Annotated in this window: 114 protein-coding genes, 2 riboswitches and 1 other annotated feature (2 of these 117 running past the window's edge); of the genes, 18 read left to right on the top strand and 96 right to left on the bottom strand. The window is 34.6% G+C overall.

Going from position 1 to position 115,343, the window contains the following annotated elements; genetic code table 11:
- The 14 genes from tpiA to pcrA all read right to left on the bottom strand — a co-directional run.
- Nucleotides 1–385: the 5' portion of a triose-phosphate isomerase gene (tpiA, locus tag AB6B24_RS03335; protein WP_029343862.1), read on the bottom strand. Its footprint begins 374 nt before the window's first position; 385 of the gene's 759 nt are visible here — the first part of the coding sequence; it begins with the start codon at nt 383–385; its stop codon lies off the left edge, out of view.
- Nucleotides 386–515: 130 nt separating this feature from the next.
- Nucleotides 516–1,367 carry a MurR/RpiR family transcriptional regulator gene (locus AB6B24_RS03330; protein WP_003132077.1) on the bottom strand — a complete coding sequence of 284 codons (852 nt, stop codon included), beginning with the start codon at nt 1,365–1,367 and terminating at the stop codon, nt 516–518.
- A 61-nt stretch (nt 1,368–1,428) separates the two neighbouring features.
- Nucleotides 1,429–3,381, bottom strand: a complete 1,953-nt coding sequence (locus AB6B24_RS03325; RefSeq protein WP_311919001.1) for a glucose PTS transporter subunit IIA — start codon at nt 3,379–3,381, stop codon at nt 1,429–1,431.
- 34 nt (nt 3,382–3,415) lie between these two features.
- Entirely contained in the window at nt 3,416–4,309 is an 894-nt protein-coding gene (murQ, locus tag AB6B24_RS03320; protein ID WP_311802607.1) for an N-acetylmuramic acid 6-phosphate etherase, read from the bottom strand.
- Complete coding sequence (locus AB6B24_RS03315; protein ID WP_311919002.1) at nt 4,302–5,363, bottom strand: DUF871 domain-containing protein; 1,062 nt, start codon at nt 5,361–5,363, stop codon at nt 4,302–4,304. Before AB6B24_RS03315 ends, murQ begins: the two co-directional genes overlap by 8 nt.
- A gap of 158 nt (nt 5,364–5,521) precedes the next feature.
- Nucleotides 5,522–6,493 carry an L-lactate dehydrogenase gene (locus tag AB6B24_RS03310; protein ID WP_311919003.1) on the bottom strand — a complete coding sequence of 324 codons (972 nt, stop codon included), beginning with the start codon at nt 6,491–6,493 and terminating at the stop codon, nt 5,522–5,524.
- Nucleotides 6,494–6,590: 97 nt separating this feature from the next.
- Complete coding sequence (locus AB6B24_RS03305; RefSeq protein ID WP_311919004.1) at nt 6,591–7,493, bottom strand: bifunctional riboflavin kinase/FAD synthetase; 903 nt, start codon at nt 7,491–7,493, stop codon at nt 6,591–6,593.
- A gap of 30 nt (nt 7,494–7,523) precedes the next feature.
- Nucleotides 7,524–8,513, bottom strand: coding sequence for a tRNA pseudouridine(55) synthase TruB (truB, locus tag AB6B24_RS03300; protein WP_311919005.1), 990 nt, complete (start codon nt 8,511–8,513; stop codon nt 7,524–7,526).
- Nucleotides 8,514–8,652: 139 nt separating this feature from the next.
- Nucleotides 8,653–9,345 (bottom strand): hypothetical protein, encoded by a 693-nt coding sequence (locus AB6B24_RS03295; RefSeq protein WP_311919006.1) that lies wholly within the window; start codon nt 9,343–9,345, stop codon nt 8,653–8,655.
- 171 nt (nt 9,346–9,516) lie between these two features.
- Complete coding sequence (locus AB6B24_RS03290) at nt 9,517–11,025, bottom strand: flavocytochrome c (protein ID WP_311919007.1); 1,509 nt, start codon at nt 11,023–11,025, stop codon at nt 9,517–9,519.
- Nucleotides 11,026–11,189: 164 nt separating this feature from the next.
- The gene (locus AB6B24_RS03285) at nt 11,190–11,648 is read right to left on the bottom strand and encodes a VOC family protein (protein ID WP_153241433.1); all 459 of its coding nucleotides are present in this window, start codon (nt 11,646–11,648) and stop codon (nt 11,190–11,192) included.
- Nucleotides 11,649–11,725: 77 nt separating this feature from the next.
- Nucleotides 11,726–12,298 (bottom strand): DNA-3-methyladenine glycosylase I, encoded by a 573-nt coding sequence (locus AB6B24_RS03280; protein ID WP_033899458.1) that lies wholly within the window; start codon nt 12,296–12,298, stop codon nt 11,726–11,728.
- A gap of 46 nt (nt 12,299–12,344) precedes the next feature.
- Nucleotides 12,345–12,812 carry an 8-oxo-dGTP diphosphatase gene (locus AB6B24_RS03275; RefSeq protein WP_003132061.1) on the bottom strand — a complete coding sequence of 156 codons (468 nt, stop codon included), beginning with the start codon at nt 12,810–12,812 and terminating at the stop codon, nt 12,345–12,347.
- Between the two features lie 19 nt (nt 12,813–12,831).
- Nucleotides 12,832–15,108 (bottom strand): DNA helicase PcrA, encoded by a 2,277-nt coding sequence (gene pcrA, locus AB6B24_RS03270; RefSeq protein WP_311919008.1) that lies wholly within the window; start codon nt 15,106–15,108, stop codon nt 12,832–12,834.
- Between the two features lie 156 nt (nt 15,109–15,264).
- Between pcrA and AB6B24_RS03265 the strand changes: the two genes are divergently transcribed.
- Complete coding sequence (locus AB6B24_RS03265) at nt 15,265–16,041, top strand: rhomboid-like protein (RefSeq protein ID WP_153241431.1); 777 nt, start codon at nt 15,265–15,267, stop codon at nt 16,039–16,041.
- Here AB6B24_RS03265 and AB6B24_RS03260 read toward each other — a convergent pair.
- The 11 genes from AB6B24_RS03260 to AB6B24_RS03210 all read right to left on the bottom strand — a co-directional run bounded on the left by AB6B24_RS03260 (nt 15,986) and on the right by AB6B24_RS03210 (nt 30,845).
- A complete protein-coding gene (locus tag AB6B24_RS03260) occupies nt 15,986–16,615 on the bottom strand; it encodes a DUF998 domain-containing protein (protein ID WP_311802600.1) in 630 nt (209 codons plus the stop codon). The two genes, AB6B24_RS03265 and AB6B24_RS03260, sit on opposite strands and share 56 nt — an antisense overlap.
- Entirely contained in the window at nt 16,602–19,367 is a 2,766-nt protein-coding gene (locus AB6B24_RS03255) for a phosphatidylglycerol lysyltransferase domain-containing protein (RefSeq protein WP_311802599.1), read from the bottom strand. Before AB6B24_RS03255 ends, AB6B24_RS03260 begins: the two co-directional genes overlap by 14 nt.
- 104 nt (nt 19,368–19,471) lie before the next feature.
- On the bottom strand, nt 19,472–20,191 hold the full coding sequence (locus AB6B24_RS03250; protein WP_311802598.1) for an XcbB/CpsF family capsular polysaccharide biosynthesis protein: 720 nt from the start codon (nt 20,189–20,191) through the stop codon (nt 19,472–19,474).
- A 41-nt stretch (nt 20,192–20,232) separates the two neighbouring features.
- Nucleotides 20,233–20,733 carry a hypothetical protein gene (locus tag AB6B24_RS03245; RefSeq protein WP_311802597.1) on the bottom strand — a complete coding sequence of 167 codons (501 nt, stop codon included), beginning with the start codon at nt 20,731–20,733 and terminating at the stop codon, nt 20,233–20,235.
- Nucleotides 20,734–20,959: 226 nt separating this feature from the next.
- The gene (locus AB6B24_RS03240) at nt 20,960–21,706 is read right to left on the bottom strand and encodes a class A sortase (protein WP_195935387.1); all 747 of its coding nucleotides are present in this window, start codon (nt 21,704–21,706) and stop codon (nt 20,960–20,962) included.
- Nucleotides 21,707–21,823: 117 nt separating this feature from the next.
- A complete protein-coding gene (locus AB6B24_RS03235) occupies nt 21,824–22,909 on the bottom strand; it encodes an FAD:protein FMN transferase (RefSeq protein WP_311802596.1) in 1,086 nt (361 codons plus the stop codon).
- Nucleotides 22,910–22,992: 83 nt separating this feature from the next.
- Entirely contained in the window at nt 22,993–25,482 is a 2,490-nt protein-coding gene (gene gyrA / locus AB6B24_RS03230; RefSeq protein WP_047206248.1) for a DNA gyrase subunit A, read from the bottom strand.
- A 246-nt stretch (nt 25,483–25,728) separates the two neighbouring features.
- A complete protein-coding gene (locus AB6B24_RS03225; protein ID WP_058219984.1) occupies nt 25,729–27,195 on the bottom strand; it encodes an APC family permease in 1,467 nt (488 codons plus the stop codon).
- A gap of 172 nt (nt 27,196–27,367) precedes the next feature.
- Nucleotides 27,368–28,003 carry an SDR family oxidoreductase gene (locus AB6B24_RS03220; RefSeq protein WP_311802595.1) on the bottom strand — a complete coding sequence of 212 codons (636 nt, stop codon included), beginning with the start codon at nt 28,001–28,003 and terminating at the stop codon, nt 27,368–27,370.
- Between the two features lie 66 nt (nt 28,004–28,069).
- The gene (lepA, locus tag AB6B24_RS03215; RefSeq protein WP_195935390.1) at nt 28,070–29,893 is read right to left on the bottom strand and encodes a translation elongation factor 4; all 1,824 of its coding nucleotides are present in this window, start codon (nt 29,891–29,893) and stop codon (nt 28,070–28,072) included.
- Nucleotides 29,894–30,179: 286 nt separating this feature from the next.
- Nucleotides 30,180–30,845, bottom strand: coding sequence for an acetolactate decarboxylase (locus tag AB6B24_RS03210; RefSeq protein WP_029343844.1), 666 nt, complete (start codon nt 30,843–30,845; stop codon nt 30,180–30,182).
- Nucleotides 30,846–30,955: 110 nt separating this feature from the next.
- On the opposite strand from AB6B24_RS03210, the gene murT reads away from it, so the two are divergent.
- Nucleotides 30,956–32,305, top strand: coding sequence for a lipid II isoglutaminyl synthase subunit MurT (murT, locus tag AB6B24_RS03205; RefSeq protein ID WP_311802592.1), 1,350 nt, complete (start codon nt 30,956–30,958; stop codon nt 32,303–32,305).
- Nucleotides 32,306–33,091, top strand: coding sequence for a lipid II isoglutaminyl synthase subunit GatD (gatD, locus tag AB6B24_RS03200; protein WP_311802590.1), 786 nt, complete (start codon nt 32,306–32,308; stop codon nt 33,089–33,091).
- A 75-nt stretch (nt 33,092–33,166) separates the two neighbouring features.
- Here gatD and AB6B24_RS03195 read toward each other — a convergent pair whose 3' ends face one another.
- The 5 genes from AB6B24_RS03195 to AB6B24_RS03175 all read right to left on the bottom strand — a co-directional run bounded on the left by AB6B24_RS03195 (nt 33,167) and on the right by AB6B24_RS03175 (nt 39,525).
- Nucleotides 33,167–35,848: an FtsX-like permease family protein gene (locus AB6B24_RS03195; RefSeq protein ID WP_311804075.1), complete on the bottom strand. Its 2,682-nt coding sequence runs from the start codon at nt 35,846–35,848 to the stop codon at nt 33,167–33,169.
- A 3-nt stretch (nt 35,849–35,851) separates the two neighbouring features.
- Entirely contained in the window at nt 35,852–36,553 is a 702-nt protein-coding gene (locus tag AB6B24_RS03190; RefSeq protein ID WP_010905758.1) for an ABC transporter ATP-binding protein, read from the bottom strand.
- A 129-nt stretch (nt 36,554–36,682) separates the two neighbouring features.
- On the bottom strand, nt 36,683–37,507 hold the full coding sequence (gene nadE, locus AB6B24_RS03185; protein ID WP_023189334.1) for an ammonia-dependent NAD(+) synthetase: 825 nt from the start codon (nt 37,505–37,507) through the stop codon (nt 36,683–36,685).
- Between the two features lie 60 nt (nt 37,508–37,567).
- On the bottom strand, nt 37,568–38,056 hold the full coding sequence (locus AB6B24_RS03180) for a GNAT family N-acetyltransferase (protein ID WP_029343839.1): 489 nt from the start codon (nt 38,054–38,056) through the stop codon (nt 37,568–37,570).
- Nucleotides 38,053–39,525: a nicotinate phosphoribosyltransferase gene (locus tag AB6B24_RS03175; protein WP_369164156.1), complete on the bottom strand. Its 1,473-nt coding sequence runs from the start codon at nt 39,523–39,525 to the stop codon at nt 38,053–38,055. The genes AB6B24_RS03180 and AB6B24_RS03175 overlap by 4 nt, the downstream gene beginning before the upstream one ends.
- A 539-nt stretch (nt 39,526–40,064) precedes the next feature.
- Here AB6B24_RS03175 and AB6B24_RS03170 point away from each other — a divergent pair.
- On the top strand, nt 40,065–40,652 hold the full coding sequence (locus tag AB6B24_RS03170; protein WP_004255345.1) for a nicotinate-nucleotide adenylyltransferase: 588 nt from the start codon (nt 40,065–40,067) through the stop codon (nt 40,650–40,652).
- A gap of 22 nt (nt 40,653–40,674) precedes the next feature.
- Here the strand turns inward: AB6B24_RS03170 and AB6B24_RS03165 are convergent, their stop codons facing one another.
- The 8 genes from AB6B24_RS03165 to AB6B24_RS03130 form a co-directional block, all read right to left on the bottom strand.
- Nucleotides 40,675–41,886, bottom strand: a complete 1,212-nt coding sequence (locus AB6B24_RS03165) for a voltage-gated chloride channel family protein (protein WP_251900382.1) — start codon at nt 41,884–41,886, stop codon at nt 40,675–40,677.
- Between the two features lie 91 nt (nt 41,887–41,977).
- A riboswitch (Fluoride riboswitch) is annotated at nt 41,978–42,052 on the bottom strand.
- Nucleotides 42,053–42,096: 44 nt separating this feature from the next.
- Entirely contained in the window at nt 42,097–42,339 is a 243-nt protein-coding gene (locus tag AB6B24_RS03160; protein ID WP_004255340.1) for a DUF896 domain-containing protein, read from the bottom strand.
- Nucleotides 42,340–42,449: 110 nt separating this feature from the next.
- Nucleotides 42,450–44,471, bottom strand: a complete 2,022-nt coding sequence (gene glyS / locus AB6B24_RS03155; protein ID WP_311802586.1) for a glycine--tRNA ligase subunit beta — start codon at nt 44,469–44,471, stop codon at nt 42,450–42,452.
- Nucleotides 44,471–45,424, bottom strand: a complete 954-nt coding sequence (gene glyQ, locus AB6B24_RS03150) for a glycine--tRNA ligase subunit alpha (protein ID WP_003130667.1) — start codon at nt 45,422–45,424, stop codon at nt 44,471–44,473. Before glyQ ends, glyS begins: the two co-directional genes overlap by 1 nt.
- Nucleotides 45,425–45,708: 284 nt before the next feature.
- The gene (locus AB6B24_RS03145; protein ID WP_311802585.1) at nt 45,709–46,455 is read right to left on the bottom strand and encodes a bifunctional metallophosphatase/5'-nucleotidase; all 747 of its coding nucleotides are present in this window, start codon (nt 46,453–46,455) and stop codon (nt 45,709–45,711) included.
- Between the two features lie 114 nt (nt 46,456–46,569).
- Nucleotides 46,570–47,589 carry a DUF475 domain-containing protein gene (locus AB6B24_RS03140; protein WP_311802584.1) on the bottom strand — a complete coding sequence of 340 codons (1,020 nt, stop codon included), beginning with the start codon at nt 47,587–47,589 and terminating at the stop codon, nt 46,570–46,572.
- Between the two features lie 47 nt (nt 47,590–47,636).
- Nucleotides 47,637–48,134: a VanZ family protein gene (locus AB6B24_RS03135; RefSeq protein ID WP_311802583.1), complete on the bottom strand. Its 498-nt coding sequence runs from the start codon at nt 48,132–48,134 to the stop codon at nt 47,637–47,639.
- 133 nt (nt 48,135–48,267) lie between these two features.
- Complete coding sequence (locus AB6B24_RS03130) at nt 48,268–48,897, bottom strand: YigZ family protein (RefSeq protein WP_311802582.1); 630 nt, start codon at nt 48,895–48,897, stop codon at nt 48,268–48,270.
- Between the two features lie 56 nt (nt 48,898–48,953).
- Here AB6B24_RS03130 and AB6B24_RS03125 point away from each other — a divergent pair, with 56 nt between their 5' ends.
- Together AB6B24_RS03125 and AB6B24_RS03120 are read left to right on the top strand one after the other, a co-directional pair.
- On the top strand, nt 48,954–50,276 hold the full coding sequence (locus tag AB6B24_RS03125) for a DEAD/DEAH box helicase (RefSeq protein ID WP_311804074.1): 1,323 nt from the start codon (nt 48,954–48,956) through the stop codon (nt 50,274–50,276).
- 242 nt (nt 50,277–50,518) lie between these two features.
- On the top strand, nt 50,519–50,923 hold the full coding sequence (locus AB6B24_RS03120) for a ComF family protein (protein WP_311802580.1): 405 nt from the start codon (nt 50,519–50,521) through the stop codon (nt 50,921–50,923).
- Nucleotides 50,924–50,956: 33 nt separating this feature from the next.
- Here AB6B24_RS03120 and AB6B24_RS03115 read toward each other — a convergent pair whose 3' ends face one another.
- The 11 genes from AB6B24_RS03115 to AB6B24_RS03065 form a co-directional block, all read right to left on the bottom strand.
- Complete coding sequence (locus AB6B24_RS03115; protein ID WP_311802579.1) at nt 50,957–51,535, bottom strand: nucleotidyltransferase family protein; 579 nt, start codon at nt 51,533–51,535, stop codon at nt 50,957–50,959.
- Nucleotides 51,536–51,548: 13 nt separating this feature from the next.
- Nucleotides 51,549–52,004: a diacylglycerol kinase family protein gene (locus AB6B24_RS03110; RefSeq protein ID WP_058205631.1), complete on the bottom strand. Its 456-nt coding sequence runs from the start codon at nt 52,002–52,004 to the stop codon at nt 51,549–51,551.
- Nucleotides 51,988–52,476 carry an rRNA maturation RNase YbeY gene (ybeY, locus tag AB6B24_RS03105; RefSeq protein WP_003130652.1) on the bottom strand — a complete coding sequence of 163 codons (489 nt, stop codon included), beginning with the start codon at nt 52,474–52,476 and terminating at the stop codon, nt 51,988–51,990. Before ybeY ends, AB6B24_RS03110 begins: the two co-directional genes overlap by 17 nt.
- Nucleotides 52,477–52,621: 145 nt before the next feature.
- Nucleotides 52,622–53,107 carry an NUDIX hydrolase gene (locus AB6B24_RS03100; protein ID WP_311802577.1) on the bottom strand — a complete coding sequence of 162 codons (486 nt, stop codon included), beginning with the start codon at nt 53,105–53,107 and terminating at the stop codon, nt 52,622–52,624.
- A 57-nt stretch (nt 53,108–53,164) separates the two neighbouring features.
- Nucleotides 53,165–54,118 (bottom strand): PhoH family protein, encoded by a 954-nt coding sequence (locus AB6B24_RS03095; protein ID WP_023189344.1) that lies wholly within the window; start codon nt 54,116–54,118, stop codon nt 53,165–53,167.
- Nucleotides 54,119–54,234: 116 nt separating this feature from the next.
- Nucleotides 54,235–55,767: an Nramp family divalent metal transporter gene (locus tag AB6B24_RS03090; RefSeq protein ID WP_311802576.1), complete on the bottom strand. Its 1,533-nt coding sequence runs from the start codon at nt 55,765–55,767 to the stop codon at nt 54,235–54,237.
- A gap of 278 nt (nt 55,768–56,045) precedes the next feature.
- Entirely contained in the window at nt 56,046–56,330 is a 285-nt protein-coding gene (gene rpmA / locus AB6B24_RS03085) for a 50S ribosomal protein L27 (protein WP_003130646.1), read from the bottom strand.
- 1 nt (nt 56,331) lies between these two features.
- Nucleotides 56,332–56,667, bottom strand: coding sequence for a ribosomal-processing cysteine protease Prp (locus AB6B24_RS03080; protein WP_003130645.1), 336 nt, complete (start codon nt 56,665–56,667; stop codon nt 56,332–56,334).
- Nucleotides 56,668–56,669: 2 nt separating this feature from the next.
- Nucleotides 56,670–56,984 carry a 50S ribosomal protein L21 gene (rplU, locus tag AB6B24_RS03075; protein WP_003130644.1) on the bottom strand — a complete coding sequence of 105 codons (315 nt, stop codon included), beginning with the start codon at nt 56,982–56,984 and terminating at the stop codon, nt 56,670–56,672.
- 39 nt (nt 56,985–57,023) lie between these two features.
- Nucleotides 57,024–57,097 (bottom strand) — a sequence feature (ribosomal protein L21 leader region).
- A 56-nt stretch (nt 57,098–57,153) separates the two neighbouring features.
- Entirely contained in the window at nt 57,154–58,329 is a 1,176-nt protein-coding gene (locus tag AB6B24_RS03070; protein ID WP_017864425.1) for a DUF998 domain-containing protein, read from the bottom strand.
- Nucleotides 58,322–58,723, bottom strand: coding sequence for a DUF1934 domain-containing protein (locus tag AB6B24_RS03065; RefSeq protein WP_029343825.1), 402 nt, complete (start codon nt 58,721–58,723; stop codon nt 58,322–58,324). The genes AB6B24_RS03070 and AB6B24_RS03065 overlap by 8 nt, the downstream gene beginning before the upstream one ends.
- A 175-nt stretch (nt 58,724–58,898) precedes the next feature.
- Between AB6B24_RS03065 and AB6B24_RS03060 the strand changes: the two genes are divergently transcribed.
- The 3 genes from AB6B24_RS03060 to AB6B24_RS03050 all read left to right on the top strand — a co-directional run bounded on the left by AB6B24_RS03060 (nt 58,899) and on the right by AB6B24_RS03050 (nt 61,613).
- Nucleotides 58,899–60,260, top strand: coding sequence for an HD domain-containing protein (locus AB6B24_RS03060; protein ID WP_311802574.1), 1,362 nt, complete (start codon nt 58,899–58,901; stop codon nt 60,258–60,260).
- Between the two features lie 46 nt (nt 60,261–60,306).
- Complete coding sequence (yidA, locus tag AB6B24_RS03055) at nt 60,307–61,122, top strand: sugar-phosphatase (RefSeq protein ID WP_003130632.1); 816 nt, start codon at nt 60,307–60,309, stop codon at nt 61,120–61,122.
- A 125-nt stretch (nt 61,123–61,247) separates the two neighbouring features.
- The gene (locus tag AB6B24_RS03050; RefSeq protein WP_311802573.1) at nt 61,248–61,613 is read left to right on the top strand and encodes an iron-sulfur cluster biosynthesis family protein; all 366 of its coding nucleotides are present in this window, start codon (nt 61,248–61,250) and stop codon (nt 61,611–61,613) included.
- A 39-nt stretch (nt 61,614–61,652) separates the two neighbouring features.
- Here the strand turns inward: AB6B24_RS03050 and AB6B24_RS03045 are convergent, their stop codons facing one another.
- The 9 genes from AB6B24_RS03045 to pyrE form a co-directional block, all read right to left on the bottom strand.
- The gene (locus tag AB6B24_RS03045) at nt 61,653–62,426 is read right to left on the bottom strand and encodes a Nif3-like dinuclear metal center hexameric protein (RefSeq protein WP_259770959.1); all 774 of its coding nucleotides are present in this window, start codon (nt 62,424–62,426) and stop codon (nt 61,653–61,655) included.
- Complete coding sequence (locus tag AB6B24_RS03040) at nt 62,423–63,115, bottom strand: tRNA (adenine(22)-N(1))-methyltransferase TrmK (RefSeq protein ID WP_311802572.1); 693 nt, start codon at nt 63,113–63,115, stop codon at nt 62,423–62,425. The genes AB6B24_RS03045 and AB6B24_RS03040 overlap by 4 nt, the downstream gene beginning before the upstream one ends.
- Complete coding sequence (gene nth, locus AB6B24_RS03035; protein ID WP_012897695.1) at nt 63,108–63,764, bottom strand: endonuclease III; 657 nt, start codon at nt 63,762–63,764, stop codon at nt 63,108–63,110. The genes AB6B24_RS03040 and nth overlap by 8 nt, the downstream gene beginning before the upstream one ends.
- 21 nt (nt 63,765–63,785) lie before the next feature.
- Nucleotides 63,786–64,454, bottom strand: a complete 669-nt coding sequence (locus tag AB6B24_RS03030; RefSeq protein WP_153241403.1) for a DnaD domain-containing protein — start codon at nt 64,452–64,454, stop codon at nt 63,786–63,788.
- A 1,340-nt stretch (nt 64,455–65,794) separates the two neighbouring features.
- The gene (locus tag AB6B24_RS03025) at nt 65,795–66,082 is read right to left on the bottom strand and encodes a helix-turn-helix transcriptional regulator (protein ID WP_230317958.1); all 288 of its coding nucleotides are present in this window, start codon (nt 66,080–66,082) and stop codon (nt 65,795–65,797) included.
- A gap of 119 nt (nt 66,083–66,201) precedes the next feature.
- Entirely contained in the window at nt 66,202–66,546 is a 345-nt protein-coding gene (locus tag AB6B24_RS03020; RefSeq protein WP_369164219.1) for a hypothetical protein, read from the bottom strand.
- Between the two features lie 31 nt (nt 66,547–66,577).
- Nucleotides 66,578–67,099: a hypothetical protein gene (locus AB6B24_RS03015; RefSeq protein WP_369164145.1), complete on the bottom strand. Its 522-nt coding sequence runs from the start codon at nt 67,097–67,099 to the stop codon at nt 66,578–66,580.
- 1,452 nt (nt 67,100–68,551) lie between these two features.
- On the bottom strand, nt 68,552–69,823 hold the full coding sequence (locus AB6B24_RS03010) for a dihydroorotase (RefSeq protein ID WP_311802646.1): 1,272 nt from the start codon (nt 69,821–69,823) through the stop codon (nt 68,552–68,554).
- Between the two features lie 154 nt (nt 69,824–69,977).
- Complete coding sequence (pyrE, locus tag AB6B24_RS03005) at nt 69,978–70,607, bottom strand: orotate phosphoribosyltransferase (RefSeq protein WP_311802571.1); 630 nt, start codon at nt 70,605–70,607, stop codon at nt 69,978–69,980.
- On the opposite strand from pyrE, the gene AB6B24_RS03000 reads away from it, so the two are divergent.
- Nucleotides 70,588–70,716, top strand: coding sequence for a hypothetical protein (locus AB6B24_RS03000; protein ID WP_262981968.1), 129 nt, complete (start codon nt 70,588–70,590; stop codon nt 70,714–70,716). The two genes, pyrE and AB6B24_RS03000, sit on opposite strands and share 20 nt — an antisense overlap.
- 232 nt (nt 70,717–70,948) lie before the next feature.
- On the opposite strand, the gene AB6B24_RS02995 is transcribed toward AB6B24_RS03000, so the two are convergent.
- From AB6B24_RS02995 to AB6B24_RS02935, 13 genes are all read right to left on the bottom strand, one after another.
- Nucleotides 70,949–71,128, bottom strand: a complete 180-nt coding sequence (locus AB6B24_RS02995) for a hypothetical protein (protein WP_311802568.1) — start codon at nt 71,126–71,128, stop codon at nt 70,949–70,951.
- Nucleotides 71,129–71,153: 25 nt separating this feature from the next.
- Nucleotides 71,154–71,336 (bottom strand): hypothetical protein, encoded by a 183-nt coding sequence (locus AB6B24_RS02990; RefSeq protein ID WP_311802567.1) that lies wholly within the window; start codon nt 71,334–71,336, stop codon nt 71,154–71,156.
- Nucleotides 71,337–71,410: 74 nt separating this feature from the next.
- Complete coding sequence (locus AB6B24_RS02985) at nt 71,411–72,304, bottom strand: S8 family serine peptidase (RefSeq protein ID WP_052772641.1); 894 nt, start codon at nt 72,302–72,304, stop codon at nt 71,411–71,413.
- Nucleotides 72,305–72,392: 88 nt separating this feature from the next.
- Complete coding sequence (locus AB6B24_RS02980; RefSeq protein WP_311802566.1) at nt 72,393–72,662, bottom strand: hypothetical protein; 270 nt, start codon at nt 72,660–72,662, stop codon at nt 72,393–72,395.
- Between the two features lie 17 nt (nt 72,663–72,679).
- Nucleotides 72,680–73,423 (bottom strand): hypothetical protein, encoded by a 744-nt coding sequence (locus AB6B24_RS02975; RefSeq protein WP_195935409.1) that lies wholly within the window; start codon nt 73,421–73,423, stop codon nt 72,680–72,682.
- Between the two features lie 245 nt (nt 73,424–73,668).
- A complete protein-coding gene (locus AB6B24_RS02970; RefSeq protein WP_369164142.1) occupies nt 73,669–74,526 on the bottom strand; it encodes an XRE/MutR family transcriptional regulator in 858 nt (285 codons plus the stop codon).
- Nucleotides 74,527–74,699: 173 nt separating this feature from the next.
- Complete coding sequence (locus AB6B24_RS02965; protein WP_195935543.1) at nt 74,700–74,885, bottom strand: hypothetical protein; 186 nt, start codon at nt 74,883–74,885, stop codon at nt 74,700–74,702.
- A gap of 50 nt (nt 74,886–74,935) precedes the next feature.
- The gene (locus AB6B24_RS02960; RefSeq protein WP_311806643.1) at nt 74,936–75,085 is read right to left on the bottom strand and encodes a helix-turn-helix domain-containing protein; all 150 of its coding nucleotides are present in this window, start codon (nt 75,083–75,085) and stop codon (nt 74,936–74,938) included.
- Nucleotides 75,086–75,400: 315 nt separating this feature from the next.
- Nucleotides 75,401–75,703, bottom strand: a complete 303-nt coding sequence (locus AB6B24_RS02955; RefSeq protein WP_238991086.1) for a hypothetical protein — start codon at nt 75,701–75,703, stop codon at nt 75,401–75,403.
- A gap of 64 nt (nt 75,704–75,767) precedes the next feature.
- Complete coding sequence (locus AB6B24_RS02950; RefSeq protein ID WP_230317927.1) at nt 75,768–76,019, bottom strand: hypothetical protein; 252 nt, start codon at nt 76,017–76,019, stop codon at nt 75,768–75,770.
- Nucleotides 75,967–76,563 carry a hypothetical protein gene (locus AB6B24_RS02945; protein WP_230317928.1) on the bottom strand — a complete coding sequence of 199 codons (597 nt, stop codon included), beginning with the start codon at nt 76,561–76,563 and terminating at the stop codon, nt 75,967–75,969. The genes AB6B24_RS02950 and AB6B24_RS02945 overlap by 53 nt, the downstream gene beginning before the upstream one ends.
- Before the next feature lie 187 nt (nt 76,564–76,750).
- Nucleotides 76,751–78,658, bottom strand: coding sequence for an ABC-F family ATP-binding cassette domain-containing protein (locus AB6B24_RS02940; RefSeq protein WP_038601273.1), 1,908 nt, complete (start codon nt 78,656–78,658; stop codon nt 76,751–76,753).
- Nucleotides 78,659–78,834: 176 nt separating this feature from the next.
- Nucleotides 78,835–79,227: a Spx/MgsR family RNA polymerase-binding regulatory protein gene (locus AB6B24_RS02935; protein ID WP_023189358.1), complete on the bottom strand. Its 393-nt coding sequence runs from the start codon at nt 79,225–79,227 to the stop codon at nt 78,835–78,837.
- 224 nt (nt 79,228–79,451) lie between these two features.
- On the opposite strand from AB6B24_RS02935, the gene AB6B24_RS02930 reads away from it, so the two are divergent.
- Nucleotides 79,452–80,102, top strand: a complete 651-nt coding sequence (locus AB6B24_RS02930) for a redox-sensing transcriptional repressor Rex (RefSeq protein ID WP_021464703.1) — start codon at nt 79,452–79,454, stop codon at nt 80,100–80,102.
- Between the two features lie 82 nt (nt 80,103–80,184).
- On the opposite strand, the gene radC is transcribed toward AB6B24_RS02930, so the two are convergent.
- The 20 genes from radC to AB6B24_RS02830 form a co-directional block, all read right to left on the bottom strand.
- Nucleotides 80,185–80,865: a DNA repair protein RadC gene (gene radC, locus AB6B24_RS02925; protein ID WP_058203697.1), complete on the bottom strand. Its 681-nt coding sequence runs from the start codon at nt 80,863–80,865 to the stop codon at nt 80,185–80,187.
- 130 nt (nt 80,866–80,995) lie between these two features.
- Entirely contained in the window at nt 80,996–82,813 is a 1,818-nt protein-coding gene (gene glmS / locus AB6B24_RS02920) for a glutamine--fructose-6-phosphate transaminase (isomerizing) (protein ID WP_311802559.1), read from the bottom strand.
- A 180-nt stretch (nt 82,814–82,993) separates the two neighbouring features.
- Nucleotides 82,994–83,650, bottom strand: a complete 657-nt coding sequence (locus AB6B24_RS02915; RefSeq protein WP_021722533.1) for a phosphatase PAP2 family protein — start codon at nt 83,648–83,650, stop codon at nt 82,994–82,996.
- 6 nt (nt 83,651–83,656) lie between these two features.
- Nucleotides 83,657–84,982, bottom strand: a complete 1,326-nt coding sequence (locus AB6B24_RS02910; protein WP_311802557.1) for a HAMP domain-containing sensor histidine kinase — start codon at nt 84,980–84,982, stop codon at nt 83,657–83,659.
- Between the two features lie 3 nt (nt 84,983–84,985).
- Complete coding sequence (locus AB6B24_RS02905; RefSeq protein ID WP_311802556.1) at nt 84,986–85,501, bottom strand: DUF2127 domain-containing protein; 516 nt, start codon at nt 85,499–85,501, stop codon at nt 84,986–84,988.
- A 19-nt stretch (nt 85,502–85,520) separates the two neighbouring features.
- Complete coding sequence (locus AB6B24_RS02900; RefSeq protein ID WP_311805068.1) at nt 85,521–86,207, bottom strand: response regulator transcription factor; 687 nt, start codon at nt 86,205–86,207, stop codon at nt 85,521–85,523.
- A gap of 125 nt (nt 86,208–86,332) precedes the next feature.
- Entirely contained in the window at nt 86,333–87,289 is a 957-nt protein-coding gene (locus AB6B24_RS02895) for a glycosyltransferase family 2 protein (protein WP_153241393.1), read from the bottom strand.
- A gap of 2 nt (nt 87,290–87,291) precedes the next feature.
- Nucleotides 87,292–88,914, bottom strand: coding sequence for a glycosyltransferase family 39 protein (locus AB6B24_RS02890; protein WP_311802554.1), 1,623 nt, complete (start codon nt 88,912–88,914; stop codon nt 87,292–87,294).
- Nucleotides 88,915–89,053: 139 nt separating this feature from the next.
- On the bottom strand, nt 89,054–89,497 hold the full coding sequence (locus tag AB6B24_RS02885) for a divergent PAP2 family protein (protein ID WP_003130996.1): 444 nt from the start codon (nt 89,495–89,497) through the stop codon (nt 89,054–89,056).
- 147 nt (nt 89,498–89,644) lie between these two features.
- Nucleotides 89,645–90,550, bottom strand: coding sequence for an RluA family pseudouridine synthase (locus tag AB6B24_RS02880; RefSeq protein WP_003130995.1), 906 nt, complete (start codon nt 90,548–90,550; stop codon nt 89,645–89,647).
- A 60-nt stretch (nt 90,551–90,610) separates the two neighbouring features.
- The gene (gene lspA / locus AB6B24_RS02875) at nt 90,611–91,063 is read right to left on the bottom strand and encodes a signal peptidase II (protein WP_012897620.1); all 453 of its coding nucleotides are present in this window, start codon (nt 91,061–91,063) and stop codon (nt 90,611–90,613) included.
- 102 nt (nt 91,064–91,165) lie between these two features.
- Nucleotides 91,166–91,630 carry a 6,7-dimethyl-8-ribityllumazine synthase gene (ribE, locus tag AB6B24_RS02870; protein ID WP_311802553.1) on the bottom strand — a complete coding sequence of 155 codons (465 nt, stop codon included), beginning with the start codon at nt 91,628–91,630 and terminating at the stop codon, nt 91,166–91,168.
- 27 nt (nt 91,631–91,657) lie between these two features.
- Nucleotides 91,658–92,854 carry a GTP cyclohydrolase II gene (ribA, locus tag AB6B24_RS02865; RefSeq protein WP_311802552.1) on the bottom strand — a complete coding sequence of 399 codons (1,197 nt, stop codon included), beginning with the start codon at nt 92,852–92,854 and terminating at the stop codon, nt 91,658–91,660.
- An 8-nt stretch (nt 92,855–92,862) separates the two neighbouring features.
- Entirely contained in the window at nt 92,863–93,513 is a 651-nt protein-coding gene (locus AB6B24_RS02860; RefSeq protein WP_195935427.1) for a riboflavin synthase, read from the bottom strand.
- The gene (ribD, locus tag AB6B24_RS02855) at nt 93,513–94,601 is read right to left on the bottom strand and encodes a bifunctional diaminohydroxyphosphoribosylaminopyrimidine deaminase/5-amino-6-(5-phosphoribosylamino)uracil reductase RibD (protein WP_311802551.1); all 1,089 of its coding nucleotides are present in this window, start codon (nt 94,599–94,601) and stop codon (nt 93,513–93,515) included. The genes AB6B24_RS02860 and ribD overlap by 1 nt, the downstream gene beginning before the upstream one ends.
- Before the next feature lie 182 nt (nt 94,602–94,783).
- Nucleotides 94,784–94,900: riboswitch (FMN riboswitch) on the bottom strand.
- A 158-nt stretch (nt 94,901–95,058) separates the two neighbouring features.
- The gene (locus AB6B24_RS02850) at nt 95,059–95,556 is read right to left on the bottom strand and encodes a hypothetical protein (protein ID WP_311804071.1); all 498 of its coding nucleotides are present in this window, start codon (nt 95,554–95,556) and stop codon (nt 95,059–95,061) included.
- Between the two features lie 18 nt (nt 95,557–95,574).
- Nucleotides 95,575–96,252, bottom strand: coding sequence for a hypothetical protein (locus AB6B24_RS02845; protein WP_153241386.1), 678 nt, complete (start codon nt 96,250–96,252; stop codon nt 95,575–95,577).
- The gene (locus AB6B24_RS02840; RefSeq protein ID WP_259746149.1) at nt 96,249–96,821 is read right to left on the bottom strand and encodes a hypothetical protein; all 573 of its coding nucleotides are present in this window, start codon (nt 96,819–96,821) and stop codon (nt 96,249–96,251) included. The genes AB6B24_RS02845 and AB6B24_RS02840 overlap by 4 nt, the downstream gene beginning before the upstream one ends.
- A gap of 88 nt (nt 96,822–96,909) precedes the next feature.
- Nucleotides 96,910–97,572 (bottom strand): hypothetical protein, encoded by a 663-nt coding sequence (locus tag AB6B24_RS02835; protein ID WP_038601297.1) that lies wholly within the window; start codon nt 97,570–97,572, stop codon nt 96,910–96,912.
- Nucleotides 97,566–100,874 carry a MucBP domain-containing protein gene (locus tag AB6B24_RS02830; protein WP_311802548.1) on the bottom strand — a complete coding sequence of 1,103 codons (3,309 nt, stop codon included), beginning with the start codon at nt 100,872–100,874 and terminating at the stop codon, nt 97,566–97,568. The genes AB6B24_RS02835 and AB6B24_RS02830 overlap by 7 nt, the downstream gene beginning before the upstream one ends.
- 211 nt (nt 100,875–101,085) lie before the next feature.
- Between AB6B24_RS02830 and AB6B24_RS02825 the strand changes: the two genes are divergently transcribed.
- On the top strand, nt 101,086–101,991 hold the full coding sequence (locus AB6B24_RS02825; RefSeq protein WP_015426257.1) for a magnesium transporter CorA family protein: 906 nt from the start codon (nt 101,086–101,088) through the stop codon (nt 101,989–101,991).
- 25 nt (nt 101,992–102,016) lie between these two features.
- On the opposite strand, the gene parC is transcribed toward AB6B24_RS02825, so the two are convergent.
- The 5 genes from parC to parE all read right to left on the bottom strand — a co-directional run bounded on the left by parC (nt 102,017) and on the right by parE (nt 108,717).
- The gene (gene parC, locus AB6B24_RS02820; protein ID WP_242327279.1) at nt 102,017–104,491 is read right to left on the bottom strand and encodes a DNA topoisomerase IV subunit A; all 2,475 of its coding nucleotides are present in this window, start codon (nt 104,489–104,491) and stop codon (nt 102,017–102,019) included.
- A 275-nt stretch (nt 104,492–104,766) separates the two neighbouring features.
- The gene (locus AB6B24_RS02815; protein ID WP_003130977.1) at nt 104,767–105,216 is read right to left on the bottom strand and encodes a GNAT family N-acetyltransferase; all 450 of its coding nucleotides are present in this window, start codon (nt 105,214–105,216) and stop codon (nt 104,767–104,769) included.
- Nucleotides 105,213–106,046 (bottom strand): PolC-type DNA polymerase III, encoded by an 834-nt coding sequence (locus AB6B24_RS02810; protein ID WP_003130976.1) that lies wholly within the window; start codon nt 106,044–106,046, stop codon nt 105,213–105,215. Before AB6B24_RS02810 ends, AB6B24_RS02815 begins: the two co-directional genes overlap by 4 nt.
- Nucleotides 106,039–106,593 carry a cysteine hydrolase family protein gene (locus AB6B24_RS02805; RefSeq protein WP_311802545.1) on the bottom strand — a complete coding sequence of 185 codons (555 nt, stop codon included), beginning with the start codon at nt 106,591–106,593 and terminating at the stop codon, nt 106,039–106,041. Before AB6B24_RS02805 ends, AB6B24_RS02810 begins: the two co-directional genes overlap by 8 nt.
- Nucleotides 106,594–106,782: 189 nt before the next feature.
- Entirely contained in the window at nt 106,783–108,717 is a 1,935-nt protein-coding gene (parE, locus tag AB6B24_RS02800) for a DNA topoisomerase IV subunit B (RefSeq protein ID WP_047206310.1), read from the bottom strand.
- A gap of 274 nt (nt 108,718–108,991) precedes the next feature.
- On the opposite strand from parE, the gene plsY reads away from it, so the two are divergent.
- The 6 genes from plsY to AB6B24_RS02770 form a co-directional block, all read left to right on the top strand.
- Nucleotides 108,992–109,630, top strand: coding sequence for a glycerol-3-phosphate 1-O-acyltransferase PlsY (gene plsY / locus AB6B24_RS02795; protein ID WP_047206312.1), 639 nt, complete (start codon nt 108,992–108,994; stop codon nt 109,628–109,630).
- Between the two features lie 173 nt (nt 109,631–109,803).
- Nucleotides 109,804–110,022: a redoxin NrdH gene (locus AB6B24_RS02790; protein WP_012897612.1), complete on the top strand. Its 219-nt coding sequence runs from the start codon at nt 109,804–109,806 to the stop codon at nt 110,020–110,022.
- A 1-nt stretch (nt 110,023) separates the two neighbouring features.
- The gene (gene nrdI, locus AB6B24_RS02785; RefSeq protein ID WP_029343796.1) at nt 110,024–110,446 is read left to right on the top strand and encodes a class Ib ribonucleoside-diphosphate reductase assembly flavoprotein NrdI; all 423 of its coding nucleotides are present in this window, start codon (nt 110,024–110,026) and stop codon (nt 110,444–110,446) included.
- Between the two features lie 135 nt (nt 110,447–110,581).
- Nucleotides 110,582–112,750 (top strand): class 1b ribonucleoside-diphosphate reductase subunit alpha, encoded by a 2,169-nt coding sequence (gene nrdE, locus AB6B24_RS02780; protein WP_025016627.1) that lies wholly within the window; start codon nt 110,582–110,584, stop codon nt 112,748–112,750.
- A 348-nt stretch (nt 112,751–113,098) separates the two neighbouring features.
- Nucleotides 113,099–114,076, top strand: coding sequence for a class 1b ribonucleoside-diphosphate reductase subunit beta (gene nrdF, locus AB6B24_RS02775; RefSeq protein ID WP_012897610.1), 978 nt, complete (start codon nt 113,099–113,101; stop codon nt 114,074–114,076).
- A gap of 210 nt (nt 114,077–114,286) precedes the next feature.
- On the top strand, nt 114,287–115,343 hold the beginning of the coding sequence (locus tag AB6B24_RS02770; protein ID WP_311805060.1) for an immunoglobulin-like domain-containing protein. Its footprint extends 6,419 nt past the window's final position; the window shows 1,057 of its 7,476 coding nt (coding positions 1–1,057); its start codon is at nt 114,287–114,289; the stop codon falls past the right edge of the window.

The following is a 115,343-nucleotide window of genomic DNA, read 5'->3' as shown; positions in this document are numbered from 1 at the left end:
CACAACAAAGGATTGGAGTTGCTCCAGCAGCGAAGATTGCTTTTGCTTTTTTGTTGATGTCTTCGTCAGTTTCGTGGAAATATTCACGACGTTCGCTGTGACCGATGATGATGTATTCAACACCTAAATCAACGATAGCAGCTGGACTATTTTCACCAGTGAACGCTCCAGCATTTTCAAAGTAGCTATTTTCAGCAGCAAGTTTCAATTCTGAACCTTGACGAAGGTAAGCCATAGGAGCGAGGAAAAGTGCAGGTGCACCGATAACTGATTCAACTTTATCAGATGAAGGCAAGTTATTTTTTACAGCTTCAACAAAAGCTTGCGCTTCTGACAAAGTTTTGTTCATTTTCCAGTTACCGGCGATAATTGGTTTACGTGACATTCTAATTCTCCTTATAGGGCGTTTAGGCCTCTTAAATTTTGGACTTCAGTCCATCTTTTACATGGTCTATTTTATCACATTGTGAAAAAAATTGCAGAAATCAACTCATCATTAATAAATTTCAATCCTGTCACTTTTTTTCCAATAATTTTATAGCATCACGTGTTTTTTCCAACTTGTCATAACTTTCTGTAAAATGCTCTGATACATACATATAAAAAAGAATGTCAACAACATAAAGCTGAGCCATCAAACTCATTGTTGCAGCAGTCCGCATTTGATAATCTTCACCAGAAACAGAATGAAGAATACAATCAGCCATTTGTCCCAAGCTTGAATTTTCCCGAGAAGTAATTGCAATAATGGGGATTTTCATATTTTTCACCACGCTTGCAAGTTCCAGAACTTCTTTTGTTTCCCCCTTCATTGAAATTCCAATGAAGATTGTTTTTTTATTAGAAACAGAAAGAGAGGAAACAAATAAATGGGCATCTTGAATAAAGATAACTTGCTTGCCAATTCGACTAAACTTTTGAAAAATGTCCTGAGCAACCATTGAAGATGCCCCAATTCCAAAAACAAAGATATTCTCAGCAGCATCAATTGAAGACACAGCTTCCATGATTTCATCATCCAACAGAGCAGAATTTGTCGTCTCTACCATGTGATTTACCCGGACTTTGAGTTTATTCTTAATTGAAGTAGGTGATTCAGAATCATTTACTTCCTTGTAGTATTCTTCATCATCTACATGAGCAGCATACGAGGCACTCAATTTTTGTTTAAACTGGGAGAATCCATCATAACCTAACTTTCTGGAAAATCTTACTAAAGCCGCAGAGGAGCTACCAATTTCTCCAGCCACTTCTTGCGCACTTTTTTCTAGCATTTTCTCTCCGACTTCAAAAATATAGTCAGCTATTTTTTTCTCAACTGTCGTAAAGCTAGAATAATTTTGCCTAATGATAAGTAAAGTATCCATTTAACCTCTCCGTTCTTCCTTAATTATAACAAAGAGGTTGGTATAAACCAACCTCTAACTTTTATGCTTTTACTGTTATAATCTCTTGACCTTTACTTATTTTCCCACCATGACTGATAATAATTTCTCGATAAGTATCAGAATTTGTGATAACCACAGGTGTAATTATAGATAAACCTGCTGCTTTTATTTTTGAAAGATCTGCTCTTACCAGTAAATCTCCTTTTTTGACACGATCATTTTGCTTAACGAAACTTTCAAAAGCTTCACCATTTAAGCCAACAGTATCCATTCCAATATGAATAAGAATTTCAACACCGTCATCACTAGTCAAACCAATCGCGTGCTTAGTTGGAAAAACTGTAGTAACAACTCCAGCGACGGGCGAAACGACATCTCCATTATCTGCTTCAATGGCTACTCCTTTACCCAACATTCCGCTTGAGAAAACTTCATCCTCAATTGTAGAAAGTTCTTTCACATTCCCCTCAAGTGGTGATGCGATTGTTGAACTAGAAAATTCTGGAGTTGTCACAACACGTAAAGTAGGTTGAATAGTTTCCATTTGGACTGATTTCCCATAATTATCTGCTTTTTCTTTTGCATCTTTAGGAATACCAAAGAGATAAGTAGCAATAAATCCACCAATATAAGCACCCAATAGTCCAAGAAGATAAACCCACCATTTGCCATTAGCAATAAGTGGAAGGAGAGCAAGGCCTGAAGGGCCAATAGCAATGGCTCCAGCTTGACCTAATGAACCGATGATTGCACCACCGATCCCCCCACCGATACAGGCAGTGATGAATGGACGACCAAGTGGTAAGGTAATCCCATAAATTAAAGGTTCACCAATTCCTAAAATTCCTACTGGAAGAGCACCTTTAACAAGTTCGACAAATTCTTTATCTTTTCTCAAACGAAGCCAAAGCGCAATCGCAGCACCAACTTGACCAGCTCCAGCCATTGCAAGGATTGGTAATAATTGTGTTGAGCCTGTTTTAGCAATCATTTCTAAATGAATAGGGGTTAAGATTTGATGTAAACCAAACATAACCATTGGTAAGAAAAGTACACCCAAAACAAAGCCAGAGAAACCACCACCAACTTGAAGAATAAAGTTAATTGCCCCGACTAAACTTGAAGAAATAACTCCCGCTACCGGCATAATGGCAAAAATCTCCGCAAAACCAATGACCAATAAACCAATGGTTGGTGTCACAATAATATCAATTGAGTCAGGAATAAATTTACGTAGTTGTTTTTCTAAAATCGATAGTAACCAAACAGCGAAAATTACGCCAATAATTCCACCTTGTCCTGCCGAAAGTGCACTTCCATTAAAGATATTTTTCAATGGTGCTTCTGGGTTCATTCCTGTGAGCAAGGAAACCGCACCGATAACACCACCAAGCGAAGGTGTCGCTCCAAATTCTTGAGCTGAATTAATTCCGACATAGATGGCTAAGTAAGAAAATATTCCAGATTGAATAATTTTTAAGACGGTAATAAACTGGGTCCATGTTGCGGCATCTAAGGTACCAGCAGTGACTAAGTTTCCTAAAACAGAAGCCAGCCCACCAATCAAACCGGCACCAACAAAAGCAGGAATCAATGGAACGAATATTTTAGAAATCGTATTAAGAACCGCTTTAAATTTTGAAGGCTTATTATACTTTTCTTTAGCTTCCGATTTTGTTTTTGCCATTAAATCATCAATTGATTGACCTTCAGCACTTGGGAAAGTTTCTCCTAACCTTACCCCAACTGTCTCAACCATTGCTTGAGCAACTTTATTTACAGTTCCAGGTCCGATGACAACTTGTAGTGTTTCATCTTCAACGACACCCATCACTCCATCAATTGCCTTTAAACCAGCTAAGTTAACTTTTGAATCATCAATAATGGTCATCCGAACACGAGTCATGCAATGAATCAATTTTTTTACATTTTGTGTTCCACCAACATTTTCATAAATCTCTCGTGCAATACGAGCTATTTTTTCTTCTGCCATTTTTGCTCCTTCTCCTACCTTAAAAGGTAAATTCTTAATTCAGAGTATTTTTCACAAAACCATTTGCTCTAACAAGCTTGGTTTTTCCTTCTTCTGCTGCACAATCAGTTAATAACATGACAATTGCAAGTTTAACATCTTGATCGGCTTCAATGAATTTTTCTTCGGCTTCTTCATAAGTACAATCTGTCGCTTGCATAATAATGCGTTTACTACGCTCAACTAATTTTTCATTTGTTGGTTTAACATCCACCATCAAGTTATTATAAACTTTACCAATCCCAATCATTGAAATTGTTGAAATCATATTCAAAATTAATTTTTGAGCTGTTCCCGATTTTAATCTTGTTGAGCCTGTTAAAAATTCTGGTCCACAATCAACTTCAATTGGAAATTCGGCATGTTTTGAAATTTCAGCATTAAGATTACAAGAAAGGCTTGCCGTTTTAGCACCAATTTCTTTAGCGTAATCTAAAGCTCCAATTACATAAGGAGTCCGACCACTAGCAGCGATTCCTAAAACAAGATCAGTCTCATTCAAATTCAAATCAATCAAATCTTGTCTTCCAAGTTCAAGACTATCCTCAGCCCCTTCGACAGCAACCGTCATTGCTTTGTCACCACCGGCAATTAAGCCAATCACTTGGGTAGCTGGTACGCCAAAGGTTGGGACACATTCAGCGGCATCAAGTACACCTAAACGACCACTTGTTCCAGCCCCCATATAAATCAAACGCCCACCTTTGTTAAAGGCTTCAATCGCTGATGAAATAACTGGTTCAATACTTGGAATTGCTTCTTCAACTGCAAAAGCAACTTTTTTATCTTCATTATTCATTTTAACAAGTGCTTCTGCGACAGTCATTTGGTCAAGGTTAAAAGTTTCGTCATTTCGTCGTTCTGTTGTTAGTGTTGATAAATCAATCATTATTTTTCTCTTTTTCTATTTTAAATTTTTGTCCTGGACCAATAAAAGAAATAAGTTCTAAATCTTCTTTAATAATATTTCCCACAACATTTACTTTTTTATCTGCTGGCAAATTCCTTTTAGTAATTTGAATTTCGCCCATATAACGACCATATTCAAAATTATCAATAGTAATTGAGCCTTTTTTTCTCTCAATTGTATTTTCTGGACTTATTTCAGAAATTTCATTGAAGCGGGCCTGAGCGCTGCGGACCACATCTCTAGCATCATCTTGTCTATTTTCATGCTCACCGAGAACTTTAGCAAAATCACTTGTTGCTTGGGTTGCTTGCAATACAAGTTCCCTCTTTTGAAGATATTGGTTAATCTGCCAAGCTGTTCTTGCTTTTAAGCCTCCATCCCCAACATAAATATGATCTATATTTATAGACTCCATATCAAGTAAGGAGGAGAGTGGATGTTGATAGCGGTGCGCTTCAAGGGTTGGTAATCCTTCATATAAAGGATGGCGTAGAGAATCATCTCCCGGAATAAAGGCCATAACTTTAAATGAATTTCTTTTCAAAAATTCATTTTTTCTAAGAAAGCTCTCCCGAGAAAGGCCTGTTTCTGGTCTTGGGTAATAGTTGTGCCAGGCTTCAAGCTGATTAAAGTTTGCCTTGTTTTCTTTTAACTCGTCAATATCTTCTTGCCTAATTGTACTGGCATTTAGACTGACAGTCATTTTTTGACTAACTTGCGCAATTGTCTCATTGCTGATATGATAATCCATTCTGAGACCAGTTACTCCAAGTTCTTGAAGTTCTTCTACTCTATCAATAGAAAATCCAGCTTTTTCTAAAGCTTGACCTGAAATATCAACCATAAGTTTCAAATGATTCTTTTTAGCAGCTATTCCTAAGTCTATTAGCCTTTTTTTATATAGACTTGCTTCATCCTCGGGAATATGCATCGATGTGAAAATCCCTTTAAAACCATGATTAGTCATCTTGTCAATATATAAATAGTCCTTTTCATTCAAGTCCCTATTCATAAAAATTGAAAAACCGTACATTTTTTATCCTTCCGAAATATTATTTCCTGATAACGTATTCATTATAACTTAAAAGAATTATTATTTCAAGTATCAATTTAATCTTTTTTTATTTTGAAATATTATTTCATTGTTTTGTATAATAAAAAGAATAAATTTCTTTATTCTTTTTATTATACTTACAAAGTACATTTTTCTCTAATTGAATCAAAATTCTCTTTAAGAAGAACCGTTGAAGCTTTAAATTTTTCTTGCTCTTCTTGAGTTAATTCTAACTCTAAGACCGCTCGAACACCTGTTCTATCAATAATTGCAGGACTTCCTGTATATAAATCGGACTGGCCATACTCTCCTGTCAAATGGGCAGAAACTGGCAGAATCACGCTTTCATTTCTAAAAATTGCTCTTGTCAAACGAGCTAATGAAGCAGCGATTCCGTAAGATGTATTTCCCTTTTGCATAAAGATGTCCAAACCTACTTCACGAATTTCTTGGTCAATTTCATCAAAGGTTGGAAACTCTGGATTAGGATATTTTTTGAGCCACGTTGTTAATGGAATCGCACCGACTGTCACATTTGACCAAGCGGCAAAACTTGATTTCCCATGCTCAGCTAAAACATATCCATGAATACTTTTAGGATTAATTTGGAGTTTTTCAGCAACGATTTGGCGCATCCGACTAGTTTCTAAAAGCGTTCCTGTCCCTATCACACGATGTTTAGGCAAGCCAGATACTTCTGCAACAACTTGAGCAAGGACATCAACTGGATTTGATGCGACCAAGAAAATACCATCAAAACCTGCATCCATTGTTTTACGAGTTATATCACGAATCATTTCGACATTATTTTCTAATAACTGTAGGCGATCTGGATTTTTTCCGAAAGTTGCTGACGGAGCATTAGCAGACAAAACAACAATATCTGCATCAGTAACATCTGAATAATCAGCAGCATAAATATTTTTAGGAGCTGCATTTAAATAAGGAAGCGCATGAAGCAAGTCCAAACTGTTGGCTGAAGCTTTACTTTTGTTGGTATTTATTATTGCAATTTCGTCTGCTAAATCATCAACAACTAAATTATGAGCATAAGTACTCCCTACGGCTCCAGCTCCAACAATTACAACTTTTTTGTTATTAATTTTCATCTCTTTTCATCATAAAAAAACAGCGGATGTCATTTTGACTCACGTTGTTTTTCTACTCCCCTTCCAAATCTCTTTTCCTAATTTACTTACAGTTTATTTACGCTTTGAAATCACGAGCAATTTGCTCATCTTCTTTCATTTGTTTAATTAATTGATCTATCCCATCAAATTTAATCATATCGCGAATTTTATCTAGCCATAAAACAGTCAATTTCTCACCATAAATTTCTCCATTAAAATCAAAAATATGAACTTCAACTGTTTTTTCAGTCCCATTAAAAGTATCGTTATATCCAATTGAAGCAAAGCCACGATGACGTTCTCCAGCAAAAATGACATCACAGGTATAAACTCCAACAGCTGGCAAATGAACGTAATCTTTAATTACTAGATTTGCTGTTGGATAGCCCAATTGTCTTCCGCGGGCAAAGCCATGAACAACAAGGCCTCTTGTTTCATAAGAATAACCTAAAAGTTTATTTGCTTGTGCAATATCACCTTCTTCAACTGCTTTTCTAATCCGTGTCGATGAAATTTTTCCATGTTCATCCGCTTTTTCCGGCATGATGACCACACGGTAGTCTTCCGTTGACTTGAGATTTTTCATATCAGAGCCTGTCGTATAATCAAATCCTGTAATCACCACTTTGGGATTAAATCTTTTGACGACACTTTCTGCAAATTCAGTTGAAGTCTGGTGAGCAAAATTAGAAGTGAAATCTTTAAATACAAGGTAATCTACTCCATTTTCAGCAAAAAGCTCTGCTCGTTTTTCATCTGAAGTTAATTTCAAAAGCATTTCAGGCTCAAATTTGTTGAAGGTTAATGTTGGTTTTTCCGGAAAGGTAAAAACAGCTATTTTTAAATTCAATACCGCCGCAATTTTTTTAGCTTCTGTAAAAAGACTTTGATGTCCTCGGTGTAATCCATCAAAATAACCGAGGACAAGGATAAGTTCTTCATCAAATTTTAGTTCATCATTAAATTCTAATATTTCCATTTTTCTCACTTTGGCTCATATTGCTAAGAATTAAACCAATACTTTATTTGGTTTCCAAATTCCTGCTTTTTCTGGATGTTTCATGTAAACAGCAACTAATTTATCATCATAAAAGGCTGCAAATTTATCTCTTGTCAGTTCTGACAAGTCTGTCAGTAAAAATTCACTTTTATTAGATTTACTGACAGGGCTGTCAGTAGTTTCATCTGTAACCCAATCATCCTCAGCAAATTTTTTTCCAACTCGTGCCATTTCAAACTGATCAGCAGTCAAATTTACTCTTGGCAAATCACTGACAGCATATTCTGCTGGGTACATTAAGCTAGAAAGCTCTCCTGCCTCCATTGCTACTTCAATATCTGAGAGTTTGACGGCATCTTTAATCATCAGTCCATTACTTGCTGTTCTTTGCAATTTTGACATATGTCCTGCGTAACCAAGTTGCTCTGCTAAATCTACTGCTAATGTTCGGACATAGGTTCCTTTGCTGCACTCAACTTTGAAAGAAAAGCTTACCAAACCTGCCGCTTCATCAGTCATCACGGGACTTGTTCTGACAAATGATTTGATTGTAATCTCTCTTGCCGGACGGTCAACTGTCTGACCAGCTCTGGCATATTCATACAATTTTTTTCCGTTAATTTTTACAGCTGAATACATTGGAGGAATTTGCTTTATTTTTCCAATAAAATTTTTCATTACTGAGTCAATTTCAGACCCTGTCAGCTCCCGTTCTACTGGCGTTTTACTAACAATTTCCCCGTCAGCATCTTCGGTTTCCGTTGAAAAACCAATCGTAACTTCACCTTCGTAAATTTTACCTGCCGCTTCCATATATTCTAATAAACGCGTCGATTTCCCAACGGCCACTGGCAAAACCCCTGTCACAGAAGGGTCCAAAGTTCCACCATGTCCAATTTTTTTTGTTTTTAAAATACCACGAAGTTTGGCAACAACATCAAAAGATGTCCAGCCCGCTTCTTTATAGACATTTAAAATGCCATTTAAATTTTCATTCATCCTGAAAATTATAGCATTTTTTGACTAAAAAATCACTTACAGTCTTTATGATTGGTCCTTTCCATAAAAAAATTACTGACAGAATGTCAATAATTTCTCTGACTAAAAAAGACTGACCAAAGTCAATCTTTTATTATACTTAATTTCCCGTTGGAACTTTTGTGGCGTTTATTGATTTGATTTGTGAACTACCACTATTGAGCGAAGCATCCGAACCATATTTAGCTACAAGTTGCGCACCTGTCAGTGTTTCTTTAGTTTGCCATTGAACCATTGGCCATGGATCCTGTGCCATTCTTAAACCTGTCTGCGTTGGATCAGGAACTTGTAAATAATAGGTTCCATCAGCATTTTGTTGAATACGTGCTGTATTTTGGATAACATTTACAGGGTCAGAATATGTTGATACACCATTTGAACCTACATTTACAAGATAAGTTAAGTAAGATTCTCCAGTATAAACATCAAATTTACCTTGAGCATTATTAACCCATTGAGCATAAACCGCATCTTGCTGCTTTCCAGTTAGAGCTGACCAACTTTTTGGAGAGTCAGCACTTGAAGACGCTGAAGTTTTTGAACTACTTGAAGCGGAAGTTGATTCTTCAGTTGAATCACTCGTTGTACTAGCGCTTTGTAACTTACTACTTGTACTCTTACTCACTTTTGTTGTGCTAGTTTGTGCAAAAGAGGCTGACTTATCATAAGTTTTATGAGGATAAAAAACTTGATAAGCAATGATTCCGAGAGCAACTACTAAAATGACTGCCAAACTGGCAATTGCAATGACTTTTTTGCTGTTTTTTGAACTCGGTTTTGAATGTTTTGCCATAAAAAGCCTCCTTAATAAAGATTGAAAAATACTTTTTTTTATAATTAAATTATACTTAAATTTCTTAAATATTTCAAAGAATCTATCCGTATTTAATATTAATAATACAAAAAATTACTGACAAGATTCTGTCAGTAACTTTTATTCTCAATAACTACTTATTAATAAATATTAATTGCTTGTTTTAGCATAGGCCGCAGATTGAGTTCCAGCTTGTCGTCCAAAGATAACAATATCAGCAACAGCGTTACCACCAATACGGTTACCACCATGGAGGCCACCTGTAACTTCTCCGGCAGCATATAATCCTTGAATTGGACTACCATCTTTTTTCAAGACTTGAGTATTTGTATTAATTTTTACCCCAGCCATTGTATGGTGAATTCCTGGAGCCACTTTAATGGCATAATACTTACCTGATATTTCAGTAGTCATTCCTGTTGTACGACCAAAGTCTTCATCTTTTTTAGTTGATACAGCTTTGTTCCAACCATCAATTGTTGAAGTCAGTGTTTTTTCATTAATATCGAGCTTGTCAGCAAGTCCTTTGATACTGTCAGCTTCAACGACCATATCTTTAGACATATACTGTTCAACCGCTTTTACTTTATCTTTAGTTCCTTCTCCAAAAATAACATAAGAATATTTTCCTGGTTGTTTAAGTTCAGCAGCAGAAACTTTATCACGAGTATCCATTTCATTAAAGAAACGTTTTCCTTTTTGATTTACAAGAATCGCCCCTTCACCACGAATTGATTCTGAAACAAGATAACCTGTTTTTTGGAATACAGTTGGATGAATTTGAATTTTATCCATGTCAACTAATTGCCCGCCAAGTTCTGAAATCATAGTAATTCCGTCACCAGTTGAACCAGCGGCATTTGTTGTCACATAATCTTTAAGGTCAGGACGATATTTTGCAATCATTTTCTTATTTGCACCGAATCCACCTGTTGTAACAACGACTGCTTTAGAAGAAATATCTTTAGTTTCCCCCTCAATCTTAACTTTAACTCCAGATACTTTACCACCTTTTTCAGTAATTTTAGTAACATCACTATTTACAAATAAGGGAATATTTCGTTTGGTTATATTTTCTTCAAGACCTTTTACTAAATAACCACCAACTGCTGAACCATCATGTGGTCGGTGAGTTCTTGAAACTGACATCCCCCCTGTCGTAGTTAAATTGTCTAAAACAATCCCATTTGTATTTAACCAATCAACAGCACCAGCCGAGTGGTCAACAAAATAACGAAGGAGTGCCTTGTCATTCGTACCGCCACCACCTTTGAGCGTTTCTTCATAAAATTTATCATTTGAATCAGCGACACCTTGTGCTTTTTCGACTGATGTTTCTGATGCGTTCAAACCAGCTGAGGCTTTTGAAGTATTTCCACCAGCGATTGGCATTTTTTCTAAAATGACTGGATTCATTCCAGCATCCTTTGCTTCAATTGCTGCAGTCATTCCAGCTCCACCAGAACCAACAATAATCACATCGTATTTATCACTTAAAGTAGAAGGGTCAGCATAGATGTTTGATTTACTTGCACCAGCCGAGGTTTCAACTTTCTGAGACGAACTTGATTGTCCTTTTGTATTCTTTGTATTACTCCCACAAGAAGTCAAAGAGAGGCCCACAAGCGTTAGCAAGCCTAGTTTAGTCCAAATTTTCATAAATTACTCCTTTTGTGTTAAAATTCACATAGTTATTATAACAAATTTTTAGCAACTTTCCAAATATCTATAAAATTTTTAGCTGTCATTAAAAATATTTTCAGAATAAATCACAAAAAGTACTGACAGAATCGTCAGTACTTTCTATTTTTACTTATAAAGATTTATGAGTTCGATTGTAACTTAGAATAAGGCTGAGCATGCAGCATCCAACGCACCCCGTATTTATCAGTAAAATCACCCATTTTTCCACCCCAGAATTGATTTTCAAAAGGTAAATTTACAGTGACTGTCCCTGATTCAACAGCCTTGTCCCAAAAAGCATCTGCTTGTGAGACCGCTTGTTCGTCTTCCGAATCTAAATCAATTAAAATTGAAATGGAATCATAAACAAGAGGATCAACTTTCATAAAATTGTCCGCAGCCATAATGGTTGAACCTAGAATGTCAAATTGAGAGTGCATTGTTAAATCGGAAGCCTTCTCGATTGGAACTCCAAATTGTTCAGCTTGTTCTTCAGCCAGAGGCATTCGTGAAATATTTGTCGCTCCAAGAACTTCTTTATAATAATCTAATGCTTCCTTCGTATTATTAAAAGTAAGATAAGGGTGAATATTAGCCATAGTAAGCTCCTTTTCTGATAAAATTTTATAGTAATTACAACTTTAATACTATAACCAGTTTACCACAAGAAAGCGCTTCAATCCATTAATTCTGCTTGTCTATAACAATAATCTGCGTGGTCATTAATCACTCCTACAGCTTGCAAGAAAGCATAGATAACCGTTGAACCTGTAAATTTAAAACCACGTTTCTTCATATCTTTACTCATTTTGTCAGAAAGTTCATTTGTTGCTGGAATTTCTGACTCATCATTAACTTGATGCTGTAAAACTTTTCCGTCAGTAAATGACCAGATGTACTTATTAAAGGAGCCAAATTCTTTTTGAATTTCTAAAACTTTTTGAGCATTAACAATCGCAGCTTTAACCTTTAATTTATTTCTGATAATTCCCGCATTTTGTAAAAGTTCTTGTTCTTTATTCTCGTCATATACTGCTACTTTTTCAATTTCAAAATTATCAAAAGCTTCATAAAAATTTTCTTGTTTATTTAATATTGTTGCCCAAGAAAGCCCTGCTTGATTTAAATCAAGGACCAATTTTGCAAAAAGTTCCTGATCATTATGTAAAGGGACTCCCCAATAAGTATCATGATAATGAATCATTTTATCAGTTGACAAACACCAATTACATCTTCTTAATTCAGTCATTTCCTACCTCAATCCAATCACTTTACATAATATTTATTATGCAAAATCAATAAAATTTCTTTTCCCAATGCTCTCCATCAATCTCATAAACAAATTCTGAGTAAGTTGAGTGAAGCATCATGTCTGCCATTTCAAGAAAACTACTTGCAAGATTCAAATTTGCTAATTGATTAATATCTTGCCAGAAAACTTTACCTTCATCCGTTTCATTAATTAATTGACCAGAGAATTCTGTTGTTGAATAAAGAAAAACCATATATCTTCTGTTCTTCTCAGGTTCAAACCAATCCTTAACTCCACAAAGTTTTAAATTTGTGATATCAAGTCCAGTTTCTTCCTTAATCTCTCTTATTGTTGACGGAACAAGAGCCTCACCTTTTTCTAGATGTCCTCCGGGAAAAGCAATTCCAGTCCATGATTTTTTACGCTCTTGAACAAGAACTTTATGATTTTTTTCGTCAATAATGGCACACATATTTGTCAATTCGACTTGTTCTAACTCATGATAAGTCATTATTTTTTCACTACTTTTTCTATTTTTTCTCAATTGGAGCCATTGCTGCTAATAAACGTTTCATTCCGACTTCTGGGAAATTAATCTTGAGTTCCATATTTTTACCAGAACCAGAAATCCCTAATACCATACCTTCGCCCCATTTACGGTGAATCGCTGTATCGCCAATTTGCCAATCTTCTGTTTCAGAATTATTAATCGTCGCTTGAGCTGCAGTTGGATTAATGACTGCTTTTCTTTGATGAAGCGCATCTGACATCGAAATCCCACTGGCAAAACCACCAGATTTATAAGAAGCATTGAAGCTTGAATTTGCTTTACGAGCAATCCCAGCGTATTCTAGTAATTCATCATCAATTTCCGAAATAAAACGGCTGGGACGATTATAATTCGTTTTACCATAAAGCACACGTTGATTGGCATTCATTAAGTAGAGCGTTTCTTCTGCCCGTGTAATTCCAACATAAGCCAAACGACGCTCTTCTTCTAACTCATCAATATCTTCATTTACCCGTGATAAAGGAAAAATGTTTTCTTCCATTCCAATTAAGAAAACAATTGGAAATTCCAAACCTTTTGCCGCATGCAGGGTCATCATTGTTACTTGGTCAGATTCTTCCTCATAGGCATCTGTTTCAGATAGCAAACTAACTTCGTTAAGGAAACGGCTCAACTTATCTAAACCAGTTTCAACAATTGGCTCTCCCGTTTCTTCATCTAGAGGAATTTCTGATTTTTCATCAAACCCTTTAGTTACTGACAAGAATTCTTCAATATTTTCAATTCGTGCTTGATTTTCGATACTTGGCATCATTTGCAAAGCTTTGACATAACCAGTACGTTCTAACATTTCTTCAACTAATTCTGTGATTGTTGAACTTTCACTATGGGTTCTCAACAAATCAAAGGCCATTGCCAAATTATAAATCTCACCAGCCGCTTTTCCACGAATATCGGATAACATAATATCAAAACTTGAATCTGCTAAAGAAAGTCCACGACTGTCAGCAAAACGACGTAATTTTTCTAATGCCCCCGGACCGACTCCGCGTTTAGGTTCATTAACAATTCGTTCAAAACTCATATTATCCGCTGGATTTGCTACTACATTTAAGTAAGCAATAACATCACGAATTTCCTTACGTGAGTAGAATTTAGTTCCCGCAACCATTGTATAGGGAATATTAGATTTAACAAAAGAATCTTCAATTGTCCGAGACTGAGCATTAGTCCGATAAAGCACAGCATAGTCAGCGTAAGAACGTCCGGAACGAATGCCTGATGTGATAATTTCAGAAACCTTATTTGCTTCTTCTTGTTCATTTCCAGCGCGGAAATAAACAATCTTATCTCCAGCATCATTTTGCGTCCAGAGTTCTTTTGGTCGACGTTTTAAATTATTTTTTATAACATTGTTTGCTGCATCAAGAATTGTTTTTGTTGAGCGGTAATTTTCTTCAAGCAAAACAACTTTAGCTTTTGGATAATCTTTTTCAAAGTCTAAGATATTTTGCATATCTGCTCCGCGCCAACCATAGATTGATTGGTCAGCATCCCCAACGACACAGATATTTTGAAAACGACTGGCTAAAAGTTTAACCAACTGATATTGCGCATGGTTGGTATCTTGATACTCATCAACATGAATATATTGAAATTTCCCTTGATAGTAAGAAAGGACATCCGGGTTTTCATCAAAAAGGCGCAACGTCTGCATGATTAAATCATCAAAATCCATTGATTCTGCTTTTCGTAATTCTTTTTGGTAAATCTTATAAACACGCGCAACAACCATTTCGTATGGATGTCTAGCGCTTGTTTGAGCTTCATAAGCTGATTCATCTAATAAATCATTTTTAGCATTTGAAATCGCATTTAAAAGCCCTTTGGGCTCCCATTTTTTAGGATCTAAATTAGCTTCTTTCAAAATTCGTTTCATCAACGATTTTTGGTCCCCTGGATCTATAATTGTAAAATTACGATTATAACCAATATGGTCAGCATCACGCCTTAAAATTCGTACGCACATCGAGTGAAAGGTCGCAATTAATGTATCTTGTGCTCTTGGAGTAAGTGATAAAGCACGCTCCCGCATTTCTTTTGCCGCTTTATTTGTAAAGGTAATTGCTAAAATATTCCAAGGATTAACCATTTTTTCATCAACTAAGTAAGCAATTCGATGAGTTAAGACACGAGTCTTACCCGAACCAGCTCCTGCCATAATCAATAAAGGCCCTTCCGTAGTTTGGACCGCTTCTGCTTGTTTTTCGTTCATTCCTTGTAATAGTGGATTCATTTTATTCTCCTAGCTGCAAATCATTATTAATTATATCATAAGTAAATCACTTAATGCGAGCCTCATATAATCTTCTATTTTTATGGTCTAAGCCTAATAAATATGCTAACCCCTCCATAAGCTTTAATGGTATAATAAAAAGAAAAGGAATAAATTATGATTTTTTTATCAACTGTATTAATTTTATGTTGTACTTGGTATTTTTTTAAATTTTTAGCTCATTTTTCTCGTAAAATTCACGATGAGGTTCGGAAATTATCTGTCTATACTCATTTTCTTTCAAAATGGCTTCAGTCAGCTCCTGCAACATTTACCTATACCGCCATTTTTTGCGCTTTTACGCTAGTTCAAAGAACTGCACCGCAACACTTAATTAACATTCTAACGAACCATTCTTCAACAAGTATAGCCAGAGTTTCTGATAAACCAATCTCTACTTTTTTTGATAGTGCTTTTTGGGTTGCGGATAATGGAGCAGGTCTCCTCATATATGTAGCCATTTTTTGGACGATTATTGCTTGGGCAGAACGAAAATATGGTTCACCAAGAATGATTGTCATTACATTATCCGGTCATATTTTAGCCAGTCTCACTACTATTTTTCTTGAACTTTGGGCAATAAATAGCGGACGTGCTCCCAGTTCTTTAGCAATGGCAACTGATGTGGGTGTTTCATATATTTTAGTTGCTGGTTGTGCTGCTGCCATCCTTATAATGAGAAAACGAATGTTTTATATTGGACTTATAATTTTAGGACTATTTATCTTACTTCCATTATTCATTGAGCATAATATTTGGGATATGGGTCATCTATTTGCGGCTTTTTTTGGTTTTATCTCTGCTAGATTACTTCTTAAATTATCACCTGTGCGTACGGTCAGTTCTCCTTACGAACTTCTTTTGAAGTGCCGTTCAGAACTCTCCAACAAATAAAGACTAACCATATACCACCAAGCACCCCATTAATCTGCTGACCAAGAGGGCCTACTAACTGAGGAATTGCACCCGCAATGAAAGAAAGCAAAGTTGTAATTACAAAAGCAATGACCAAAAGGAAAACAAATTTATTTCGATAAACTAAAAACGACAAAATCACTCCTGTAAGAATAAATAATAAGGCTAAAACGCTCAATCCGTCATGTAAAAAGAGTTCAGGTGCTTTAAATGGATTGGGAATTCCCTCACTGTGAGCAATATCAGCATATGGAAACATTGTAGCTAAGCCTGTTGCTGCACCAAATCCCGCAATCGAAAGAAAAATTATGAGAAGACGTTTGTCTTCTCTTTCATTTTGTTTAAAAAGTCCCCACGCAAGTATCAAAGAAAAACAAGCGAAAAGAATATCTGTTAACGTGAATAATTGATGATAAGGTTGATCAAGTGCAGAAAGTCCACTCAATAGACTTGAGTTAACTACTGTTGGATTTAACCAAAATGCAAGAATCCAAGCATTGTACAATAAGGCAGCACAAATAGCAATAATGATTAAGTAATTACTTTTTTTCATTTTCTGAATCTACTCCTAAATCAGCTGCTTCAGTTGGCAAATAGAACTCTGCCATTGCAAAAGCAGGCAAACCATAACTGAGCGCTCTTTTTAACTCTGGCAAAGCATCTTCATTAGCTTCAGGGTCTGGAAAAACTTCTGATAAATCCATTAGAACCTCGTCTTCAAGTAGATTACTAAGAAGGTTCTTTAAGGATTCAATTGATTGATAAGCCCATAAAACTGTTACTTTTGAATTCTGAATAGAAAATACCTTATCATATCCTGCAGCCATTGCCAAATAATCCTGCTTATCTACTTCAACAAATCTGTTTGATAGCAAATCTCTTCTAATTCTTGATAAATATTCTGTCCGTTCAATAAATTTTGTATGGTCTATTTTTTCAATATCTGTCAGTTCTCTTAGTGTTTTAGAAAGCATTTTCCATGAGTTAACCCGTAGACTCAATTCACCTGTTTGCGTGCGCATCAGATTTCCTTTAACCAATACTCTATCACCAACGGTCACATCTTTTTTCCATATTGCAAAATTTTCTAAACGATTCTCTAATTCAGCATATTCATTAAGAGTGTCACGTTTTATAACCAATTGAATTTTTGCTTGATTATCTATCAAATCTGCAAATTGCATTGCGCCTCGGCCACGCAAACTAATTAACTTCCCATGAATGCTATATTCTTTTTCATCAAATTCGTCAACTGATTCAAATTTATTTCTAAGAGTTTCTACTGATTCTGTTTCGCTATCGGGAAAACTAAATGGTGGAATGCCATTTTCTCTAAGATCATTTAATTTTTTTAGATAACTGTCATCATGACCAGCTTCATTCAATAATTCCAATCGTTTATTTTCTTCAAGTCGATGAACCTTTTTGATGAAATCTGATTTTTTCCACCAGCCATTTTCTGTTCTAGGGTCATAATCTCGTGAAAAGAAACTTTTGATTTTAGAAAAGATATTCGTCGGAACAAATCCTTCAGCTTGCCCAATTGCAAAAAGAACTGAAGTAAGAGAACCGCCATTGTCATAACAAATATAACGCGTTCGCCATTCTGGCAAGTAAATATCATTTGAACGATAAAGTGATTCCAATTGATACCAACGTGAAAAGAATTTCATTACAGTTCGTGCCGCTTTATCTAAGGCATTGGCTTGCAATGTTTCTCCGTTAATGAAGAATTGCCGTGCTGCCGCAAAGTTTAAACTAATTTCGCTTATCTCTTTTTCTTTAGCTGCTTCTATCAAACTACTAATCATGAAAGTGACAGTTCCATTCATTGCCTCAGGAGAACGTCTCATTGTATCAAGTGACAGTTTATCTGACCCCACTGGAACGAAGGATAAAATTCCTTGAACTTTTCCAGCAGCATCGGATGCTGTTACAATCATTATTTGTTGGTCTGTTGGATCACCAAATCGACTTGAAGCCATTGAATAACCACGTTCATCACCATTTCGCCATTGTTCTGTTAACTTGGTTAAATCACTAAGTTCTGTAGCAGGAATTTCAGCCTGGCGACGAATCTTGACTTGATACTTTTCTCTTTTTGCACGACGCATAACTTGTGCCACATCATGCATTGCTGGATTTTCAATAGAAAAGTCACGAACGATAACAACCGCTTCATCCCCGAATACAGTTGCGTTCAGCCCTAATTGAGCGTACATTTTTGCTCCTGCTTCAGAGGAGCCGATAACGCCTGGTGTCCAGCCCTGAGCTCGTGCAAGGTTGAGAAATGCTTCTCCCGCACTTTTCCATGATTTTTCATCTCCGATTGGGTCTCCGCTGGCTAACAAAACGTCTCCAAAAAGATGATAAGTAATGGCAGCTTTTTTATTTTTAGAAAAGATAGCTTTTTTATCTCTGCGAGTTGCAAAGTAAGCTAGAGAGTCGTTATCTCCATAATCTAAAATTAACTGACGGATGGCTAATTCTTGCTTTGCATTTGCTGAAAGTTCCTTTTGAGTTGAACGCGTAAAACTGAGAAATGCACTAATAAAACCAAGAAGCATAATGACTGAAATTGTACTACTTACCCAAATATTATTCCCTGAACTATATGGGAAAATTTCCTGACCAAAAGGAAGTAGGTAACGGAAATCACTGACAGATTCTCTAAAAACGTAAGCAATTCTTTGAGCTAAGGATACAGAACCATGGAAAGTTAAAAATGAAACGATTACTCCACCAATGATAGAGCAGACAAATCCTACAGCCGCAATAATTATACCTTTCCACCAAGTACCATTCACAATTTTTGTTGGGAAGGCATTTCGAGATAAAATCATTAATATCGCTGTCGCGAGAGAAACAACTACTCCGAGAATAACAAATAAAAGTGAGAAGATAGAAAATTGTGACATATCAAGTGCTTCTTTGGTCACAAGTCCAAAGAAATAGGCCAATAAGAAAATAAGACCAAATGCAACAAAAGCTAATTGGAAATAGATAATTTCTATCCAAAGGGCCAATCTTCTCCGGTGTCGAATTGAGCTTGCTAAAATAAATAGAACAATTGCATTAAAAATACTAAAATCGGTAGGAAGGGCAAAAAGATAGAGGAAACCAGATAATAGTTTTTGAACAGGAGGCATCAACCAGCCGACAATCCCAACTATTAAAGCGTAAATTGAGGCAAATTGTAATAAATGCCCAAGAAGTTTTGCAGACTTATCCTGCCATGCTTTTACTCGTTTTAATCTTTGTTTTACCTTATCTTGCTTAACTTTAGCTGATTTTTTATTTTTCATAACTTCCTTCTATCAAATAACTTTTATCCAAAAATAATTAATATATGTCGTTATCATATCATTTTTTCAATATTTTTTCATCCATTTTTATATTCGGAGGATAATCAAAAACCTTGATTATTTACAAGGTTTTTTTCATCTATCGTATTCTCTATTGAATCGCATCCATAAAGAAATTCATTAATTTTCATCAAGAGCAGGGGGATATTACGATTTACAAAATCTCCATGCATTTTCCCACCATAGGGCTGATAATCAAATTGTTCATCTGTCAACTTCATACGATAAGTTTTAAGTGCTAACTTCCAAGTTTTTAACTGAATAATAAATGGATAAGTAATCAGAACTTGAGGGCTTGTTATTACTTGTATTTTTTCAGTTGATAAATTTGTTTTTTCCAATAATTGATTGAGCTTATCTACGAATGAAACAGGAATACAATCAAACATTAATTGAACATCAGCAGATTGCAACCAGGGACTACGATCTACGACAGGATCCATTGATACAAGTGCATAATTTCCAAGTAATCCATGGTAAAGTGCTCCCATACCCCCGCGGGAAGAACCGGCACATAGTATATTCTCCCTAAGTATTCCTTCTTCTTTGGCTGTTTTTTCAATGAGTTCTTGGATATTTTGTTCGTAATCTTTAAAATTTGGGGTATTAAGATAATAAGAGCCATTAATTAAATTACTATCTGCAATTCTTAATACCACTGTATTTTTAGCAATAGAGCCTGTAATTCCTTCAAAAGTGTTAGGAAAGAAGTTTTCCCGAGCATTCCCGTGATTGTAGCTCAATAGTCCTGGGAACCAAACCAAAAGTTTTTTAGTAAAAAAATCAGGCTGGTTTTGCGAAAGCTCTAAATCAAAAAAACTCCTTTATATTGCTTTAATCCAATTTCTAAATCTTTTCTCTTAACAGCGTAAGCTCGACCGGCATAATAACCGTCAATGGTTTTATCTTCTAAAAGAAGCTGACGTAATTTTTCATTTGCCACTGACCCTGTTTCCATACATGCTGCAATTAAATCATTTTCAATCGGGCAAAGGCTATCAAAATAATCATAACCGATTAAATCAGTAGCAATCAAAGCAACTTGAAAATGTTCCATTCCTGGACGAAGCAAATGACTTTTTTGCATTTTTTCTATCTGACCTTCAAAAATACAAGTGACGTGCCCTTGACTATCTAAAATTAATAGCCGCTCATTTTCAATTTTCCATGTTTGTTCAAAGTCACTATGCATTCCTTTTATCTTACCATCAGGTTCAAATGACCAGATTCCCCATTTTGTATAGCTTGGCAATTGACAAAAATAAAATATTTTCCCCAGTAAAAAATTATATAATTCTTTATTCATTTTGTTTTTCCCTTTTTGTTTAATTTATGATGACTATTGCATTTGCTTTTATGATTTTAACTATAATTTTATAAGATATATCTTTATTTTCAGTATGTCATTTAAGTTACTTACTTTTACTTTATTTTACAATAGAATTATACTCCTATTCTTATTTTTAATCAATTACTTTGAAATAAAAAAGTCCCGTGAGTTTCACGGAACTTTTTGATTTAGATTTCTTAAATCAGAAATTTTTAATTTGATTATATTTGGTTTCAAATGCATTTTTCATGGTATCAGTTGCTTTATCATAAGATGTCTTATCTACAAAAGTTCCATGTACAATGATTCGATGAGTTGCCTCAGCATCAGCACAGGTTACTAAAGTGATTTCTTTTTTACCTGGACTATCATTGATTACTTCAACATGTTCTGGCGTCACTACATCAATCTTATCAATTTTATACTGATAAATATTATCTTTATCAGTCACATAAATCGTCATTCCTGCTTTTGCTTTCTCTAACGGAGTGAATAAAATAGATAAGTCAGAAGTAAATCCAGTCATATTATGACCAGCCAAACTATAGTTACCTTCACCCATAACTTCGTCAGCTTTCATTGTTCCCGCTCCATATAAAAGTGAAGTATTTCCAACCCCTTTAAAAATAGGAAGATTGATATTTAATTCGGGAATTGCAATACCACCAATTACAGGTAGAGGTTGACTATTAAACTGGTTAGTAAGGACTGATTGAAAATCTACTGATTTTACCGCAGCAAAATCAAAACTTACATCAGCTTTCTTATTTTTTTCTATCTTTTCTTGTGAAACATTATGAAGTTGATATTTATTACTATTTGTTGCAATCAACATGTTACGAATTGGCTTATTAAAAATTAAGACTAATCCTACTATAAATAAAAGAGCAATAAATGTATTTAACAGCCAATTATATTTTCCTCTTTTAGTTTTTTTACGCTCTGCCATTTTGCCCACCTTGTCTTTTTGTGTACTCTTTTTATTTATTGTACCATGCTTTAAGTTCCGAGTCAAAAGTTTTAGTTATTTTACAAAAAAATCTTGCATATAGCAAGACTTAAACAATTATTTTAATTTTGTAATATTACCAATTTCAAATGTTTTTTTATCTGAAAGCTGGAATTTGTCTTTCAGTCCAGGTGTAATATAAACCTTATTATCTTTATCGACAAATACAGCCTCAACATTTTTCAACTTTTCAACGTATTCGTAACCTTTTTTGGTTCCCATAGCATATATCATTGTTGACAAACCATCACCATTGGTCTTATCTTTTCCTGAAATTAACAAGGTGATACTGGCAATATCATTCTCAAAAGGATAGCCTGTCTTAGGATTTAGAATATGACTGTATTTATGACCATCAACTTCTAAATATCGCTCGTAAATCCCTGAAGTATTGACGTGCTCATTAGAAGCTTTAATAATCCCCATTTGAGTCCCAGTTGGGTCATTTGGATTCTTAATTCCGATTGTCCACGGACTATCAGCACCTCTGGGTGAATGACCAATCACATAAATCGAACTAGAACCCAAATTGACAATCCCTGTGGTAACACCATCTTTTTTGAGTGAATCAACCATTTTCATAGCGACAAACCCTTTGACAATAGAACCCAAGTCTAAACGAGCCCCTTTTTTTGTCAGATAAATTGTTTCATTTTTATCATCAAACTTTATGTCATGATAATTAATTAAAGGCAACACTTGCTCAATTTCTGATTGAGCAGGCTTTCTAGCGTTATCCATTCCAATGTTCCAAAGACTTGTCAGTGAACCAATTGTAATATCATAACCTAAATCTTTAGCTGAATAGTTATAACCAGCTTTAACCAATTCATATACATTTGAATTCACCTTGACAGGTTTAATTCCTGCATTTTGATTAATCTCATCAATTTGTGAACCTGATTGATTAACGGTTGTTAAATTATTGTATTCAACAGGAAGTTTTAGCGCCTTTTCAACTGCAGCTTCTTTTCCTTTGTCATAAACAGTGACTTTAATGTAAGTTCCCATTGTCGTCACATCTTTATTAATTGGTGACGTTAATAAATTACGATTATCTTTTTGACTAGATTTTCCATTAGCGCAAGCACTTAAGCTAATTAAACTAAGTGCTGCTAGAACCCAAATTATTATTTTTTTCATTCTCTAATTTTTACTGACAGAGCTGTCAGCACCATCTTATTCAGTCAGAAAGTCTGTCAGTAACTGGCAGACTTTCTTTTCAATTATTCTTCGTTATTGTCAGTAGAAATTGTTTCATCAGTAAGTTCTGGCGCATCAACTTCTTCATCTTCAATGACTGGATCTACAAGTGCAAAGGTTACAATTTGTGCTTCATCATCAAGTCGCATTACTTTAACCCCTTGGGCAGCTCGACCAGTTTGAGAAATGTTAGCCACATTTGTACGGATAATAACCCCTGTATCTGTAATAACCATCAAATCTTCGTCACCATTGACAGCAGTTAAACCAGCTAATTTACCAGTTCTTTCTGTGACATTCATGACTTTCATCCCTTTACCACCACGGCCTTTTGTTGGATATTCCGAAGCCTGAGTTCGTTTACCAAGACCATTTTCTGAGATGACAAGAACTTCTTGACTATCATCAATTCGTGAAGTTCCGACAACATAGTCGCCTTCTCTGAGGTTAACCCCTTTAACACCGGCTGCTGCACGTCCCATATCACGAACAACTGCACCTTTAAAGCGAACTGAGTATCCCAAATGAGTTCCGATAATCACCTCATCTTCACCTGAAGTTCTAAGCACATTAATCAGTTCATCACCATCTCGGAGTTTCAAAGCCTTCAAGCCATTTGTTCGAATATTACTAAATTGATTGGTTGAAGTTCGTTTAACAATTCCGTTACGTGTTGTGAAGAAGAGATATTTCGCCGCTTGGTCACGGTCAACATTGATAATTGTTGCAATTTTTTCACCGTCATCAAGCTTGAGAAGGTTGACAATTGGCAATCCTTTCGCTGTCCGACCGTATTCAGGAATTTCATATCCTTTCATTCGGTAAACACGTCCAAGATTTGTAAAGAAGAGTAAATGATCATGTGTTGATGTAGATACCAAATGTTGAACAAAGTCATCATCAGACATTCCCATTCCTTGAACACCACGTCCACCACGATTTTGGGCACGGAATTCATCATTAGCTAGACGTTTGATATATCCTTTATTTGATAAAGTAATCAATACATCTTCTTCCTCAATCAAATCTTCATCTTCAAGAGTAAGAACTTCACCAACTAACAATTCTGTTCGACGTTTGTCAGCAAATTTACGTTTAACTTCTTCTAATTCTTCACGAATAATTTTCTTAACACGTTCAGGTTTTGCCAAAATATCGGCTAAGTCAGCAATCAAAGCGACTAAATCTTGATATTCTGCCTCAATTTTATCACGTTCCAATCCTGTCAAACGACGTAAACGCATATCAAGAATAGCTTGCGATTGTTTTTCAGAGAGGAGGAATTCATCCATCATTGTTTTTTGTGCAATGGCATCCGTTTGTGATTCACGGATAATTGTGATGATACGGTCAATATTATCAAGAGCGATACGTAAACCTTCCAAGATATGTGCGCGTGCTTCTGCACGTGCTTTATCAAAGGCTGTACGACGTTCAACAACTTCTATTTGATGTTCAATATAATCAACTAAGATTTCTTTCAAAGAAAGAATTTTAGGAATTCCTTTTTCGATAGCCAACATATTGAAACCAAATGAAGTTTGCAAACTTGTTAGTTTGAACAGATTATTTAAGATAACGTGTGCTGATAAGTCACGACGAACTTCGATAACCACGCGAATTCCTTCACGGTTCGATTCATCACGAACCGCAGTCAATCCTTCAATTCGTTTTTCATGGTTCAAACGAACAATATGTTCAACCAAACGTGCTTTGTTGACCATATATGGTAATTCAGTCACAACAATACGTTCTTTTCCACCAGCCATTTCTTCAATGTGGGTTTTTGCACGTAATGTAATCGAACCTTTACCAGTTTCATAAGCACGACGAATACCGGATTTCCCCATAACCAAAGCCCCTGTTGGGAAGTCAGGACCAGGAATCACAGACATCAAATCAGTAACTGAAGCTTCTGGATTTTCCATGAGCATATCTACTGCATCAATTGTTTCACCCAGATTATGTGGTGGAATGTTTGTTGCCATCCCAACTGCAATCCCTGTGGTTCCATTAACTAAAAGGTTTGGAAAACGAGCAGGTAAAACGAGCGGTTCACGTTCAGTACCATCGAAATTGTCCATGAAATCAACGGTATTTTTGTTGATATCGCGCAACATTTCCATGGCAATTTTACTTAAACGAGCTTCGGTATAACGCATCGCTGCGGCACCGTCACCGTCCATTGAACCAAAGTTACCGTGTCCGTCAGCAAGCATATGACGATAAGACCACCATTGAGCCATACGTACCATTGCTTCATAGATTGAACTGTCTCCGTGTGGGTGATATTTACCCATAACTTCACCGACAATACGTGCCGATTTTTTATGTGGTTTATCTGGAGTATTTCCAAGTTCATTCATTCCGTAGAGAATACGACGGTGAACGGGTTTTAAACCATCACGTACATCAGGAAGTGCCCGTGCAACGATAACTGACATTGCATAGTCACGAAATGACGTCTTCATCTCCTCAACTAAATTGACATTGATAACATTTTTGTCTTGCATGTTTGCCTTGTAAAATCTCATTAAAATGAAATTTTACTTTCCTTTCTTGCTTTCGGAAGAGTTTGCCCCAATTGACAAACAGATTAACTATATTATACCAAATTTCACACGAAAAGTCAGCTTTTCTCATAGATATAGACTAGTTTTTACAATTAATCCTTAGATATTTTTAAGAATACTTATCCTTTTGTTTTAATCTAAAATATACATCAAAAAAACCCTGAAAAATTCAGGGATAATCTGGCTTTATTCCACATTGAGCGAATTTAAATCAAGACCATTTGTTTTGCGTTGTTCACGACGGGCAATGAAAGGTAAAAGCATACCAAGTAAAATTAAGACAATTGGTGTCAAAATATTCGATGCAAGTTGGAACCACCAGGCAGATGGATTAGCAGCATAGTCCAATTTTGGAACCATTCCTAACACGCAGGCGATGAGTGTAAAGAGAAAACACCAAGCACCAGCAATCATGGCTAGACGTTTTTGTTTGATAAATTTATATTCAGATTGAAAATGTTTCACTGCCCGATTTAACATAATGAAGGCAAAGAAGACCCAAAGATAACGCATTGGCATCACAACTGAATTTAAATTAGTCAACCATTTGACTAATTCATTCATATCTCCGATTCCAAGTAACGGTAAAAGAATAATGATACTAACAAGGATTCCTGTTAATGTATAACCATTTTTAAGCGTTCCTTTGTTCGTTTTTTTACGCAACCATGCTGGAACGAATTCTGGGTCAGCATCAGCAAGTAAAATGCGTAATGGCGCATCAATAGAGAAAGCTAAGGCAGCAATTTGTCCTACACCGTTAGTTAATGCATAGACAATCATTAAAAAGTTTCCGACACCAAAGTGTTGACCTAAAATTTGGAATGCTGCATAAGCACCGTTAGCCATCAAGTCATTTGGTAAATTACCGCTTGAGAAAATCATTCCCATGGCAATCGAACCTAAGACGGCACAGATACCAACCATTCCAGCAAGTAAAAACATCCCTCTTGGAAATTCTTTTGCTGGGTTTTTCGTTTGATTAACATAAGGAGAAATTTTTTCAGCACCACCGACAGCGAAAACTAGCATTGAGATAGTTGTAAAATAACTGAAGTCAAATTTAGGGATATAAGTTTTAATATTTCCCATGTCAGGCGTTGCAATATGGAAATCTTTTGCGATAAAAGGTGCTCCAATCGCCATGACAATGAAAAGTAAACTCATAACAAACATTGCTGTTCCCGCAAGTCCACCAATCACTTTCAGAGTATTTAACCCTTTTGTTGACAACCATAAGAAAGCTAAAAAAATCGCTAATGAAATAAGAGCAACAGCGGTCATCGACATTTGACTGACCAGATTTCCATTTCCTTGACCCACCCAACCAAAAGCAATCAAGATTGCTTGGGGTTTTTGAGCCAAATAAGGAATGTGAACCACCCAATAAGTCCATGCGGCATAATAAGCCAAGCGTTTCGTACTGGTATTTTCGACCCATGAACTGACCCCACCTTTACTATCTTTAAAAGTTGAACCCAGTTGACCAACAATAAGTGCATAGGGAATAAAATACAAAGCCAAAATTAATAGCCATGAGGTAACAACAGTAATTCCTTGTTGGGCAAAGTTATTGACAACGTTCCCCATTCCCCAAACCATGTTAAAGGCAATGAATGCGACGGTAAACCATCTAATTTTTTTTGTGTCCATAAAACTCCTTAAATTTTTTTGAATAAATCGCGGACATTGACAATTTATTGTTTAGCGCTTTCTTTTAAGCGTCATTAAAATTATAAAATATTACAGTCTCTCCTGTCAATTTTTTACTGTAATCAAAAAAGATACTTAAATTTTTAAGTATCTTTTAAATGTTAAGAAAAGTTTAAAGACTTTCAAGAGCTTCTTTAATCGCCGTTTTTCCATTGTGCATTGAAATTACTTTTCCAATTGAATGATCGGTCATCACTAATTCTTTGATAGTATCTGCCACATCTCCTATTGTGTTACTTGCAGAAACCCCGTCATTAATCTCAATCAATCCTGTTGCCTCTTCCTCTGTTAATGCTCCAGGTTGAATGATTGTATAATCTAAATTTGTTTCTTTAATAAGATATAAATCAGCAAAATGTTTAGCAATATAATAATCTTTTAATGCATCAAAGCCGGCACCAATCCATTTTTCTGGTTGAAGAGAAAAAATCGTACTTAGTAAGATAAATCGTTTAACTTTTGCTTTCTCAGCTGCTTGCATAAGTTTGACAGCCCCATATAAGTCAACTTTCAATAAACTTTTTCCACCTGAGCCTGAAACATTAATAATTGTATCCATTCCATGTAATTGTTTGGCCATTTCCTCTGGTGTCCAATCAACATCAAAATGAACAGCTTTTACATTATTATATTGAGGAACTTGCTCAACTTTTCTTGCTCCAGCATGGATTTGATGGTCCGTTGTTGAGAGAGATTTAAGCAAACTTTTACCTACACGTCCGGTACTTCCAACGATAAATATTTTCATTTTCTACCTCTTTTCTACTTCTTTTATTGTAACAAAAAACCACCTTTAAGGTGATTTTAAGATGTTTTATTCTTCATCCATTGAGAGGACAGATAAGAAGGCTTCTTGAGGGACTTCTACTGAACCAATGGCTTTCATCCGTTTTTTACCGGCTTTTTGTTTTTCAAGGAGTTTTCGTTTGCGGGAAATATCTCCACCATAACATTTGGCCAATACGTTTTTACGAAGAGCTTTAATATCTGAACGAGCAACGATTTTATTTCCAATAGTTGCTTGAATTGGCACTTCAAATTGTTGACGTGGAATGAGTTTTTTAAGTTTTTCAACAATGACTTTTCCGCGTTCAAAGGCAAAGTCTTTGTGGACAATGAAACTTAGGGCGTCGACTTTTTCGGCATTTAAGAGAATGTCCATTTTCACAAGATTTGATGGACGATAATCAGAAATCTCATAATCAAAGCTAGCATAACCTTTAGTTGATGATTTAAGTTTATCAAAGAAATCAAAAACAATTTCACTCAATGGAATATTATATATGATATTGACCCGATTTGCGTCTAAATAATCCATTGTTAGGAAAATTCCACGTTTCCGTTGAGCTAATTCCATAACCGGGCCAACGAAATCATTTGGTACCATGATTTGAGCTTTAACAAATGGTTCTTCGATGTTTTCAATGCGCGTAGGATCTGGGAATTCTGATGGGTTGGCTACTTCAAGGGTTTCACCGTCCGTTGTATTGATATGATAAACAACGGATGGCGCGGTCATGATCAAATCAATACCAAATTCACGTTCTAAACGCTCTTGAATGACATCCATATGCAAGAGTCCGAGGAAACCACAACGGAATCCGAAACCAAGCGCTTGCGATGTTTCAGGTTCAAAACGAAGACTAGCATCGTTTAATTGAAGTTTTTCTAGGGCTTCGCGCAAGTCATTGAATTTGTTTGATTCAATTGGATAAATCCCCGCAAATACCATTGGGTTCATTTCTTTATAACCCTTTAGAGCCTCATTTGCTGGATTTGATGAAAGGGTCACAGTATCTCCGACACGTGTGTCCGCAACGGTTTTAATAGATGCTGCTACATAACCAACATCTCCAGCCATCAAGAAATCACGAGAAACAGCTTTTGGAGTGAAAATACCAACTTCTGTGACATCAAATTCTTTACCGTTACTCATCAATTGAATACGGTCGCCAACTTTAAGCGAGCCGTCAATGACTCGAATTTGAAGAATAACGCCTCGATATGCGTCATAAACTGAGTCAAAAATCAAAGCCTTGAGCGGAGCGTCAACTTCACCTTGAGGGGCAGGAACTTTCTCAACAATTTGTTCAAGAATTTCTTCAATCCCAATCCCAGCTTTGGCTGAAGCAAGAACGGCTTCAGAGGCATCTAAACCAATCACATCTTCAATTTCTTGACGGACCATTTCTGGGTCAGCAGCTGGTAGGTCAATCTTATTGATAACTGGTAAAATTTCAAGGTCATTATCCAAAGCAAGATAAACATTTGCAAGGGTTTGGGCTTCGATTCCTTGTGCGGCATCAACAACTAATATTGCTCCCTCACAGGCAGCGAGGCTTCGTGAAACTTCATAAGTAAAATCGACGTGACCTGGCGTGTCAATGAGGTGGAAAATATAAGTTTCACCATCTTTGGCTTTATAATTTAACTCGATAGCATTTAATTTAATGGTAATTCCGCGTTCACGTTCAAGGTCCATTGAGTCAAGAAGTTGAGCTTGCATTTCTCGTTTTGAAACAGTTTCAGTTTGCTCGAGAATACGGTCAGCAAGTGTTGATTTTCCGTGGTCAATATGGGCGATAATCGAAAAATTACGAATTTTTTCCTTACGCGCGTTCATTTCTTGTAGATTCATTTTGATTCCTTTATAAGAGTTCTTGTGGACCTAACCTGGTTTGAAATTTACTTTTCATCCACTGAACTTTCTTTTTGCTTTTTTATAACTAAAAATCAGTTAGAATAATTATAGCATATTTTGCAATAAAAAACCGCTCTTATTATGTAGAGAGCGGTCCTGTGAGAGCTATAATTACTTTTATTTTATAGCAAAATATTCTATAAATTACATTTTAATCAAATTACTGACTTCTCAATTGAATAGTAACAAAATTTGAGAAGCCTGTCTTCTATATCAGACAAAATTATTGAAATAAGTGCTGGTCAAAGTTTTCATCATCGTCAGGAAATTCTTGGTCAATTTTGGTTATTTTACCAATTTCAATCTCAAGATTTTCTGTAATGAAATTTTGGACATGTGCGGTAAAAGTTTTATCATCACTGACAAAATGTAAGTGAAAACCAATACCAAAAAGGTCAGTCAAATGTTTTGGCGCCCAAACTCCAACCATAATTCCAGAAATATTTTCTTTTGTAAAATAAGGTTGGTCAGCCATAATTTCATCATAAGGGCGAGTGTTATTGGCTGGTTTACTACTGACTGTCACTTCTTTGAATTGACCAGTCATAACAATAGTATAAGCGGTATTTGCTGTTGGAAAGCGCTTGGTTAGTGCTGACAGAAAATCTTCTGAATTACTGACAGAGCTGTCAGTAAATTTTGCGATTGGCTGATGTTCGACCATTGCCACATAAGGCATTGTCTCATCTTCTTCAACTAATCGGACATGATTTTCTGAGTCCCCGTGATAAGCGATTCCATTGATAATGGTCACTTCTCCATTTGCAGTATCAAGTGTGCCGATACCGACTGAGCCGTGTTCTAGTGCTTCTTTGAGGGTAATTGTCCCTTTGTAAAAGCCACTAGAGAGTGTCGTAAAAGTATTGTGTTGGAATATTCTGCTATTCATAATGATATTATTTTATCACTTTTTTTTGTTAGTAGTATCAAATATGTTTTATAAATTTTTTTTCAAATTTTATAGAGCAAAAAATCCCTGTATTTGGTATAATATTGCTTATGACAATAAAAACTTCATTTGCAAGGTTTGCTGGTAATTCATCGCGCTTTGTCTTGGAAAAATTTTTCAAGCGCGGTTCAACTTTACCAGGAAAAATTGCTTTAAAATTTGATCCTGAAATTCTTAAATCACTGACAAAAAATTATGAAATCATTGTTGTGACTGGGACAAATGGAAAAACATTGACCACAGCACTGACCGTGGGAATTCTAGAAAAGGCTTTTGGACCAGTTGTAACAAATCCAACTGGAGCCAATATGATTACGGGGATTGTATCAACTTTTCTCAAAGCTCCCAAAGCGAAAACTGGCGAAAAGAAATTTGCTGTTCTTGAGATTGATGAAGCGAGTTTGCCAAAAATCACTGAATATATCAAACCTTCGTTATTTGTGTTTACTAATATTTTTCGTGACCAAATGGACCGCTATGGCGAGATTTACACTACTTATGACTTTATTGTCAAGGGTGCGGCAAATAGTCCCAAAGGTACGGTTTTGTTAAATGGCGATAGTCCACTTTTCAACTCAAAAAAAATAGTTAATCCTGTAAAATACTATGGTTTCAACCATGAAAGCCATGAACCTACTCATGCTCATTACAATACTGAGGGGATTGTTTGTCCGGTTTGTCATCATATTTTGGCTTACAAGATGAATACCTATGCTAACTTAGGAAATTATATCTGTGAAAATTGTGGTTTTAGTCGTCCAGAATTAGATTATCAACTGACAGAATTATCAGAGATTACAAATACTTCTTCTAAATTTGTCATTGATGGGACAGATTATAAAATTAATGTTGGCGGACTTTATAATATTTATAATGCTCTTGCTGCTGTATCTGTCGCTGAATATTTCAATGTGCCAAAAGAAACAATTGCGGCTGGTTTTGAACTTTCCAAAGCAGTTTTTGGTCGTCAAGAAACGCTTGAAATTGACGGAAAAAAAGTAACCATTGTTTTGATTAAAAATCCAGTAGGTGCTAATCAAGCCCTTGAAATGATGAAATTAGCCAATTATCCTTTCACTTTAGTTAGCCTTTTAAATGCCAATTATGCTGACGGAATTGACACAAGTTGGATTTGGGATGCTAATTTTGAATTAATTAATGATATGGAAATTGACCAAATTATCACAGGTGGTGTTCGTTCATCTGAAATGGCCAGAAGAATGCGTGTGACAGGATTTAATGCCAAAAATATTTCTGAACGCAAGGAACTTTCAGAAGTCTTAGAAGCAATTAAAGAGAGTCCAAAAGAGCATGTTTACATTTTGGCAACTTACACTGCCATGTTACAAATGCGTGAATTATTGGCTGAGGGTCATTATCTTGGAAAGGAAATGCGTTAAATGGCTTATATCTCTTTAAAATCAAATCTTGAAAACCCAAAGTATTCCCTCAATGTGGCTCATCTTTATGGTGATTTAATGAATACTTATGGTGATAATGGAAATATTCTCATGCTCAAGTATGTCGGAGAAAAATTAGGGGCAAAGATGACCTTCAATATCGTTTCTTTAGGTGATACTTTTGCAAAAGAAGATTATGACCTTGTTTTCTGGGGTGGTGGTCAAGATTATGAGCAAGAAATTATTGCTGACCAATCATTGCTTGACTTGTCAGCACCTTTAAAAGATTACATTGAATCTGAAAAACCACTTCTTGCAATTTGCGGTGGTTATCAAATGCTCGGTCAGTACTATGTTAATTCCGAAGGGACAAAAATTCAAGGAACGGGAATTCTTGGACATTATACTGAAAATTTACGAACTGACCGTTTTATTGGTGATATTGAAACTCACAATGAAGAATTTGGTGAAACTTATTATGGTTTTGAAAACCATTCAGGAATTACCTATCTGTCTGATGACGAAAAGCCACTAGGAACCGTCGTTTACGGTGGTGGAAATAATCCAGATGACCAAACCGAAGGTTTAATTTACAAAAATACTTTTGGAACTTATTTCCATGGGCCAATTCTTTCAAGAAATGCACGTCTAGCTTATCGTTTGGTGACTACTGCTCTTTACCAAAAATATGGAGAAGAAATTCAACTCCCTGCTTTTGAAGAGATTTTAGCTGACGAAGATAAAGGCCAACAAATTGGGGACCTCAAACGTAAAGTTGAAAAATAATAAAAAAATTACTGATGAAATTTCTGTCAGTAATTTTTTTATTTCTTAAAAAGTTGTCAGTAAAATTTTTAATGATTAATCTACTGATTTCAAAGCCCCAAGCATATCCACGGCTTTTAATTTGAAATGAACAACAATAGCTAGCAAAAGAGTAGTCGCAAAAGTAATTGCTGCCGATAATAAAAGATTTGTCCAAAGTAATCCCGGTGCAAACATAATTTGGTCAGCTGACAATTGGTTCATAATAACCTGATGGAAATAATCCCCCAAACCAAAACCAACCAGAATTCCTAAAAAGCTTAATAAAATCGTTTCCCGATAAATATAAAGTGTGACTTCACGGTCATAGAATCCTAAAACTTTGATTGTGGCTAATTCGCGAATTCTCTCGGAAACATTGATATTTGTTAAATTATAGATGACAACAATCGCAAGTAAAATGGCACACGTAATCAAAACAATCATGACACTATTAATGCCATACATAAAGGATTCAATCACCTTTTTGAGGTCACTATTTTGTGACACTGCTTGAATTCCGTCTTCTTGCATAAATTGAGCTGACATTTTTTGAATATTATTTGTAGACGCATTTTTCAACTTAATCAATTGGGCATTTGCCACAAAATCTTTTTTAAAAACCTTTTGGTAAACCGATTGATTCATGAAAATATAATGGCCCATATACATTTCAGTAATTGCTGCTACTTTTATCTTATGAGGCTGATTTTCACTATCTTTTAGTGTCAGAGAATCACCAACTCTAAGGTTTAAAAGTTCAGCAAATTTTTCTGAAAGGACTGCTCCAGAGTTATTTAATTCAATTTTTTGACTATTTTTACGAGATTTTAAGCTAATGTATTTTGATAAATCATCAGAACGATTTGTCGCAATTAAATTAACCTCTTGTTTTTCTAATTTGTCACTGGCTTCTTTTGTCAAATTTTCAAAGGCAATCGGCAAATAATTCTCAATTTCTGATGAGGCTAATTCTTTATTTATCTCTTCTTTTTCTTTGTCATTTACTTTATTTTTTTCAATAGTAATCATGTCATAGTGCAAAATTTGACCAAATTGTTTATTTGATAAACCAGAAATGGAATCTCGAATTCCAAATCCCATGACAAGTAAAGCGGTACAGCCAGCGACACCAAAGATAGTCATTAACATTCTCTTTTTATAGCGAAATAGATTTCGAGCCGTCACTTTATAAGTAAAACTCATTCTTTTCCAAATAAAATTAATTCTCTCTAAAAGAATCCGTGAGCCTGCTTTTGGTACTTTTGCTAAAAAGAGACTGGCTGGTACTTCTTTTAGTTCCATTCGGACAACCCAATATGCTGGCAAAAGACTACAAGCTATAGCTATCGCAAAAGCAACTATTGTCCATAAAGGAGAGAATGTTAACCGTAAATTGCTAAAGGTAGATGAAGCTGTGTAAGCATTAAATACCGCTATCGGCAAAAAGGTATGTCCAATAATTGTTCCTACTAAAGCTCCTAAACCGCTAGAAACTAATCCATAGACCATAAATTTCTTACGAATGTCACGGTTTGAATATCCCAAAGCCTTCAGTAACCCAAGATTTCCTCGCTCTTCTTCCACAAAACGAGTCATTGTTGTCAAACTCACTAATAAAGCAATCGCAAAAAGGACAACTGGAAAAATATTTGAAAGACTGTCAATTCTTGTTGAGTCATCTAAAAATGTCTTGTAACCTGGATTTCCTTCTTTACGATTATTAATTTGATAAGTCGGTTTTTCAAGCTGGTTTAAGGCTATTTCCTGCTTTGCAAGCTCTGCTTTAGCTTTAGCAATCTTTTCTTTTCCAGCATTAATTTGATTTTGGGCTGCATTGATTTGCTCAATCACTTGAACGGATGCATTTTCCCCAATTTGATTCTTTTGAGCAATTAATTGATTCTCTTGCTGAGTGAGTTGATTTTCTTCCTCAACTATTTGACTTTTCGCTTCATTAATCTGTTTTTCTGGGGCTGTTTTCAGTGCTGCCAAGCGTTTTTCTGGTTGATTCTTAAAAGTATTTTCTAAGGTTTTTTGTTCGGTTTTTAAACGGCTATCATATTTGCTATCAAAAATGGAGATATTTTGTAAGTTTTTATAGGATAGGCGAGCAATCATATAAACATCAGAATCAAAGGCTTCCTTGGTAACAAGCGCATACCCATTAAGTTTACCCGTTCCGACTGTCGTTGAACCAAAATCACTTTTATCGACATATTCACTTGATTTCACAAATCCAACAATTTTAAAGGAATGATTTTTTATTAAATCAGAATCCTTAGACTTGGGAGAGGTAAAATCAATGGTTTGTCCTATTTTATATTGTCCGTCATATAAATAATCTAAAGCAATTTCTGAATCTTTTTGAGGCAACTTGCCTGACATTAACTCATAAGTTGACAATTCATCTGGTTTAGAAAATAAACGCAGGCTATTTTCTTTTCCTTTGATTACCAAATCTTGAAAATAGCCAAATTCTGCTTTTTTTACACCCTTGCTTTCGTTAATTAATTGCTGGTCAGAATGGTCCAAGCCCAAAGTTGAAGTTAGCGTCAAATCTGCTAAATGATGTTGAGCATAAAAATCTTCCGCTGTCCTTCTCATATCGGGTCCAGAAACTTTTAGTCCGACAAAAGCGAAAGTCCCTAACAACATCAAGGAAAAAATAGAAATAAAGCGACCCAATGAACCCGTAATTGACCTGCGAATTTCTTTATTTAAAGTTTTTTTTCGCATAGCTTACCACTCAATTCTATCGATATCTTCTGGTTGGCTATTATTATCAATTTGTTTAATTTTTCCATCATGCATTTGAATGACACGGTTGGCAATTGGAGCAATTGCAGCATTATGCGTGACAATAATAACTGTTTTTCCTTCTTTTCTGGCCATATCTTGAAGAATTTTCAAGATTTGTTTTCCTGTATGATAATCCAAGGCACCGGTTGGTTCATCACAAAGCAAGATTTTTGGATTTTTGGCTATGGCACGCGCAATCGCTACTCTTTGCTGCTCGCCACCAGAAAGTTGCGAAGGAAAATTATGAAGCCGATGTTCCAGACCGACACTTTTCAGCACTTCTTTAGCATCCAGAGCATTTTCGACAATTTCAGAAGCTAATTCGACATTTTCTAGTGCTGTCAAATTATTGACAAGATTATAAAATTGAAAAACGAAACCAACGGCATAACGTCGGTAGGTAATCAATTCTTTGTTTGAAAAATTAGAGATTTTTTCCTCATCAATAATAACCTCTCCCTCATCATTTGTATCCATTCCTCCTAAAATATTTAGGACTGTTGATTTACCTGCCCCAGAGGAACCTAAAATGACAGCCAATTCTCCTTTTTCAATTTCAAAATTTACTTGGTCATTAGCATAAATCTTCTCTTGTCCTGATTGATAGATTTTAGACTCATTAATCACTTCAATAAATGTCATCTTATCCCTCCTTTTTGTTGTAAACGTTTTAGTTAATTATATCATAATTACATTTTACTTCTTATTCAAGTCCTCATCATTTTTAATAAAAAAATTACTGACAGAAATCCTGTCAGTAACTTTTTGTTTTTATTTCCAAAAATCATCAAAAACGCTAATTGGTAAGTGACGTTTATGTTGTGTTTTATTCCACCATGCTTCGATTTTAGCCTTAGCATCCTCAGAAATCACTTTACCTTCTGTGTAGTCATCAATATCATTGTAAGTCACACCTAATGCAATCTCGTCAGCAAGTCCTGGTTTTCCTTCTTCAAGGTCTGCAGTCGGAACTTTTTCATAAATGGCTGGGTCAGCGCCAAGTTCAGCCAAGAGTGCTTTTCCTTGGCGTTTATTCAAGCGGAAAAGTGGGAGCAAGTCTGCTCCACCATCACCAAATTTTGTGAAAAATCCAGTAATATTTTCTGCTGCATGGTCTGTTCCAAGAACCGCTCCTTGATATTGACCAGCCACAGCATACTGCGTAATCATACGTTGACGTGCCTTAATATTTCCTTTGTTGAAATCTGATACTTCAATTCCAGCTTCATTGAGGGCTGCCACTTGTCCTTCAACAGCAGCTTTAATATTTACTGTCAAACTGACATCGGGTTGAATGAAAGCAAGCGCACGTTGGGCATCTTCTTCATCAGCTTGAACACCATATGGCAGGCGAATTGCTACAAATTTATAAGTCTCATCAGCAGTTTCTTGACGCATTTCTTCGATAGCAATTTGAGCCAGACGACCTGCTAAACTAGAATCTTGACCACCAGAAATCCCTAATACAAAGGACTTAATGAAAGGATATTTTTTTAGATAATCTTTCAAAAAATCAACTGACACCCTAATTTCTTCTTTAGGATCAATGACTGGTTTCACACCAAGTTCTTTAATAATTTCATCTTGTAATGTCATTTTATCTTCCTTTTACTGACAGTTTCTATATTTTACTGACAGCTCTGTCATTAACTATTTTTAATCTAAAATTTTACTCATATAGAATTCATCAATGTATTTTCCATCAACACACATTGCCTCACGGCGAACGCCTTCTATTGTGAATCCATGTTTTTGAAAAAGGGCAATCGCAGCATAGTTATTTATCATTACCGTTAATTCTAAACGTTTTACTGCTTTTTCTTTTGCCCATCTTTCTAATTCCTCAAAAAGTTGAGAACCAATTCCTTGGTGTTGAAATTCTTCAATAATTCCTACAACAACATAGGCCGTATTTCTAATTCGATTAGCGTTTCCTCTTTTGGCTGACAGAAATCCAACAAATTTTCCATCAACATCAGCACCAACTAAAAAATCAAAACGTGAAATTCGACCAATTGTTCGGCTAAAATCAAATCTTCGCTCCTCTGGTTCAAGCATCATGAACTTACTTTCTGTATCCAATTGCTTTTGGACATCCCAGAAAAGTCTTGCATCACAGAGGTCTATTCGTCTTATTCTCATCATTCATCATCCAATCTCGTCATTGATACTGTTGTACGCACCTGTGAAATTAGGCGCATTTTATGATTCCATAATTCTTGTGACAAATCTACTGGGTAAGGTTGAGGATTCAAATCACGTTTATATTCATCCCAAAGTTCCTCAAGGTTTTCACGAGCAAATTCTTTAATTTCTTGCAAGCTGGGTAATTCATATACCAATTCACCATCCACAAAAATATCTTTAAAAAGTGGATTGGCATTGAAGTCTCGCACATTTTTATTGATGTAGGTATAAAGCGGATGGAACATATAAATTTCTTCTGCTACATCTGGACGTTCATCAGAAAATGTAATATAATCCCCCTCTGATTTACCATCTGCTTTTTTGGTGATTCGCCAAACCTGTTTTTTACCTGGTGTAGAAACTTTTTCAGCATTACTTGAAAGTTTAATGGTATCCTGCATTTGACCACTTTCATCTTCCATAGATACTAATTTATAAACTGCACCAAGCGCTGGCTGATCATAAGCCGTAATTAATTTAGTTCCTACTCCCCAAACATCAATTTTTGCTTTTTGCATTTTTAAACTTAAAATTGTGTTTTCATCTAAATCATTTGAAGCGTAGATTTTTGCATCAGTAAATCCTGCTTCATCAAGCTGCTGACGAACTTTTTTCGAGATATAGGCCATATCTCCAGAGTCAATTCGTACACCTTGGAAATTAATTTTATCGCCAAATTCACGCGCCACTTTAATCGCTGAAGGAACTCCAACTCTTAAAGTATCATAAGTATCCACAAGGAAGACACAATCTTTATGTGTCTGTGCGTATGCTTTAAAAGCCTCATAATCATTCCCATAAGATTGAACCAAAGCATGAGCATGTGTTCCACTAGCCTTCAAACCAAAGATTTTAGCTGCACGAACGTTTGATGTCGCATCGGCACCACCAATGACTGCTGCTCGTGTTCCCCAGATGGCTGCATCCATTTCTTGAGCGCGTCTTGTCCCGAATTCCAACAAAGGGTCATCCCCAATTACAGATTTGATACGAGCAGCTTTGGTAGCGATCAAAGTTTGGAAATTTATAATATTAAGAATAGCTGTTTCGACCAACTGACATTCCGCAAGCGAACCTTCAACCTGCACTAAAGGTTCATTAGCAAAAGCAAGTTGTCCTTCTTGCATCGCTCTAACTGTTCCTGTAAAACGCAATTCTTTTAAATAATTTAGAAAATCTTCCGGATAATCTAATTCACGCAAATAGGCAATATCCGTTTCCGAGAATTTAAGATTTTTTAAATAATCAACCATTCTTTCTAAACCAGCAAAAACAGCATAACCATTTTTAAAGGGCATCTCACGGAAAAAAACCTCAAAGACCGCCTGACGCTGATGTCGTCCAAGCTCAAAGTAAGTTTGCATCATATTAATTTGATATAAGTCCGTATGTAATGTAAGACTGTCGTCTTGATATAGATGTGGCATAATTTTTTCTCCCATATTCACTTCCGCTAATCATACCGATTTTAACGCAATTCTAATCTTTATTTTATCAAATTTTGCCCTAAATTTGTACTGGGAACCCTTTATAATTATACAATAAATTATAATTTAAATTTCGCTATGTATTTTATATAAAACTAGTCAATTTTTTGCTCCACTTATGTTTTTTGTACTACAATAGAAGTAATGGAGAAAGGAGAGGATTATGATTAGTTATCTAAAGAAACTACTTAAACAAAATGATAGTGTAAAAATCCACTTAATAGACGGAAGTGTCGTCTCTGCCTTACATTTCAAGAAAGGTTACAGCAACGGAAATTGCCTTGTAATTGATGAGGATAACACCGAGCATTATATTAACAGTAGATACATTGTCCAAATCGAATCTTAAATTAAAGAGCTCCCTTGAGGAGTTTTTCTTTAGTCTTATAGATTGCGATGAGCTATGGTACAATATAAATTGACTGATTCAAAATATTGGTAGATTAAATAATTTCAAAAATTAAGGAGAAAGCCCCCTTATGGATAAAGGGAACAGAAAAAAAGTAGGTCTATTAGGAGGAAATTTTAATCCAATTCATCATGCTCATTTAATGATGGCTGACCAAGTTGCCCAACAAATGAATTTGGATAAGGTATTACTAATGCCTGAAAATATTCCACCTCATGTCGATGAAAAAGAAACCATTTCTGCAAAACATCGAGTTAAAATGCTTGAGTTAGCAATCAAAGAAAATCCTAGACTCGGTCTTGAGTTGATTGAAATTGAACGTGGTGGAAAATCTTACAGTTATGACACGCTCAAACTCCTGACTGAGGCTAATCCTGATACCGATTATTATTTCATTATTGGTAGCGACATGGTGGAATATCTTCCCAAATGGTACAAAATTGATGAACTCCTAAAACTTGTGACATTCATTGCCTTAAGAAGAACGGATACAATCTCCAAAAGTCCTTATCCTGTTACTTGGCTTGATGCTCCCTTGTTACCAATTTCTAGTACAATGCTAAGGGAAATGTTTGCCAAAAATATTGAACCCACTTACTTCTTACCTCAAAACGTTATTGATTACATTAAAACTGAAAAATTATATAAAAAAAGATGACCCAGAGAGGTCATCTTTTTATTTAAACTTCCAAATTTAGAACTTCTTGCGCATAGATGGATGAATTTCCATTCAAAACGTAGGCAATTGTCATAATTGGTAGGATATATTGAACCGAACCAAAGCCAAAGACCTCCGCAGCAATAAAAATTGGGCCAAAATAAGAGTTTGTTGCGGCTGAAAAAATTGAAACATAACCCGCAGCAGCCACAAATTCGACAGGTAAACCAAAGAGCATAGCCAAAGCTGCACCCAATGTTGAACCAATAGCAAAGAGTGGTGTGACTTCCCCACCTTGGAATCCAGCAGAAATTGATAAAACCGTAAAGATTAATTTTAATATCCAATCATATCCATTGATATGTCCTCCGTTAAAACTTAAAGAAATCAAATTAGTCCCAAGACCAGCATAACGGTCCAAATGAATAACAAGTAAACCAATTGAGATGACAATCCCCATCAAAATAATTCTATAATAAGGATTAACAATTCTTTTAGCGACGGTTGCTTTCATAAAAGCTAAAGCTTCCGCAAAAAATCTTCCTACAAGTCCAAAACAAACGGCAATGACAGCCAATTTTAAAAGAACCAAAGGGTCAATATGAATGTTAGTATTGATTGCGAAAGAAAATTTTTCTAATCCCAAACTGCTTGAAGTCCAACTTGCAACATATGAACCAACCAAAGCTGGGATTAAAGCTCTATACTCAATTTTACCCAACATTAAAATTTCAATAGCAAAGAAAGTTGCCGCGATTGGCGTTTGAAAGAGCCCTGCAAAACCAGCAGCCATACCAGTAATCAAAAGTATTTTTTTAGCTTCTTTTGCTGAGAGCTTTTTACCAATCGCATGTCCAATCACACCACCAATTTGAACTGCAACTCCTTCACGACCAACACTGGCACCAAACAAATGAGAAAGCCAAGTCGAGAAAACAATCAGCGGAACAAGACGTTTTGGAATATCTTCTCGCCCATGATTCCCCGCTTCAAAAATTAGGCCCATTCCTTTTTGGCTGTCTTTACCAAAATTCTTATAAATATAAACGATTAAGAGACCGGCTAAGGTTAAAAATGGAATTAAATATAGGGCATGACTATCTCTAAATTCAGTAATATAGATAAGACCTCGACCAAATATAGCATCAACAATACCAATTAAGCCCCCAATAATTACAGCTAAGAAGACATATAAAATTGCGCTTCTTGAAATTCCTACTTTAAAAAAATTCATTTTTGAAACTCCTTGTTTGTGAGTTTAACTCACTTTATAATATTTTACAAAACAAAAGGCGCTACAAACAAGACTACTTGGAGATAGCCTTTTGTTTGTAGGCGCCATTAGTTTTAAGATTTTATTCTTAAAGCGGTTTCGGGTGTGCACCATACCCATCATTTATTAATATTTATTTTAACATTTTATGAAATATTTGCAAGAAAAAGCTCAGTCGCGCATCCCATTCTTACGTTGAATTTCTTTAAGTTTATCCGGAGTAACATCTTCTCCTGTTTTTTCATCAATAACTTTGATGGTTTCAACTTGTGAGCGGAAATTTGCTTTAACACTATCGAGGTAAGCACGACGTAAAAGGGCTTGTTCTTCAAGCTCAGCTTCTGATAATCCTTCTGCTTTTTTCTTACGCGCTAATTCATTAATACGTTCTACTTGTTCATTTGTAATTGCCATTTCTTAGTTCCTTTCTTCATGAATATTTTTAAAATTACTGACAGAACTCAAATTTTACTGACAGCTTTTTAGAGTCATAAATAAACTTTCTGTCAGTAAATTTATCAATTTTATTTTGTATTAATCAAAGAAAAATCAGCCATAACGCTTGTTAATGCAACAACTTCTGACAACAACGCAATACGATTATCACGAACTGCTAAATCTTCAGCCATTACCATTACACTTTCAAAGAAAGTTTCAATTGCAGGTGCAAGTGAATGAACAATTGCTCTGAATTTTTCTTCACCAGGCATATAAGTCCATTGATTTTGAAGAGAAATAACAACGTTATAAAGTGCTTCTTCTGCATCTTCTTCAAAAAGTGTTGGATTTATTTCTTTAATATCTTTTGCTTTTTTAACCAAATTAATTGAACGTGAAACATTTTCAATTGCTGGTTTAAAAGGTTCGTGAAGTTTATGGCCATCAATGACAAAAGCTGATTCCATCATGTTTGTAATATCAAAGCTTGAACTATTAATTGCCGCTTCAACAATATCATGACGATCGAGTTTTTCAAGCAAGAGTTTTTGAATACGTGCTTTGACAAAATCCAAAATTTCAAGATGATTTTCACCTTCAAATTGGTCAATAAATAAAGATAAATCGAAATGCCAATTCATTTTTTCAATAATACGAATCAAGCCTTGTACTGCTCGACGTAGGGCATAAGGGTCATTTGAACCAGAAGGAATTAAACCAACATTAAAGAAAGAGAGGACTGAATCAATTTTGTCAGCTGCTGCAAGCACAGAACCGACTTTTGTTTCAGGCAATTCTCCCTCGGCTGAAGTTGGCATATAATGTTCACGAATTGCTGCAGAAACATTTGCATTTTCACCAGCTAAAAGCGCATATTTTTCACCCATTACCCCTTGTAATTCATCAAATTCTCCAACCATTCCTGTCAAAAGGTCAAATTTATAAATTTCAGCACTACGGGCAACGTCTCTTTTTTCTTCATCTGTCAAACCAGAAATATCAGCTAATTTAGCGGCTATTTCTTTTGTTCGTGCCATGTGTTCAGTAATTGAACCAATTTTAGCATGGAAAGTTACTTTAGCAAGTTTAGCGACCAAATCTTCAATTTTAAGTTTTTGGTCTTCTTTCCAGAAAAACTCTGCATCTTCAAGACGAGCAACCAAAACTTTTTCATTTCCGAGCACTACATTTTCAATATTTTCAGCGTTCCCATTACGGACAGAGATAAAGTTTGGTGCGAGTTGACCTTCTTGGTTATAAACTTCAAAATAACGTTGATTATCACGCATTGATGTCACTAAAACTTCTGCTGGAACAGAAAGATATTTGGGATCAAATGAACCAACAAAGGCAGTTGGATATTCAACAATATTATTTACTTCTTCTAATAAATCTTTATGCAAAGTAACTTGCCATTTATTTTCAGACGCAAGAGCCAAAATTTGAGCTGAAATTTCTGCTTTACGATGTTCAGCATCAACTAAAACAAAGTTTTCTGGCATTTTGCTAGCATAATCATTTGCATTTTTGAGTTCAACCTCAACATTTGCCAAGAAACGATGGCCCCGTGAAAAACGATTTGCTGTTATATCTAATAAATCAAAAGCAACAACTTTATCTTCTAGAAGTGAAACAATCCATTGAATTGGACGAACAAAGAGAAAATCATTATTTCCCCATTTCATATAAGTTGAGAATGTCATTTTTGCGATGACTTCATCGCCAACTTTAGACAGAATTTCTTCTGCTTTTACTCCGTCAATATGTTTTTTAGCATAATAATAATCACCCTTAAGGATTAAATCATCTGGAGTAGCTCCTTGTCCTCTTGAGAAACCTTGAATCGCTTTTGACCAATTCCCTTGCGCATCTTTAGCAATTTTAGCAGATGGACCTTTAACTTCTTCATCAATCGCTTCTGACGCTTCTGCCAAACCTTCAACAATGATTGCTAAGCGACGTGGAGTTGAAAATTTAATAATTTTATCAAATTCTAAACGATTTTCCGTAAGAAAAATTTCCATTCTTTCGGCTAATTGATTGATTGAAGGAGTCACCAAATGTGCTGGAATTTCTTCCAAACCAATTTCAAGTAAGTAATTTGTCATTATTTTTCTTCTCCTTCTACAATCTTAGTATATTTTCCTTTTTTACCAAGGTATTTTTCACGCAAAGCTTCATCTTTTAAGAGCGGGAAACCAAGTTTTGCACGTTCTTCAATAAAAGTTTTTGCTACCTTACGTGCCATTGTACGAACTCTATGCATATAGCCTGCACGCTCAGTTACAGAAACTGCTCCACGTGCATCAAGTAAATTGAAGGTATGTGAAGATTTCAAAATATAATCATAAGCTGGGTGAACCAAGCCTTTATCTAATAAATCAAGCGCTTCTTGTTCATATTCTCCAAAAAGTTTAAGTAAAAGCTCTTGGTTTGATTCTTCAAAGGCAAATTTAGAATGTTCGTATTCAGGTTCTTTGAAAATATCTCCGTAAGCTACGCCATTCCCCCATTCAAGGTCATAAACAGAATCAACCTCTTGAATAACTGTCGCAATACGTTCCAAACCATAAGTGATTTCTGAAGTTACGGAATCAACTTCAATTCCTCCGACTTGTTGGAAATAAGTAAATTGAGTACATTCTTGCCCATCAATCCAAACTTCCCATCCAATACCGGCACATCCCATTGAAGGATTTTCCCAGTTATCTTCAACAAAGCGGATATCATGCTCTAAAGCATCAATTCCAAGTTCAGCTAAACTTTGAAGATAAAGTTCTTGGATATTTTTTGGAGATGGTTTTAATACAACTTGGAATTGGTGGTGTTGGAACAACCGATTTGGGTTTTCACCATAACGACCGTCAGCAGGACGACGTGAAGGTTGCACATAGGCGGCTCCCCAAGGTTCAGGTCCGTTTGAACGCAAGAAAGTGTAAGGGCTCATTGTTCCTGCTCCTACTTCATTATCATAAGCTTGCATCAAGTTTGCCCCTTGTTTAGACCAAAAGCCTTGTAGGGTCAAGATAATATCTTGAAATGCTAGTTTTTTATTTGCCATTATTTTCCTCCGAAATTCAAAAAACCGCAATTCACACACTCATCAATCCTCGAAAAAATCCGAAAAGAGACAAAGGGTGCAAATGCACGGTTCCACCTTTATTTTTTACTTTATTTGTGTTCATTACAGTTTTAAGTTAAGCCATTATTGTTCTCGAACTTTCACTATCTTCGAGTCGCTACCTATAAATTCTAGCTCTATTTTCCCATTTTGTCAAGGCAAAATAAACTGATGACCTTACTTCTGTCTTATTTGGTATCAATTTTCTGGTTTATCTATCATATTCAAACATAATTATTTTCTTGAATAAAAAGTAAATTGCCTTCGTCATCAATATTGATTTCAGATTCTATAAGAGAATAGTTATCAGTTTCAGATTGAATAATGAGTGTATTTCCGCATTTTTCAACTTTTTTTCCTGATGTCCCTACGGGCTTATCGATAATAATATCAATTTCTAAAAATTGTTGAGCTAACATTTGGTTCATTTCTTCTCCAAGTTGACTTAATAAAATAATAACATCAACTCCAAGGTTCTTTAATCTTTTAACTATGAAATCTGCCTTATCAAAAGGGTTAAAAAAGATAGTCTCCGCACTCGGATGTGAGCGATAAACAATATCCATTGTTGTCAAACCAAATATTCCTATTTTCTTACCTGATGTTGTATTTTTAAGGAGATAAGGAATAAATTTTCCTTCTTTTACTAAAGGATTTAAAAGTTTATCATCTTCAAAATTAACATTAGCGGCTAAAATTGGAAAATTTATTTTATTTAGATTTTCCACTATTCCTTTTGAACCCTCATCAAATTGATGACTTCCCAATGTCGTTGCATCAAAAGGAACGGTATTCAGGAGGTCTTGCTCATCATTTTTGTGCTCAATGTTATTAAAAATGCTATTTCCATCTCCTAAAACTAAAGTTTCTATGACTCTTTTTTTATTTTCTTCTTTGATTTTATTAATTAAAGAAAAATCCTTATCAAGGGTGAGATGAGTATTATTTATATGTAAAATGCTAAGTTTCATTATCACAACCAAACCTATATATAGTATTTAATATCTATATTTTATCATAAAAAACACAATATATTGTGTTTTAAACTTTTTTCTAAAAATAAAAAGATGACTTCCGTCATCTTTTTAATGATTTCGATTATAAATCACACTCGAAATAAAGGAAAGAATAATAAATACAGCTCCTAGAAGTCCTGTAACAACCTCACCAATCTCCCATTTGATACTTGCTAAAATTAAAAATGCAAGCGTGAGAATGGCCCAATGTGCTCCGTGTTCAAGATATACAAGGTCATTCAATGTTCCTTTTTGAACAAGATAAAGCGTTAGACTTCTTACAAACATCGCTCCAATCACACCTAATCCTAAAAGAATAATAATCGGGTCTGCTGTAATTGCAAAGGCACCTATTACCCCATCAAAACTAAATGAAGCATCTATTACTTCCAAATATAAGAATAAAGCAAGTCCAGCCTTACCAGTCGCAACCACACTACTTGTTGTGTTTGCAGCTTTGCTATGACTCATCGTTTCTCCAAAACCATCAACAAGCATGAAAGTTAGGATTCCTAAAATTCCAGCAAATAAAACAGCTTGAGCATCTTTAGCAATAAATTCCGATGTGATTAAAAGCAAAATAATGGAAATAATTGCATTTGCTGCCGGAAAATTTCCAATTTTTTGAAGGATTTTCTCTGGTATTTTAAGCCAAGTATGCGCCCGTTCATCAAAGAAAAATCCTAAGGCTAGCATCAATAGAAACATTCCACCGAAAGCTGCGATTTGTGGATGAGCATGGTGCAAAATATAACCATAGGTTCCTACTGTATTGGGATTTCCTTTTTCTAAAGCTAATTTTAAAGCACTGATAGGGTCAATTTGAGCTGACACTCCAACAATCAAGAGCGGAAAAATCAAACGCATTCCAAGAACGGCAATCAAAACTCCTAAGGTTAAGAAAGCTTTTTGCCATGCAGAACTCATTCGTTCGAGAATACGTGCATTCACAATAGCGTTATCCATAGATAAGGAAATTTCTAGAACAGCAAGAATAAGCGTGATAAAAAGTCCATTCCACCCAGCATAAATAAATGCGATAATTAGGGCAATTAAACTAACAATAAATGAGCCTCTGAATATTTTCATAGGTCTCCTCTTCTAAAATAATCTTCTTATCTATTCTAACATACTTTTTAGACTCTCACTGTGCCTAGAACTATCCTTTGCCTGATAAAGATTATCGTAAGAATTAGCAAAATCGTAAAAGAAATTGTCAAAACAAGTTCCACTTTTGCTTTTGAAAAGACTTTTATGAGTAAATAATAGAAACTTATTCCAGGTAAGGCTCCAAGTGAATTAGTGATGAGGTCAGTAATATCCGTTGCTCCAATGGCAAGAAGATATTGTAGACTTTCAAATGAAAAACTTAATAAAATAGAAATTGCCAATTTATTTAAAAAGGAGATTTTTGGTGCATTCATAGTCAATAAAATACCAAAAGGAATAAAAGCTAGAATATTAAATAAAACCTCGCGACGACCACCGGACATGGCTAAAGGTGTCAGATTAAGACTTCTTGTATTCGTCATTTCAAGAAAAGCAAGTGGATGAAAAGAAAGTTTAAATAATACCAGCCAAATCAGTCCTAAGATATAAATGAAAAATAAAAGCTGTGCTAATTTTTTTGTCATTTTTCTCCTTTCTTAAGAAAATAGGTTTTCGATTGTTGTTCTTTTAGTATTTTAACTGATTTAACTTAAACAGAAACCTTTATCAGTTATGATATAAATAAAAAGGGAATTCTCCCTTTTTAAAATCAATATTTTATGACAGAACTTCAACTTCTACTTGTTGACTGTCCCCTTTTTTTATGCTTATTTTTCCATTAAAAGTTTCTGTCAGTAAATTCATGACTTCGTCAACCTTTTTTTCATCAATAAAACATTTTACTTTGATATCCGACAAAAACTCACTATCCGAAATTTTGATTTTTTGGTCAATTAAAAAGCGCTGTAAGCTGTCATAGAGGCTGTAATCAAGATTTAAAATAAGCTCACGTTGGTTGATAAATTCAACTAAACCAACAGCTTCGATGGCATGATTTACACTGCCCGCATAAGCACGAATTAAACCACCAGCACCCAATTTTATTCCACCAAAATACCGAGTAACAACGGCACAAACATTGATTATTTCTTTTTTCTTTAAAATTTCAAGCATCGGAACACCAGCAGTCCCTGACGGCTCTCCATCATCACTTGTTCGTTGAATTTCTAGACGGTCACCTAATGTATAGGCCGAGCAGTTATGATTGGCTTTCCAGTGTTCTTTTTTGATTTTCGCAATAAAATCACGCGCTTCTTCTTCAGATGAAATTCTTTTCAAATGGCAAATAAATCGTGATTTTTTGATTTCCTCTTCATTGATAAAATCAGTTTTTATAGTGATAGTCATGCTACTGATTTTAACAAATTTTGTTACATTTTAACAGCATTTTCGTATAGAATAGTATGAGCACTAATCAAGAAAAGTTATTTGGCCGTTTATTATTAAAAAATGATATTTTACAACTTATAAAAAATACTGACAAGATTTCTGTCAGTAAAATTTTTAGTAATTTTTTGTTAGAAACAACGGTAAAATCAATTTTGGGAATGACTTCAATTTCTTCCAATAAAATAAAATGCAACCGTTGTGGGACTGTTCATATAAAAAATTCTGTCAAACTTCCAATTGGTGTATTTTACTGTCCAAGTTGTATTCAATTAGGGCGAGTCCGCTCCGATGAATTCTTGTACTTTCTGCCACAAAAGAATTTCCCAAAGAAATCATATATAAACTGGTCTGGAAAACTGACAGAGAATCAAAAATCAGTTTCAAATGCCCTCTGTCAGGAAATTAATTCTCATCAGCAAATAATTGTCCAAGCTGTGACTGGGGCTGGAAAAACTGAAATGATTTATCAAGTCATTGAGCAAATTTTAGAAAAAGGTGGAGTTGTTGGTCTAGCTAGTCCAAGAATTGATGTTTGTCTTGAACTTCATCAGCGATTATCACGTGATTTTTCCTGTAAGATTCCACTCTTATATCATGATGGCGACAGCTATTTCCGAGCTCCATTAATAATAATGACCAGTCATCAGCTTTTACGCTTCAAGGAAGCTTTTGATTTGCTGATTATTGATGAGGTTGATGCCTTTCCCTTTAGAGATAATGAAATGCTTTATTTTGCGGCAGAAAAAGCAAGAAAAATAGAAGGGAATTTAATATTTTTGACCGCAACTTCTACTGACAAACTTGAAAAAGATATAAAAAAGCAAAAACTCTATCCTTTGTTTCTGCCGCGTCGTTTTCACAATTTTCCTTTAGTGGTGCCTAAATTTTTTTGGAAAAATAAATTTGATAAGAAATTAATTGAGCAAAGAAATAGTGGCTTTCCACTTCTAATTTTTGCTGCTGAAATTGAATCTGGACAAGAATTTGCAAAACAACTACAACTAAAATTTCCTAAAGAAAAAATTGCTTTCGTTGCTTCAACAACAAAAGATAGATTGGAAATTGTTAAAGCTTTTAGAAATAAAGAAATTACTATTTTAATAGCGACATCAATTCTTGAACGGGGAGTCACTTTTCCAAATGTTGATGTTTTTGTCATCAACAGTGAGCACCCAAACTTCACTAAATCTGCACTGATACAAATGGCTGGACGTGTAGGTCGTAGTTCTGAGCATCCAACAGGCTTAGTTAGTTTTTTTCATTACGGAAAATCCAAAGCAATGTGTCAGGCAGTTAGAGAAATCAAAAAAATGAATCAACTTGGAGGTTTTTCATGATAAAGTGTTTGCTTTGTTCAAGAAATATTGCTCAAAACTTTCTATTTAGTGAACTTTTCCTACTCAAAAATCCTCAAAATCTTTTATGTTCTAAATGTCAAAAAAATTTTGAAAAAATTCCTGAAGCTCACTGTCCTCGCTGCTGTAAGCCAAACTTCCATGAGATCTGTACTGATTGTCAAAATTGGGAAAAAAGAGGATACAAAATCAGACATCAGGCAATTTTTCACTACAATCAAGCAATGAAAAATTATTTTAGTCAGTACAAATTTATGGGAGATTATCGATTATACCAAATTTTTGAGCCCTATTTTAAAAATATTTCCCCAAAATCCCCTTTGGTTCCGATTCCTATTTCACCAAAAAGATTAGAGGAACGTGGTTTCAATCAAGTGACTGCTTTTCTTCAACAAGATAATTTTATTGAACTTCTTGAAAAAGAGAATTCGATCAAACAATCTAGCCTTAATCGAAAAGAACGATTGGAAAGTCCAAATCCTTTTCGATTAAAAAAAGGGCTAAAAGTCCCTACAAAAGTTATATTAATTGATGACATTTATACAACAGGTACCACCTTATATCACGCATCACAAATTCTAAAAGAAGCTGGTGTTCATGAAATAAGGAGCTTTTCTCTCTGTCGCTAATCATTAAATTAAATAAAAAAGCCTTTCAGCTTTTTAAAAATTCTTTATTTCATCTGACCATTCAATAATTTTTAAATTACTAAATCTTTCTTGCCACCTAGCAAGCTTATTTTCATAAAGTATTCGATTATTATCGACATGATAAATTGGCCGAATTGTTTTAGTAAAAATATCTTCTAAGCCATAGGGAGCAAAAATTTCAATATTGCGTGAATTACCACTTATGCCTACAGCATGAACCGTAGCAATCCAACGCTCAATCGCATTTTCTGTGTTTTTATACGGTGCTTTATTTCCATTATGCCAAAGATGCATGTATGCTTCATTATGAATATCAAATTGATAGGGAAATTTTTCAGATAAAACTTGTTCTAACTTTTTATCATTTTTAGCAGAGCTGTCAGCAGAAATCACTTTATCAAAGTACACAATATCAATATCGTGAATTCCTGTCATTAAATTATTTCCGTCAGAATAATTCCAAACTGTTTGAAAGACACTTCCTGCGGCTAGATAATAATTAGGCAAATTTAAGACAGAAACTTCATCCAAAATGGACATCAATTCGGAGTTCTTTTTCAATATTTTTAGAAAATTATTTTTTCTATCCATTTCCGCTTATCCTCTAAAAGAAAAGATGCCAAATTTTAGGTAAAAATACAATCAGACCAACAATCAATGCAAATCCCGAAACAACTAAAACTGCCCCAGCTGCCATATCTTTGGCTCGTTTAGCACGCATATAAAATTGGTAATCTGATGCTAAATCCACCACATTTTCGATAGCAGAATTAAAAAGTTCTGCCATAAAAACTAGAAAAATTGACAACAACAAAAAGAGCCATTCAAATTCTGAAATTTGAAAAACGAGACCAAAAACAATGGCTAAAAAGGCTGCCAAAGCATGTTTACGCATGTTACGTTCTTCTTTAAAAGCTGTCCAAATTCCAGACAGTGCAAAGTCTAAACTCGAAAGTAAATTAGGATTTTTCCAACGGGCCCTATCCTCTTGAACAGGTCTTTTACCATTATTAAAATCCTTTTTCTTAAAGAGTTTTACATCTTTATCTTGTGAGTCCATAGGCAGTTAAAATCTCCTCTTGCAAACCAAACATTTCTGACTCTTCTTCTGGTGTGTAGTGGTCATAACCATTGATATGCAAAAAACCATGAACAGCTAACCAACCATATTCACGTTCAATCGAGTGACCATAATCAGCAGCCTGTTCAGCAGCCTTGTCTATTGAAATAAACAATTCACCAATAAATGGATCCATTTCTTCCAACAATTCCTCTGGTAATTCCATATCTTCATCGAAGAAAAATTCTGATTCATCAGGTTTGTATTCTAATGAGATAACATCGGTTGGTCGGTCAGTTTCGCGATATTGCAAATTCAGCTCATGTGAACGAGCATTATCAACAAAAGTTACTGACATTTCTGTTGATTCTTTCAAGTTCAGTTTTTTAGCAGCAAAAGCTAAAACTTCTTTGGTTTGTTCAATAATCTCACTTGGCACTTGGCCTGTTTCATCAACTAATTCTACGTACATTTTTTTCCTTATTTAATTACTGACAATAATTCATAAAGTAGCCCTAAGTAGCTCAATATTTTAGCTATTTCTATTATTCTGTCAGTAAATTTTAATGACAGACAGAACCTGTCAGAGAATTTCTCATTCAATCTATCACTTACAATCAACAATTACTTTCTGTCTGCTTTTTTTGCAACATTTCCTTACAAAAGGACAAAATGGGACCTCTTGTGGCAATTAATATATCTTCTGGCAGATTATCAAAGGCAAACCATTGACAGTCAAGAACCTCTGATTCTTCTAAAAGAATCTCTCCAGAAAAATCATTACAAGTAAAAACAGTATCAACAATATGAACTTCATCCCCATTAGGATAGAAAAAGTGTTGTTCTGTTCCAGAAGCTACAGTGTACAAATTTATTTTTCCAGCTTTTAAGCCAACCTCTTCATAGAGTTCACGTTTCGCTGCTTCTTCAACCTTTTCATTGGGTTCAACTGACCCACCATGATAACACCATTTCTCATTATCTGTCCGTTTTTGAAGTAAAATTCCACGATTTTCATCATAAATAATTAAGCTTGCACATGCAATTACCATTGGGACATGCCCAATTTTTTTGCGCAAATCCATGACATAACCTTCGGCCATTATTGTTTCCTTCTTATCTAGAAATTTGATCAATCTGACATTAACAAAAGTCCCAAACTATTCATCACCATAGGCTTTGATAATTTCAGCAACAACTGGATGTCGAACGACATCTTTTGCCATGAAATAAACAAAATCAATTGATTTCACATGGCTTAATTTATCTTTGGCATCAATCAAACCTGATTTTACTTTATTAGGTAAGTCAATTTGTGAAATATCTCCATTAACAATCATTTTAGAATTAAAGCCGAGTCGAGTCAAAAACATTTTCATCTGCATCGTTGTTGTATTCTGTGCTTCATCCAAAATGACGAAGGCATCATCAAGCGTACGACCACGCATGTAAGCAAGCGGAGCTATTTCAATAATTCCTCGTTCCATCATTCGCTCAGTTGCCGTCTTTCCTAAAATTTGGAAAAGGGCATCATAAACTGGTCGTAAATAAGGATCAACCTTTTCTTGCAAATCGCCTGGTAAGAACCCAAGACTTTCACCAGCTTCTACAGCTGGTCTTGTCAAAATAATTCGTTTCACCTGACCATTACGTAATGCTTGAACAGCCATCACAACAGCTAAAAACGTTTTCCCTGTTCCAGCTGGTCCAATTCCAAAAACAATATCATGATGTTTGACAGAATCAACATAAGTTTTTTGAATCAGATTTTTTAGTCGAATTGACTTTCCAGCTGCATCTTTCGTCAGTTCAACTTCATAAAGTGCAGTGAAATTTTCAATATCATCATTTAAAACCATCTTTATTGCAATAATGACATCTGACGCATGAACTGGAACTCCTCGACCTACTAGTACCTGTAGAGCTTGGAGGGCTTTACGAGCTCGCTCTCTTGTCAATTCATCTTCAGAAACGATTTGAACCGTTTCGCCACGATAATTAATCTCAACCCCTAGTTGAGATTCAACTAACTTCAAATATTTATCTTGTACCCCAAAGAGTAGACTTGCATCTTCTGGATTTTCTAGTTTAAATTCAATTGAATTTTTAGTCAAATACACAATCTCCATTAATCATTTTCTTACATTATAGCACATTTCATATTTTAATTTAAATCACACCTTACTGAATATAAAGAAAAACTCTATTTTAAAATAGAGTTAAATCAATTTTAGTAAGCCATCATTTTTTTATTTCCTCGATAAAGTTCTACGATTGTCCAAATTAATAAAAAGAGAACTCCCAAAATAAGAAAACCAGAAATAAGATGAGATAGTCCAAGATTATGAGGTATAAAGTTGGCAATTTGATCTGGCAAACCAATCAAATTAAGATAGGTCAAAGCAATAACTGAAAACCAGCCCAAACATTTAATAATGAAATTATTTTTAAAATCACCCATCTCCTCTTTACTATTAGTCAACATCAACAAAGGAATGATTGAAAAAGGTAGAGCAAAGGCTAGAAAAACTTGAGAATTATTCATCAAATTATTAATTGCTTCATGCTGTGCTTTCAAAGTTTGTCCTCTTGTCATAGAGACACAAATCAATACTGGAACAACTGAAAGCAAACGTGTTACTAATCTTCTGGCCCACATTGGCATTCTCATATGAATGAAGCCTTCCATAATAACTTGACCCGTTAAAGTCCCTGTAATAGTAGAATTCTGTCCTGAAGCAAGAAGTGCTACGGCAAACAAAGTGGATAAAGCTCCTGTTTTTGCTACATCGGCAAGCAGTCCATTGCTTAAAACAGTTGGATTAGAGAGGGCATCATATAAACCAAAGAATGATGGATCATCAATCACGCCCGTTTTGAATACGGCAACTCCCATGATTAACAAGAGGGAATTCACAACAAAAGCCACTGTCAATTGAATATTAGAATCCCATGTTGAAAATCTCACCGCTCTAGCAACATCTGCTTTATCCTGATGATTGATTTTTCGGCTTTGTGAAATAGAAGAATGGAGATACAAATTATGAGGCATAACTGTAGCACCAATAATCCCTAAGGCTCCTGTTAAAGGAGACATCCCTGCCACTGTTGGTGAAGAGGCAAACGTCCGGCTATTGGGGATAAAGCCCTCAATAATTCCTTTCCAATCTGGATTTGATAAAGCGACTTGGTAAGCAAAAATGACCAAAATGACTAAAATCAAACAGATAACAAGGGCTTCAATTTTTCTAAAACCTACTCTCGTCAATAACAAAAGTAAAAAGACATCAAGAACTGTAATAAAAACCGCTAAAATTAATGGGATATTAAATAAAAGATAAAGAGCGATAGCAGCCCCAATTACTTCCGCAATATCCGTTGCCATTATGGCAAGTTCAGTTAATATCCATAAAACAATTCCTAGAGATTTACTTGTTCTTGCTCTTATAGCTTGAGCTAGATCCATTTGACTGACAATACCCAATTTTGCCGACATATACTGAAGGAGCATTGCAATTAAACTTGACATCAGAATGACTGAAATCAGTAAGTATTGAAAGTTTTGTCCGCCAGTTATTGAGGTTGACCAATTTCCTGGGTCCATATAACCAACTGCAACCAAGGCACCCGGTCCTGAATAAGTTAGCAACATTTTGAAAAAGCCAACATTTTTAGGTACTTCTACCGTCCCATTTATTTCCTCTAAGGATTTTCCATTCGTATGATAAATCAATCGATGACGTTGATGTTCTTTATCATTCATTATTTCTCCTAGCTCTAAGTTGAATAAAATTCAACAACCATTATGTTAAGTATATTTTTATAGTAATTAAAATAAATCAATTATTGATTTAAGAAATTATCAAACTTTTTAATCTATAACTTATAATAAAAATATTATAGCACCACCTTATCTTTTTTTCAAATATTTTAGCACATCTTTATAAATATATTTAAAAAGCTACAATAAAAAGCCCTCAAGAGGACTTTATTCATTAATATATAATAAAAAAAACCTGTCAAAGACAGGTTTCAAAATTCTTATTTAGCCACTACTGGATAAACTGATACGTGTTTTTTACCACGTTTCATTTCGAATTTAACAGTTCCTTCGATTTTAGCGAAGAGAGTATCGTCGCCACCACGGCCAACGTTAGTACCTGGATGGATATGTGTACCACGTTGACGGAAAAGGATTGAACCGCCGCTTACAAGTTCACCGTCAGATGCTTTAGCACCGAGACGTTTAGCTTGTGAGTCACGTCCATTGGAAGTAGAACCCCCACCTTTTTTGTGGGCGAAGAGTTGCAGATTAAGTTCAAGCATGTTATTGCCCTCCATTTTCAAATTTAAGTGTAATGTACTGACCATAGCTTTTCTCAACTGCTTTCATCGAATTTGCAAAAGCTTCGAGCAAAGTTTGAGCCAATACACCTTGTTTTTCAGGTATGCTCAAAGGAATTTCAACATACAAGTAACCATCTTCCATCTGAGTCACAGGTTTAATGTGAGCCATCTCGTAGATATTATTTGCCGTTGTAATTGATAGAACGCTGACCGCCGCACAAACTACATCGTGTCCATACTCGCCAGATTCAGCATGTCCTGAGATTTCATAAGAAACAATTTTGTCTCTTTTTGTCCTGATACAAGCTTCAATCATAATTAAGCGTTAACTGATTTGATAACAACTTTAGTGTATGGTTGACGGTGACCTTGTTTACGGTGTGAGTGTTTTTTAGGTTTGTATTGGAAAGTAACAACTTTCTTTTGCTTACCATGTTTTTCGACTTCACCAACAACAGTTGCGCCTTCAACGAGTGGTGCACCAACTTTAGTTGTTTCGCCTCCGACAAAGATAACTTCGTCGAAAGTAACGGTTTGACCAGCTTCAACATTGAGTTTTTCAACGTAGATTACTGAACCTTCTTCAACTTTAACTTGTTTACCACCAGTTTTGATGATTGCATAGTTTGACATTGTGATTCCTCCTTGTTAGATTTCATCGCTTTTAAGTCAAGCGACTGTTAGACTCGCCTTTGTTCGTGGGCGTATGCCACTTAATACGAAACTTCGTGCGGTTGCACTTTATGAGACTTCACAAAGACAACTATATCATTATACTACTTCTTTTTCTACTTTTCAAGTCTTATTTTTCACTTTTTTCTTCTATAGAATTAAGCGAGACTTTATAAATCTTTTTCGTATTCCAAAGCATATTAATCAAAGTATTTACCAGTAAGAGTAACCAAGCAAAAGACAAGCTAAAAGAAAGAATTTCAAAAGCCGTTAATGTCAAATAATGAATAGGATGCCATAAAACATAAGAGATTAAGATAAGACCTACAATAAAATAAGACATACGATATAAATTTGGATCAGCATTTGGTAAAAACCAACGAATTCCTAGTATCGAAATAGCCATAAATAAGACTATTAATTGAGCAACAATGTCATGAGCAATATGCATCCAGCCTGGATCATTGGGAATTAATCCAACTAAAGCAATTGAAATAGCACAAAGTGTCAATAAAACTTGCAAAATATTTTGTCGATAATGACTGCCCGCTTTTTGCCTTAATGAAACAAAAATATAATCAATTAATGCTGCAAATAAGGCTGCCGAAACAATTAACGTCAGATTAAATTGCCAGCTTGAACGTGAAGCCTGAGTTCCAAGCAAACTAAAATTCCTTTGCCACCAGTACTGATTTCCATTAGTGGCCATACTTGAGACGAAACCACCAATAGAAACCACTAAAAGCATTGTTACCATCATATTAATCGAAAAAGTATCTACAACAAAAATCATGACATAATTAATGATTCCAGAAAAAATAGTAAAGATTAAGGTGGAAGTAAAGAGTCCAAAACTTACACCATAAAAAATTTGACCTAAAAACCAAAAAAGGCCCATCGATGCTAAAATGACGATAAGTAAAACAGATAAAGTGACTGTGGCAAATGTCCGCCAGTAACTTCTTTTGGTCATCTGTTTATAAAATTCTTTTCTGCGAGAGAAATAAGCAGAAATAAAAGTCAGCATCCCTATTGCATTAGCAATTGTAATAACCGCCGTTGCCAAAGATTCATTTCCAGAAAGAGCGATGACATGAGGATGCTTTAGGACAAAGGCAAAAATAATAAAGATAAATGCAGAAATAATCGTTGGAATAATAAACCACTTGGGCGCCTTATCTGATTTTCTGGCATTGATTTTTCGAATGGTAAAACTATCAGCCGCTAAATCGACGATTTCAATTTCTTCGTTTTCTTTAAGGTCTAATCGTTCATATATTTCTTTAGGTAGATGAATTTTATCCATTTGTTTCTCCTTCCACATTTTGCTCTTTCCAGTCAATTCTCAAATGATAATCGGCTATTTTTTGGGCACCTTGCGAAAGTTGGTAATTAATTTTAATTGTCCTGCTCTCATGATCAATGCTTAAAGCATTTGTCAGAATTGATAGTTCTCCTAAACCTTCATATTCAGTTAAACCTGGAATTTCTGGATGAAAATGCATTTTGATAGGTCGCTTTGCAAAGCGGGTCATTATCACTTCTTTTTCATCAAATTTAAGTAAAACTTTTTCATTTGCAGCATTTTGATACTTGAGTAAGGTCTGATGTTCTCCTTTTTTCAACTCTCCCTGATATATTTCTTTGACCAACTCTTCTTGCTGGTCAATTTTAATTCTATTCCTAATTATAATTTCCATAATCATATTTTACTATAATTCCTTGAATATTAAAAACATAGTCTGTGCTAAAAAAGATTAAGGTGATGAGGGTCTGCATTTTAGGAGAAAATAGGGTATAATTAGGATAAAATAAGGGAAAATCTGATTTATTTTTAATAGAGAATAGACCTTAAATTTTAGAGGGGGTTTTATTTTGGAAAAAGTCTTTCGTGACCCAGTTCATGATTATATCACGGTGAATCATCCTGTAATATCAGAATTGATTGACACTGCTGAATTCCAACGTTTAAGACGAATTAAACAACTTGGAACATCAAGTTTTACCTTCCATGGAGCTGAACATACCCGTTTTTCTCATTGTTTGGGTGTTTACCACATTGCCAAAAGGATTACTGATTATTTTAGTCGGAATTTCCCTTTGGAATGGAATCCTGATGAGAATCTTTTAACTCAGTGTGCAGCCTTATTACACGATGTTGGACACGGTGCTTATTCACACACTTTTGAAGGTTTATTTAATACAGACCACGAGGCGGTCACTCGAGAAATAATTACTTCTCCTGATACAGAAATTAATGGAATTTTACGCAAGGTCTCTCCTGATTTTCCTGAAAAAGTGGCCTCTGTCATTTCTCATGAATATTCTAATCCTCAAGTTGTTCAATTGATTTCAAGTCAAATTGATGCTGACCGCATGGATTATCTCCTTAGAGATGCTTATTTTACTGGTGCTGTCTATGGACAATTTGATTTAACTTGGATTTTAAGAGTGATTGTTCCCACGGAAAATGGAATTGCTTTTAAGTACTCAGGAATGCATGCAGTTGAAGACTATATTGTCAGTCGATACCAAATGTATATGCAGGTTTATTTTCATGCTTCTTCACGCTCAATGGAAGTTTTACTGCAAAAGTTACTCGCACGGGCTAAGTTTTTATATGCCAGTCAGCCGGATTATTTTGCGATATCAAGTCCTTGTCTCGTTCCCTTTTTCGAGCAAAATCATAATTTACAAGATTATTTAAGACTTGATGATGGCGTTATGAATACTTATTTTCAAGTTTGGATGAGTCATGATGATGAAATTCTCGCTGATTTAGCTTCTGCTTATGTCAATCGTCATTTACTCAAATCGATTACTTTTGACCCCAAGACTGTAGAATTAGAAGATTTAGAAATTTTATCTTCTTTAGTTGAAGAAGCAGGCTTTAATCGTGATTATTACACTGGTATTCATAGTAATTATGATTTACCTTATGATTTCTATCGACCAAGTTCTGAAAAACCGCGGACTGAAATTAATATTTTACAAAAAAATGGTTCGCTTACAGAGCTGTCAGTACTTTCTCCACTTATTAAAAGTTTGACAGGTACAATTCATGGAAATAGCCGATTCTATTTTCCAAAAATTATGCTAGAAAATCCTGAATTTACCAAGTATATTGTTAATGACAGCTTGGTGATTAATCAAAATTTTACTGACAGAAATTCTACTGCCTCTGAAAATACTGACGACTCTGTCAGTAAACAATTATCACTTGATGACAACCTATAATTGCTAAATATTTAATAAATTGAAAGAAATAGAAAGAGAAATTCTTATGATTAAACTTGTTGCTATTGACCTTGACGGAACTTTACTTGACCCTAATCGTCAAATTACTGCCGAAGTAAAAACGGCTGTTAAAAAAGCTAAAGCGGCTGGCGTTAAAATTGTCATTACAACTGGCCGACCTTTACCTGGTGTTGTTGATATTCTAAAAGCACTTGAATTAACTGACCAAAGTGATTATGTTATTACTTATAATGGTGGGTTGGTTCAGCGAGCAACTGGGGAAGAATTTATTAAAGAAACTTTGAGTTCTGAAGATTGGCTTGACTTAGATGCTGCTGCTCGTAAAATTGGATTACCGATTCATGCAATTACTCGTGAGGGAATCTATACTCCGAATCACGATGTCGGAAGATATACTGTGCAAGAAGCCCAAATGGTTAAAATGCCACTTTATATTCGCCAACCCGAAGATATTGCTGCTTTAGAAATTGCTAAAGTAATGATGGTTGATGAGCCTGCGGCTCTTGATGATGGAATTGCTTATCTCCCCTTTGAATTCTTTGAACGATATAATGTAGTGAAATCAACACCGTTTTATTTAGAATTCATGAATAAAAAAGCAAGTAAAGGGTCAGCAGTTCAACATTTGGCTGAGAAACTTTCTTTTGACTTGGATGAAGTAATGGCTATTGGAGATGAAGAAAACGACCGTTCAATGCTTGAAGTTGCAGGTTGTCCTGTAGTAATGGAAAACGGAAAATCGGAATTGAAAAAAATTGCTAAATATGTAACTAAATCAAATGCTAAATCAGGCGTTGCTTATGCGATTAATGAATGGGTTTTAAAAGATTACCAAGATTAATTAAAAATTTATGAGCATTATTGTTCCCTACTGAACTTTTTAGCGTTATAATATAAGTATAAAAAGATAACAAATAGATGAATTTACAAGTCATCTCTTGATATATATATAGTGGAGGTAATAAGATGAAAATTACATTTGATGAAAAAACAGCTGATAAAATTAAAGCATTTGGTGATGCTGATTTAGTTTTTGATTTTGACCATACTTTAAGTGAAGTCAATACTGAAGTTGACGCTTGTGCTGGTGGAATTTCTCGCTATCGTATTGTTGCCGTAGAAAAAGGAAACGTTCCTGAAGTCTTTGATGCAAGTATTGATTCTGAATTTGGACCAATTTATTATAAAGGCTATGGTTCTTACTTCTTCCAAGATGAAATGTCTACCAAAATCAATCCTTCATATAATTTGATTGAATTGCGTAGTACAGCTGAATTGCTCAGCCCTAACCTTTTAATCGTTGACTTCCGTGGTAAACAAAAAGCTAGCTAATTAGTTCCAACCAAAAAAGACCCTCCAAGAGGGTCTTTTTTATATGTCATAAAATGGATTTGTCTTTTCTTGGCTTTCATAAATCTTGACACCCATATCAAAAGAACGAAGCTTGTCAGCAACTAATCCAATAAAAGCATGCTCAATATAGTGACCAGGGTCTATTCCTAATAAACCAGCTGAAAGCATATCATGACCAACATGATAATAAATATCTCCTGTTATGTAAATATCTGCCTTTTTTTCCAAAGCTTTAGGCCATAATTTTCCACCTGAACCACCACAAATTGCAATTCTTCCAATTTTTTGAGTCAAATTATGATCATAAGTGATAAGACGTAATCTATCTAACCCAAATGCTGCTTTCACTTTTTCTGTCAGCACTGATAATTCTGTCAGTTCAATATTTCCAACACGTCCCAATCCTTCTTCGTCATCTAGCACTTCAATATCAGTCATTCCAAGTAACTGACTGAAATAATCATTTAAACCACCAGTAACCACATCAATATTTGTATGGCTGGTATAAACAGCAATTCCAGCTCGCGCCAAATCCAAAACTAATTTTTCCTGATCATTCATTGAAGTCAATGCAGAAAGGGGGCGGAAAATCAAAGGATGTTTAGCAATAATCAGATTCACACCCAGCGCTTTTGCTTCTGTCACTGTTTGCTCACGAATATCCAAGGTTACCAAAACTTTTGTTAGTTCATCGTTTGGGTTCCCAACTTGTAAACCTACAGGATCACCTTCAACAGCCAATTCTTTGGGGCAAAATTTTTCGTATTCAAGCATAAAATCAGAAATTTTCATCGAAGTACTTCCTCAATTCTCGCAATTTGATTTAAAACCTCTTGACGTTTTTCGGCTTGTTCTTCAGGCAAACGAGCAATAATTTTATTCAAAGTATTTAATTCCTTTTGCCATTTTTGTTGAAAAACAGTTGATTTTTCTTTAGATAAAAAAGGGCCAAATGTTAAATCATTTACTGACAACTTTTCTGTCATTAATTTTGAGACTGGTTCGGCAACGATAATCTCGTAAAACTTACCTGCCTCCAATAAAATCTCTTCTTTTTTAATGACAAATTGATAATTCACTAACCACTGACGGAGACTTTCCTCATGATTATTAGGCTGCAAAATCAAACGTTTAACATGGTCTAACTTTTCTTTACCTGCCTCTAAAATTTCGGAAATTAATATTCCTCCCATACCAGCAATCACGATTGTATCAATCTTGTCAGTATTTTCAATAGCACCTAAGCCATTGGCCAATCGAACCACAATCCGATCACTTAAATCAGCTTCTTCTACATGATTTTTAGCAATTTCAAAAGGCCCTTTAACCACTTCTCCCGCTACCGCAAAATCAATCACCAATTTTTGCATCAAATAAGTTGGTAAATAAGCATGGTCTGAGCCGATATCAGCAAGTCTTGCTCCATTATCAACATAGTCAGCTACTGCTTTCAAACGTTTTGAAAGTTTAATTTCATTCATTTTTTAAATATTTCTTTCCAAATTTACAATAATCTAAAACAGGACAGTCTGCACATTTCGGCTTTTTGGCTGTACAATGATAACGCCCAAAGAAAATGAGATGGTGATGTGCTTGTACCCATTTTTCTTGCGGAATTAGCTTCATCAACTTTTCTTCAACTTCTAAAACTGTTGCTTTTTGGGGAACGATATCCAAACGTTTAGAAACTCGTTCAACATGTGTATCAACTGCAATCCCCGGAATTCCGTAAGCTTCTGCTAAAACAACATTTGCTGTTTTTCGACCCACCCCCGGTAAAGTTTGTAAAACCTTTTTATCCTTTGGCAAATCAGGCAAAAGGTCCCCAAAGTCGGTCACTAACATCTGTGATGTCCGTAAAATATTTTTAGCTTTAGTCTTGTAAAGACCAATTGTCCGAATCAGCTTCTCAATTTCTTCCACTTTTGCCTGTGACATTGTTTGTGCATCTGGAAAAGCGGCAAAAAGAGCCGGCGTCGCCTTATTAACTCCTTTGTCAGTTGCTTGGGCAGATAAAATCGTCGCAATCAATAGTTGAAAAGGAGTTTCCCACTCTAATTCTCCGTGAGCTTGCGGGAACATGTCTTCAATAATTTCTAAAGCTTCAAGATATCTTTTTTTACTTAACATCGTGCACGTCCATTATCTCTATTAACTATTCCATGGTCCATCCAAAGGAATATAAAAATCTTCTTGTGGTTTCTTTCTCTTAGCTTCTTCGCGTTCCATTTGTCGACTCTCAATCGCTTGAAGAGAATTCACCCCATCATTTTTCCAATTTCGTAAAATAGCTTTAATGTAATTTAAAGATACCTTACGATTGAGGACTGCTTCACGCAAAGCTTGTTTAATCAACGAAAAGTCATAACCATCTTCAAACAGCCAAGCTCTCAATTCTTCCATTTGTACAGGAGAAATCATGCCCATTTCTGCTTCAAACATGCTAACTAATTCTTTAAGTTGCCCCTCTTCCTGAACTTTTTCATCCTCTAGAGTTGAACTAACAACAGCACCACCCAAAATTTCATCTAAGTGCTTAAAGGCTGGGCTAATATCAAAGAAAGTTTCCATTTCTCCATCAATTTCAATTAAAGTCACCTTCATTGCTCCAAATTTGGACAGATTATCAATGGCCTGATTGACCTCCGATAATTTTTTACCTGTTTTTTCAGCAATTTCACTAGGTGCAATATCTTGATTTTCAAAAAAGTATAACCAAATCAAAAAATCAAAAGCAGAAGGGAAAAGCTTACTAAAATGTGCTAAAAACACATTTGGTAAGACAAGATGACCTTTGCTATATTCATCGTAATAATTCATAGAACTATTATAGCATATCGCGTCATTATGGTTCAATACGTTTCCCAAAATGTATTTTTGTGATATCTATTAAATTATATCCTCAATAATGCTCAATGCGTTTCAGCTAAAACTTAGTTAAAAACGTTACTAAATACATTTTGTCAGGCAGGGATTGTATATCGTGAATATACCTTTTTTTATATTGAAAAAACTTTACCTTACTTTGTTCTTTTTTACTTATTTTTATTTCTAGGTAGTTCTATACATTATCCTTATTCAATGCTTTAAAACACTCTATCTTCACCCGACGTTTTATTTTTCGTTATAACAAGGAAATATCCGGAAAACATCTATATATAAAAACTAAAATTATTATAATAGATAGTATCCCAAAAATAATTAATATAAATTACTTATTTATATTGCCAATCTTAACAATGATAGTTGTTATTACTACAGTGTGTTGTTTAGATAAACTTAATACAGAAATACCTATTTACATCTTTCAGGTTCTACATTTACATGTTCAATTAAATTTCTAATTCATATCTTAGCTCATTTATGTTCCACCAATATATTTTAAAAAAATGATCCTATTCCACTGTTAATTTTTTTGGAATAGGATCATTTTTCTATGGAGAAGTTAAATAATTAGATTACTCATTGAAGCAACATCTCAATTAATAGCTATTTTCTATTATTTCCCTTATTTATAGCGATTGTCGCCTAACATTTCTTAACCTGACATGTTAAAAAATTAGTTAAGAAGTTTCTCATAAATTTGATTATCATCAAGATAAATCTACTTAAGACTTTCTCTTTCTCTAAGACTTGCACTTATTTCTGTAGAAATATTATTATGAAATAAATATAATTTAATAGCTATGCTATTCTAGGTTGCTTATTTCCTTATGTTAATTGCTTCTCTTTTTGTAATAAGGAAGCTTTCAAGTAACTCAAATATTCCTAATCTTACATCTAATTCAGCAACAATTAATGAACTATTATCATCGTTTATGGTAATTTCCTATTTGCAGACTGTGAACCATTAAATCTTCCAAAAATTATTGTAGGAAGAGACATTAAAGTATTAAGTTTTATTTGAAATACTATTGTATTGTCACTTTCAAGTTAGTTTAACTACAATGACTAGGCAAACAACTAAAATATTCCTTATATATCCAACTTCTATGCTGAGAATCGATTAATTAATTTTTATAACATATGAGAGTAAAGCTATGTTAGTATCGAAAGATTTTACTGATTGTGTTTTTCTTTAGCTCTCATCTATTAATATATTTGATTACTTTTAAAGTTTATAGTATTTCTGTTCCAGTGTGTCTATCAACTTGTAAGAATTAGTATTTTAAATTTGATAGTATCCATTTCTGACATAAAATTACCATTTCATGTTTCTGGGCTGGTTCAAGACTTTCGAATAACAATGTAATATCTTTTCGTGATTTTTCGCCGAGTAGATACTCTGGAGACACTCCAAAGTAATTTGCTAATTCTAACAATCTCGCTCCAGATGGTACAGAACCATTTTTATAATTGCTCAATGCATTTCTAGGATATCCTAAATCTTTTTCTATCTCATTGTACGATTTGTTTGACGATACTTTTAGTGTATCTAATCGTCTCATAAAATAACTGTATTCGTTACTTATCATCAATTCCTCCTTTTTTTCCAAATTAAATTTAAACATTTTGTGTTATAATACTCATTACATTTTTATTTCTATATTATTTATAATACAACATGCTACTTATTTCCACCATCCCTATTCGTGTCCTTTAAGACACCGAATTTATGATTGATAAAATTTATATTTTTTGACATTAAAATTGGCTTTACCTGTTCTAAATAGTATTGCTTCAGTTGTGCATTCCCTAACTCCTCTAAAAGATTTAAAGATTGGTTAATTTCTAGGAGACCATCTTGCTCACTTTTAAAACAATAGCTAACACATCCTTTTGTTAGTTTTCGTAACGTTGATATATAAAAATCAATTCTTTCTCTTTCTGGTCTCTTTGTAGATTTTAATAATTCATTAGCAAACTTCTCATCTCCATTAAGGCAAAGTTTTAATATTATTTTGTAGACAATTTGATGTATTTTTCTACGATACTTTGTAACATCAGAAAAATAACTTGTTTTTTTTTTCGAAGATATTTATAAGATCCTTTATTTCCACAATACTTATGTATTCTGCAACATCATAATTAAGAGATAACTCAAAATAACCCCAATATTTAACTCGATATAAATATTCCAGAATTTCTTCAATTTCATATTGGTCGAGCTTATCAAACTTTGCTTTAGCAGTGAGTGCTAAAAGTCTATTTTCAGAATGATCAATTTCATCAAATAATTTTTTACATTTCATGTCATCTAAAGAGAATGCGGCTTTTTCTAATTCTACAAGAAAATGCTCTTGATAATCTGGTAGATAGTAATTAAAAAATAATTCATAATCTGATAAGGTTATGTTCATTACTTGAAGCATAGATACTACCCTTTCAAATCCCATCATTGTTTCTCCACGTTCAAATCTAGCCAAATTTGATTTTAATACCCCGTACTTTTCAAAATATGATAAAGATAGTTGTTTTTGTTCTCTTATTTGTCTAAAAATCACTCCATAACGTTTATCAATCATTTTTTACCATCTACAAGTTTTAGTCTATCAGCTTATATTATTCTAGACTAAAAAACACCTTCTATACTTAATTTTAAATACCCATGAGTTAATCTAAATATGTAATTAGAATACAATATTTAAAACTTATTTCCTATACACATTCGTGTCTTTTTAGGCACAGAACGCTATCCTTGAGAGTTAAGAACGGTTGGAATTTTGTAAAATATCAATATCATAGAGAGAGTATATACCAATAATACACTACATATTTTGCCATAATATTTATCGATAATCAATAAATATCTATTTACAAATAATATATTAACTAATAATTCGTGTCAGTTTTGAGTCCAATTTTAAATGACGTCTCATATGTAAACTAAATTTCATAATAATAAATTATATATACAAATCATCAATTTCTTTTTGTAATTTAAAGATTGAAGCCTTGTTTTACATTTTTTCTCCAAGTGTAATAGAGTGAAAGTAGTTTAAAGAACTTAAAGTTAGATGAGGAAAGCCCTCATCTTAAAAAAAGCGGGTTCTATCTTCATGCAAAACCCCAAGTAAGAATACAAGCCAACTATAGGCTACGACTCGAACTCATGCTGGTTATGCTCTGTCGTATTTTAAATATTAATTACCCGATTCACTTAGCTTCATTAATAAAAAAACTTCTAAGCGAGATATGGAGAATTTTTGTGCCCCTGCACTCTGACCTAGGCCTCCAGTACAACAACTGTATTTATATCAAAAAAACTTTATACGCATAATGTGATAATTCATATTCGCATAAAGGAAACTTTTATGCCAATCCCTGTTGTAAAAATTTCTTTTTCACATTTAAAGAGTGAATCATTAGGAATTAATATTCCTGAAAATAAGCAGAACTTGCTTCGAAATGTAGATGATCTCATCCTCTGGTATATAATAAATTAAAAGGTATGACTCCAATGAAATATAGGAGGAAACGCTGTATTGAACATCAAAACTATGATGTTTTTTTGATAAATATATTTTGCTTGGAGTTTGACATTTATAAATTTATGCTTCTATATTTGACTCATGCAACTTTGTTAACTATGAGAAATGGAATTATCTTAAATATAAGTGACATACTTCTTATTATTCAGTGTATCTATATAGTTGAAACTTTAAATTTTAATTTATTACACAATTCAATTAATCTAAAAGCACTTGCTTATTTTCTTCAATTACATTTTTGTAAGAATTTAGCAAGCAAATCCTTGATATACTATACTTATAAACAAAAGAACATTTGAAAGGAAATAAACAATGAAAACACAAACAGAAAAAATTACTCAAAAAGTAGAAAATGAAAAATCAATCAAAGATAATTTAGAAATTATCCACTCACTTAATGACTTACTCTACAACGGTTCTTTATACTGATGTAAAGTAACACAAAAAAAGGACCTATGAAAATTAATTTCTTAGGTCCTTTTTTTATTATTTCGCTTGATAGACTATTTTTCCATCACATATTGTATATTTGACTTGCCCTTGAACTTTCTGTTTAATAAATGGAGAATTGGTCGCTTTGGAGTCAAATGTTTCGCCGACCTGATACTGCTTTTCAGCATCAAAAATGACGAGGTCAGCTGGTCCATTTTCTGCGAGGTAACCTGCATCAAAATTATAAAGTTTAGCTGGATTAACGGTCATTTTTGTCAGTAATTCACTGAGTGTCAAATGGCCTTTTGCGACTAAGTTTGTCAAGCCAAGTTGCAATGAAGTTTCTAATCCAATCATTCCTGAAGGTGCCTTATCAAGGCTGACATTTTTCTCTTCATGAGTATGAGGGGCATGGTCTGTGGCGATGACATCAATCGTTCCATCTTTCAATCCCTCAATTATTTTACCGATATCAGTAGTCCTACGCAATGGTGGGTTGAGTTTAGCATTTGTACCCTGCTCAAAAATCATTTGTTCTGTAATCGAAAAATGTTGTGGAGTCACTTCTGCTGTGATTTTTGCTCCTAAATTTTTGGCAAATCGCACCACTTCAACAGATTCTCCAGCTGATAAATGTTGAATGTGCAAGCGAGCGCCTGTTTCGTAAGCAATCATAGTATCACGCGCCATCATGCTGTATTCTGAAACAGTCGGTGCCCCTGTGAAGCCACATTTATGAGCCACTTCGCCATCATTCACTCCTAAAGTTCCAATCAAATTTGGATCTTCTTCATGAATTGAAAGCAGGCTGTCAGTTAATTTCGCTTTTTGCAGAGCTTTACGTAAGACTCCAGCATTTGTCAGTGGAATACCATCATCAGAAAAGCCGATTGCTCCTGCTTTAATGAGTTCATCAAAATCTGCTAAATGCTCTCCATCAAAATCTTGCGTAATTGACCCAACTGCATCAATCTTAATATCTTCTTTGTCAGCAATTTCTAAAGTTTCTGTCAGTACTTTTGGCGTAGATAAAATAGGTTTTGTATTTGCCATCATAACTACTCTTGTAAAACCACCAGCCGCAGCCGATTTTGCACCGCTATGAATCGTTTCTTTATGTGTTTGTCCTGGTTCACGAAAATGAACATGAACATCAATTAAACCAGGGGCAACGACTAATCCCCTTGCATCAACAATTTCTGCATTTTCTACTGACAAATTTAAGCCGATTTTTACTATCTTGTCATTTTCAATCAGAATATCTAACACTTCATCTCGATTTGATTTGGGGTCAACAAGTCGTCCATTTTTAATTAATAAAGTCATTTTCTTCCTTTCATAAATTACTGACAGAACACTCAGCTTTGCTGACTTGTTCATTTATCCTCCGATTCAATGTCTCCCTTTGGTCGCATTGAACTGACAGCTATTCCTGAACCTAATTATTTACTGACAAGCTCTTTGAATTTCTGTCAGTAAATTAATTTTGCCAAGTTTCTTGATTTTCTTTGAACTTTTTAAGTAATTCTAATTCTCCTTTTGTCACATAACCCGTTTCTTTAGCAATTTCAATCAACTCAGAATAAGTTGTCAATGTGGATAATTTGACACCAGCCTCAGCAAATTTACTGTTCGCTTTTTCTAATTCATAAGTGAAAATTGCAACCACACCAAGAACATCAGCACCTTCACGTTCTGCGGCTGCAACAGCTTCTAAAACTGAACCACCAGTCGAAATCAAATCTTCAACCACAACCATTTTTTGGCCTTTTGCCACACGTCCCTCAACCTGATTTCCTGCTCCATGGTCTTTTGGTTTGCTACGAATATAAGCAAATGGTAATTTAAGATAGTCAGCAATAATTGCACCATGAGGAATTCCTGCTGTAGCAGTTCCTGCAATGACTTCAACTTCTGGAAATTCCGCTTTAATCAATTCTGCAAAAGCACCTTCGATTTGGCTTCTAACTTCTGGATAAGCTAAGGTCACCCGATTATCAGTATATATCGGTGACTTAATTCCTGAAGCCCAAGTAAAAGGTTGACTTGGTGAGAGACTGACCGCTTTAATTTCCAATAAATCTGCAGCAATGGCTTTTGATATTGACATAATTTCTCCTTCTAGTTTACTGACAGAACCATCAGCAAAGCTGACAGTTCATTTATCTACCGATTCAATAATTCCCTTTGGTCATATTGAACTGACAGAACTACCGTAGCGAGCATGGATAAAGTGCAACCCAATCCTGGTAGTTGTCAGCAATAAAAAACACTTGCCAAGAATCCTAGCAAGTGTAAAAAGTATCAAAACAAATTCACTTTTACTGACAGAAAATCCTGTCATTAAAATAGAATCAATTTTTCCTGATTTCAACCTTGCTAGCCTCTCTGGACTAGTTTAAAAGTTATATTGCTTATTAGTTTAACAAACTTGAGCCAGATTTGCAAGTCTTATTTTTTCGATTTATGGTAATTGGAATCAAAAAACATTGTAATAATATTGAATGCAACCATAGACAAGCCAACCCATTTCATTATATTATCAGCCGAATAGTTTGTATAAACATACCAAGCCAAAACCATAAAAAGAAATCTTAAGATAATATCTGCTAAAAATATAAATTTTTTCATTAAATTTCCTCCACTGAAATCTTGATTATTTTTTCAAACTTTTATCAAAGAAAGTTGAAACTAAAACACACAGTGCAATTACAAACCCTAAAATATAACCAATGCTCCATTTATCGGAATTGTTAATCAGAATAGCACCACCTAAAAATAAAATTGTACGAACGAGAGCTATAGCAACAAATCTTTTCTTGTTATTTATTTTCATCATAAACCTCCTTCATTGCCATCCCAAATCTAGAGAAAATAATTGCAATTAAATCAGTAGGGGCCCCATCACTAAAACTATTTTAGCTTTTCTAATGCAGAATAATAAGATTCCTCCTTATCGTTTATTGACTTCAAAATTTGAATTAATTGTTGATTCGTTAAAATTTTATGACTCGACACAGCTCGCTCGCGAAGCAAGGAAACATAACCTGAAACCAAAGCAGTAGCTTGAGATGTTCCTGAAGATTGAAATATTTTATTAGCTACTCCCTGAACCATGACATCACTCCCTGGAGCATTAATAACTGCCTTATTCTTACCACTTACAAGCGATAAAATTTGTGAATTTTTATCAATTGCTCCTACAGAAATAACATTAGATAAATTAGCAGGAAACATCATTTTATCACTATCATAATCGCCCGCTGCTGCAACAACACTTATCCCTGACTTTATAGAATCATTGATTGCTCTAGTAATATCTGAATTATTTTTGGTGCTCCCAATACTCAAATTAATCACCGTCGCTCCTTGATTTTTTGCTTTTTCAATTGCTTTAGCAATAAGTTGAGAACTTATCGCCCCGTCAGCTCCCATTACTTTAATAGAAATGATAGAAACACCTGGACTGATTCCTATCAATTTGTTAGGAACTCCTTTAATCAGAGAATACATCATACTCCCGTGTCCATTTTCATCAATCATATTTTGACCAATTAACGAGATTGAATCAATTGCTTTGTCATTTGACGAAATCCCACTATCTATCAAAGCAATTTTTTGACCCGTTCCCTTTGAAAGTTGATGCACCTTTTGATAATCTATAAACTCATATTGCCAAGATTGGAATATCTCAATATTTTTTTCTTTCTTATCATCAATTTCATTTTGATTTACAACTACCAAAAGAAAGAAAATGATAGTTGCAAAAATCGAAATTACAAACATAAACTTTGATTTTTTTGCCATTTTCTTCCCTCCTGCTACCCTTAAGTTTTTTTTAAACATAGTTAGTAACTTCATCATCAATTTTTAACACAATTACTTGATATGCCAGCTAAATCCAAAAGATAATATAGATTGCACAACAAAGTATTATCCCAGATAAAATGAACACACCTATTGTAAGACTTTTTGGAATATTATCTTCTGAAATGACTACCTTTTTTCTCACCCAAAGTATTATAGGCAAAGCAAGAAATAAAATAATCGTTACCGCGCTTTCTGGAATAATATGAAAAAGATAACGTAAACTAAAAATTACACTCACAAAGAATATTGTGAAAAGAAAAAGTAAATATATTTTCATTTCTTTTGACTTTTTCATAGCAAACTCCTTCCTAATCATTGTGAGTGAATACTATAGGCAAAAACCCAAGTTATATTTGCCACAATTCCACGATTGTTCAAACTATTATGATAAGAAATACTGTTAGCCAATCCCCAAGAGTAGGCAGCTGTTAAACCATTTGGAACCGCCCCTACGCCTCCTAGCACCACTCCAGCTACAACTGCCGTAGCTGTATTCCCAGCTGCTAATCCATTTAATTGTGCAGCCCACTTATTAGCATTTGCGGTACTTTTGTAGCGTGCGCGTCCCCACCAATAGGTTATATCTTTTGTTGACCCACCTTGAACATAAAAATCAGAATCTGAAGTATCTATTAATTGTCCATCATCTTGCACTTCCAGTTGACCTTCTTGAATTTGTTTGTTCAATTTATTGATTTGATTATCAATCGTTTGTACTACGCTCTCTTTAGTTAAATTCGCTGGCAAACCCTGGCTTGCTGACAAAGCATTAATATTATCAATGTCTACCTGAGAAAAATCTTTAACAAGCTGATTTGGTTCTGAAAGTTGAATAGACTGGTCGACACTGTCTACATCAATATTATCGGAAACTTTATTCAACACATTATCCAAACTTTTTTGACCATTTGTTACTACATAAGATTGTGGAATAAGTAAAGAAGTATCCATATTTGGAACAGACACATCATCTGCGCATGATTTAATCATAGGACCAATCAATGCCAATAAACCAATACTTGTAAGGATACATCCTTTTGCTTTAAAATTGTTCATTATTTTTCTCCTTTTTGAAATGCTATGCAAATCTCAAAAGATAAACATAGCTGCTATAAAAAACGTCTTTCTTTCAAGATTTTTAACCCTCCTTTTACCATTCTGAGTGAACAACACTCAAGATTCATGAATCATTTTCTAAAATGATTATATCAAATCAAAATGCCCCAAAAGGCCTTTTCCGAAATCTCGGAAAAATTTTTTATAAAAAATAAAAAGGGAACTCAAATCCCTTTTATATCCCACTAGTTTTTTACAGATTCATCAAATATTTTTTGATAATAAGCCTTCATCTCTGGCAAACCCAATTCATCAAAAAGACGGATAGAACTCTCCATTTTAGCTTTCCCCTCGGAAGTTTTGCCTGATTGATGAAGCAATAAGCCAAGAGTAAAGCGAGACATATTACGGCAAAATAAATCCTTTTTATAAGGTATTAAAGCAATATTAACATCTTCCAAGAGTTTTTGAGCAATGGAAAATTTATTCTCACTAATATACTTTACAGCTGCTCGGCAAACAATTTGGACAATTTTTTCCCGATATTTTTTAACTTTGAGATAGTGCAAATTTTCTTTCCAAAAGTCTTTCATCAAAGAGAGAGTCAAACGGGTATTCAAGTGTTCTACAACAAACGAAAGAATACTTAACTCAAAATATGACCAAACTTCGATATTAAACATTAAATCAGTAACTTCAACTTCTTCTCGCTCTGTCAATCCATAAAGCAAATTTTGAGTCGCTAGAAATATCATTCGATTTCCTTGTTCATTATCATATTTTCCAGCTTCACTATTAATCGCTTTTAATTTTACAGTATCTTGCATATAATTCGCATCTTCAATTTCATCACAAATCTCAACAAAATAATCAGAATGGTAATTGTTAAAAAAATATTCAAACTCAGAAACCTCAATATGCATTAATTCTAAAGCTGCATCTAATTTATCAAATCTAAGAATAGACTTTCCACTTTCAAAATCTGAAAGTGATGATTTTGACAAACCTACTTTTTCAAAGTCAGTTAATCTAAAGTTTCGTTGTGTTCGTAAATCATAGAAAATTTCTCCCATCAAAGAGAGTGTTTTATTGTTTTTTACCATTACACATTCCAGCATTTCAATTTATTTTGATTAAATTGTACTACTTTTTAACAAAAAAGCAATAATTGTTTCGCTTTATTTAAATATAGGATTTTTAGATTACGAAATAAAAAAACGCAAAGCTTTCAAGCTTCGCATTTTAGCATATTTACACTAAATTCTCTTCATAATACTTACAAATTTTCCAATTCTTCTATCGCTTCTAAAAGAGTCATCTCTATCTCATCTTTTTCATCATTAAAGAGGTCAATTTCAGCTTGTAATTCTCCTAATTTAACAAAATCAGCGGTATTTTCTTGCATTTCCAATAATAGAGCTGCAATTTTTGATTCCAAATTGGATAAAAACAAAATTGTCACAAAACGAAGTTGCCCTGCTCGAAAAGTAATAGATGTCTTAAAAGGAAAATTCACACTCGAAATTTTATCAGAAATCCTTGATGGAAATTTGCACTCCGGTTCAATTGATGAGCAATTTCTCCTAGTGAAATTTTTTGTGAATACCACAAATATATCTTTTCACGGTCAAATATTGTAAGATGAGTATAAGGATTATTCATAATTTCTGCAGTTTTCAATAGTCTAACAAAACTTATTATACTGGATTTCATAAATTATCTTTTTTTGTTGCAGTTAAATTATAAATTCAAGTTATAAAATCCCTTTCTTATTACTTAGAAAAGGGTATTCTGGATTCAATATTCTTGCCTAAGTGTGCCAACTAACTTCTTTTTGTTTACGCAAGATGTTTTGTAGCTAATTGCGTAATTTCTTGTGTCTCAAAATTCAGGACAGATAAAAAAGCCTGCACATCACAAAGTGCAGGCTTTCTGAGGGTGTTTCATTAAAATATAGATTTGCATTTTTTCTGTTCTTTATTGATTCTTATCGTCTTGAATCATTTGTCTCATCCAAACTGCGACTAGCACAATACCCAAAAGAACAAGTAGACCCCAAACGAGTACATTGATATTCAAGACCACTTTTTGTTGCCAGAGGATGAGGAGCGGAAGCCCAAAGATAACAAGACTAATGAAAGTCGTCAAAATGCGTTCTTGTTTTCTGATTGCTCCTGTTAGCAGGGCAAGTACTAAGACGCCGAAAAAGGTGTAGCTCAGGTTAGATGCGGTAATTTCAATCGTATGGCTTCCAGATAAAACTTTTGGAAGTGCAGCCAATCTGGGGACGAAAATCGCCCCAGCAATCCCGAATAGAGATGTAATAAGGTGTTTTTTTTCCATATCATTCTGTTTTCCATTCTGTATATGTGATATTTTGAGCGACTAACCCGTTTTTGAAAGAAGTATCCTTTTTCCAACGTTGATACAGGCCAATCCAACCATTATGATTTTTATCTAAATAGTTTGCAATTCTATCCCCAAAACCTGCCGTATTCAAAGCGAGTCCCGCAATAAAACCGTTGGCTACTTTAGCACTAACTCTAAAAATAGTCGCAAGCTTGCTGACTGCGGCTTGAGGCCCTACCCAATCCAAAAGCTAATGCACTCTTCCCAATCGCAATATTCGTGTATTTCCATGAGCCATAGGTTACTTTCACTGTTTGGATGTTTGAGTTTCCGACTCCTAAAGGGACTTCCGCAACTTTGGTGTCATACTTTTTGCTTACCGTATTATAAACGGTCTTGGTTAAAATCAATTTATTGCCTTCATTAACTAAGGTGTTGCTTTCATTAGTATTTGTGTTGGTTGTTTCAACTGCAACAACTACCCCATTATTCTTTTCCGAAACTGTCGTCACTTTTTCGTTGCTTGATTTTTGAACATGGGTGTCTGTGTCCCTTCGCCCAGCTGCTTTGTCAAAAGCTGATGTAGCTTGCTTTTTGTCAACATTCGCAAGAACTTGAATGTTTTGGTTATCCGACCGATTTAATTCTGAGTAATTTGAAATTGTCAAATTTATTGTCGGTTTACTAAAAACTTGTGGTGTTTTTTCAAATAATCTTCCCGTGCTCCAGCCAATACCGATCAACAGCAGCAAACTGCTCGAAATCAATACCTTTGATTTTAAATTTAACATAAGAATTCTCCTTTCTTGATTTGAGTGAGCGACACTCATTATTCATGAATCATTTTCTAAACTGATTATATCAAATCAAAATGTCCGAAAAGACTTTTTCCGAAATCTCGGAATTTTTTGATAAAAAAACGCAAAGCTTTCAAGCTTCGCGTTTTAGCATATTTACACTAAATTCTCTTCACAACACTTACAAATTTTCCAATTCTTCCATCGCTTCCAAAAGAGTCATTTCTATCTCATCTTTTTCATCATTAAAGAGGTCAATTTCAGCTTGTAATTCTCCTAATTTAACAAAATCAGCGGTATTTTCTTGCATTTCCAATAATAGAGCTGCAATTTTTGCTTCCAAATCGGCTAGTTTCTCTTCACAAGCCTTGATTTCGCGCTCTACTTTACGTCGATTCTTTTGAGCTTCTTTCTGAGCTGTAAAATCTTGTTGAGCTAAACTTTCTATCGGCTCCCCATTTTCTGAAGAATTACTCTCAGCTTGTACTTCTTCTTTTTTCTCGACATAATAATCATAATCTCCCAAAAATTCTGTACTTCCTTCGGGAGCAATTTCTAAAACTTTGGTAGCCACTCTATTGATGAAATAGCGGTCATGAGAAACAAACAAGATTGTTCCTGGAAAATCAATCAAAGCATTCTCCAAGACCTCACGTGAATCAATATCCAAGTGATTGGTTGGTTCATCTAAAACTAAAAAGTTATCGTGATCCATTGCTAATTTAGCAAGTAAAAGACGGGCTTTTTCACCACCAGAAAGCATCCCAACCGTTTTCTTTACATCATCTCCACTAAAAAGAAAAGCTCCGAGCATATTGCGAATTTCAACTTCATTAAGTAAGCGATGCTCATTCCATAATTCGTCTAAGACAGTATTTGAAGCTGTCAATCTTCCTTGTTCTTGGTCATAATATCCCAAAGTAACATTGGCACCCAATTTTGCTTGACCTGCTAAAAATGGAATCTGTCCAACAATTGACTTAATCAATGTTGTCTTACCTACTCCATTTGGTCCAACAATAGCAAGGGACTCACCTTTACGCTCGTCAATGTTAATCGGACCAGAGAGACGATTATCTTCATAACCTACCGTTGCTTCTGAAACGGTTAAAACAACATTTCCAGACGTTTTTTCAGGAGTAAAAGTAACATTGGCCGATTTATCATCACTTGTTGGTGCGTCTAAACGCTCCATTTTCTCCAACTTTTTACGACGCGATTGCGCCATTTTAGTCGTCGAAGCCCGAACTAAATTTCTGGCAACATAGTCCTCTAATTTAGCAATTTCTTTTTGTTGTTTTTCAAAATTTTTGAGTTCTAACAAGAGTTTTTGCTCTCTTTGTTCAACATAGCGAGAATAATTTCCAGAAAAACGAGTTAATTCTCCTCTAGATAATTCTAAGACTTCATTAACCACTTTATCCAAAAAGTAGCGGTCATGACTGACAATTAATAAACTACCTTCGTAATTTTTAAGGTAATTTTCAAGCCAAGCTAAAGTTTCAATATCCAAGTGGTTAGTTGGTTCATCCAAAATCAAAAGTTGTGGTCTCTCAAGTAACATCTTAGCAAGAGCCAAACGTGTTTTTTGTCCCCCCGATAAACTTGAAATTTCTCTTTCCCACATTGTTTCATCAAAGCGAAAACCATTTAAGACAGACTTAATTTCAGATTCATAAGTAAATCCATTTTTCATCCGAAATTCTTCTGATAAAGCATCGTAACGTTTCATCAAAGCTGTCAATTCATCCCCAGCAAGTTCTCCCATTTGCAATTCCATCTGGCGCAATTGTTTTTCCATTTGGCGAAGCGAATCAAAAACAGAGAGCATTTCGGCAAATATTGTCCTTGAGGAATTCAGCCCAGTATCTTGCGCTAAATAATTCATTGTCAAATCTTTGGTCTTGGATACAGTTCCGCGACTCGCTTCTTCAACTCCAGCAATAATTTTAAGCAAGGTTGACTTACCAGCTCCATTTCGGCCAACTAGGGCAATTCTTGAATGGTCTTGTAAACTAAAATTGATATTTTCAAATAAAACATCGCCACCAAAAGTGCGTGCAATTCCATTCCCTTGCAGTAAAATCATGATATTTATCCTCTTCGTTAAATCTCAAAGCATATTTTTAATACTTCGTTTTTCCTTTTCATATGATAGAAAAGCAGTCCTTCTATTATAGCATTTAAGGCAAGCTTTTTGTAGTTCTTCCAAATTCTTGAAATTAAAAAGCTTACCAAATCTGATAAGCTAAAATAAAATTAATATTAGACTAAAATTAATCTTTCACGCAATTCAATTCTCCTAACTTCTGGTGGAATAAACGCTCTGATTCCATCCTCGTTAAAACCAATCAATAGACAGTCCTCGTCAAAAATTAATGGTCGTTTTAGAAGACGTGGATTTTCCTGAATTAATTCAAAAGCTTTTTCTAGTCCTAATTCATCGAAATTATAATTTAAAGATGCGTATGTTTTCCCTCGGGTCGCAATTATATCCTCAAATCCGTTTTCAGTCAAGGATAAAATTTTGATTAAATCATCTTTTTCCATAAAATCTTTTGATAAATTAATTTCTTCAAATTCAATGTGATGTTTACGTAACCATTTTTTAGCTTTTCTACAAGATGAACATGAACCACTAAGATAAATTTTAATCATATTTTCTCCCTATCTATTTTTTCATATTTCTATTCTAACATGAAAGCGCCTTAATTAAAAGGATAAAATAAATATTTTTTTAGAATTGTAATCAATTTCTCATTTTAACTGAATAATCCATTCCTTTTGTTTGATAATTTCACAAATTTTTGATAAAATTATCACAAAGAAACTAAATATTAACTAGTTTTAACAAAATCGAATTATATTTTTGAGGTATAACAATGACTGATCATAAACCAAGCAAAAGCTTGCCTAAAGCAACTGCTAAACGACTGCCACAGTACTATCGACTGTTCAAAAGTCTTGTAGAAGAAAATGTGACACGCACAAATTCACAACTTATTTCAGAAAAAATCGGAGTAGATGCTGCCACAATTCGTCGTGATTTCTCTTTATTTGGTGAATTAGGTCGACGTGGATATGGCTATGAAACGAAAGTGCTCCGTGATTTCTTTGGAGAACTTCTTGGACAAGACCAAGAAACGCATATCGCTCTAATCGGTGTCGGAAATCTCGGTCGTGCATTACTTCATTATCAATTCCAAGATAGAAATAAAATGAGAATTACGCAAGCCTATGATATTTCTGGTAATCCCTTAGTTGGAACACAAACAGATGACGGAATTCCAATTTATAATATTTCTGATTTAGAAAAAAATGTTAAGAAATCTGATATCAAAACGGCAATTCTCTCTGTTCGAAAAGAAAACGCCCAAGAAGTTGTTGACACTCTAGTCAAAGCTGGTATCAAAGGTTTCCTAAACTTTGCCCCAATTCGTTTGAAAGTTCCTTCTGATGTGGTTGTTCAATCAATTGATTTAACTAAGGAGTTGCAAACACTGCTATTTTTCATGGGAGCTCAAGAAAACTAAATTAGTACAAAATAAAAGAACAGTTTTTATAGACTGTTCTTTTTCTTTATAGTCGAGAAGTGATTGTTTGTTATATAATCCTTCATTTTCTGATCTCTTCTTCCCGAAAACTAAAATAATTACCAGCCCCTACAATAATATGGTCAATAAAATTAATCCCCACATCCTCACAAGATTTTTTTATTTTGTCAGTAAATATTTTATCAGCCTGACTGGGTCGTAAATTTCCTGAGGGATGATTATGTGCAACTAACAGTCCTACTGAGAGATTTTTTATTGCATGATAAAGAATCTCTCTAGGGCTTGCAGTTGCCTGATTAACCGCCCCTATAAAAATTGTCTTTTTTTCAATAATTCTATTTTGACCATCTAAATAAGTCGCCACAAGATGCTCTTGCTCAAAATTTTGCATTTCAAAAGCAAGACTCAAGCCATATTCTTTGGAACTCAAAACTTGACCGTAACGTTTTCTATTAGTGGTCTGTATCCTTTTTCCAAATTCAATCATTGCTCGAATTTCAATGGATTTTGCCAGTCCAATGCCTGAAATTTCTCTGAGTTCATTAATCGAAGCTTTGCGCAAATTATCCAAAGTTTCAAAATGTTGAAGAATTTCCAAGGCCAAATTTAATGATGAGTATTTTTTTGTCCCTGTTCGCAATAATATCGCTAACAGCTCAACATCAGACAAGCACTCTTCTCCTAAAAATTCTAAGCGTTCCCTAGGTTGCATCGGATACGGATTTTCTCTTAGTTCATACATACTATTATATACGGAAAAATCTGGCCTTTGTCACTGACAAAAGATTAATTAACCAAAAAAGTTCTGATGAATCTCAGAACTTTTTATTTTTAGTTATCATTTTACTGACAGAAATTTCTGTCAGTAACTTTTATTCAACTGTTACTGCTTTAGCCAAGTTACGTGGTTTATCAACATCAAGTCCACGTTGCATTGAAGCATAATAAGCAATTAATTGTGTTGGAATAACCATTGAAATTGCTGACAAATAAGGATGAACTTGGTTGACAACAATTGTATCATCTTCACGAGCCACTCCTTCTTCAACAATTGTGATAGCTGAGGCTCCACGAGCCACTGTTTCCATTACATTTCCACGAGTATGAGCTGCTACTTCTTCATTATTAGAAATTAAAGCAAGTACTGGAGTTCCTTTTTCAATCAATGAAATCGTTCCATGTTTTAATTCTCCAGCAGCAAATCCTTCACATTGAATATAAGAAATTTCTTTTAATTTGAGAGAAGCTTCCATTGCTACATAATAATCTTGTTTTCGACCAATATAGAAGGCATTGCGAGTAGTTGGCAATAAGTCAGCTACAATTGCTGCAATTTCATCCTTTTCAGATAAAGTGGCTTCAATTGATTGAGCAACGAAAGACAATTCTTTAACTAAATCAAATTCTTTTGCTTTAACTTCCCCTTCAGCCTCACCAACTGCCTTTGCAAGAAAAGCCAAAGTTGCAATTTGTCCTGTATATGCTTTGGTTGAAGCAACTGCAATTTCTGGTCCAGCACCGATTAACATTGTATAAGTTGCTTCGCGTGACAAAGTAGAACCGGGAACATTTGTAACTGTTAAGCTTGGAAGTCCTAATTCATTTACTTTTACTAAAACCTGACGGCTGTCAGCCGTTTCACCAGACTGTGAAAGGAAAATAAAGAATGGTTTTTGACTCAACAAAGGCATATCATAGCCCCATTCTGAAGCAAGACCAAGTTCAACCGGTGTATTTGTCAAAGATTCAAGCATCATTTTTGCCCCAAAACCTGCATGATAAGACGTTCCTGCGGCAATAATATAAATACGATCAGCCTCTTGAATTCCTTTGATAATGTCTTGATCAACTTTCATTGTTCCATCTTCATTTGCATAAGTCGCAATGAGTTTACGCATAACTGCTGGTTGCTCATCAATTTCTTTGAGCATGTAGAAAGGATAAGTTCCTTTTCCAATGTCAGATAAATCAAGTTCAGCTGTGTATGACTCACGTGAAAGTACATTACCTTCGTAATCCATAACTGTAACATTATCTTTTGTTAACACAACAAGCTCTTTATCGTGAATTTCCATAAATTCAGACGTTTCACGAATCATCGCCATCGCATCTGAGCAGACCATGTTGTAACCTTCACCAAGGCCGATTAATAATGGTGATTTATTTTTGGCAACATAAATCACATCTGCATCTTCGCGATCCATAAGAGCAAAGGCATAAGAACCTTGAATTAAGCTTAGAGCTTTTTTGAATGCTTCAAGTGTTGATAATCCTTCTTCTTCAGCAAATTTAGCAATTAAATGAACCGCAATTTCAGTATCGGTTTGTCCTTTAAAAGTATCATTCATCAAAAATTCGTTTTTAAGTTCAACAAAATTTTCAATCACACCATTATGTACTAAAATAAAGCGACCTGATGTTGAAGTATGTGGATGAGCATTGTCTTCCGTTGGTTTACCATGAGTAGCCCAACGTGTGTGACCAATGCCGGTTGTTCCTGAAACATCAATCCCTAACTTTCCTCTTAAGTCTGCAATACGTCCGACAGATTTAACTAATTTTGCTGCTGTTTCTTGACCATTTACAAAAATACCTGCTGAATCATAACCACGATATTCAAGTTTTTCTAGTCCTTGCATCAAAATATCAGTTGCATTTTTACTACCTACAACACCAACAATCCCACACATAATAAAGCTCCATTTAACTCACCGTTAAAATTGGTATAGTTAATTATTTTTCTAATATTTATTTATAAATAGCATTATATTACACTTATTTGTCGTTGTCAAGTATAAAACTTCTAATAAAACTCAAAAAGACGATAATTGGTATAATTTATTTTCGGCATTAATAAAAACCAATTGATATCAATTGGTTTTTTTTGATTTTTCTTGATACTTAATATATGTGGGGTAAGTAAGTAATAGAATACTAATTCCTTCGAGAAATCCGCCTATTGTATCACTTGGATAATGTACCCCTACAAAAATTCTTGAAAACATTACTAATGCAATTAATATAATACATAAAATGCCTAATAAAATTTTAGAAGAACGATTTTTAAGTTTTCCTAGACAGATAAAGAAAATACTTCCAAAAATAATTGTTGCAAAAATGGAATGTCCGCTCGGAAAACTTTTCCCAGCTTCATTTGCAAAAGCCGCTAACCGATGAATATCAGGACGTTCTCGACCAATAATTACTTTAATAACAGTATTTAAAGCAAGGCTTAAAACAACTGTTGCCGCAAACCAGATTGTCGCTTCTTTCTGTTTAAAGAGAAGATATAAAACCAAAGCAAGTAGAACTGCGACAATTATTCCACCTTTATCTCCAAAAATATTTGTCATATGAGAGAAAAAGTAAGTGAGTCCTGAGGAGCTTTGTAAATGAAAAGCCCAAGTTTGAATTGGCCGATCAAAAGGAAATGGACCATGAGTAAAATCAATTTTAACAAAGAGCGCTAAAATTAAAAAGGCAAGGGTGGTAATAGCACCCGAAATATAATAGATTTTTTTATTCATAATTAATTAGTTTTCTATAGACTCCATTAGGAGATGAAAAATTGACCCTTTCGGAGAATTATTTGAAACAAAGACTTTGGCATCATTCAATTGTGCATATTCCTTCGCAATTGCCAAACCAAGTCCTGTTCCAGGAATTTCACTTGAACGAGATTTATCAATTCGATAAAATCGTTCAAAAATATTATCTTTTTCTTCTTCTGGAACGCCAAAGCCTTCGTCAGCAACCTGAAAATCAACTTGATGATTTTCCAAAGTAATATTTATTGTAATTTCTGAGTTGGAAGGTGAATATTTTCCAGCATTTTCAAGAAAGATAATAATAATTTTGTATAGCGCCATTTTATCTATGCTGACAAATAAATCTGTTTGGATATCAAAGTTTATTTTTTGTCTTAGCGCGGGTTGAATTTCACTGACCACTTTGTCAGTAAATTTACTTAAGTTAATTCTTTCTTTTTTCATTTCTAAATGATTTCCTCTAGAAATGGTCAGTAAATTCTCGATTAAAACTTTCATTCTCATTGATTCTTCATCAATATAGGAAAGTGACTCATCAACAATTTCTGGATGTTCATGCCAACGTCTTTTGAGTAAATTCACATGTCCACGAATTGCAGCAACTGGCGTTCTTAGCTCATGTGAAGCATCCGAAACAAATTGTTGCTCATTTTCAATTTTTTGATTCAGTCGATTAAGCAAACGATTGAAACTTTGACTTAACTGATGAACTTCAAGTGGATTTTTACTGACAGGAACTTGTTTAACATCCTTTCCATCAGTTGCCACCACAATATCTGTCAAAGGCTGACTAATCGTTCTGGCCGCTTTTTGAATTAAAATCAAAGCAAGGAAAAATAGAAAAATCATGACAGCAATAATAACCAATATAGCTCTAATCATTGATTTAACTACAACATTTATATTCAACCATAATTCGGCTTTGGTTCCATTTTTAGAAGTTTTTGAACTATATAAAAAGATATCATCTCTTAATAGACTAAAATTCCCCCAAGATTTTCGTGATTTTAAAAAATTTGTTGTTCCTTGACTCTCTTCTCTTTGACCTGAAGGACTTGTCAGTCGAACAAATGTAGCTTTTTCGTCTTTTTCACTATCAAGTTTAAATTCGTCCCAATTCACTCGCCCATTAGTTGCTGCCGTTTGAACGGAATTTAAAAGTGCCGCTCCCTCACTCTTACGGATTTGTAAACTTGTAAATGCAACAATTCCGGAAACAATGATTGTAATCAACAGACTAAAAATTAAGAAAATACGGACAAAAGTATCGGTAATAATTTTGGCACTTGTTTTTGATTCTATTTCTTTCATTTACTAATTTACTTTACTATTTTTTAAGGAAGAGTATGATTGCTCTTTTGAAATATGTGTTTTTAACTTACGGTATTCTAATAAGGTTAAAATAATCATCAATACGTCAACCGCACATAAAACGAGCATTGAAATTGATCCATGATTAAAAAATTCAAAGATTTGATAAAGAATAAAACCAACTAAAAGTAATATTGATAAGGGGTATGACCATAGAATCTTTTTCCAGAGCAGAGCCAACGTCACCAACTTTAGTGCACCATGTAAAAGTAAATATACAATAGCAAATAAAGTAGCATCATTGGTCAGTCTTTCTCCTGCACTTGTAATCATCGTAGAGAGTGGGCTTAGAGAAATAGCCAGTGCAAGATGGTGAATAGTTGCTTTAATTAAATCAAGTGGAACAAAGATTAAAAGTAAACCTGATATAAATTCAACAAAAGCAAAAATACTTTTACCCAGAAGCATTGTGTTAAAACTAACATCTAATAATTCTTCTTTATTTTTCACTTTATTCATGGCTACCTCTTTTCCTCTCTCAGTTTTCGTTATTTAAACGATAACCTATACCACGAACGGTTTCAATGAGAGATTTATGATTTGGCAAATCAATTTTAGCACGAAGGTAGCGAACATAAGCATCCACGGTATTTTCCTGACCGTCAAAATCCATGCCCCATACATCATCCAAAATATCTGCTCGACTTATCACTATACCACGATGTTCTAAAAAATAGCTTAACAAAGAAAATTCTCTTTGAGTCAAATTGACTGTTTGACCAGCCACTTCTGTTGTATGAGCACTTAAATCAACTTTTAAATAATCAAGTTCATAGACCTTGGAAGAAGAATTTGACCATTTCCTAAAAATCAACCTCAGCCGAGCCAATAGCTCCTCAATTTCAAAAGGTTTAGTAATATAATCATCTGCTCCCGCATCAAGACCGGCAACTTTATCTCCAATATAATCACGCGCTGTCAAGAAGATAATTGGTGTATCGGGCTGAATTTTTTTCATTCGACGTAAAACTGTTAAGCCATCTAATTTTGGAATCATCCAATCAAGCAAAACAACATCAATAGCAGGCTTAGCAGTTTCAAATATTTCCAAAGCAGAAAGACCATCAAAAGCGGTTGAAACTTGGTAATCTTCAAAAATCAACTCTTTTTTGACATAATCAGAGAGACTCGGTTCGTCTTCAACAATCAAAACATGGTAGCTCATTCGGCACCTCGCCTTTCTTTAATTGCAAATGTAATCATAATTTTTTATTTACTTGGTCATTATAACAAGTCTAAAACAAAAAAACCATACGGTTTTTCTGAATAATTAATGATAATTTATCATTTTTATTCTTCGTTAATGAAGTCTTCAATCAAATAACGAGGACGTTGTTTAACTTCCAAGAAGATTTTTCCGATATATTCACCAATTACACCTAGAGCTAGTAGATTAGCCCCACCAAATCCAACAATAGCCAACATTGTCGAAGCCCAACCCGCAACGTCAGAACCATTAATAAAATGTCGAATAATAATATAAATTGCTCCTACAATAGCTAGCAAAAACCAAACTAAACCAATCCAAAAAATCAAACGCATCGGTGCAGCTGATGTTGAAGTAATTCCATCCAGCGCAAAACTAATCATTTTTTTCAAAGGATACTTACTTTCACCGGCAAAACGTTCTCCACGTTTATAGTAAACGATATCAGATTTATAGCCAACCAAAGGAACCATTCCTCTTAAGAAGAGATTTTGTTCAGGAAATTGAGCTAAACCGTCAAGGGCACGACGACTCATTAAACGAAAATCAGCATGATTAGGAACACTTTGGCTCCCCAAACCTTGCATTAATTTATAAAAAGCTCCAGCGGTTCTTCTTTTGAAAACTGTATCAGTGTCCCGATTATCCCGTACACCATAAACGATATCACAATTCTCATTTTCAAATTTTTCAAGCATTTCATCAATTGCATTAATATCATCTTGCAAATCTGCATCCATTGAAATAACGCAATCTGCTAAATTTCTCACGGTCATTAAACCAGCGAGCAAAGCATTTTGATGTCCGCGATTTCTTGAGAGATTAATCCCACTAAACATCGGATTTTCATTATGTTTTTCTTGAATTTTTTCCCAAGTTTTATCTTTTGAACCATCATTAACATAGACAACTCTACTTTTTGGACTAATAATATTATTTGAAATCAATTGTTCATATTTAGCCTTGAGACGTTCGGAAGTTTCATCAAGTACCAGTTCTTCATTGTAACATGGCACGACCATATAAAGGATCTTAGTCATATTCACTCCTTAATTTTTTTCTTTTTAAACTGCTTATCTATTAAACCTAAACTTGCTAAAGCAATCATAACAGGGGCAAATTGATAAAGGTAACGTGAATTTGTTTCCCATAGAATAAGGAAAAAACTCAATCCAACAAAGGCCAAAGCTGGAATAAACCAGGGATTTGACCAATTTCTCTTGCTGATTAAAATTCGCCAGATTTGACGCCACAGCAAAACAACTAGGCCAATCCAATAAAGGGTTTGAACAGCCTTTAGCATAAACCAACCCGTTATATTACCAGGTCCATCCAAAGAAAATGAGGTTCCTGATAAATAATCAAAGTAACGATTAATAAATTTATTTTCATGATGATAAGTATAAAACGAACTGTTCAAATCGCCATATAACCAAGTATAGGCCAACTTGCGTCCAATTTGTCGCACAACTCCAACAGGTCCCATCTTCTTAAGATTGTCTATGAATAGTTGTTTATCAGCCGCTTTTTTCGCTTCATAAGTTGGGAAAGATTCAGAATAAAGTCTCACTTTCTTATTGAATCCACCCGTTTTATTAGTTGGCGACCAAGACATAGCAATCCAGTGCATCATCGGAAGATTACGACGTTCATTAGCCTCTTGAGAAAAGGCTGGCTCGGTCGCAATAGTTGCTTTAACCATGAAATGTCCACCAACAAATAAAATAGCAAACATTGGAAGTAAAAGCAAAAGTTGTTTCCATTTTTTATTAAGTCCAAGGAAAATCAAAACAGCAATAAGCACAATTAACACTGTTGGCTTAAATTCATAACCTATAACTGCCAACACTGTTGCCAAAAAATACCATAGAACTTGTTGAGTTATTTTTTGTGATTTAATGGCATAAATAAAGAACAACAAACTAAAGGATACAAAAGGAAGTGTAATCGTATCACTGTAAAGTTGTGCACCATAAACGTAAAAAGGTAAGAACCCAAGGGCACAAACATTGTATAAGAGCGCATGCCTTTTCCCGCTCAATGCCTTAACACTTAAGGTTCCAGCTACAACTCCGAGACTTGTCAATAGTGCAGACACTGCTGTCACAACCCACATTTTTAGTTCAACACTTCCTGCAAATGGAGAGAAAACTTGATTAAATAAAATCCCTAAAAATTGATTGTTTGGATAACGAAGAAAATATCCTAAACGCGAAGCAGTTTCAGGTAACAGTCCAAAAGATTGACCATGGAGTTCTGTCGTAGAATTAAATATAACGAAATAGTCCCAAGCATGCTTACTATCAGGCACATGTATCATAAAAAGAAACGGCAAGATAAAAGTTAACAAAGCTACTACCCAAAAGCTTATTCGATAATATTTTGTTACTGACAAGTCTGTCAGTAACTCAATTTTACTGACAGACTTGTCAGTAGTTTCATTTTTATTCTTTGAGTCAAAAAGTTTTTTTGATAATTTATAAATTCCAACAAAATAAAAATAGGCTGCTATTAAAAGAATATTTCCTAACAAAAGTGCAATGATGTGATCTTCGTTCCACACTTGCGTCAAAGAAATAGCAATCCCGTTAATTAAAAGAAAGAGTCCTATCATTAAGGCAAGACAGAATCCTTTTTTATACTTAATAAATACTATATTATTCATATTACCATTTTACCATAGCTTGGCTTTTGTTTCTTACAATAACCTTAATTTTTAGATGATAATTTCTCATTTTTTACTTCACATTTATAAACTACACTATAGTTAACGCTTACGACTCTAATTGCAACAGAATTTTTTCTTAATTCATTACTAAAGCAACTATTATTCCTAAAATTGTTCCACCCATCACTTGAATTGGTGTATGCCCCAATAATTCTTTTAAATTTTTATCTACTTTGATTCCGGCATTTTCGACATTTTGTAACATTCGATTAATAATTCTGGCTTGATTTCCTGCCTGTCTTCTAATACCTTGGGCATCATATAAAACGACGAAGGCTAAAACAGTAGCAATAGCAAAAAGCGATGAATCAAATCCTTGTCTCAATCCAGTAGCCGTTGCCAAAGCAACAACCAATGAACTATGAGAACTGGGCATCCCACCTGTTGCAAAAATTAATTGCCAATTAATACGATGTGTCCGAATAAGTTCGATAATTATTTTAATTAACTGAGCCAGAGCCCAACTCACAATGGCTGTCATTAAAATTTGATTATGAAAAATCTGATTAAAAAAGTTCATAATAGTCTCCTTTTACTAATTAAAACCTACTAACTATCAGTAACTCTATTATAAATCATCTATCTTTTAATGATGTCTGATTTGCTGACAAATACAGAAAGTCTGTCAGTAAATATAGTTCTTTTTTAAATACAAAAAAGAACAAGTTTAAACTTGTTCTCTAAGCTTTTCTAATTGTTCATTGAATATCTCAGGAGCATCAACTTGGAATTCCATAAATTCACCAGTTGTTGGATGGTCAAAACCTAATGTTTCAGCATGCAAAAATTGCCCTTTATTAGGTGTCAATGTTTTATTTGGCCCATAGAGTGGATCACCAGCCACAGGATGACCAATGTAATTCATATGTACACGAATCTGATGTGTACGCCCAGTTTCCAAGCGTAATGCAATCAAAGTATAGCCATAAAATCGTTCTAAAACCTCAAAATGAGTCACGGCTGGTTTTCCGCCAGAAACTACAGCTTGTTTTTTGCGATCTTTAAGATTACGACCAATTGGCGCTTCAATGGTTCCTTTATCATTAGCAATTTCACCGTGGACAATCGCTAAATAACGACGTTTGCTAGTCTTATCTTTTAATTGTGCTGCCAAACTTTCGTGTGCTTTATCATTTTTGGCAATCATCAAAAGACCACTCGTATCCTTATCAATACGATGCACAATTCCTGGACGAATTACACCATTAATGCTTGAAAGATCTTTGATATGATACATGATTGCATTAACCAATGTTCCTGAAGCATGACCGGCTGCAGGATGAACTACCATTCCCTGAGGTTTATTTACTACTGCAACATCTGAATCTTCATAAATGATTTCTAGTGGCAAATCTTCAGCAACAATATCAAGAACTTCCGCTTCCGGAACTTCAAATTCAATCCTGTCCCCTACTTTTACTTTATACTTTGCTTTTTTGGCTTCACTGTTAACAAACACTTTATCATTTTTAATAAGTTCTGTCAGTAAACTTCGTGAATATTCTGTTTGATTGGCAAGCGCCTTGTCAAGACGTAAGCCTTTGTTTTCTTCGTTAATTTTTATGATAGGCAAGTGTGTTTTCCTTTTTATAAATGTTAAATAAAACTTTCTGTCAGTGATTTTTTAATCAATTTATTTTGTTTCTTTGTCTGTCAAAATTGCAATGAAAAGAAGAACAAAACCAACAGATAATAAGATATCAGCAATATTAAAAATTGGAAAATTAATAAATTCAGTTTGGAACATATCAACAACAAATCCTTGACGAATTCGGTCAATAAAATTTCCCAAAGCACCCGCAATAATTAAAGTTAATCCAATAAAATACCAGTTTTGTGCCATTTTTTTCCATAAAAACCAAAGGGCAACAACTAAGACGATCGGTGTTAAGACAAGGAAAAACCATTGTTGACCTGAAAATGAAGACCAAGCTGCTCCATCATTTTTGATATAAGTTAAACTAAGAACATTAGGCCAAATTTTTTCTGTATCTCCAAGCTGAATATTAGCAACAATCCAATTTTTAAAAATTTGGTCAGCAACAATTCCAACAACGATAATAACAAGTGACAGTAGTTTTTTCATGCTTTAATTATAGCATATTTCGCAATCTGATAGCTCGCTAGAACAGTTTTTATCCTATTTCAAAATAAAAAGCGCATTTAAATAAATGCACTTATAGATAAATTAGCCAATCTTTCTCATCAAATCAACCATTTCAATTGCTCCAACCGCTACTTCAAAACCTTTATTTCCAGCTTTTGTGCCTGCACGCTCAATGGCTTGTTCTATATTTTCAGTTGTTAGCACACCAAACATGACCGGAATATTAGAGTTTAAGGAAACATGAGCAATCCCCTTAGAAACTTCATTACAAACAAAATCATAATGAGAAGTTGAGCCTCTGATGACAGTCCCTAAACATATAATTGCTTCATATTTATAGGAAGTCGCCATTTTTTGGGCAATAAGGGGAATTTCAAAAGCCCCAGGAACCCATGCTATATCAATTTCTTCTTCCTGGACTCCATGTCTTTTGAGTGCATCTAATGCTCCTGACAAAAGTTTTGCATTGATAAATTCATTAAATCGAGCAACTACAATCCCATATTTTGCATTCTCTGTTCTTAAATTTCCTTCAATAATTGTCATATTTCTATCCTTACTTTCTATTTTACTTTAGTCAAACAAATGTCCCATTTTATTTTGTTTTACTTTTAAATAATCACGGTCAAAAGGGTTATCTTTGATTTGGAGAGCTACTCTTTCTTCAACTACTAGACCATATTTTTGAAAATCATTAATCTTTTGCGGATTATTAGTCATTAATTTCAATGATTTCACCCCAATTATTTTTAGAATTTGTGTTCCAATGGAATATTCTCGCTCATCTTCTTCAAATCCCAAAGCTAAATTAGCTTCAACTGTATCAAGTCCTTCATCTTGAAGTGAGTAGGCACAAAGTTTATTAATCAAACCAATTCCACGTCCTTCTTGTCGAAGATATAAAAGCACGCCACGCCCCTCATCATTTATTTTTTTTAATGCCTCTTCTAATTGTTCACCGCAGTCACATTTCAAAGAACCAAAAGCATCACCAGTTAAGCATTCTGAGTGAACGCGGCAAAGAATAGCTTGACCGTCACCAATATCTCCTTTAACTAAAGCAACATGGTGCTCACCATTTATTTTATTGACAAATCCTAAAATATCAAACATACCATATTTCGTTGGTAGCTTGGCTCTAGTCACCTGTTCTACTTGCAGTTCATTTTGCTTAAGATACTCTTGAATAGATTTAATCGTGATATATTTCAAGCCCCACTCTTGCGCTTTTTCCTTCAGTTTCTCCTTATGCATCATTGTTCCATCTTCGTCCATTATTTCAACGCAGACACCTACTTCTTTTAAACCAGCCAGACGCAACAAGTCAACCGTAGCCTCAGTATGACCATTTCGCTCTAAAAGGCCATTTTTCTTGGCAATAAGTGGAAATACATGACCTGGTCTACGAAAATCACTTGGTAAACTCTCGGCATCAACAAGTTTTTTTATGGTTAAGGCCCGTTCAAAAGCCGAAATTCCTGTGCTAGTTTCAATATGATCAACCGAAACTGTAAAAGCTGTTCCATGATTATCTGTATTTTTCTCTACCATTGCTTCTAATTGTAAATTCTTAGCATAAGTTTCACTGAGTGGTGCGCAGATCAAACCTTTGGCCTCACTTGCCATAAAATTAATTATTTCTGGGCTGATAAATTCGGCCGCACAGATAAGGTCGCCCTCATTTTCCCTATTTTCATCGTCACTAACAATAATCATTTCCCCTGCTTTAAGTGCAGCAAGTGCTTCTTCTACTTTATTATATTGGAACATTTTATCTCCTATAAAAATCCGTTGTTAAATAGTTTTTCTTTAGTTACTGAAGATTCTTTCATCGAAGAACTACTATCGCCCCATAATTTTTCTATATATTTCCCTAAAATATCATTTTCTAAATTAACAGTATCACCCACTTTTTTATCTGCCATTATCGTCTCTTTGAGCGTATGTGGAATAATGGAAACACTAAAAGATTTCGACTTAACCTGAGCAACTGTAAGACTAATCCCATCAATCGTAATTGAGCCTTTTTCGACGATGTATCTCATTAAATTTAAGCTCGTTTTGATTTCAAACCAGATGGCATTTTCTTCTTTTTTTACTTCTAAAATCTGGCCAACTCCATCAATATGCCCTGACACAATATGCCCGCCAAATCGGCCATTTAAAGGCATCGCTCGTTCTAAGTTAACTTTGGCACCCACATTTAAGGTCCTAAGATTTGAGCGATTTAGACTTTCAGGCATAATATCAGCCGTAAATTCTTTTTGATTAAATGCAGAAACGGTCAGGCATAAACCATTTGTTGAAATAGAATCTCCAAGTTTCATATCCTCTAAAATCAAGGAAGCACGGATACTAATTTTGAAGGATTTTTCTCTTTTTTGCAGGCAACTCACTTCCCCTATTTCTTCAATTATTCCTGTAAACATTAAAGAAGCTCACTTTCTAATAAAATATCTTCTCCTAGATAGGTTATTTGAGGCCTTTCTAGGAGATAGGCTTGATTGGGTTGCTCGATTCCATGCCCTTCAACTGGACTTGGTGCTTCTTTTCCACCAAATATTTTAGGGGCAATATAAGTTTGAACTTTTTGAACTATCCCTGCTTTTAATGCCGAAGCATTTAATGTTCCTCCACCTTCCAAGATGATACTGTCAATCCCTTTTTCTCCTAACTTTTTGGTCAATTCTTTCAAATTCAATCTTCCTTCTAGGTAAGAAACTAAGATAATTTCACAACCCGCTTTAAGAAAGGGAGCTTGTTTTTCGGGGTCAGACTCAGCTGTAGCAATAATCGTTGGAATTTCAGTAGCTGTAGAAATAATCTTGGAAGCTAAAGGGCTTCTTAAATGAGTATCACAAATGATTCTTATCGGGTTTTTTCCATTTTCCAACCTGACAGAGAGTTGTGGATCATCTAAAATAAGCGTTTCAACACCAATCATAATTGCCATAAAACGTGAACGGTCTTGATGTACTTTCTGTCTTGCAATTTCACCTGTAATCCATTTTGACTGACCTGCTGATGTCGCAATTTTTCCGTCTAAAGTCATTGCATACTTCATCATGACATAAGGAAGCCTTTGACTAACATAATAAAAGAAAATTTTATTTAATTCTTCACATTCTTTTTCTAAAACATTGATAGAAACTTCAATTCCAGCTTCTCTCATTGCTTTAATTCCTTTTCCTGAAACTAAGGGATTGGGGTCTAAATGCCCGATAACAACACGCTTAATTCTATTTTTTATTATCGCTTCAAAACAAGGGGGTTGTTTTCCCTGATGCGCACAAGGCTCTAAGGTCACATAAAGCGTGGCTCCTTCGGGAGATTCGTTACAACTCTTAAAAGCATTGATTTCCGCATGAGCTTCCCCATATTTTTCATGATAACCTTGACCAATAATTCTTCCTTCTTTGACAATAAGGGCTCCTACTTGAGGGTTAGGGTTGACATTACCACCTCCTTTTTTTGCAAGTACAATTGCTAAATCCATGTAGTATTCGTCTTTTTTCATCTATTCATCCTTTCTAATAAAAAATAAGACCCTAAAATAAAATTTCAGGGTCTTTTGATAAATTTTCTATTTTTTTTCGAGCAAAAAAGCAGCTCAAAAAACCAAAAATGGAGTGAATTATATCAATTCACTCCAGAGTTTTAGGCTAAATAGACATAATACTGACTAGAGTATTATGGTTTTATTATCTTCTTTCATCCAGACTATACTGTCGGCCTCGGAGTTTCACCGAATCATGCTGCAAGCAGCTCGCGGGCTATACCGCCGGTAGGGAATTACACCCTGCCCTGAAGATTTATTCAATTGTAGCTAAAGTATAGCATTTAAATTTAAAGATTGTCAAGAAATAAAAACGTATTCTTTAAGTTAACAAATTAAAATCAAACATTAAAAGTTCACAGACAGATAGTACAAGCGAACATCACCCTACTTTATTAAAGTCCAATATAGTTAAATATTATTTAATTTTATAATCAAAACTCTCAAGAATTTTTCCTGTCTTGTCCTTTAAAACAAATCTCATTTTAAAATTCATCTCTTTAACCCATTGATGTTCTGATTTTGTAAGTTTTATTCCTTCTGCACTCTCCATTCCCTCTATTATCCATTTTTTTATCATAGGCATATCATTTTTGACATAAGAAACATAATCATTTTCGACTATCAAAGTTACAACAATGGTATCTGTGCCACTTTCACTTGCTTTAATATCTATATAAAATGGATTTGAACCTTGAGAAGTTACAAGCTGCTTTTTCCCATTATTTATCGAGTGAGTTACCTCGTCTAGTAACTCTTGTTTTTCTACCTGATGATAAATTTTCGCTACTTTGGAAACACTAAAAAGGGTAACCACAAGAGATAAAAATATCATCCCCACAATCAAAGGAATTAACCATGGCAAAATTCTTTTCTTTTTCGGAGTAGTATCTGTTTTCTGTGTATTTTTGTTCATCATTTTCATCCTTTGTTCTCATAAATTAAATCTCTTATAATTCAGCCAGTTATAAAGCATTTGAAGATTTATCAACGGAATTTTTCTTTTTTGAATAATTGAACCATATAATTTTTGTTGAAGTTTGGATATTGTTGCTAAATTATTTTTATATTCCACGGCCTTAACTCCTTTTTCAGCGTTGTTTTCAATAATGGATATTTTTTCAAATCTCCCTTGATTACTATAATAAACCTTATATTCTTTTATTAATTTATTTTTTGTGATATTGAAATTTAAAACGTATCCAATTTTCTTTCTAGTATACATATTTATACCTGAGATAAATTTATCCTGATTCAAAGGAGATATCCCCTCTAAATCCTCAAAAGTTTTTCCTATCAGAATACTATTGTTCACAAAATCATATTCAATCACACCTGTCCTATCACTTACAGTGTTCACTACATCTCTCCAATTATCATAACGACTTTTTTCATTAAGATTAGGAATATAAATACTATTCAGATTATCTATTACGGCACACATAACAGGGGCTGTCCCTGATTTATGAGGAATATTCTGCGCATAATAAATTGAATAGACCCTAAAATTATGGTGGCCGTATCCAATAATGATTAATACAGAAACAATAAATATTAGGATAGGCAAAAATACTTTTCTAAACTTACCTCTTCTTTTTTTCACCATACTCATGAATTAAACCTCTTATAATTTAACCGATTATAGAGCCACTGAAGATTGATTATTGGCTTTTTTCTCTTTTGAACGATATCACCATAAAGTTTATTTTTCCAATAGGATAAAATCTCTTTATCCTTATTTGTAGGAATCGTTCGACTCTTATCTCCTATATCAATTGATAACAATCTACCCGAACGATTAAATTCATAGGCCCTGTAAATATTATCGTTTTTATCAGAAATGACTAAATTATATGTATTTTCAAAAAAATACCAACTGAAACTCACAAAATCTTGATTTGCCCTGTGATATTCTATATCAAATTGAGAAAAATTGTATGTGAAATACCTATTATATGACTGAACCCAATGTTGATTATCTTTGAATCTGTCTATTTCTGTGCTCCAATCCGCATGTGGAAGATAGACGCTTGATAAATTAAAGATAACTGCACACATAACAGGGTCTGTTCCTGACTTATGAGGAATATTTTGTGCATAATATATTGAATAAACCCTTAAATTTCGGTATCCATATCCACTAATTAATAATACAAAAACAATAAAAATGATGATAGACAAAAATACTTTTAAAAACCTCCCTTTTCTTTTTTTCACCATAGATTTTTAAACCAATTACCAACTGATTTAGCAACTTTTTTTACTGTATTCATGAATTAAACCTCTTATAATTCAACCAGTTATAAAGAAATTGAAGCTTTATCGACGGAACTTTCCTTTTTTTAACGATAATTGAATAAGCATCCCTTTTCCAATTTTCTATATTTTTTAAACTCAAATCTGTTGTTTTTTGCCTTAAAGTATAAAATCCTTTGTTATCTAAGTTTGATATGTACATCAATCTCCCAGAAAAGTCAAAAGATAGACATTGACTTTCAGAGTGTTCAAAGTTATAAAAACTTGTTCCAGCCTTTCCAGTAGAGTAAATTATTTGGTACTTTACCTTAGGTCCAATAGGATTATACTGAGGGAAGCCGACAGAAAGTTGAGCAGTTTTGGATAACTCAACATTTATTACAGTTTGTATAAAATCATATGTAATATCGCCCTTTTTATTACTTACAAAATTTAATACATCTCTCCACCTCTCCACATGGCATTTTTCATTTAGTTCCGGAATATAAATATTATCCAAGTTATCTATGACCGCACACATAACAGGGTCAGTACCAGTTCTATGTGGAACATGTTGAGCATAATAAATAGAGTAAGCGTGGAGATTCTTCTCTATTGAAAGAAAGGTCCATAATAATAAAATAAGTAAAACAAGTGGGAAAACCAAAAATAATACAATCTTTTTACGTCTTACCATAGACTCTTAAACCAATTACCGACTGATTTAGCAACTTTTTTTACTGTATTGACAACTTTTGAAGCAACAGATTTGACCGTATTTACCACCGAATGAACGACATTTGAAACAAGCTTTACAGCAGAATTAACAAAATTACTAACCGTTTTGGTGACCGTCTTGACGACTGGCGTAACATAATTATTATAGACATTACCTACAAAGCTAGAAACTCCATTATAGACGGATTTTAGACCGTTCCAAACTGTATTTCCAACATTTCGGATATTTTGTCCCACCCAATTTGCTGTTTGTCTAGCAAGCTCTGCGGCTCTTTGTACTGCTTCTTTAGCGACTCGAATAGCAGTATTGAGTGACTGTTGAGCCATTTTCACACTTTGATTAAAAAAAGATCTGGCATTCTGCCCAGCAGCTTTTGCTGTATTTACAAAGCTAGTGAAAACTTTTGAAACTGACTTCACGCCTTGGTTAAATACTTTAGAAGCTTGAGTTTTTAGGGAAGACAAGCTATTGGTAATGCTTTTGATAGGTTTTGTTGCTGAAGCATTTTTTACTGTGACCGTATCCGCCTTAGCAGAATTTCCAGTAAAAAAGGTTTTTACTTTATTTAATAGATTGCCTGTAACTTTTTTAGTTTGAACCAATATTTTTTTAGCCCCTGATAGAATTGTATCCCCTAAATCTTTAACATTTCCTATAAACCATTTACCCAAAAGAGAAAAGTAAGATTTCAATTGTCTACGACTTCTATACATTCCTAACAATGCTAACGCTGCTCCAGCGGGAGTCAATAAGGTAGCCAAGGAAGCCATACTATTTATTCCCTTCACTTTTTCATGCTCTATTCTTCTTGTTTTTTCAAGCTGTTTTGGTGACTGAGTGTACATATCAATAATTTGTTTAGTTCGTAATTTATTAGAAAAAGCGGGACTTGATTTAAATATTTCTGCATCTAAATCAGCCAAGGAATCAGGCTTATTAAGACCACCACTTAACACATCTCCTGTATAGCCATCTTGTTGTAAGATAATGTACTGCAACATATTTTTTGGCACAAATACCGGTATTCTCCCAAAAATCATCACTCCTCCAATCCTCTGAATTAGCGATTGAGCATTCCCACTATTCTCTGAAGCCGCCAAATCAGTAGCTAAGTGCGGAAAGTCAACATATTTATTATTTGAACCATGATTAGTATTTAAAGCATTTTTCAAGTCATCAGAGGCAAAAGGAACTTTCCCAAATTCATTGTAAAAAGGTTGAAAATTATCCCAATATTTTTGATTAGGAAACCAAATATGATACGACTGATATGCTAAAGCATTATCAACTGCATGATTCACATCTTGATGATTTCTTCTTGCTTCGATTGCCGCTTCATTCATGTAATCAATAACTGCGATAGATTCATTTCTGTTAAATCCTAAATTTTTTTCAAAATTTGAGAGCTGAGTTTCACTAAGACCTGTATCATTTGTATTATCTTTTTGGGACGTATCATAAGAGATAGTTTTAAAGTTCGGTGTAATAATATCCACCTGTGCTGGTTTCCATGTCAGAGGAATAACGATTGGCCCTGCTGTTTGCGAGTTTTGTGGCATGTAAGTTACCGTAGAGTTCGCATAACCTTCATTTTGATAGTTGAATGTGATATTAGGTCGGTAGTTTATGCCAGCATAAGAAACATCATTATTATTTTTGGGATTATAAACGTATGGCTTGGGTTGATAAATAAGATTGATAACAGGATAGTTCGGCATATTATCATTTTCCATCATACTAACAAAACTATAGTTAGGATAAGTGGGGATAGGGAGATTATAGTCTTGATTAGTGAAACCAAGATAATAATCTGTTGGTGCAATAGTGTGTCCGAACTCGTCCAGATAATTAACAGTGATATCTTGCCGAATTTGAGTATTCATGTGGGCTTGCAGCGCTGAACCAAAAAGGTCATAGCGCACCCCCTGTGCAAAGAAATAAGAATCTTCTGCTCGCTCTGGTGCAGGGGCATAGTAGTTATAGTAAAACTCTGAAACAAATCCAGCACCCAAATAACCACCATAAGGAAGACTAGCCACACCATCTAACCCTGGATAATTCGGCGAAGCGTCGTAGATAGTATCTCCATCTTGTTTGAGATTGGTCGTTTGAGGTAAAATGGTCACGATATTCGCTAGGTCTGTTTGGACGCCTTGTGCAATGTCAATATCTGTCGTGATAAATGAAGCAATAACTGGAACTTCTGTCGTCGTATCGTGTTTGACAATCTGGTAAATCAAACTGAGCGCATTTGCTCCATTGTATAGACAAACAATAGAATTTCCACCTGACTCCGCGATATTTTGTTCGCCAGTAAAAGCAAGTCCTTGCGGAATTCCGTCTGCTCCTTCATTGGCTTGCCAATTGTCTTTATCACTTGATGCTACTGTATAAATCATATCAAGGTCAAGACCAGAGAGCGTTTTTCCGACATAGGTAATACGCCCACTATCTCCGTCATTCATGGTATAGGTGGTAGCGGGAATGATTGGACCATCTTGTACTCCAAAATTTTCTTGATTGAGTTGTCCAGTAGCTGTGCCTTTTATGGCAATGACTTGGGTTCGTTCTGACCAATGTAGCCCACTAGGATCAAGAAGATTATCATCGGTAATGTCTTTTCCCTGAAGCGTGATATTAACACCATCAAAAACAGCAGAACCTGTGGCATTGTTATCTACTGCTCCTGTAACTTGAATGTTTGTAATTTCTGGACTTTTTGATTGTGAGGGATTTGTTGGTTTTCCCTGACTTTCTGATGATAAGCTCGTCGTTGGATCACTAGTTTGAGCTTGTGTCGCTGTGGTTTGAGTCGTGACATCTGCTGTTGTAGTAGTTTCATTTGCAATCGTTGACGCAGGTTCATTTATCGAACTTTCACTACTTGCTTTTGTTAATGATATAGCGATTGAGCTTTGGTTCGATTGAGTAGGCGAATTTGTGTCAACGGTTGGACTTTTAGTAGTTAAAATATTTGTGGAACTTGAAGCTTGACCTGTATTTTCCGTATTTGATACTACTGCTGGTTCTTCAGTTGTCGAGTCAGAAGCGGCAAGAGAAGAATTCACAGTTGGACTTACAGGACTGCTTTGAGTCGTCACATCACTACTTTGTGTCATTGTTTCTGTATTAGAAGGGACTTCGTCTGCTTGAGCAGTCAATCCTATACTTCCAATAACAAAAATTAAAAGTATTCCGCTACTAAAAAGCCAGATTTTACCTGACTTCCACGTACGGAAATGATGTTTTTGTTTTTCCAATGCTAAAATCTCCCATTTTTAATTATGTTACTATTCTGACTATTCAAACAGTATATCATAAGAAAAACAAATTGTAAAATTAGGAAATGTTTTTGTAATTTAACGAAATCATGCGCAGATTATAGAAGTTATTAATCAAATTTTTTTATTTATTTGCTCAAAAATTACAATTTTGCTAAAATGGCTCTATTAGAACATAGGATATCTTATCATGCAAGAAATAAAAATAAACCCTCAACTCACTTGGCTTTCTTTTAATGTCGAAGACCTTAGAAATACTTCTGAACTTGCTACTTATGGTATTGACTTAGAAACGCTTCAATATGCCGAAGATAAAAATGAACGCCCTCACACGGAGTTCATTCCTGATAGTCAAGACTTTGTACTGATTTTCAATAGTCTGGATTTACTCAATTCAGAAGTTCATTATAAGACGGTTCCCATTACTTTTGTAGCACAAAAAAATCGATTAATTACTCTTTATCATCCAGAAAATGAATATTTAATTAATCAAATTAAAAAATATTGTTTTCAAAATGAACCAGAAACGGTTTATCATCTTCTTTTCATCAGTTTATTTTTGATTTCAGAGGCTTTCTTTCCTTACTTAGAAAAAATCGATAAATCAAAAGAAGAAATTAATCAAAAGTTGCGTGAAAAAACAACAAAGAAAAATTTGTTGGCCCTTTCTGATATTGAAACGGGAATGCTGTATATTGTATCTAGTGCCAACCAAAATACTTTACTACTTGAACAACTTAAAACTAAAAGTATTTACAGACAGTTCAATGAAACTGAAAAAGAGCAGCTTGAAGATGCAATTATCGAAGCACAGCAGCTTGCCAGTATGACACAACTTAATGCTCAAATTCTTGAACAATTAGCAGGAACTTATAATAATGTCCTTAATAATAATTTGAATGATAATATGACAACTTTGACAATTGTTTCTGTACTTTTGGCAGGATTAGCAGTCATCACTGGTTTTTTTGGAATGAATGTACCACTTCCACTTACTAACCAAAAAGATGCTTGGGTTTGGATTATTGGTGCTTGTATTATTCTTTGGCTACTTTACGCGGCACTCTTTCGTTATATTATTGGTCGAAGACAATAAAAAAATCAGCCAAAGCTGATTTTTTTTATTTTATTTTTACGCTTGCAATTTTTTCAAGATCATCAGCAATTGGATGTCCATTGCTTGTTCGATCTGATAATGATAAATCGCACAAATTGATATCGTATTTCTTACCAGTCTCACTGATAACTTCTAATACTTGTTCATCAGTTTCTTTTGTCGCTGGTGCTTTAGCTTGACTGAACAAATCTAATTCTTCGGTCAATGCTGATAAATCAGCAGTTGAATTGATTAAGCCGGCTGCAAAGACGGTATGATTATTTGTCTTCAAGGTTCGTAGTACTTGAAGACCACGGTTAGCACGTGAGGTGGCCGGAATATCATCCGTCTTAACACGTTTGATAAATGCCCGTTGAGTCAAAAGGTACCAACTATTTGAGTTAACAAAGAAGGCGGACTTAATTTTATCGCCATTTTTGAGATTCATGGCCTTGACTCCTGCAGCTCTAGCACCCAAAACTGGAACGTCATCAAGATTAAAGCGAAGGGCATAACCATTTTCAGAAATAAGCATGAGGTCTGCAAATTGAACTGGGGTGATTAGAACAATTTCATCATCTTCTCCTTTAAGTTTAGCATATGGAGTAGATTTTGAACGATAGGTCCGCCAAGGGGAGAAACTTTCACGTTCAATTTGTTTTATTTGTCCATTTCTTGTGACAACAACTAGATTTTCACCAGCAAATTCATCCACAATCTGAACAAAAATTACTTTCTCATCAGCTGAGAAATTAGAGAGACTTTGAGATAGATGCTCACCAATATCTTTCCAACGGATATCAGAAAGTTCATGGATTGGGCGATAAATGACATTGCCAAGATTTGTGAAAAGTAAGAGATGTTGAGTTGTTTTAGCATTGGCATAATAAAGGAGCTCGTCATCATCACGTTTACCAATTTCTTCAAGTGCTGAGGAAGCAAATGAACGTGGTGAAGTACGTTTGATGTAACCTGAACGAGTTACTGAAACTACAGTATCCTCTGCCACAATCAATTCGCTCGCTTCAATTTCAATGGTTTGAACTTCATCTTGTAATTCGCTACGGCGTGGTTTGGCAAATTTTTTCTTAACTTCACGAAGTTCGCGTTTCATTAAATTAAACAAGGTACGTTCATCATTAATAATCGCTTTAAGTTCGAGAATTTTTTGCTCTAATTCAGCTTGTTCATTTTGTAGAGTGACAATATCGGTGTTGGTCAAACGATAAAGTTGTAAAGTAACAATGGCTTCGGCTTGCTCTTCGGTAAATCCAAATGAAACTTTGATATTTTCTTTGGCATCTGCTTTATTTTCTGAAGCACGAATCGTTGCGACCACTTCATCTAAAATAGAAACCATGCGAATCAAACCTTCAACAATATGAAGTCTTTTTTCTGCTTTATTTAAATCAAACTGCGAACGTTTAACGATAACATCTTCACGGTGTTTGACATAAGAACGGAGCATTTGTAAGACACCGGTTTGAACAGGAGTCATATTATCAATTGCGACCATGTTGAAGTTATAATTCACTTGTAAATCAGTATTTTTAAACAAGTAATTCAAAACAAGCTGGCTATCAGCTTCTTTCTTTAATTCAATTGCAATCCGAAGCCCTTCACGGTCTGACTCATCTCTGACTTCTGCAATTCCGGGCACTTTAGCATTGACACGAACATCATCAATTTTCTTGACTAAGTTTGCTTTGTTGAGCTCAAAAGGAATTTCAGTAACAATAAGTTGCTCACGACCGCCTTTCATTGGTTCAATATCGACTTTTGAACGAACAACGATGCGCCCTTTTCCTTTTTCGTAAGCTTTTCTGATTTCGCCTTTTCCTTGAATAATCCCACCAGTAGGAAAATCTGGTCCTGGTAAGAATTCCATGATTTTTTCTACATCAGCTTTAGGATGGTCAATCATATGAATGGTTGCATCAATGACTTCCCCCAAATTGTGAGGTGGAATATCTGTCGCATAACCGGCTGAAATTCCGGTTGAGCCATTGACTAAAAGATTTGGGAAAGCTGCTGGTAAAACCGTTGGTTCTTTCTCAGTATCATCAAAGTTCCAAGCTTGACTTACTGTATCTTTCTCAATATCTGCTAAAAGATAGCCTGAAATTTCTGAAAGACGGGCTTCAGTATAACGCATAGCGGCTGGTGGGTCACCGTCCATTGAACCATTATTACCATGCATTTCGATTAAAGGTTCGCCCATTTTCCAGTCTTGACTCATCCGAATCATCGCTTCATAGATTGAGCTATCTCCATGTGGGTGGAAATTACCCATGACATTTCCGACTGATTTCGCTGATTTACGATAAGACTTATCAAATGTGTTTCCGTCTTTATTCATTGAATAAAGAATACGGCGCTGTACCGGTTTTAAACCATCACGGATATCGGGAAGGGCCCGCTCCTGAATGATATATTTTGAATATCGACCAAATCGGTCACCCATTATATCTTCTAATGGTAAGGTTTGAATGTTTGACATATTTTAACTTTCTTTTTAGAAAATTTGTTTACTTTTTTAATTAATTATTTGCTAATTTATAAATAAATCTTTGATTTTTTACTGACAGTTCTCTGCTTTTGGCATTCTACAATATAAAATCACTTTTTCTATTCTACCACAAAATCAAAACGAAAAAAACTTACAAATTATTTATTGGTCAAAATTGATAAGATTGTTTATCTCTTTAAAATCTACTGACAGCTTAATTTGAAGTGAAAAAATTACTGACAAAGCTGTCAGTAAATTATTTCATCTTAGAATTTCAAAATCATATTGACATGTTTAATATCATCTTCGTAAAAGGGTTCAGAATTTTCAACAAAACCAAATGAAGCATAAAAATCACGCAAATAATATTGTGCTTCAATTGTTACTGCTTCTTCCCCATCTTCTTTAAGGACTTCTAAGGCTTTTTCAATGAGTCCTCTACCCAAATTTTGTCCACGAAATTCAGGATTGACAAGGACACGCCCAATTGAAGCCTCTGCAAATGAAATCCCTTTGGGAAGTAGGCGACAAAGGGCCATGAGTTGACCATTTTCATTTTCTAACCAGAGGTGTTTGGCTACTTGGTCTTTGCCATCAAGCTCTTGATAAGGGCAGTTTTGCTCCACAACAAAGACAGCAGTACGCAGGCTTAAAAGTTGATACATTTCATCTAATGTAAGTTGATTAAAACTTTTTTCTTTCCAAATTGCTGTCATTTTTCTTCCTCCATAATCGTCACGAAATTGGCTTTTTGCATTTCTTTTAGAAAATCAGAATGAATTTTCACTTTCTCTGAATTATGTAAACGAATATTTAAACTCGAACCTACGGAGTACTCTCGTTCAATCGAAATTCCAAGAACTTCAAAACGTTCCCATTTTCGCTCAAGATTTTGCTGATAATAGACTAAAGCTTTGGTGATTGGTAAATTTAACTTTCTGCGAAGGCTGTCAGTAATTTCATCAGAGCTGTCACCAAATAAATCTAACTGACCGAGTTCGTCAGTAACTTCTGATTCTACTGACAGCTCAACTTCTTCAATTTTCTGTAAATATTGATAAAGTTTTGCCGTGATTAAGCAGTCGTTGAGCGCGTCATGCGAACGTAAATCATTCATTTCTAGTAGGTCTTTAAAATTTTCTAGAGCATAAGAAGACATAGTTAATAACTTTTTACTTTCTGCCAAAGTATCATAGACACGAAAAGCCTCAACATCAGTAATGGCACAATCAATAATGGCCTGATAAAGAAAAGAAATATCAAAAGGAGCATTATGAGCCACTAATAAATGGCCTTTGATGAAGTCTAAAAATTCAGGTAAAATTTCTTCAATCGTTGGTTGATTTAACAAATCAGCTGGTTTTATGCCAGTCAATTGTGTGATTTCAGTTGAGACATAAGAGCGTTGATTTTTTACTAACTGATTAAATCTAGCTTGCTCTTGATTATTCTCATCATATTTTACCGCTCCAATTTGAATAATTTCATTTTTTTGTGCAGAAAATCCTGTAGTTTCAAAGTCAAATACGACATATTTCTCAGACATTTTTATTCAGTTCCTCGATAATTTCTTTTGTTTTAATTAATTTCCCAAATTTTGGTATTTCGTCAGTTTTTGTTTTCTGGAAGTTTTTTAACTTTCTGTCAGCACAGGCGTCTTCAATTATCATCGCTTCAAATCCCAAATCCGCCCCATCTCTGGCTGTTTTTAATACTCCATTACTCATAGACACACCAGAAACATAAATTTTACTGACAGAATTATTTTTCAACTCGTCAGCTAAGCCATAATCAGATTGTTTAAATGCTGACGGCCCATATTTTACTAATTGATGTAATCTTGGATTTTTATCCAATTCATCTTGAAAAATCATCCGAGAAAAAGCTTTTTTAGCTGATTGCCAAAGTATTTTTGGTTCAACAGTCACAATATAAACTGGCTGATTTTTTTGGTCAAATGCAGAAATTAAAGCTCGATTATTTTCAATAATTTTATCCCAGCCATAAGGGACAGCATCTTTCGCTAATTTTTTAATGAATGCTTGCAAATCAATAATAATTAAAGCTGATTTTTGCATTTTTTCTCTTTTCATTTTTTATCTTCTTTTAGAATTTCTTCCATTATATCATAGCTGACAAAATGAAACAAAGTTTCTCTTGCTAGCTTTGCTGGCCTACGAATAGGCTTGTTGTTACACCTAAAGTGAGCAATAGTGATATTTAAATCATAAATTAAAGTAAAAAACCTCGAAAAATCGAGGTTAATTATTGAAGAAAGTAACTTAGAATACTGTTTCTTCTTCCATTGTAAATTTCACATTATTTTCAATCCATTTACGACGAGGTTCAACTTTATCCCCCATCAGTACTGAAACACGTTTCTCTGCTTGAGCCGCATCATCAATGGTCACTTGAATCAATGTCCGAGTTTCTGGGTCCATTGTTGTTTCCCAAAGTTGGTCAGCATTCATTTCTCCAAGTCCTTTATAACGTTGCAAATTAGCATTTTTACCAAATTGCTTGCGAAGTTCTGCTAACTCACCATCTGTCCAAGCATACTCAATTTTTTCTTTTTTGCCTTTTCCTTCACTCATTTTATAGAGTGGTGGAAGGGCAATATAGACATGACCCGCTTCAACCAACGGTTTCATATAGCGATAGAAAAAAGTCAATAAGAGCGTTTGAATGTGAGCTCCATCAGTATCGGCATCGGTCATAATAATGATTTTGTCATAATTACGGTCAGCCAAGGTAAAATCTGCCCCAACGCCAGCACCAATGGTATAAATCATTGTATTGATTTCCTCATTTTTGAGAATATCTTGCATCTTAGCTTTTTCGGTGTTAATGACTTTACCACGCAAAGGCAAAATGGCTTGGAATTTACGATCTCGACCTTGTTTAGCGGACCCTCCGGCAGAATCTCCTTCGACCAAATAAAGTTCATTTTTATTTGGATTTTTTGTTTGAGCAGGGGTTAATTTACCAGACAAAAGTCCTTTGTCTTTTTTAGATTTCTTTCCATTTCGTGAATCTTCACGCGCTTTACGAGCCGCTTCACGAGCCTCACGGGCTTTGATTGCTTTACGAATCAAATTTTGCGCTAATTCGCCATTTTCCATCAAATAGAAACTTAGTTTATCAGAAACCAAAGAATCAACAACTGGACGAGCTAAAGGAGAACCCAATTTATCTTTGGTTTGTCCTTCAAATTGAAGATGTTCCTCAGGAATTAAAACTGACAAGACGGCTGTCAAACCTTCACGATAATCCGAACCTTCGAGATTTTTATCTTTCTCTTTGAGTAAATTGACTTTACGAGCATATTCATTCATTGCTTTCGTAATTGCCGTCTTCAAACCTGCTTCGTGCGTTCCGCCATCTTTTGTTCGGACATTATTGACGAATGAAAGAATGTTTTCTGAATAGCCATCATTATATTGAAGGGCAACTTCAACTTCAAAACCATCTTGTTTTCCTTCAAAATAAAGAACTGGAGTTAAACTGTCTTTATCTTCATTAAGATAAGAAACGAAATCTTGAACCCCATTTTCATAATGAAATTCTTCTTTTTCATCTGTTCGTTTATCTTCAAGACTAATCGTCACTTCTTTTAAAAGAAAAGCAGACTCATTTAGTCGTTCTGAAATGATATTATATTTAAATTCAGTTGTCGAAAAAATACTAGAATCTGGCATGAAGGTAACTTTAGTCCCTGTTTTAGACTTTGGTGCTTTCCCAATTTTTTCTAAAGTTGTCGCTGGATGTCCACCATTTTCAAAACGTTGACGATAAACAGTTCCGTCACGAGTAATTTCAACTTCTAACCAAGACGAAAGGGCATTTACGACTGAAGAACCAACACCATGGAGTCCACCAGAAGTTTTATAACCCCCTTGACCAAATTTACCACCTGCGTGCAAAATAGTAAAAATTACTTCAACAGTTGGAATACCCATGGCGTGTTTCCCAACTGGCATTCCCCGTCCTTCATCTTCTACTGATAAAGAACCATCAGCATTAATGGTCACCGAAATTCTGTTACCAAAGCCAGATAAAGCTTCATCAACCGCATTATCTACAATTTCCCAAACCAAATGGTGCAAACCAGTTCCGTCAGTTGATCCAATATACATTCCTGGACGTTTTCTAACGGCATCCAATCCTTCAAGAACCTGAATCGCACTGTCATCATAGTTATTAATATCTATTACCATTTATTTCCCTCTCATCGAAAGCTTATATCTTCTATCTAAATCACTATTTTTTTATCCACAATGAGCTAATAAAAAATATTCATCTTGATTATTGTACCTTGTTCAGAAAGCTTTGTCAAAGGACTGCTGACAATTTTTTCATCTAATAGTAAGAATTTTTCCAAAAGTAAGTGAAGATGTTTCAATATTGTCAGTAATCTTTATTAAAAATATGATATAATTGTACAGTTAAAAGAGATTATCGATTTTAAACGAAATAAACTTCGGAGAACTTATGCTTACTATTATTCTTCTCATTGCCAGCTATCTTTTAGGGGCAATTCCATTCGGCTTATGGATTGGCAAGATTTTTTTCAAAAAAAATCTCCATGACTATGGCTCAGGAAATACTGGAACAACCAATACTTTTAGAATTCTAGGTGTAAAGGCAGGAATTTCAGTTTTTGCTTTTGACTTACTAAAGGGGACACTTGCTACTCTTTTACCCCTTTTCTTCCATATCAATGGTGTTTCACCTCTAATTTTCGGTCTTCTTGCTGTCATTGGACATACTTTTTCAATATTCGACCGCTTTAAAGGTGGAAAAGCTGTAGCAACTTCTGCTGGTGTGATTCTTGGATTTAGTCCTTTCTTTCTTATTTATCTCCTCGTTATTTTTATTCTTGTCCTCTGGCTTTTTAGTATGATTAGCCTCTCTAGCGTTGTGGCTGCTCTGTTCGCTTTGTTGGGAATTCTTATTTTCCCTAGCATCGGATTTATTCTTACTTCCTACGACCTTTTATTCTCAATTATTATTTTTGTTTTAGCAATTATTATTATTTTAAGACATAGAACAAATCTCAAAAGAATCAAAAATCATTGCGAATCCCTTGTCCCATTTGGTTTAAACTTATCAAAACAAAAAGAAAAATAGCACAATATGTTGTGTTATTTTTATAATTTTACATAATTCAACACAATATCTAGTATCTTTAATTTGACTAGATATTTTTTTTACGATAAAATAAGACTATAAAAAGTTGAGAAAAAGTCAAAGACTTTTTACTCTCACTAATAAAATACGTTTGTCCTCAAAGGAGATTTAAAATGGTTACAGTCTATTCTAAAAACAATTGTATGCAATGCAAAATGGTCAAAAAATGGCTCTCAGAACATGAAATTGCCTTCGATGAAATCAATATCGATGAACAACCTGAATTTGTTGAAAAAGTGATTGAAATGGGATTTCGTGCTGCACCTGTCATTACTAAAGATGACTTTGCCTTCTCTGGTTTCCGTCCTAGCGAATTAGCAAAGTTGGCTTAATATGAAACTTGCTTATTTCAGTGTGACTGGGCAAACACGTCGCTTTGTTTCCAAAACAAACTTACCAAATGTAGAAATTAGTCCTGACGATGATATAGAAATGAATGAACCTTTTCTTTTGATAACGCCAAGTTATGCCGAAGAATCTCCAACTGTTTCTAAATCAATAGACGTTATGGACCCTGTTTTTGACTTTATGGCTTATAATGATAATTATAAACATTGTCTAGGAATTATTGGTACAGGAAATCGTAATTTTGCAGGTATTTATATTTTTACTGCTAAAGAAATTTCTGCAAAATACCAAATTCCGCTTTTATATGATTTTGAGTTTAATGGTACACCAGCCGATGTTGCTGCTGTCGAAAAACTCGCTACACAGCTTGACAAAGGAGCGAAAGTCACCTTCAAAAATCCGCTGTGATTTTATGGCTTCACCCTAATGAGTGAAGCCTCTTTATTTTTAACTTTTTATTTCTATTAATTAGTTTGAACTTATTATAATATTCGGGTTCACCCCTCTGTTTTTTATGGTTGAACGCTTTAAGAAAGGTCACTTATGTCTCTAAAACAACTTAAAGATGTAACTTATTTCAAGCTCAATAACGAGATTAATATTCCCGTTAATGGTAGCATTCCTCTTGCTAAAGATAAAGAAGCAATTACTGCTTTTTTTAAAGAAAATGTCGAACCTAATCGTTATGAAGCCGATACATATATCGATAAACTCAATTGGCTCGTTAAAGAAGAATATCTAGAAGCTGAGTTTCTTGAAAAATATAAACCAGAATTCATTACCAATCTTCGTAAAGAATTGAGTAAATTTGAATTTCATTTTGATTCATTTATGGCTGCTTACAAATTTTATAATCAATATGCCATGAAAAACAATGACGGTTCTCTCTATCTTGAAGATTTTGAAGACCGTGTGTTAATGAATGCTTTATACATGGCTGACGGCGATGAAAAATTAGCTAATAATCTTGCTTTTGCAATGATTAATCGGCGTTATCAACCTGCGACTCCAACTTTTCTAAATGCTGGACGTAAGCGTCGTGGTGAATTTGTTTCTTGTTTCCTTCTACAATTAACTGATGATATGAATTCAATTGGACGAACAATTAACTCTGCCTTGCAACTTTCTAAAAATGGTGGTGGTGTTGGTCTAAACTTGACTAATTTACGTGCTGCTGGTGCACCTATCAAAGGTTATGATGGAGTGGCAGCTGGTGTCGTTCCTGTCATGAAACTTTTTGAAGACGCCTTTTCTTATGCCAATCAATTGGGGCAACGTCAAGGTGCTGGTGTTGTTTATTTATCACTATTCCATCCAGATATTATGGAATTCTTGTCCACTAAAAAAGAAAATGCGGATGAAAAAATTCGTGTTAAAACACTCTCTCTTGGGGTTACTGTTCCTGATAAATTCTATGAATTGGTTAAAAAGGGAGAAACAATGTATCTCTTTGAGCCATATTTTGTTGAAAAATATTATGGTAAACCTTTTGCCGAAGTCGATATTACAGCTGAATATGACAAAATGGTAGCCAATCCAGAAATTCGTAAAACACCGATTAATGCCCGTGAACTTGAACAAGAACTTTCAAAACTTCAACAAGAATCTGGTTATCCTTACATCGTAAATGTTGACACAGTCAATCAAGCTAATCCTGTTGATGGTGTCATTTCAATGTCTAACCTTTGTTCTGAAATTTTGCAAGTCCAAACGCCTTCTGTTTTGAACGATGACCAAACTTATAAGGTTGTTGGAACTGACGTCGCTTGTAACTTGGGTTCAACTAATGTTTTGAATATGATGACTTCTAGCAATGAATTTGGAACTTCTATTGAAGCAATGGTTCGCGCTTTAACTTTCATCTCCGAAACTTCAAACCTCGATACTGTTCCAACTGTTCGTAAAGGTAATGATGAAATGCATGCGATTGGGCTTGGAGCAATGGGCTTACATTCTTTCTTAGCACAAAATCAAATTCATTATGACAGCAAAGAAGCCGTTGAGTTTACTAGTGTTTATTTCATGTTGTTGAACTATTATACTTTAGTGGCTTCAAATAAATTAGCTGTTGAAAAAGGGTCTAGCTTCAAGAATTTTGAAAAATCTGCCTATGCTGATGGTTCTTATTTTGATAAATATTTAACACATGATTATTTTGCAGCTGTTTCTCCTAAAGTTCAAGAACTTTTTAAAGGAATTGCTGTTCCAACAATTGAGGATTGGACTGCTTTACGTGACACAGTAAAAACTTCTGGACTCTATAATTCATATCGTATGGCTGTGGCTCCAAATGGTTCTATTTCTTATATTAATGACTGTTCTTCTTCTATTCACCCAATTGTCAATCGGATCGAAGAACGTCAAGAAAAGAAAGTTGGGAAAATTTATTATCCAGCTGCTGGACTTGCCACTGAAACAATTCCTTATTACAAATCAGCTTATGATACAGATATGCGCGCAGTAATTGACGTTTATGCAGCTGCTACAGAACATGTTGACCAAGGTTTGTCACTCACTTTATTTATGCGTTCAACTTTACCTGAAGGTCTCTATGAATGGAAAGTGGCAAATAATAAAATGACAACTCGTGACTTGTCTATTTTGCGTAACTATGCTTACAAAAAAGGAATCAAAACAATTTACTACATTCGTACATTTACTGACGACCAAGAAGAAGTCGGTGCTAACCAATGTGAAAGTTGCGTTATTTAATACAACAGAAGCATTGGTGCTAAAGCATCTATTGCTTCTACGGAAGCCGCTAAGGCGGATTTCCTATTGCCTTACTTGTTTTCATTCATTGAAGTATCGTCAATGAATGAAAATGGGGTAAGCATTTGCGAAATGTTTTAAAACGATTATTGACATTAACTTTTGATAAATTATCGAAAGTTTTTGGTCTAATGAGTCCCTACTTTTACTGACAGCTTCGTTGGTAAGTGAAAATTTACTGACAGAATTTATGACTAAGCTAAAAATACTGACAATATTTTCTGTCAGTAAATAAATGAGAGAAAGGAATTGAGTTTGCCCTTTTAAAGCAGGCTCATATCTTAAAATATGTCTGAAACTGAAAATCTTACTGTCCCCACTTATTACAGCGCCATTGACTGGAATTCTATTGAGGATTCTATTGACAAATACACTTGGGAAAAATTAACCAGTCAATTTTGGTTGGATACTCGTGTTCCTGTATCTAACGATTTAGATGACTGGCGCAAACTTCCTCAATTGGAACGTGATACCTTTGCTAAGGCCTTTGCTGGTTTGACATTGCTTGATACTTTACAATCTGTTGATGGTGCTGAAGTGCTCAAACATGATGCAAGAACACCTCAAGAAATTGCCTGTTTCAACAATATCCAATTTATGGAATCTGTTCATGCTAAGTCTTATTCAACAATTTTTTCAACTCTAAACACGAAAAAAGAAATTGAAGAACTTTTTAATTGGGTAGATACTAACGTTTATATGCAAACAAAAGCCGAAATCATCAATAAAATTTATGAATCTGGTACTCCTTTGCAAAAGAAAGTGGCTTCTGTTTTCCTTGAAACTTGCCTCTTCTACTCTGGTTTCTATACCCCTTTGCGTTATCTTGGAAATAACAAAATGATTAACTCAGCGGAAATTATTAAATTAATTATTCGCGATGAGTCAGTTCATGGCACTTATATTGGTTACAAATTCCAACTTGGTTTTAATGAGTTATCTGAAGATGAGCAAGGTGAATTCCGTGATTGGATGTATGAATTGCTTTATCAACTTTATGAAAATGAAGAAAAATATTCTCATTTACTTTATGACAAAGTTGGTTGGACTGATGAAGTTTTAACTTTCTTGCGTTATAATGCCAATAAAGCTTTGATGAATCTTGGACAAGATCCACTTTTCCCTGATACCGCAGCAGACGTTAACCCAGTGGTTATGAATGGAATTTCAACTTCGTCATCAAACCACGACTTCTTCTCACAAGTTGGTAATTCATACCTTCTTGGTGAAGTGGAAGCCATGTCTGATGAAGATTATGATATCTAATTAAACAAATTTAAGAGTCTGTCAGTAAAAAAGTGAAAGCTTAATTACTGATAGACTTTTTTTAAACACTTTTTTGTAATTTATAGAAATGTATTGACATATAACTTAAAACTGATATACTTTATTTGATATATATCAGTATTATTTAAGATTAGCTTCAGTTCTTTTTTATGACTGAATTATTTCAAATCTTCCTTTTAAGGAGTTTCTATGAAAAATTCTCGTTTTAATCCCCAAATTACCTTAATGTCTGTTGCTTTTTTGAGTACAATAAGCGTTGGAACTTATTTTATTCATAAAAATTTACTTCCTATTGAACAGACCGTAAAAGCTGATACGGTCAATTCAACCACACCATCTTATACTATCAATGGTACTGTTGGACCTTTTACAATATTGAAAAGTGCTACAATAGTCGGCACTGGAACCAGTACAAGTGGATTTTATGCAAATGCCAAGGAGAACGATTCTTCAGCGCCAACAATTGTGACTGGTCCTGGTAGTGTTTCGGTTGCTGGAACTTATTCTGGTTCTTCAATGTCAATTTCTTCTGGTGCAAACAAAGGAACTTATGCAGCTAACTGGGGCTCAGCCTCTTCTTTAGTGACTACTGGAGGATACGTAGTAACTGGACTTAATGTCGGTTCCTCGTTTAATAAAACTTGGTCAAATATCGGAACTCTCAACGGTAAGAGCTTAAATGTAACAATGACCTTTACAGTAACTGCTTTGCAGAATCCTTCTGGAACTAATAATTATATTGCTGTTTCTAATAATTTAAATACTTTTGTCACTTCTAATAATATCAACGGTAAATTTCAAGCAAAATATACTTATGCTGATGGAACACCACTTTCACTTTCTGATATGAATCAGTTGGCATTTTTAGGCGGTTCTTTAACTCCGACAACAGAATACATGACGACATCTGATGCTTCAGATGTTTTGCTTTCATCAAATTCTTCTGTGCCTACTGCAGTTAAAGGAGCAACAAATGCAAATGCCAGTTCTTTGGGACTGGATTCTGGTTTGACAACTGTGTTTTACTCACCAAGCAACTCTTATACGGTGAGCGATACGGATTTTAACTCTTATGGTTATGCTTATGGTGCTTCTTTCTTAAATTTTTCAACTGCGACTCCAACAATTTATTTCGGAAATTGGACCGCTTCAACAGGTAAAATTTCGGTACAAGGGGCTAATCATCTTTTATTTGCAACGGAAACTTCTCCTATTTCTGTCAGTAAATTACTTACAGCTAGTGGAG

The sequence above is a fragment of the Lactococcus sp. AK05 genome, from assembly GCF_041026685.1.
GTDB lineage: Bacteria > Bacillota > Bacilli > Lactobacillales > Streptococcaceae > Lactococcus > Lactococcus lactis.
The sequence above is the reverse complement of the archived record's forward strand: the minus strand, read 5'-3'. Positions and strand labels throughout refer to the sequence as shown.

Coding starts and splice junctions, on each gene's coding strand:
- AB6B24_RS03330 (WP_003132077.1), bottom strand. CDS start 1,367: ATGGATACTTTACTTATCATTAGGCAAAATTATTCTAGCTTTACGACA.
- AB6B24_RS03325 (WP_311919001.1), bottom strand. CDS start 3,381: ATGGCAGAAGAAAAAATAGCTCGTATTGCACGAGAGATTTATGAAAAT.
- murQ (WP_311802607.1), bottom strand. CDS start 4,309: ATGATTGATTTATCAACACTAACAACAGAACGACGAAATGACGAAACT.
- AB6B24_RS03315 (WP_311919002.1), bottom strand. CDS start 5,363: ATGTACGGTTTTTCAATTTTTATGAATAGGGACTTGAATGAAAAGGAC.
- AB6B24_RS03310 (WP_311919003.1), bottom strand. CDS start 6,493: ATGAAAATTAATAACAAAAAAGTTGTAATTGTTGGAGCTGGAGCCGTA.
- AB6B24_RS03305 (WP_311919004.1), bottom strand. CDS start 7,493: ATGGAAATATTAGAATTTAATGATGAACTAAAATTTGATGAAGAACTT.
- truB (WP_311919005.1), bottom strand. CDS start 8,513: ATGAATGAAAATTTAAATGGCATTTTAAATGTCTATAAAGAAGCGGGC.
- AB6B24_RS03295 (WP_311919006.1), bottom strand. CDS start 9,345: ATGGCAAAACATTCAAAACCGAGTTCAAAAAACAGCAAAAAAGTCATT.
- AB6B24_RS03290 (WP_311919007.1), bottom strand. CDS start 11,025: ATGAAAATTTGGACTAAACTAGGCTTGCTAACGCTTGTGGGCCTCTCT.
- AB6B24_RS03285 (WP_153241433.1), bottom strand. CDS start 11,648: ATGGCTAATATTCACCCTTATCTTACTTTTAATAATACGAAGGAAGCA.
- AB6B24_RS03280 (WP_033899458.1), bottom strand. CDS start 12,298: ATGACTGAATTAAGAAGATGTAATTGGTGTTTGTCAACTGATAAAATG.
- AB6B24_RS03275 (WP_003132061.1), bottom strand. CDS start 12,812: ATGACTTATCATGAGTTAGAACAAGTCGAATTGACAAATATGTGTGCC.
- pcrA (WP_311919008.1), bottom strand. CDS start 15,108: ATGAATCCACTATTACAAGGAATGAACGAAAAACAAGCAGAAGCGGTC.
- AB6B24_RS03265 (WP_153241431.1), top strand. CDS start 15,265: ATGATTTTTTTATCAACTGTATTAATTTTATGTTGTACTTGGTATTTT.
- AB6B24_RS03260 (WP_311802600.1), bottom strand. CDS start 16,615: ATGAAAAAAAGTAATTACTTAATCATTATTGCTATTTGTGCTGCCTTA.
- AB6B24_RS03255 (WP_311802599.1), bottom strand. CDS start 19,367: ATGAAAAATAAAAAATCAGCTAAAGTTAAGCAAGATAAGGTAAAACAA.
- AB6B24_RS03245 (WP_311802597.1), bottom strand. CDS start 20,733: ATGAATAAAGAATTATATAATTTTTTACTGGGGAAAATATTTTATTTT.
- AB6B24_RS03240 (WP_195935387.1), bottom strand. CDS start 21,706: ATGGCAGAGCGTAAAAAAACTAAAAGAGGAAAATATAATTGGCTGTTA.
- AB6B24_RS03235 (WP_311802596.1), bottom strand. CDS start 22,909: ATGAAAAAAATAATAATTTGGGTTCTAGCAGCACTTAGTTTAATTAGC.
- gyrA (WP_047206248.1), bottom strand. CDS start 25,482: ATGCAAGACAAAAATGTTATCAATGTCAATTTAGTTGAGGAGATGAAG.
- AB6B24_RS03225 (WP_058219984.1), bottom strand. CDS start 27,195: ATGGACACAAAAAAAATTAGATGGTTTACCGTCGCATTCATTGCCTTT.
- AB6B24_RS03220 (WP_311802595.1), bottom strand. CDS start 28,003: ATGAAAATATTTATCGTTGGAAGTACCGGACGTGTAGGTAAAAGTTTG.
- lepA (WP_195935390.1), bottom strand. CDS start 29,893: ATGAATCTACAAGAAATGAACGCGCGTAAGGAAAAAATTCGTAATTTT.
- AB6B24_RS03210 (WP_029343844.1), bottom strand. CDS start 30,845: ATGAATAGCAGAATATTCCAACACAATACTTTTACGACACTCTCTAGT.
- murT (WP_311802592.1), top strand. CDS start 30,956: ATGACAATAAAAACTTCATTTGCAAGGTTTGCTGGTAATTCATCGCGC.
- gatD (WP_311802590.1), top strand. CDS start 32,306: ATGGCTTATATCTCTTTAAAATCAAATCTTGAAAACCCAAAGTATTCC.
- AB6B24_RS03195 (WP_311804075.1), bottom strand. CDS start 35,848: ATGCGAAAAAAAACTTTAAATAAAGAAATTCGCAGGTCAATTACGGGT.
- AB6B24_RS03190 (WP_010905758.1), bottom strand. CDS start 36,553: ATGACATTTATTGAAGTGATTAATGAGTCTAAAATCTATCAATCAGGA.
- nadE (WP_023189334.1), bottom strand. CDS start 37,507: ATGACATTACAAGATGAAATTATTAAAGAACTTGGTGTGAAACCAGTC.
- AB6B24_RS03180 (WP_029343839.1), bottom strand. CDS start 38,056: ATGATGAGAATAAGACGAATAGACCTCTGTGATGCAAGACTTTTCTGG.
- AB6B24_RS03175 (WP_369164156.1), bottom strand. CDS start 39,525: ATGCCACATCTATATCAAGACGACAGTCTTACATTACATACGGACTTA.
- AB6B24_RS03170 (WP_004255345.1), top strand. CDS start 40,065: ATGGATAAAGGGAACAGAAAAAAAGTAGGTCTATTAGGAGGAAATTTT.
- AB6B24_RS03165 (WP_251900382.1), bottom strand. CDS start 41,886: ATGAATTTTTTTAAAGTAGGAATTTCAAGAAGCGCAATTTTATATGTC.
- AB6B24_RS03160 (WP_004255340.1), bottom strand. CDS start 42,339: ATGGCAATTACAAATGAACAAGTAGAACGTATTAATGAATTAGCGCGT.
- glyS (WP_311802586.1), bottom strand. CDS start 44,471: ATGACAAATTACTTACTTGAAATTGGTTTGGAAGAAATTCCAGCACAT.
- glyQ (WP_003130667.1), bottom strand. CDS start 45,424: ATGGCAAATAAAAAACTAGCATTTCAAGATATTATCTTGACCCTACAA.
- AB6B24_RS03145 (WP_311802585.1), bottom strand. CDS start 46,455: ATGAAACTTAGCATTTTACATATAAATAATACTCATCTCACCCTTGAT.
- AB6B24_RS03140 (WP_311802584.1), bottom strand. CDS start 47,589: ATGAAAATATTCAGAGGCTCATTTATTGTTAGTTTAATTGCCCTAATT.
- AB6B24_RS03135 (WP_311802583.1), bottom strand. CDS start 48,134: ATGACAAAAAAATTAGCACAGCTTTTATTTTTCATTTATATCTTAGGA.
- AB6B24_RS03130 (WP_311802582.1), bottom strand. CDS start 48,897: ATGACTATCACTATAAAAACTGATTTTATCAATGAAGAGGAAATCAAA.
- AB6B24_RS03125 (WP_311804074.1), top strand. CDS start 48,954: ATGAGCACTAATCAAGAAAAGTTATTTGGCCGTTTATTATTAAAAAAT.
- AB6B24_RS03120 (WP_311802580.1), top strand. CDS start 50,519: ATGAAAAATTATTTTAGTCAGTACAAATTTATGGGAGATTATCGATTA.
- AB6B24_RS03115 (WP_311802579.1), bottom strand. CDS start 51,535: ATGGATAGAAAAAATAATTTTCTAAAAATATTGAAAAAGAACTCCGAA.
- AB6B24_RS03110 (WP_058205631.1), bottom strand. CDS start 52,004: ATGGACTCACAAGATAAAGATGTAAAACTCTTTAAGAAAAAGGATTTT.
- ybeY (WP_003130652.1), bottom strand. CDS start 52,476: ATGTACGTAGAATTAGTTGATGAAACAGGCCAAGTGCCAAGTGAGATT.
- AB6B24_RS03100 (WP_311802577.1), bottom strand. CDS start 53,107: ATGGCCGAAGGTTATGTCATGGATTTGCGCAAAAAAATTGGGCATGTC.
- AB6B24_RS03090 (WP_311802576.1), bottom strand. CDS start 55,767: ATGAATGATAAAGAACATCAACGTCATCGATTGATTTATCATACGAAT.
- rpmA (WP_003130646.1), bottom strand. CDS start 56,330: ATGCTTGAACTTAATCTGCAACTCTTCGCCCACAAAAAAGGTGGGGGT.
- AB6B24_RS03080 (WP_003130645.1), bottom strand. CDS start 56,667: ATGATTGAAGCTTGTATCAGGACAAAAAGAGACAAAATTGTTTCTTAT.
- rplU (WP_003130644.1), bottom strand. CDS start 56,984: ATGTCAAACTATGCAATCATCAAAACTGGTGGTAAACAAGTTAAAGTT.
- AB6B24_RS03070 (WP_017864425.1), bottom strand. CDS start 58,329: ATGGATAAAATTCATCTACCTAAAGAAATATATGAACGATTAGACCTT.
- AB6B24_RS03065 (WP_029343825.1), bottom strand. CDS start 58,723: ATGGAAATTATAATTAGGAATAGAATTAAAATTGACCAGCAAGAAGAG.
- yidA (WP_003130632.1), top strand. CDS start 60,307: ATGATTAAACTTGTTGCTATTGACCTTGACGGAACTTTACTTGACCCT.
- AB6B24_RS03050 (WP_311802573.1), top strand. CDS start 61,248: ATGAAAATTACATTTGATGAAAAAACAGCTGATAAAATTAAAGCATTT.
- AB6B24_RS03045 (WP_259770959.1), bottom strand. CDS start 62,426: ATGAAAATTTCTGATTTTATGCTTGAATACGAAAAATTTTGCCCCAAA.
- AB6B24_RS03040 (WP_311802572.1), bottom strand. CDS start 63,115: ATGAATGAAATTAAACTTTCAAAACGTTTGAAAGCAGTAGCTGACTAT.
- nth (WP_012897695.1), bottom strand. CDS start 63,764: ATGTTAAGTAAAAAAAGATATCTTGAAGCTTTAGAAATTATTGAAGAC.
- AB6B24_RS03030 (WP_153241403.1), bottom strand. CDS start 64,454: ATGAATTATTACGATGAATATAGCAAAGGTCATCTTGTCTTACCAAAT.
- AB6B24_RS03025 (WP_230317958.1), bottom strand. CDS start 66,082: ATGAGACGATTAGATACACTAAAAGTATCGTCAAACAAATCGTACAAT.
- AB6B24_RS03015 (WP_369164145.1), bottom strand. CDS start 67,099: ATGATTGATAAACGTTATGGAGTGATTTTTAGACAAATAAGAGAACAA.
- AB6B24_RS03010 (WP_311802646.1), bottom strand. CDS start 69,823: ATGACTTTATTAATTAAAAATGGACGACTTGTTGACCCCAAATCAAAT.
- AB6B24_RS03000 (WP_262981968.1), top strand. CDS start 70,588: ATGGCTTTTGATATTGACATAATTTCTCCTTCTAGTTTACTGACAGAA.
- pyrE (WP_311802571.1), bottom strand. CDS start 70,607: ATGTCAATATCAAAAGCCATTGCTGCAGATTTATTGGAAATTAAAGCG.
- AB6B24_RS02995 (WP_311802568.1), bottom strand. CDS start 71,128: ATGAAAAAATTTATATTTTTAGCAGATATTATCTTAAGATTTCTTTTT.
- AB6B24_RS02990 (WP_311802567.1), bottom strand. CDS start 71,336: ATGATGAAAATAAATAACAAGAAAAGATTTGTTGCTATAGCTCTCGTT.
- AB6B24_RS02985 (WP_052772641.1), bottom strand. CDS start 72,304: ATGGCAAAAAAATCAAAGTTTATGTTTGTAATTTCGATTTTTGCAACT.
- AB6B24_RS02980 (WP_311802566.1), bottom strand. CDS start 72,662: ATGAAAAAGTCAAAAGAAATGAAAATATATTTACTTTTTCTTTTCACA.
- AB6B24_RS02975 (WP_195935409.1), bottom strand. CDS start 73,423: ATGAACAATTTTAAAGCAAAAGGATGTATCCTTACAAGTATTGGTTTA.
- AB6B24_RS02970 (WP_369164142.1), bottom strand. CDS start 74,526: ATGGTAAAAAACAATAAAACACTCTCTTTGATGGGAGAAATTTTCTAT.
- AB6B24_RS02960 (WP_311806643.1), bottom strand. CDS start 75,085: ATGAATAATCCTTATACTCATCTTACAATATTTGACCGTGAAAAGATA.
- AB6B24_RS02945 (WP_230317928.1), bottom strand. CDS start 76,563: ATGTTAAATTTAAAATCAAAGGTATTGATTTCGAGCAGTTTGCTGCTG.
- AB6B24_RS02940 (WP_038601273.1), bottom strand. CDS start 78,658: ATGATTTTACTGCAAGGGAATGGAATTGCACGCACTTTTGGTGGCGAT.
- AB6B24_RS02935 (WP_023189358.1), bottom strand. CDS start 79,227: ATGATTAAAATTTATCTTAGTGGTTCATGTTCATCTTGTAGAAAAGCT.
- AB6B24_RS02930 (WP_021464703.1), top strand. CDS start 79,452: ATGACTGATCATAAACCAAGCAAAAGCTTGCCTAAAGCAACTGCTAAA.
- radC (WP_058203697.1), bottom strand. CDS start 80,865: ATGTATGAACTAAGAGAAAATCCGTATCCGATGCAACCTAGGGAACGC.
- glmS (WP_311802559.1), bottom strand. CDS start 82,813: ATGTGTGGGATTGTTGGTGTTGTAGGTAGTAAAAATGCAACTGATATT.
- AB6B24_RS02915 (WP_021722533.1), bottom strand. CDS start 83,650: ATGAATAAAAAAATCTATTATATTTCGGGTGCTATTACCACCCTTGCC.
- AB6B24_RS02910 (WP_311802557.1), bottom strand. CDS start 84,982: ATGAAAGAAATAGAATCAAAAACAAGTGCCAAAATTATTACCGATACT.
- AB6B24_RS02905 (WP_311802556.1), bottom strand. CDS start 85,501: ATGAATAAAGTGAAAAATAAAGAAGAATTATTAGATGTTAGTTTTAAC.
- AB6B24_RS02900 (WP_311805068.1), bottom strand. CDS start 86,207: ATGAGCTACCATGTTTTGATTGTTGAAGACGAACCGAGTCTCTCTGAT.
- AB6B24_RS02895 (WP_153241393.1), bottom strand. CDS start 87,289: ATGACTAAGATCCTTTATATGGTCGTGCCATGTTACAATGAAGAACTG.
- AB6B24_RS02890 (WP_311802554.1), bottom strand. CDS start 88,914: ATGAATAATATAGTATTTATTAAGTATAAAAAAGGATTCTGTCTTGCC.
- AB6B24_RS02885 (WP_003130996.1), bottom strand. CDS start 89,497: ATGAACTTTTTTAATCAGATTTTTCATAATCAAATTTTAATGACAGCC.
- lspA (WP_012897620.1), bottom strand. CDS start 91,063: ATGAAAAAACTACTGTCACTTGTTATTATCGTTGTTGGAATTGTTGCT.
- ribE (WP_311802553.1), bottom strand. CDS start 91,630: ATGACAATTATTGAAGGAAATTTAAGAACAGAGAATGCAAAATATGGG.
- ribA (WP_311802552.1), bottom strand. CDS start 92,854: ATGTTCCAATATAATAAAGTAGAAGAAGCACTTGCTGCACTTAAAGCA.
- AB6B24_RS02860 (WP_195935427.1), bottom strand. CDS start 93,513: ATGTTTACAGGAATAATTGAAGAAATAGGGGAAGTGAGTTGCCTGCAA.
- ribD (WP_311802551.1), bottom strand. CDS start 94,601: ATGAAAAAAGACGAATACTACATGGATTTAGCAATTGTACTTGCAAAA.
- AB6B24_RS02850 (WP_311804071.1), bottom strand. CDS start 95,556: ATGAACAAAAATACACAGAAAACAGATACTACTCCGAAAAAGAAAAGA.
- AB6B24_RS02845 (WP_153241386.1), bottom strand. CDS start 96,252: ATGAGTATGGTGAAAAAAAGAAGAGGTAAGTTTAGAAAAGTATTTTTG.
- AB6B24_RS02835 (WP_038601297.1), bottom strand. CDS start 97,572: ATGGTAAGACGTAAAAAGATTGTATTATTTTTGGTTTTCCCACTTGTT.
- AB6B24_RS02825 (WP_015426257.1), top strand. CDS start 101,086: ATGCAAGAAATAAAAATAAACCCTCAACTCACTTGGCTTTCTTTTAAT.
- parC (WP_242327279.1), bottom strand. CDS start 104,491: ATGTCAAACATTCAAACCTTACCATTAGAAGATATAATGGGTGACCGA.
- AB6B24_RS02815 (WP_003130977.1), bottom strand. CDS start 105,216: ATGACAGCAATTTGGAAAGAAAAAAGTTTTAATCAACTTACATTAGAT.
- AB6B24_RS02810 (WP_003130976.1), bottom strand. CDS start 106,046: ATGTCTGAGAAATATGTCGTATTTGACTTTGAAACTACAGGATTTTCT.
- AB6B24_RS02805 (WP_311802545.1), bottom strand. CDS start 106,593: ATGAAAAGAGAAAAAATGCAAAAATCAGCTTTAATTATTATTGATTTG.
- parE (WP_047206310.1), bottom strand. CDS start 108,717: ATGGTAATAGATATTAATAACTATGATGACAGTGCGATTCAGGTTCTT.
- plsY (WP_047206312.1), top strand. CDS start 108,992: ATGCTTACTATTATTCTTCTCATTGCCAGCTATCTTTTAGGGGCAATT.
- AB6B24_RS02790 (WP_012897612.1), top strand. CDS start 109,804: ATGGTTACAGTCTATTCTAAAAACAATTGTATGCAATGCAAAATGGTC.
- nrdI (WP_029343796.1), top strand. CDS start 110,024: ATGAAACTTGCTTATTTCAGTGTGACTGGGCAAACACGTCGCTTTGTT.
- nrdE (WP_025016627.1), top strand. CDS start 110,582: ATGTCTCTAAAACAACTTAAAGATGTAACTTATTTCAAGCTCAATAAC.
- nrdF (WP_012897610.1), top strand. CDS start 113,099: ATGTCTGAAACTGAAAATCTTACTGTCCCCACTTATTACAGCGCCATT.